This is a genomic window from Janthinobacterium rivuli, assembly GCF_009208735.1.
In the GTDB taxonomy this organism is placed as follows: Bacteria; Pseudomonadota; Gammaproteobacteria; order Burkholderiales; family Burkholderiaceae_D; genus Janthinobacterium.
In genome coordinates this window covers 1-115,343 of the sequence record NZ_WFLJ01000021.1, presented here as the reverse complement: position 1 = coordinate 115,343, position 115,343 = coordinate 1, and the positions used below count along the sequence as shown (strand labels likewise).

The window sequence follows — 115,343 nt, the reverse complement described above, 5'->3', positions numbered from 1 at the left end:
CGCTTGCTGCACCACGGGATTGGTCAGCATGAAGTTCGACGGCGCCAGCATGTCGAGCCACTGGCGCACGGTGAACGTGACGACGTCCTCGTGGTGCGGCGAGACGCCGCGCACGCCCGTGGTGGCGCGGTGCCACCATTGCTGCTGCAGCAGGAAGCCCTGGTAGACGAGGTTGTACGGCCAGCGCTGCCAGGCAGGATCCTCGAAGCGCCGGTCCTGCGGCAGCGGCGCGATGCAGGGCGCCGCGGAGGGTGCGCCCGGCACCACCGATTGCACGGCGTACTGCTGCCAGCGGCCGATCTTCTTCCACGCTTCCTGCAGCAGGGCTTGCTGCTTCGAGGGTGCCAGCGCCAGATGGCTGAGCCAGTCGGCATAGGCGTTGCCCAGCGCGGCCGGCGAAATGCCGCCCGTGAACTTGCCCAGCCAGGCGTTCAGCAGCAGGTCCAGGGTGGCGCCTTCCGGCGCGCTTTCCGGATAGTCATGCGCCGGCGCGCCTTGCCAGGCGCTGCCCAGGCGCTCATGTTCCACTTGTTGCGTCGCATTGCTCGGCTGCGTCTTGCTCATTCCAGGGCTCCTGTCATTTTTTCACAGGATAGCAAGAGCTTGTTCAAAAAATTATGATCTATATCAAGTTTGCCCGGATGCGTGCAGTACGTCGCACGTCGCCTCGATGGATGCGCGTGTTTCCCGCACAAACAGCCGCAACTGTTCCTCCAGCGCATCGAGCCGCGCCAGCAACGCCGCCTGCGCGGCATGGTCCCCTTCGCGCTCGATGGCGGCGGCGATGGCGACGGCGGGGGCCGCGTGGAAATTGGCCAGCAAGCCCGCCAGCGTATGCGCCTGCCGGCTGGCGCTGGGACGGTCGCCCGCCTGCAGGGCCGCGCGCATGGCGGCCAGCTGCGCCGGCAAGCCGGCCAGGAAGGACGCGCCGATGATGGCGATCACGTCGGCATCGGCGTCGGCCAGCGCGGCGGCGTAATCGTAGCGCGGCGCGCCGTGCGTCGCCGGCCCTGCCGCGTCAGGCGCATGGGTCGGCTGCTGCTTGCTAATTTGCAATACATGCTGCTCGATCAGGCGCTGGAAGGCGGCGGTGCGGAACGGCTTGGACAAGTAGTCGTCCATGCCGCCGGCGATGCAGCGTTCGCGGTCGCCTTCGAAGGCGCTGGCCGTCATGGCGATGATGACGCTCTTCGGCATGCCCTGCGCTTCGCGCGCGCGTATCTGTGCGGTGGCTTCGAAGCCGCCCATTTCCGGCATTTGCAAGTCCATCAGGATCATGTCGAAATGGCCGGCGGCATGACGCTCGAGCGCCTCGTGGCCGTTCGCCGCATGCGTGACCCGATGCCCCGCATTCGACAGCAGCACGGTGGCCAGTTCGCGGTTCATGGCGTTGTCCTCGACCAGCAGGACGTCCAGGCCAGGCATGCTTTCGCGCACGGCATGGCGCGTGATCACGGGGGCGGCGCCGGGCATGCCGCGGCACTTGCCCATCACGCTCATGGTGATGGCCAGCAATTCCTCGGGGCTGGCCGGCTTGAGCAGGTAGCCATCGATGCCCAGTTCGCGGCAGCGCGCCGCGTCGCCCAGGCTGCCGCTCGACGACAGCATGACGATGGGCACCTGGCTCCAGTGAGGCAGGTCGGCCAGGGCCGAGGCCGTATCGAAACCATTCATGCCGGGCATGGCGAAGTCCATGATGATGCAGTCCGCGGGCAAGCTGGTGCGGCAGTGCTCCAGCGCCGCCTCGCCAGACTCGCAGACGGTGACGCTGGCGCCGCTGTGCGCGAAGATCTTGCGCAGGATGGTCAGGCTGCTGGGGTTGTCGTCCACCAGCAGGATGGCGCGTCCCGCCAGCGAGGCGCCGGGCGGCGGCAGGACGGACTGCTGTTCGCCGATGGGCAGGGCCAGGTCCACGGTGAAGCAGCTTCCCTTGCCCAGTTCGCTCGACAGGCCGATGCTGCCGTCCATCATCGTCACCAGGCGGCGCGTGATCGACAGGCCCAGTCCCGTGCCGCCGAAGCGCCGCGTGGTCGAGCCGTCTTCCTGCTGGAAGGCGTCGAAGACGGCCTCCTGCATATCGGCGGCGATGCCGATACCGGTGTCGCGCACGCACAGGCGCACCCGGGCCATGCCGCCGTCGCTGGCGCGCAGCTGGGCGCTGACGGCGACTTCGCCGCGCGGCGTGAACTTGATGGCGTTGCCCGTCAGGTTGGTCAGCACCTGGCGCAGCCGGCCCGGGTCGCCCAGCAAGGTCTGCGGCAGCGCGGGATCGAGGTCGAGCACCAGTTCCAGGCCGCTGGCCTGCGCCCGCATGACGTGCGCGCGCATGGTCTCCTGCATCAACTGGTGCAGGTTGAAGGGGATGCTTTCCAGGGTCAGCATGCCCGCCTCGATCTTCGAGAAGTCGAGGATGTCGTTGATGATGCACAGCAGGGCGTCGGCCGAGGCCTTGACGATTTCCAGGTATTTGCGCTGGTGAACATCGAGTTCGGAATCGAGCACCAGGTCCGTCATGCCCAGGATGCCGTTCATCGGCGTGCGGATTTCGTGGCTCATGTTGGCCAGGAATTCGCTCTTCGAACGGCTGGCCGATTCGGCTACTTCCTTGGCCGCCAGCAGCGCGCGCTCGGCCGCCTTTTGGCTGGAAATGTCGACCAGGGTGCCCACCAGCCCGTTCAGGCTGCCGTCTGACGCCAGCAGGGCCGCCTTGCTGAACAACACGTCGACCTGGCGCGCGCCGATGGTCAGCCGCTCTTCATAGGTCTGATTGCCGCGGTCCTGCAGCAGGTGCATATCGTGCTGCGTCACCAGCTGCACTTCCCGCGACGGAAGCAGTTCGGCGGCCGTCATGCCCAGGATGCGCGCCTGGTCGACATTGAAGAAGGCGCAGAAGGCGCGGTTCGCGCGCAGGTAGCGGCCCTGCACGTCCTTCAGGTACAACGGGATAGGGATGGTCTCGATCAGCGCGTCGACGAAGTTGAGGTTGTGCTGCAGCTCGCGCGCCGCCTGGCGCCGCTCGGTGATGTCGGTCAGGCTGCCGGTGATGCCGGCCAGCCGATCGTGTCCGTCACGTTCGGCGCGCGCGCACACGTCGACCCAGCGCACGCCGCCGTCGCAGGTGACATAGCGCGCCTCATGGCGCATGCTGTCCACCTGGCCGCCCAGCAGCTGGGACAGGCCGGCGGCCACGCGCTCGCGGTCGCGCGCGTCGATGAATTGCAGCACGCTCCTGCCCAGGCTGTCGGCGGCGTCAAAGCCGGTGATGGTGTGCCAGGCGGGGTTCAGGAAGGTCCAGGCCCCGCGCACATCGGTGCGGAACACCACCTCGTTGAGACTGTTGACGACGTTGCGGTATTCGCGCTCGCTTTTCGCGATGGTTGCGGCCATGCGCTTGCTCTCGCTGATTTCCGTGCGGATGGCGATGTACTGATACGGCTTGCCGGCCGCATCGAGGAAGGGCACGATGGTGGCGTCGACCCAGTACTGCTGGCCATCCTTGGCGTGGTTGCAGATTTCCCCGTGCCACACCTGGCCGGCCGTGATGGTTTGCCACATCTGCGCAAAGAAGGCGTCCGGATGCGTATGCGAGTTGATCAGGTGATGCGTCTGGCCGACCAGCTCTTCGCGCGCGTAGCCGCTGATGGCGCAGAACTTGTCGTTGACGTAGACGATGACGCCGGCTGTATCGGTGATGCTGATAATGGCGTGCTGGTCCATCGCAAAGCGCTGGTTCTGCAGTTCGATGCGGCGCAGCTCCTGCTGCGCCACCAGCTCGGCCAGCAGCACCGACAGGCCCTCGATATCGCCTTCCTCGGGCAGGTGCAGGCCGGAATCGTCGTTGTCGAGCAGGCGCACGGCCGCCACGCGCAGCGACTGGATCACGCGGTTGCGGCTGGCCAGTTGCGTGCGCAGCAGGTCATTCGTCACGCTCAGCTCATTCGAACTCAGTTCCAGGCTGCGCGAGCGCAAGTCCAGGTCGCGTTCGGACTGCTCGTAGGCGCCGTCGATGCGCTGCAGCAGGGCCGGCAGGCTGGCCAGGAAGCCGGCCAGTTCCGGCGGCGTGTCCGCGTGCGCGCCCAGTGCCTGCGCCTGTTGCAGCAAGGCGGCGCAGGCGCTGTCCGAGTCGATGTTGCAGACGCGGTGCAATTGGCGTGCCAGGGTGCGGTTCATGCTTCGCTCAACACAGTCACGGTCATCGTCTGGTTATGCAGCTGGCACGCGCCATGCGGCTGGGTGATGCCGATTTCGCCGTTGGAATAGAAGCCGGCGATGCAGGTGGCGCCGCTGCCCAGCAGGTCGGCCACGGCTTCGACCTCTTCCTCGACCCGGTCGCCCATGACCAGCTTGCGGCCCACGCAGCTGACCAGCAGGGCCAGCTGGTCGCCCGCCGCATCGGCGTGGTGCCGCACCCCGCGCGCGGCCGTTTCGGCCCCGTCGATCAGCCGGTTGGTACTCGAATGCATCAATTTCAGGTAGCCGTCGGCGAGGATGTCGCCGGCCAGGGTCAGCGAGCCTTGCTCTTCGTCGACGGCGAGGATGGTGCGGAAGACATTGCTTTTTTCGTGCGCGGCCGAGAGCATTTCGAACGGGAACAGCAGTCCCGAGCCGGGCAGGTCGCGCGCATGGTCGCCCAGGTACAGCTTGTAGATGTCCAGCGCGCGCGCGCCGTCCAGGCCATACAGCACGTTGCCGACGCAGCGCGTCACCTTGCGCGCCGGGCCGAACGCCTCCCAGCCCGCATGGCTGCCGTAGCCGAGGCGGATATGTTCGCCGTACAGGCCGACGGCGACGACGGTATTGTCGGCCGCGCCGCGCGGACCGAGGGTCCAGGTCTGGCGAAAGGCGCCGCCGTCGGCCGCCAGCCCGCCGGAAATCGTCACGCCCGGCGGCAGGTTCGCCTGCAGGCCAGCGATGAGGGCGCTGCCGTTGATGGCCACGCCCGTGCCCAGCATGAACACGGCCGTCAGGCCCTCCTGCGGCAGCGCCTGCGCCAGGCGTGCGCCCGTGTCGTGCGAGTCCGCCATGTCGCAGATGATGGCGTCGGCGATCGCCACCGTCGTGCGGGCAAAGCGGATGGCCGTGATGACGCAGCTGTCGTCATACACGCGCTTGCCGGCGATTTCGCCGGCCGTAGAGCAGCCGGCAATGACGGCGCCCGGCATCTGGCGGCGCAAGGCCGCCGTCAGTTCGGCGGTGGCGAAGTAGGCGCAGGCGCCAAACACCAGCACCAGGTCGGGCGCCATGGCGGCCAGGGGTTCCAGGGCGGCATCGATGCCGGCACGGTTTTTCAGGATCAGTTGTTGCACGCGCATGGCGGGTTCCTCGCTGGCAGTGGGTGGACGTGGTGATCGACGGGATCGGGCAGGCTGTCGTGGATGGCGATCACCTCGTCCCAGGCGCCCAGGAAGGCGTCGATGCACAGTGGACAGAAATGGCTGCCCCTGTTTTGCTGCAGGTACAGGCGCGCCTGCGCCAAGGGCCAGGCCGGCTTGTACGGGCGCGCCGAACTCAAGGCGTCGAAGACGTCGGCCACGGCGACGATGCGCGCCGATAGCGGTATCTGTTCGCCCGCCAGTCCATGCGGATAGCCGCTGCCGTCGTATTTCTCGTGGTGGCCGCAGGCGATTTCCTCGGCCAGGCGGATCAGCGGCGAATCGCTGCCGGCGAGGATCTGGCCGCCGATTTCGGCATGCTGGCGCATGATGGCCATTTCCTCGGGATCCAGCCGGCCCGGCTTGAGCAGGATATGGTCGGGCGTGGCCAGCTTGCCCACGTCGTGCATGGGGGCCGCCTTGAGCAGCAGCTCCTGCCATGGCGCATCCATGCCCAGATTCCTGGCGATCAGCGCCGAGTAGCGCGCCATGCGCAAGATGTGGGCGCCCGTTTCCGGGTCGCGGAATTCGGCCGCCCGCGCCAGGCGCGTGACCAGTTCCATTTCCCTGGCCGTGACGTTGGCGATGGCCTGGCGCACTTCGTGTTCGAGCAGCTTGGCGCGGTCGGCCAGCAGGTTTTGCGCCGTGCGCAGGGCCAGCAGGTTGCGCACGCGCAGGCAAAATTCGATGGTGTCGACGGGCTTGGTGAGGAACTCCGTCACGCCCAGCGAAAAAGCCTGCTTGCGCACGGCGCGGTCGTTTTCGGTGGTCACCATGATGATGGGGATGTCGGCCATGCCCGGCATCTTGCGGAAAATGCCGAGGAATTCATTGCCCGACAGGTTGGGCATCCGGTAGTCGAGCAAGACCAGGTCCGGCACGTGCGACTCGCACCAGCTCAACGCATCGATGGGGTCGTTCATGCAGACGGGCTCGATGCTGCTGGCCTTGCGCGCCAGGGTCGCCAGCAGGCTCAGGTTGGTGTCGTTGTCATCGACGATCAGGATGCTCATGGTGTCTCCGGCGGATGGCGGTCAATGGCGGCGAGGGCGGCTTCAGGCCGCCAGCTTGCCCGTAGCATGCATGCCCAGGCCCGCCAGCAGGCTGCCCATGTCGAGCACGATCAGCATGCGCTCGTCGAGTGTGCCGATGGCCGTCACGTGGCCAGCCATGGCCGAGCCGTGCAGCTGCGGCGGCGGCTTGAGTTGCGCCGGCGTCAGCGGCACCACGTCGGCCACGCGGTCGATCACGATGCCGGTGGCGCCGTGCGCGAAGATGAGGATGATGACTACCGTCGAGGCGTCATAGGCGGGTTCGGCCTGGCCCAGCGCGATGCGCAGGTCGAGCAGCGGCACGATGCTGCCGCGCAGGTGGATGAAGCCTTTGAGGAAGGCGGGCGCATTGGCGACGCGGGTCACGGCGCCGTAGCCGCGGATTTCCTGCACCAGGCCGATGTCGATCGCGTATTCCTCCTTGCCCAGTCCAAAGACCAGCAATTCGCGGGCGCCCGCCTGCGCCGGTTGGTCCGTTACTGCGGCATGCGCTGCGGCATGCGTCGTGATGGTTTTCATGTGCTTGCTCCTGTCAGGTGATGCGTGGTGCATGAAACTGCGAGAGTCCCCGGGTGCTGCTCAAGCCTGCTCGATGCGGTTGCGGCCCTTGTGCTTGGCCTGGTACAGCGCGGCGTCGGCTTGCATGAACCCGGCTTTCCAGTTGCCGTTGTGGGGCAGCAGCGCCAGGCCGATGCTGATCGTTACCGTGATCGGCGACTGCTCGAATTCGACGCACGTTGCGGCCACGGCAAGGCGGATGCGCTCGGCCACCTGGCGCGCCATGGACAGGTCGGTTTGCGGGAACAGCAGGCCGAATTCCTCACCGCCCACGCGGGCGACGACGTCCGATGCCCGCGCCTGCGACTGGAGCACGCCAGCGATGGCGCGCAGCACGGCGTCGCCGGCCGCGTGGCCATGCTGGTCATTGACCCTCTTGAAGAAATCGATGTCGGCGATGCCGATGGCCATTGGATTGCCCGTGCGCCTGGCCCGCGCCGCCAGACGCACGGCGTCGATCTCGAGGGCGCGGCGGTTGGGCAGGTGGGTCAAGGGATCGCTCAGGGCGATGCGCTGCAAGCGCTGCCAGCGGGCCGCATTCTGTTGTTCGATGGCGCGTTCCTCGCGCTGGTCGATGAAAAAGGCGCCCATGTAGTTTTCATTATCGAGCTTGCCCAGGTCCATGGCCTTGAGCACGATGGGCAGCATCGAGCCATCGCGATGGCGAATGGCGAAATGGCGCTTGTGGCCCAGCACCTTGGCGTTCTTGCCGTCGCCCGCCAGATAGGCGCCGATCTGTGCGCCATGCTGCTCGCGCACGGCGTTGGGCAGCAGCGTCTCGATGCGCTTGCCGGGCAAGCTGCCCGCGTCATAGCCGCTCAGCGCATACATGGCGTCGTTCGCATAGCGGATGCGTGAGGCGGCATCGATGATGACGGCGGCGTCGTCGGCGGCGTCGAGCAGACGCAAGGCCAGGATTTGGTTCATGTGCTTGTCTCCTGCAAATTAGGTGGAGGTGTCAGGATGGCCAGTGCAGCGTTGGCTGTTGCACCACTTTGATTTCTCCATGGAAATCATCATACATCAAATAAAATTGATTTCAACAAATTTCTTGATTTTAATGATTTAATTTGGATTTTTCCCACAGTCGGCGTCAGGATGCGATGGCGCCGCCAGCGTACCTTGCCGTTATTTTCACTCTGTCGGTGTGCATTTTTCCACGGCGCCGCACGCCGGCGCCTAGAGAAAAATTGTTGTTGCATGGATTTATTTATTGTATTTGGTAAATTTATGCGGCAAAATGCAATTGCAGCCTGATCAGCACGTGTGCGGGCTGCGCATGCCGGCGTGCCAGGCCGGTAACCGCGGAGAAGGAGAGGGACATGCATACGAACAGCCCGGCAGGTGGAAGACAAGAGAGACACCGGGACAAGTCGGCATTGCGCCGCGTGCGCGATACTGCGCGCGCCGCGCGTCCGGCCCTGCGGCGCATGCGGGCGATCGGCTATCTGGCGCTGCTGTTGGCCGTGCCACTCGTCGCGATCGGCATCGCCATGGGACGCGCCGGCATGCCGGCGCCGTTCAGCACCGCCTGCGGCGTGGTGTCGTGCGCGGCCGGCGGCAATGTGTTCTAGCGCGTGGCCTGCGCTTCCTCGCAGATCCATGCCATGAATGCCTGCACGGCGGGGCGCGTGGCCGCGTCGGGCCGCGCCACCAGGTAATAGGCAAAGCGCGCCGGCCAGGGCAAGTCCAGCACTTGCACCAGGCGCCCGGCGGCGATTTCCTCGTGCGCATACAGCTGCGGCACCAGGGCCAGGCCCTGGCCCGCCTCGGCCGCGCGTATCAACAGAAAATCATCTTCGAAGGCCGAGCCGCGCAGCGCCCGCGCATCCTCCGGCGCGCCATGCGCGGCCAGCCACAGGGGCCAGTCGGCGCGGTCCGTATCGTGCAGCAGCGGGTAGCGCAGGCAGTCGGCCGGCGTGGCGATGCGCGGCTGGCCCGCCATCAGGGATGGACTGGCGACGGGCACCAGCACGGGCGCCATCAATCGCGTCACCTGCAGACCCGGATAGTCGCCCAGTCCGTGGCGCAAGGCCACGTCGACCCGGTCGCGGCGCAGGTCGACCAGCGCGGAGGTCGCTTCCACGCGCACCTCGATATGCGGGTGGCGCTGGTTGAAGCGGCCCAGGCGCGGCACCAGCCACGCGGCGGCAAAGGTGGCGACCGTGCTGACGGTCAGCGTCTGGCGCGCGCCCATGTCTTCCAGCGCCTGGCTGGCGCCGGCGATTTGCGCGAAGGCGCCCAGCAGGGCGGGGTGGACCATGGCGCCCGCCTCGGTCAGGCGCAAGCCCTGGCGCTCGCGCGTAAACAGCGGCATGCCGACCCGTTCTTCCAGCAGGCGGATTTGCTGGCTGACGGCGCCCGACGTCACGTGCAGCGCTGCGGCGGCCGCCTTGATGCTGCCGCGCTGGCCCACTTCGACAAAGGCGCGCAGCGCCTGGAGCGGTAAAGGATGCTTCATCGATATAGTTTTTCTAAAGTTAGGCGCGAAAAAGCATCGTTTCCGTTTCGCTTAGGGAAAACGCATTATAGGGGGATGCGGCGTTGTTTTGACGTCGAGTAAAACTATATCGATAGGAGCTCCATGTTACTTTCACATCGGCAACTTTGCCTGGTGTTGCTATGCACCACGCAATTCGTTGCCTTGCTCGATTTTTCCATCACCATGATCCCCTTGCCGCAAATCCAGCAGAGTCTGGGCTTTACGCCCGGCGGCCTGCAGTGGGTGATCAATGCGTATGGCGTGGCCATCGCCGGCTTCCTGCTGCTGGGCGGGCGCGCGGCCGACCTGTTTGGCCGCCGCCGCGTCTTCATCGCGGGGGTGCTGCTGTTCACGGCGGCATCCCTGCTGGGCGGTTTTTCGCACGGTCCGGCCATGCTGGTGGCCACGCGCGCGCTGCAGGGTTTCGGCGCCGCCATGTTTTCGCCGGCCGCGTTCTCCCTGCTGCTGGCCGTGTTTCCCGAACCGGCGCAGCGCAACCGGGCGCTCGGCGCCTGGACGGCCGTGGCGGCCAGCGGCTTTGTCGCGGGCCTGATCCTTGGCGGCTTCATCACGGACTTGCTGGGCTGGCGCTGGGTGCTGTGGATCAACGTGCCCGTCGGCTTGCTGGTGCTGGCCCTGTCGCCTGCCTTGCCTCCGGGCCGGCCCGAGGCGGATGCCGCCGCGGCGGCCGGCACGCTCGATGTGTGGGGCGCGCTGCTGGTGGCGTCGGGTGCGGCGACGCTGGTGTTTGCCTTTGCCAATAGCGAGCATGTGGGACTGGCGCATCCGCTCACCTTTGCCCTGGTCGCGCTGGCACTTGCCTTGCTGGCGCTGTTCGTGTGGGTGGAGGGACGCGTGGCCATGCCGTTGATGCCGCTGGCCGTGTTCCGGCGCCGCTCGACGGGCGGCGCGAATATCGTCTCGCTGCTGGCCAACACGGCCCTGGGCCCGACCTTTGTCGTCGTGGCGCTGGCCATGCAGGACGTGCTGGCGTTTTCCGCCACGCGCACGGGACTGGGCTTGCTGCCGATGGCCGTCGCCTTCACCCTGGCCAGCGCGTGGGCCGGGCCGGCGTTGATCGCCCGCTGCGGCACCAAGCCCGTCATCGTCGGCGGCATGCTGCTGTTCATCGGCGGCCTGGCCATGCTGGGCGCGTCGCTGGCCACGCTGTCTGCCTGGGCCGCCTCCATCCTGCCAGGCACCGTGCTGGCCGGCATCGGCTATGGCCTGGCGTTTCCCGCCTGGACCGTGGCCGGCATCGATGGTGTGCCGGAAGCGGACCACGGCCTGGCGGGCGGCATGCTGACGACCACGCAAGAAGTCGGCTCGGCCGTCGGCCTGGCCGTGGGCGTGGCGGTCAGCATCGCCGTGCTGGCCGGTGGCGGCACGGCCGCGCAAGGCTACAGCGGCGCCATCCTCGTTTCCGCCTGCCTGGTGGCGGCGGGCCTGGCGTGCGCCATCGCCATCCTGCCCGGCAAGACTGCGCGCCAGGAGGCGGCGTCATGATGGACTTGTACACCGACAGCTCGCCCAACGGTTTCAAGGCCACCATCGCGCTGGCCGAACTGGGCTTGCCCTATCGATTGCGCCACGTGCGCATCGAACTGGGCGAACACCTGCTGCCCGCCTTCCTGGCCCGCAATCCGCACGGGCGCATTCCCGTGCTGGTCGATCACGAGACGGGCGTCACCGTGTTCGAGTCGGCCGCCATCCTGTTGTACCTGGCCGAGAAAACGGGGCGGCTGCTGCCAAAGGCGCCCGCGCAGCGCTGGGCCGCCATCACCTGGCTGCAATTTCACGCGGCCAGCATGGGGCCGATGCTGGGCCAGCGCGTGCATTTTGAACTGGCCGACGGCGGCGCGAATGTGGCCGCCACCGCGCATTTTCGCCAGTTGTGCGACGCCGCGCTGGCCGCCATGGACGGCCGCCTGGCCGACCACGCCTACCTGGCCGGCGACGACTATTCCATCGCCGACATCGCCAGCTTTGGCTGGCTGCATATCGCCCGCATCGTCGGCTTCGATTTTTCCGCCTGGCCGCACGTGGGCGCCTGGCATGCCCGCGTGGCGTGCCGCCCGGCCGTCCGGCTGGGCATCACGCTTCCCGCGCCCGCCACGGGCGCCTGATCCACAACAAGGAACGACATGACGATCGATACCAGCGGCGCTTCGTCGCAGGCCTTCACGCAGCACCGCGGCTACCGCCGCATGTTCGCGCCCGGCGCGCTCACCCTCGGCATTTATCTGCCGTTGCGTTTTTACCAGGGCGACATGCGGGCGCTGGCCGGCCAGGCCGACCTGGTCGCCGCCATGGACCGGCAAGGCTTCGCCGCCGCCTGGGTGCGCGACATTCCCCTGTTCGACCCGCGTTTCGGCGATGCGGGCCAGCTGTTCGACCCGTGGACCTATCTGGCGTATCTGGCGGCGCGCACGGATGCGCTGGCCCTGGCCACGGGCAGCGCCATTTTCACGCTGCGCCATCCGATCGACCTGGCCAAGGCGGCCGCCAGCATCGACCAGTTGTCGGGCGGGCGCCTGGTGCTGGGCACGGCGTCGGGCGACCGCGCCAGCGAATTTCCTGCGTATGGCGTGCCATACGCCACGCGCGGTGAGCGCTATGCGCAAGCCGTGCACCTGTTCCGCCAGCTGCTGCGGGCCGGCCCCGCGCATATCGCCGGCCCGCTGGGCAGCCTGGCCGGCCTCGAACTGCTGCCCAAGCCCGTGGCCGGCGCCATTCCCCTGGTCGTCACCAGTTCCTCGGGCCAGTCGCTGGAGTGGGTAGGGCGCCACGCCGATGGCTGGCTGACGTATCCGGAAGCGACGGATACGCCGGACGGGCCGCGCCGGCTGGCGGAAAAGATCCGCGCCTGGCGCGCCTGCATCCCCGATGGCGGCTTTCGCCCGCACATGTGCAACGAATGGCTGGACCTGGTGGACGACCCCGATTATCCACGCACGCCCGTGCGCAGCGGCTATGTGCTGCGCACGGGACGCAAGGGCTTGATCGACTTGCTTGGTGAATGGCGGGACGCGGGCGTCAACCACGCGGCGCTGGGCATCCAGCATGGCCGGCGCCCGGCCGCGGAGGTGCTGCAGGAACTGGCGCAGGAAGTGCTGCCGCATTTCCCCTCGCATGCTGCGCCGGCCAAGTCCGTGCCGCCTTGGTGAGGTGGCTTAAAACGCCTGGCTGGCGGCGTAGATCAGCAAGCCGGCCAGGCCGCCGACGATGGTGCCGTTGATGCGGATGAATTGCAGGTCGCGTCCGATGGCCAGTTCGATGCGCTCGCTCATTTCGTCCTTGCTCCACAGGTCCAGGCGGGCGGCGATGAAGGCGCCCACTTCGCCCCTGTAGCGGCGCACCAGCGAGCCGCTGGCGGCGACGATGGCGCCGTTCAGCCATTCCCGCGCAGCGTTGTCCTCGCCCAGCACCTTGCCCGTGTTGCGTGCCAAGCCGGCGATCGCCTGCGCCAGCACGGGCCGGTCGGCGTGCAGGTCGGCCAGCAGGCGCGTGCTGATGTTGGTCCAGAGGTCGCCCAGCATGGTTTGCACCGTGTCGCTGGCGACCAGCTGCAACTGGTAGCGGCGCACGGTGGCTTGCCACTGCGGGTCGGCCTTCAGGTGCAAGGCGCTGTCGGCGATCCAGCCGGCGATGCGCTGGCGCAGCGGGTGCTGCGGGTCGACGCGCACGGCGAGGGCGAATTTCTGCAGCGAGGCGATCATGCGCGGCTCATACGCCTTCACGGCCTTTTTCACGAGCGCGTTCTCGATCTGGAAGGCACCCAGCACGAAGTCGCCGATGGCCGCGTGGTGCGTCTCGTCGTCCAGATAGGCGGCGCCGCGGTCGAGCAGGAAGTCCAGCAGCTCCTGCGGCTTGCCGTCGGCGATCAGCGCGTCGATGCAGTCGGCCGCCACGTCCGATAAATTTAATTGACCCAGGTAGCCGCTGGCCTGCTCGCGCAACAGGCGGCCCAGCGTGTCGTGGTCGGCCATCGCCAGCAGCTGTTTCGCCACGCCGGCGCTGGCCATGCCCAGCTGCCGCGCGTGGGCCTCGTCAGCGAGCCAGGCACCCAGGCGCGCGGCGGGATCGGCCTGCACGATGCGCTCGGCGATGCCTTGTTCGGTAATGAAATGGTTTTCCACGAAGGCGCCCAGGCTGCGGCCGATGTCCGCCTTGCTGTTCGGGATGATGGCCGTATGCCACAGGGGGATGCCCAGCGGGTGGCGGAACAGGGCCACGACGGCGAACCAGTCGGCGATGGCCCCCACCATGGACGCTTCGGCGAACGCTTCCACATAGCCCCAGGCGGGGTGGCCACCCCGCTGCGAGCGGGCCACGGCGAAGACCAGCGCGGCCAGCAGCAGCAAGCCGGCGGCCAGCCACTGCATGTTGCGCAGGCGCACGCGCTTGAGCTGGTCCGTGCTCTGGTCCAGGTGCGCGATGAGGTCGGGGGAAGGTTGCATGGATGGCGGCCTGCAGGGTTGCGAGACCGCCATCTTACTGCGATGGCGCAGTGGAAGGATTACTGTGGCGTGTGCAGCAGCGAACGGCGGCGCGCGTAGCCGAAATAGATGACCAGGCCGATCACCAGCCAGATGGTGAAGGCGACCCAGGTGACCCAGCTGAGGAAGGTCATCAGGCCCACGCACAGGATCACGGCCAGCGCCGGCACGTACGGCACGCCGGGGCAGCGGAAGGCGCGCGGCAGGTCGGGGCGGCGCTTGCGCAGCACCACCACGGCGACGGAGACCATGGTGAAGGCGGCCAGGGTGCCAATGTTGATCAGCTCGGCGAGGATGTTGAGCGGGATCACGGCGGCGATCAGGCCGAACACGATGCCGACCAGCCAGGTGGCGAAGAACGGTGTGTGGAAGCGCGGGTGCACGGTCGACAGGCGCTTGGGCAGCAAGCCGTCGCGCGACATGGCGAAGATGATGCGCGTCTGGCCGAAGGCCATCACGAGGATCACGGTGGTCATGCCGAGGATGGCGCCCAGGTCGACGAAGCCGGCGATCCAGTTTTCGCCCGCATATTGCAGGGCCAGCGAGACGGGATGGTCGACGCCGAGGAATTTTTGATACGGCACGATGCCCGTCATGATGGCCGAGACGACCACGTACAGCACGGCGCACACGGCCAGCGAACCGATGATCCCGATCGGCAGGTCGCGCGACGGCTTCTTGACTTCCTCGGCGGCCGAGGTGACGGCGTCAAAGCCGATGAAGGCGAAGAAGACGAGGGCGGCGGCGCTCAGCATGCCATGGTAGCCGAACGGCATGTAGGGCTGCCAGTTGGCCGGCTGCACGTGGCGCGCGCCGAAGATGATGAACAGCAGCACCACGCCCACCTTGATGGCCACCATGATGTTGTTCAGGCGCGCCGATTCGCGCACGCCCCAGCCCAGCATGGCCGTCAAGGCCAGCATGATGACGAGGGCCGGCAGGTTGATGAAGGTGGTCACGCCTGGCAGGGCGCCCGGCGCGGCCGTCAGGGCCACGGGCAGCACGATGCCAAAGCCCGACAGCAGCGACTGGAAGTAGCCGGACCAGCCGACGGAGACGGCGGCCGCGGCCAGGCCGTACTCGAGCAGCAAATCCCAGCCTATCATCCAGGCGGCCAGCTCGCCCAAAGTCGCATAGCTGTAGGTGTAGATGGAGCCGGCCACCGGCACGGTGGAGGCGAATTCCGCGTAGCACAGGGCGGCGAAGCAGCAGGCGACGGCCGCCACGACAAACGACAGCGACAGGGCGGGGCCGGCCGTCAGCGCACCCGTGCCGGTGAGCACGAAAATACCCGTGCCGACGATGGCGCCGATACCCATGAGGACAAGGTCGAAGGGGCCCAGCACCTTGGCCAGTCCTCCCGGCTTCTTGCTGTGGGCGATCATGTCATCCAAATTCTTGGTTCTAAATAAGCTCACTGTGTCTCCTGGTGGTTTTTGTCATGGCGCCATTGCCGCCTCGTGAGTAGCACGACGCAGCCAGATTCTAGCCCAGGCGCCCGTGATTCCTGAAGGAAAACCGTACTGTGGCGTGCGCGCCAGCCCTGTAAACTTGACCGGCAGGCAAAAAAACAGCCCCGGAAGTGGCCGGGGCTGAAAAGGAGACTGCTACAAATGGTTACTGCGGCTTACTTTGAAAAGTGTGCCTCGATCTCTTCCAGCGTCTTGCCCTTGGTTTCCGGGAGCAAGAACGCGGCCGCCAGGAAGTACAGCACGGTGCAGCCGGCGCCGAAGAAGAACAGGGTCGAATAACCGTGCAAGCCCACGGTCGGCAGGAAGATGGCGGCGATCACCGTCGAGACGAACTGGTTGACCAGCAGCGCGATGCTCATGCCGTTCGAGCGGATGCGGGTCGGCATCAGTTCGGACAGGGCCAGCCACACGCACACGCCCGGTCCCACGGCGAAGCTGGAAACGAACACGCAGATGGCGATCGCCACCAGCCAGCCATGCGTGGACGAGGGCACGGGGCCCAGGCTGGCCTTCTCGATGCGCAGCGGCGCCTCGCGCCCGGCGGCCGGGTCGGCGAACGGGTTCAGGTGCAGCTTGCGGAAGAAGACGCCGATCACGCTGTCGGCCTGCACGGCATCGGCACGGGCGATCGACACCTGGCGCAGCACGGGGTCGTCGCTGCGCAGACTTTTCACGTTGGTGAACGGGCCGTAGGCGTAGGCGATGGTCAGCTGCTGCGGCGTGCCGTCGGCGGCCGCGCCCAGTGCCGTCAAGGTGGCCGCATCGAGGCGCACGGCCAGGCCATCGTCCTGCACTTGCGCCGCGATGGCGGGGCGCACGTCGGCCAGGTGCGCCTCGGCGCCGCGGAACAGCAGGCCGGCCGCCAGCAGCGAGACGACGATGCCGCCCGTGCCCAGCATCAGCAGGAACTTGCGGCCCTTGCGGTCCACCAGCAGCACGGCCACCACCGTCATCACGGCGTTCAGCACCTTCAATAACACGTCCGCCATGTTGGCCGAGGCGCCCGACAGACCCGCCTGGTTCAAGATATTGACGACATAGGCGAGGATGGAATTGATGCCCGTCGCCTGCGTGCAGGCGAGGATCAGGCAGGCCAGCAGGAAGGGCAGCACGTAGCGGCGGCTCAGCAGCGGATCCCTGGCCCTGGCATTGCCGCTGGCCTTGGCCACATTTTCCGGCGTATCGAGCATGTCGCGCAGCTCCAGCTCGGCGGCGGCGGGCAGGCGCGTGCGCAGCAGCGACTGGCGCGCCTGCTCGATGCGGCCCCGTTGCGCCAGCCAGCGCGGCGATTCGGCCAGCAGCAGGGCGCCGATGGTAAACACCAGGCCGGGTGTCAGACAGACCCAGAAGATGCTGCGCCAGGCGTGGTCCTTGGCGGTAAAAATGGCGGCGATGCGGCCCGCTTCCGGCAAGGCTTGCGCCGCCTGCGTGGCCGTTTCCACCGTCTGCGCCTGCAGCAGGCCGATCAGGGCGGCCGCCACCAGGCCGATGGTCAGCAGCAGCTGGAACAGGGCGGCGCCCCGTCCGCGCTGTTGCGCGGGCAGGCATTCGGCCAGGTACAGGGGCACGACGACGCCGATCAAGCCGCCGCTGATGCCTTGCAGCAGACGGCCCAGCAGCAGCGGCATGTAGCCGTCGGCCAGGGCGATCAGCGGGATGCTGGCGCTGAACAGGGCGCCGGCCAGGAACATCACCCAGCGCCGGCCCAGCAGATCGGCCAGGGCGCCGGCGAACAGCGACGAGAGGACTGAACCCAAGAGCACGGCGGCGACGATAAAGCTCAGCTGCTGGGCCGTCAGTTTCCAGGCCACGGAGGCCGTCGATTCCAGGTAGGGCAGGGCGCCGGCGATGATGCCGATGTCTATGCCGTACAGCAATCCCCCCATGCCGGCAATAAATAGCAGGTAGCGCATGGCCCACACGGGGGCCTTGTGTGACGTGTCGTGCATGAAAACTCCGGGACGGGGTTGAGGTTGGGGGCTGGGTCTAGAGACGGAATCTAGCGGGTGGAAAGATCGATGGCCGCGCCTTCGACGAAGACGGACACTGGCTGCAATGTGGGATCGAGGACGACGATGTCGGCCCAGGCGCCGGGCGCCAGGCGGCCCCGTTCGGATTCGCCCAGGTAGTCGGCCGGGTACAGCGACAAGCGGTTCGAGGCGTCGGCCAGGTCCAGGCCCAGGTCGACGAAATTGCGCAGGGCCTGGTCCATGGTCAGCACGCTGCCGGCCAGGGAACCCGTGGCCAGGCGCACGCAGCCCAGGCATTTGTAGACGCGCTGCGTGCCCAGGCCGTATTCGCCATCGGGCATGCCGGTGGCCGAGGTGGCGTCCGTCACGCCGTACAGGCGCGGGATGGCGCGCAGGGCCGCGCGCAGGGCGCCCTTGGCCACGTGCTGCAGGTCGGGGATGATTTCCGCGTATTCGGCGTGCGCCAGCGCGGCGCCCACCATGCCCGGGTCGTAATGCGTCATGCCCGTCATGCCGTTGTACAGGTGGGTAAAGCCGGAGACGCCGGCCTGCAGCGCCGCCACGCCTTCGTCATACGTGCCGGCGCTGTGGCCGATCTGCACGCGGATGCCCATGGCCGCCAGTTGCGGGATCAGTTCCAGGTGGCCGGGGATTTCCGGCGCCATGGTCAGCACCTTGATGGTGGCGATGGCGTGGAAGCGCTGCACCAGCGCCAGGCTGGCCTGCACGACGTCGGGCGGCTGCGCGCCCAGGCGGTGCAGATTCAGGAACGGGCCTTCCAGGTGCACGCCCAGCATGCGCGCGCCGTTGGTCGGGCGCTCGGCGATGACGCCGGCCAGGCCTTGCAGGGCGCGCAGGATCGACGGTTCCTTGGCCGTCAGGGTGGTGCCCAGCAGGGCCGTGGTGCCGTGGCGCGCATGCACTTGCGCCACGGTGGCGCCCGCGTCTCCGCCTTCCATGATGTCGACGCCGGCCGCGCCGTGCACGTGCAGGTCGATGAAGCCGGGCAGGATGGTCAGCGCGCTGTCGGCGGCAGGGTCTTCTTGTATCTGGACGATGCGCTGGTCAAAGGTGATGGTGCCCGTGATCCAGCCAGATGGGGTAAGGATTCTGCCGCTCAGCATGTGTTATTCCGCTATAAAAAGTTCGATGCCCAGCTTTTGCAGCCCTTCGCGGTACTCCTGGCTGATGCTGGCATCGGTGATGACGGTATCGACGCGGTCCAGCTGCACGATGCGGTGCAGGCTGACGCGGCCGAACTTCGAGGCGTCCGTGAGGACGATGATTTTCTTGGCCCGTTCCACCATCTTGTGGTTCAGGCTTGCTTCCGCTTCGTGGTGGGTGGTGACGCCGAACTGCAGGTCGAAGCCGTCCACGCCCAGGAACAGCTTGTCGAAGCTGTACGCCTGCAAACAGGTCTCGGCCTGGCTGCCCTGGATGGACAGCGATTGCTTGCGCAGCAGGCCGCCCGTCAGGATCAGGTCCACGCCGGGCGCGTCGGCCAGTTCCCACGCGATGTTCAAGCCATTCGTCGCCACCGTCACGCCGGTGGCGTCGCGCAGATGGCGCGCCAGCGAGATGGTGGTGGTGCCCGAGTCGATGATGATGTTGTCGCCCGGTTCCACCAGCCGCGCCGCATAGGCGCCGATGCGTTCCTTCTGCTCGTGGTTGATGGCGTCCTTCTGGCGTATCGTGTGCTCGGGCGGCGGCGTGCGCGTCAGGGTCGCGCCGCCGTGGCTGCGCGTGGCCATGCCTTGCGCTTCCAGCGCATTCAAGTCGCTGCGGATGGTGACCGCGGACACGCCGAGCTTTTCCACCAGATCGGTCACTTGCACCGAGCCCTGCTGGGCAAGCATTTGGAGGATGGATTCACGGCGTTGGCTGGTATTTCGCATGGTGGCGGGCTCAGTAAAAAATGAAAATACCGAGCTTAACAGATTGCCGCTTCGGCAATGACGGCCACCGCCGCATTGCGGTTGCAGGCGCGCGCATATTGCGCCAGCAAGCTGCCGATCTTGTGCTCGATCAAGGCCGGCGCCTGCGCTGGCAGGCTGCCCTGCACCACGGCCAGGTACTGTTCCGGCAAATGCTGGCTCAACAGCGGCAGCGGAATGGCCACGCCGTCCAGGTTGGCCAGCAGCTTGGCGACGGCGGCCGCCACTTCCGGCTCGCCCCAGTAATAGCGGCAACGGTCGCTCAAGCCGTAGCGGCGCATCAGGCGCTGCTCGTCCGGCGTGCCCAGGTAATGCTTGATCCAGTTCTTCGGCTTGGCCACCATCACGTCGTCGAGCACCTGCATCAGCTGCGAGGTGGCGTGCGCCGGCAGCAGCTCTTCCTCGATCTGGCACAGGGCGAACAGCGCCTCGCGCAGGGCGAAGGTGGCGGCCGGGCCCACTTTCAGGATGGCGAAATGGTCGCGCACCATGGCGTGCAGGGCCGATTCGCGCTGGTAGTCGGTCGAATGGGCTTCGAACACGAGGCCGGGCTGCTCGGCAACAAAGGCCGACAGCTCGGCGGCGGCATCGGCGTCGTAATGCTGGATGCTGCTCTGGTCGAAATCGACGCCCGGCTGCACCACCATGGCGATCACGCGGCGCCAGGCGTCGTGCAGGCCGTTGTCGAGGAAGGCGCGGCAATGCACGTCGAGGGTGCGGCGCGCCGCTTGCGGGCTGGTGACGGCGCCGGCCTGCGCCAAGGACGCTTCGCCGCCGGGAATCGGCACTTCCGTGCCGATCACGTAGACGGGCGGCGCGAAGCCGGCGGCGGCCGCCGCTTCCTCGGCGACGATGCACAGGCGCGCCGAACGGGCGGCCACGGTTTCATCGTCGAGCTGCAAGGGATCGTCCACGCAGCGCATGCTGCAATCGAGGTGGATCTTATGGAAACCGGCCGACGCATAGGCGGCGATCAGGGTCTCGGCGTGGTTCATGGCGGTGGCCGCATCGAGGTGCTGCCAGGCGTTCGGACCCAGATGGTCGCCGCCCAGCACCAGGCGGCTGGCGGGGAAACCCTGTTCGCGGGCCAGGGCCAGCATGGTGTCGCGGAAAACGTTTGGTGTCATGCCCGTGTAGCCGCCGAACTGGTCGACCTGGTTCGACGTCGCCTCGACCAGCAGCACGGTGTCGTACTCGCTGGCCACGCGCATGGCGGCGCGCAGCACGCTTGGGTGGCTGCAGCAGACGGCGTACAGTCCCACGCGCTCGCCGCGGCGGTGCGCCTTGATCACTTGCTGGATCGGGGACAGAGTAAAAGTCGGGTTTTCCGCTTGCTTCATCATGTTGACGCCTTTGTATGTTGTCGTATCAAAAGGGCCGCGCCGCGCGCGCCGCCGGCATCGCCAAAGCGGGGCGGCAGGATGGGCGGCACGTGCACGCCGGGGAACAGATGGCGTTTCACCGCGGCCGGCAGCTTGTCGTACAGGTGCGGCAGCTTGGACAGGCCGCCGCCGAGCACGATGACGTGCGGGTCGTAGGCCAGCACCAGGCCGGCCAGCGCGTGGCCCAGCAAGTCGAGGTGCACGGCCACCGTGCGTTCGGCCACGGCGTCGCCCATGTTGGCGCGCGCCACGATGGCAAGCGGCTCGGCGCCGTCGCCGCCGAAATGCGCGTGCAGCTTGCTCATGGCGGGGCCGGAGACATAGCGTTCCAGGCAGCCCGCCTTGCCGCACGGGCAGGCGTAGTCCATCAAGCCGTGCTGCGCCAGCAGGGTGGCGGGCAGGCTCCAGTGGCCCCATTCGCCGGCCACGCCGTTGAAGCCGCGCAGCAGCTGGCCGCCCACGCAATAGCCGCCGCCGGCGCCCGTGCCGAGGATGGCGCCGAACATGCTGGCGGCATTGTCGGCCGCGCCGCCCTGCGCTTCCGACAGGGCGAAACACTGGCAATCGTTGCCGATGGCGACAGGGCGCTGCAAGGCTTGCTGCAGCGTTTGCGCCACCAGGCGGCCGTTCAGGGCCGGCACGTTGGAGCTCAGTTGCCGGCCGCTGGCGCTGTCGATCACGCCGGGCAAGCCGATGCCGACGGGCGCCGTCGTGCCGAGGGCGGCGTCGCCGCGCGCCACCAGGTCGACGACGGCTTGCACGAAGGCGGCAAAATCGTCGCCCGGCGTGACCACACGCTCGCGGAACACCTCGGCCAGCGCGCCGTCGCGGTCGGCAAAGGCGACCAGCTCCATCTTGCTGCCGCCGATGTCGATGCCGTGGTAGCCGGCGATGTGATTAGAATTGGTCATGGCCATAGATGGTGACGCCCTGCACGACACGGTTGACGATGCCGCCGGCGAATGGATTGTCGGGGCGCAGTTGCAGCAGCGCGGACTGGTGCAGCGCATATTGCTGCGCCATCAGCAGCCACAGGGGCGCGAGCCAGGCGTCCGGCCAGGCCGGTACGTCGGCCGCCAAGTTGGCAGATAAGTTGGCAGATAAGTCGCCGCCGATGCCCACCGTCAGGCAGCGCTGCGCCACGCTGTCGCGCTGCAGCTCTTTCAGCAAATCGTCCTCGTACTGGCGTGCCAATGGCTTGCTGCTGCGCAGCAGGATCACCAGCGACTCCGTGGTGACGGCCGATTTCGGGCCGTGGCGGAAGCCCAGTGGCGTATTCGCCATCGCCATCACGCGGCCGCCCGTCAATTCCAGGATCTTTAATGCCGCTTCCTTGGCCAGCGCTTCCAGCGGGCCGCTGCCCAGGTAGACGACGCGCTGCACGGGTGTCGATCCCAGGTCCGCCACGGGGGCCGACCAGTCGCGCAGGGCTTGCTCGCCCAGCTGCGCCAGCGTGTCGAGGCGCGTGAAATCCGTGTCCTTGCCCAGCACCGACAGGGCCGCCAGCAGCATGCTGCTAAAGCTGCTGGTCATGGCGAAGCCGCGGTCGCAGCTGCCTTCCGGCATCAGCAGGTTGTACGTGTTGCTGTCATTGGCGCCCTGGCGCGCCAGCTTGCCGTCCGCGTTGCAGGTGATGTTCAGGAAGCGCGCGCCGGGCACGACCTGGCGCAGCAGCTCCACGGCCGCCAGGCTTTCCGGGCTGTCGCCGCTGCGGGCAAACGAGACGAGCAGGGTGGGCGCATCCGCTTCCAGGTACAGCTCATGGTGCGTCAGCAGGGTGGTGGTGGCGATGGCGCGGATTTGCGCGGGCCAGGCGGCATTCAGGGTGTCGACGACGATCTCGCCCACATAGGCCGAGCTGCCGGCGCCCGTCAGGATGACGCGTTGACGGGGATCGGACAGCGCGTCGCCCAGAAAAGCGGCCAGGCTGGCTTGCTCGTTGCGCAAGATGCCGGCCAGCGCGCGCCAGATGGCTGGCTGGTGGGCGATTTCCTCGGCCGTGTGCAGGCCGCCGATGTCGCGCCAGGTTTGAATGTCACGCTGAAGAAGGGTAGTCATGGAGTGTCAGTAAAGTGTTTGTTGGAGAAAGCATAAATACTAAATTTCGAAAAGTCAAATACGAAAGTAAAACGAAAGTAAATAGTTGTGCGGCTTGCGAAATAATGGCACTTCATCGGTGTCCGAATGTGTTGCGGTGCCGCATCGGTGTTACATGAGGGCCGCTGTCGCTGCCGCTTGTCGCTGAAATGCGACGATAACGAAAGTATGTTTTGTGACATTTCGGTGAAACGTAAGAAAAGTGCGCCATTTCTGGGCGTTTTATTAATAAATTGGCGCTAAAACTTTCTTTTGATTGACGATATTTATTTTTCTTCTTAAAGTATTTCCATCACTTCGATTTTCTGAAAGCCGCCTGATGATACCTCTCCCGCTTCCCCGCCGCGTCCTCGCCGCCTGTGTCCTCGCCGCCCTTGCCACCCTGGCGGCACCCGGCTTGCAGGCCGCGCCTATCGGCAATCTGCAGTCGCTCTCCGCCGTGCGCGCGGCCGACGTGGCCAAGGGTGAGGCCCTCGGCTGGGAGGTGCGCAGCGACACGGGCATGCAGCTGCGTATCAGCCTGCCGCAGGCGGACGTGCTGCGCATCCAGGCGGGCGGCAAGGCCGGCTTGACGGGGCCGGGCGACAAGGCCGCGCCCATCGTCGTGGGCCAGCCCGCCGCGCAGGTGGCCTATACCCTGAGCGAACAGGCCGACCATATCCTGATCGGCACCGCAGCCCTGAGCCTGCGCATCGACCGCAAACCCTTGCGCTTTACCTTGTACCGCAAGGGCGACACGGTGCCGCTGTGGCGCGAAGTCCAGCCGCTGTCGCTCGACGACAAGCAGGGCGTGCAAGTGCTATCGAGCCTGCCGGGCGAACGATATTTTGGCGGCGGCCAGCAAAATGGCCGCTTCGAATTCAAGGGCAGGCAGGTGCCCGTGTCGTATTCGGGTGGCTGGGAAGAGGGCGACCGGCCGAATCCCGCGCCATTCCTCATGAGTTCACGCGGATGGGGCATGCTGCGCAATACCTGGTCCGATGGGAACTACGACTTGCGCGACCAGGAGCAGATCTCGCTGCAGCACGCGGAAGGGCGCTTCGACGCGTATTTCTTCGTCGGCAAGGACTTGCGCGACGTCGTCGCCCGCTACACGGACTTGACGGGCCGCGCGCGCATGCTGCCCCGCTGGGCGCTGGAATATGGCGACGCTGATTGCTACAACGATGGCGACAACGTGAAAAAACCGGGCTCCGTGCCGAAGGGCTGGAGCGACGGCCCGACGGGCAAGACGCCGGACGTGGTCGAAACGGTGGCGCGCCAGTACCGCGAACACGACATGCCGGGTGGCTGGATCCTGCCCAACGACGGCTATGGCTGCGGCTACACGAATTTGCCGGAAACGGTGAAGGGCCTGGCCGGCTATGGCTTCCGCACGGGCTTGTGGACGGAAAACGGTGTCGACAAGATCGCCTGGGAAGTGGGCCAGGCGGGCAGCCGCGTGCAAAAACTGGACGTGGCGTGGACGGGCAAGGGCTACCAGTTCGCCATGGACGCGAACAAGTCCGCCTACGACGGCATCCTGAACAACTCCGACAGCCGCCCCTTCCTGTGGACGGTGATGGGCTGGGCCGGCATCCAGCGCTACGCCGTGGCGTGGACGGGCGACCAGAGCGCCAGCTGGGACTACATCCGCTGGCACATCCCGACCCTGATCGGCTCGGGCCTGTCCGGCCAGGCGTATGCGTCGGGCGACGTGGACGCCATCTTCGGCGGCAGTCCGGAAACCTATCTGCGCGATTTGCAGTGGAAGAGTTTTACGCCCGTCCTGATGGGCATGTCCGGCTGGGCCGCCGCAGAGCGCAAGCATCCATGGTGGTTCGACGCGCCGTACCGCGACATCAACCGCCGTTATCTGAAGCTGAAAATGCGCCTCACGCCGTATATGTATACGCTCGTGCGCGAAGCGGAGCAATCGGGCGCGCCGCTGGTGCGCGGCCTGATGTGGGATTATCCGCAAGATCCGGCAGCCTACACGGAAGCCTACAAATACCAGTTCCTGCTTGGGCGCGACGTGCTGGTGGCGCCCGTCTACCGCAGCCAGGCCGTCAGCGGCGGCTGGCGCAAGGGCATCCACCTGCCGCAGGGCACGTGGTACGACTACTGGGACGGCCGCCAGGCCACGGCGGATGCGAAAGGGCGCGACCTCGATATGCAGGTCACGCTGGACAAGCTTCCGGTGTTTGTCCGCGCCGGCGCCATCCTGCCCATGTATCCGGAAATGCTGTACGACGGCCAGAAACCGAAGGATCAGCTCACGCTCGATATCTACCCGCACGGCGACTCCGACTACACGCTGTATGAAGACGACGGCAACACGCGCCAGTACCAGGGCGGCGCCTTCAGCCAGCAAGTCATCCGCATGCGCCAGACGGGCGGCGACGTGCGGGTCGACATCGGCGCCGTCGAAGGCAAGTATCAGGGCCAGGAAGCGCGCCGCGGCTATGCGCTGCGCATGCTGGCGGGCCAGGCCCCGGCCGCCGTGCGCGCCGGTGACCGCCTGCTCGCCGCGTCCGCCGACCGCGCCGCCTATGACAAGGCGTTGGACGGCTGGTTCTTCGATCCTGCCGATCGCCAGGGCACCCTGCACGTGAAGGTGGCGGCGCAGGATATCCGCCAACCCTTGCTTTTGCAGGTCGCCGGCGCGCTGGCCGTGGCGAGAATCGATGCCGATTTCCCGGCCGCCCCCGTGCCGGGCCGCGCCTTGCCGGCCGACGCCATGCAGGTGGTGGCGCGTCCGTTTGAAGAAAGCGGCTACCCGCTGGAAAACGCCTTCGATGGCAAGCCGGAGACGTGGTTCCGCACCGTGCGCAGCCCGTCCGTGAAGAGCGGGCCGCACGAATGGGTGATCGGTTTCACGGAACGGCGCCTGGTCGACGGCATCGAACTGGCGCCGCGCAACGACCAGCACTGGAAGCATGGCCAGGTGCGCGATTACGAAATCTACATCGGCGACAACAATGGCGACTGGGGCGCGCCGCTGCAGCGCGGCACCCTGAAACTGGAACAGGGTACGCAGACGATCAACTTCCCCGCCACGGCCGGGCGCCTGCTGCGCTTCCGCGTGATGAGCACGCAAAATCCGGAAGGCGACGGCGCCGCGTCCACCGACCCGATGGTCACGGCGGCGCAAGGCGCGCCGGTGGCGCGCGCGTTCGATGCGGCGCTGGCGACCGACGTGGCGCCCGTCACCTTGTCGGAGTTCCGCGTGCTCGAGCACCGCGTTGCCGAAGGCGCCGAAGTGCAGCGCTATCTGTCGGACCTGGCGCTGCCAAAGCATATCGCGAGAGACCGGCCGGCCGGCAAGGCCGCCGAGATGCGCATGAACGGGCTGTGGTTCCGCAAGGGCCTCGGCGTGGGACCGGCCAGCCGCATCGACTTGCAGCTGGCGGGCAACTGGAATCTGCTGCGCGCCGACCTGGGCGTGGACGATAGCTGCCGCAGCGCGGGCGGCTTGCAATTTCAGGTCTGGAGCGGTGAGCGGCTGCTGTATGACAGCGGCCTGGTCACGGCTCCCGGGGTGGTCAAACCCGAAATCGACGTGCGCGGCCTGAGCCAGCTCAGTTTGCGCACCCTGGGCGCGCGCGGCGCCCACCCGGCCCAGGTCTGCGGCAACTGGGCCAACGCCGTGCTGACCGGCACGGAAGGCGCGACCGTCAAGCCGCGCTAACCGCAATCACTTCATTTCACCAAAACGAGCCCCTCTTCGGACCGGGGAGGGGCTCCTGCAAGCTGACGAAAACAAATCACTGATCATCACTGATAATAAGGGAGACGGGAATGCACTTGAAAAAACTGATGGCCGCCATGGTGGCGGTGGGGCTGGCATCGACGGCGCTGGCAGCCGACGAGGAAAAACTGGCGCGTGTCGAAGTGACGGGGTCCAGCCTGAAACGCATCAACGCGGAAACGGCGTCGCCGGTGCAGGTGATCAACGCCAAGCAGATCGAGAACATGGGCGCGCTCACCTTGCTGCAAGTGCTAGACAACCTGCCCGCCGCCCGTCCGGCGCAGCAGGACTTCCGTTCGATGTTCACGGGGTCCGATGGCGGTTCGCAGGCGAACTTGCGCGGCCTGGGCGCGCAGGGCACCCTGGTGCTGCTCAATGGCCGCCGCCTGTCGTTCTACGGCGCGCCGGCCGGCTTCCAGACCATGTTCGTCAATATCGACGCCATTCCCGCCGCCGCCATCGAGCGCATGGAAATCCTGACGGACGGCGCTTCCGCCGTGTATGGCTCCGATGCCGTGGCCGGCGTCATCAACGTCATCACCAAGAAGTCGTATCAGGGCCTGGAAGCGCGCGCCAACGGCGAGTTTTCGCCCAGCGTGAAAGCCTATGGCGAACGCCAGGCCAGCGTGCTGTATGGCCTGGGCGACCTGGCCAGCGACGGCTACAACATCTACGGTTCCGTCAACGTCTACCAGCGCGACCGCATCGCGCTGGAAGACACCTGGCGCAAGCGTCCCTCGTATTTTTATGTGAACAATCCCAACTTCATTCCGAACATGCGCGTGGGCGTCGGCAGCGAGCCGGGCACGATGAATCCGGGGACCTTCTTTGTCTTCGACAAGGCCAACAACAATGCCCGCACCCAGCGCGCAGCGCCAGGCTGCAACACCAGCATCACGGAAGCGTCGGGCACGCGCTGCGTGTGGAATGCGTTGCCCAACCAACTCGACACGGGGCCTACCTCGGAGCGCGCCACGGCCTACCTGAGCGGCCGCCTGAAACTGGGCGGCGACATGGAAGCGTTCGCGGAAGGCGCCTTCACCCACATCAAGATGCGCGGCGAAAATGGTCCGTCGAGCTTCAACAGCGGCAGCACGAACAACTGGTTCGCGCGCAACACGGGCAATACCCTGAACACCTTTGCCACGCCTTTCCTGAGCCCGAACAACGTCTACCTGAAAGGCAAGCTCGATGCCGACATGGTGGCCAAGATGGGCGGCGCGGCTGGCTTGAACTATCTGCTGCAGGATGCGACGGGCCACTTCGGCCAGAAGAATGTCGATGAAAACTACCGCGCGCGGGTCGGCCTGCGCGGCGGCATCGGCGGCGGCTGGGATTTTGAAACGGCGCTCAGCGTGGCGGGCAGCCATTCCACCCTGTTCCAGACGGCCAACCTGAATATCAATGGCTTCAAGCAGGCATTCGGCCCGTTCACGAAGGACCCCGTCAGCGGCCGCACCTACATCTCCGACAATCCCGCCTACAAGTTCGGCGAAATCAGCGACGCCAATGCGGCGCTGCTGCGCGCCGCCTATCCGACCTTCGCCATCGAATCCTGGACCAAGCTGATGACCTGGGACGCGAAGGTCGAAGGCACCCTGTTCAAGCTGGGCGAGCGCGAGGTGCGCGCCGCCGTCGGCACCAACGTCATGCGCGAAAGCTTCCTCACGCCCGGCAACGCGGATGCGGCCAATGGCTTGATCACGCAGCAGGGCGGTTCCTGGTTCGATGGCAAGCGCACCATCGCCGCCGTGTTTGGCGAAGTGGTGGTGCCGCTTTCCGACACGCTGGAAGTCAATGCGGCCGCGCGCCTGGACAAATACCCGCACTTCGCCGCCAACCTGGCGCCCAAGCTGGGCGTGATCTGGCGCGCGCGGCCCGACCTGATGCTGCGCGGGACGTACTCGGAAGGCTTCCGCGCGCCCAACCTGGCCGAATCGGGCACGGGCGGCGTCTTTGCGCAGGTGGGCGGCATCCGCGACACGGTGCGCTGCGATGAAACGAATGCCATGGCGCGCGCCCTGATGAAATCGAAGGTGGCGACGGATGCGGACCTGGGCAAGAGCCTGCTCAATTCGAATTGCTCGACGACGGTGGGCGGCCTGACGCCGCCGAACCAGAACCTGCGTCCGGAAAAGGCCAAGATTTCCACCGTGGGCCTGGTGCTGCAGCCGGCCAAGGACGTGAGCATCTCCATCGATTACTGGTTCATCAACCGCCGCGATGAAATCGTGCGCCAGGACTTCAACGAGCTGTTTACGGAACTGGTGGACAAGTACGGCCCGACCCTGGCCGGTGCCTCGAACGCCATCCGCAACGACCTGACCGACGCGGACCGGGGCAATATGGCGGCGGTGGCGGCGATGTGCGCCAATCCCGCCAACGCGGGCGTGTGCGCGGGCGGCGTGCCGGGCTACTCGGTGGGCAACCTGGGCGGCTTGATCAACTCGTACTCGAACCGGGGCCGCACCCTGATGGACGGCGTGGACATCGATGCGCGCACGCGCTTTTCGCTCGGTGACTGGGGCAAGCTGAGCACGGGCATCGCGGCCACCATCCGCAAGCGCGACACCCATGACAGCGAAGACGGCAGCGACATCAAGGGCAATACCGTCGGCTACTACGATTCGCCGCGCTACCGCGCCACCGTCAATGCCGACTGGAGCTACCGCAACTTCGTCAGCAGCGTGTTCGTCAACTACTCGGGCAAGACGCGCTGGGCATACGGCCCCTGGGACAAGGACAACACGCCGGAAAACTGCACCGCCGCCTCGGTGGCGCTGCCGGCCGGCCAGTGCAAGGGCGCGCCGTCGTACACGACGGTGAACCTGGCCTTCAGCTGGAAGCCGATCAAGAACCTGGACGTGGGCCTGAACGTGAAGAACGCGTTCAACAAGCAGCCGTACTACGACCCGAACGGCTGGGAAGGCTACAACCATAGCCAGGACCTGTTCGGCCGCCAGTTTGCCCTGTCGGCCAGCTACAAGTTCTTTTAAGGCGTGATGATGCCCCGGCCCGCCGCCAGCGCTGCCTGCGTTGTAGCGGGCCGGGGTCTTGCCTTGAAAAGAAAATAACAACATTCCGAAGTGTGCAATGCGAAAGATAAACGTAAGCGAAAGGCGATCATCCCGTCTTCTTTCGCGTTTTTCTGCCCCGATCAGCGGGCCGATTGTGCCTCGCTGACCATCACCTTGCGTTCGTGTGTATCCGTCACACCACGATAACGAAAGTCATCTATCGCACCATCAAATCAAACGAAAGATAAATTGCATTTATTTGCGCAATTCAGCGATAAATTTGCGTTATAACTTTCTTTTTGTTGACGATACTTATTTTTCTTTTTAAAGTAATCCCAAGAAAACGAAAATCAGCCGATACGGACTGATTTCCCGGAAGGTGCGGCTGCCTGGCTCTGCCTTCCGACGATCACCATAAAAATTGCATCCCCCCGACTTCGCCCTGGAGCGGGGAGGGCGCGCATAACCCTCGATATAGACGGAGAGACACCATGCATACCACCCGACTCAAATTGCGCGACATCAGCCGCGCCGCCGCGATCGTGATCGCCCTGGCGGCCGGCGTGCCAGGCCAGGCCTGGGCACAGTCGAACGCGACGAGTACCATTTTCGGCGAAGTGAGCGCGCCGGCCGGCGCCACCGTGGTGCTGGAGAACCTGGCGACGGGCGTGCGGCGCAGCCTGACGCCGGATACGTCGGGCCGCTACGTGGCCAACTCCATGCCGCCAGGCCGCTATGCGGTGCGCGTGCTGCGCGCCGGTTCGGTCGAAGCGTCGCAGGAAGTCGAAGCCCTGATCGGCGCCGGCGCGGAAGCGAACTTCGGCCCGGCCGGCGCGGCCGGCCCCGTGGGGCAAGAGCAGACCGTCGTGGTGAAGGCATCGCGCAATCCGATCGACGTGTCGAACACCAACAATGGCGTGATCTTCACGGCCAAGGAACTCAAGGCGCTGCCGGTCGGCAACGACGTCGCTTCCATCGTGCAGCTGACGCCGGGCGTGTCGCGCGGCACCAACAGCGTGTATGGCAATGCGCCATCGATCGGCGGCTCGGGCCAGTCGGAAAATGCCTTTTATGTCAACGGCTTCCCCATCACGAATATCCTGACCCAGGTGGGCGCGTCGGAACTGCCGTTCGGCGCGATCTCGAACCTGCAGGTGCTGTCGGGCGGCTACGGTTCGGAGTTTGGCCGCTCCACGGGCGGCGTGATCAACATCACCACCAAGAGCGGCGGCAACAAGGTCGAATTCGGCGGCAAGGTGTCCATCATCCCCCGTTCGCTCAAGGGCGAGCCGGAAAACACCTATTACCCGAACACGGGCGCCAATCCGGGCACGGATGGCACCTTGAAGTACTGGAATCGCGATAACGGCAGCACCAGCAAGGTGGTGGGCCTGTATGGCAGCGGTCCGCTGATCAAGAACAAACTGTTCGCCTTCGTGGCGCTGGAACAGACGCGCACGGACAGCCAGGCCGTTGCCGCCACCGCCGACTCGGGCACGGCCCTGGCGCGCGGCTGGAGCACCAGCCAGAGCAAGGTGGACCGCATGATGGCCAAGCTCGACTACAACCTGACGGACGACCATCACTTCGAATACACCAAGCTGTATGACCGCACGAAGACGGATAGCCAGGCGTATGGCTACAGCTACGCCACGCATGCGAGCAATGGCGTACAGGCGGGCAAGGGCGAGACGACGGTCAACTGCTGCGGATCATCGGCCGCGCCGGGCGCCAACATCGACATCTTCAAGTACACGGGCTACCTGACGGACAACCTGACCGTGACGGCCATGATGGGCGAATCGCGCACGTCGCACACCCGCACGCCGAATGGCTACAATCCGCTGCTGGCGCAAACGTCGTCGAATACCTCGACCCAGGTGCCTGGCCTGACGTACGCCAATCCGCAAACGGTGACGGGCACTCTGGTCGACCCATCGTCGGAAGACCGCCAGAAGGCCAAGCGCCTGGATCTCGAATACAAGCTGGGCAAACACTCGCTGCGTGGCGGCATCGACCGCATCGACGTGGAATCGAAGGTGGGCCTGAGCCTGGCGGGCGGCTACCGCTGGAGCTACCTGAAAGCGGACGATCCGAACCGGGCCATCAACGGCGCGTTCGAGACGCCGGCACAGGGTGGCGGCTACGGCGCGCAAGGCTATTACGTCAGCAAGGACCTGAATGCCAACCTGGCGCGTCCGACCAGCGTGCAATCGGCGCAATACATCCAGGATCACTACCAGGTCACGGAACGGGTGCTGCTGGACCTGGGCCTGCGCCGCGAGCAGTTCACCAACTACAGCACCGATGGCGTGGCCTTCATTTCGCAGCGCAATATGATCGCCCCGCGCGTGGGCGCCACCTGGGATTACCTGGGCGACGGCACCCTGAAATTCTTCGCCAACGGCGGCCGTTATCACTTGCCCGTGCCATCGAATTTGTCGAGCAACATGGCCAGCCCCTTCCTGGCTACCAGCGAGATGTATACCTACACGGGCGTCGATCCCGTCACGGGCGCGCCGACGGGCCTGCATGCGATCAGCAAGCCGTATTCGGCCAACAACGCGTATGGCCAGAGCCGCGATGCGCGCGAAGTGACGGCCATCGGCCTGAAACCGCTGTCGCAGGACGAATTCTCGCTCGGCTTCGAACGGGCCCTGAGCAAGAAGCTGGTGGTGGGCGCCAGCGTCCTGTACCGCAAGCTGAACGACACCAACGACGACGTCTGCGACGAGCGTCCGCTGCAAGCCTGGGCCACGCGCAACGGCGTCGATACGGCTAACTGGAGCGGCTTCCAGTGCGCCATCATCAACCCGGGCCGCGACAACAGCCTGATGGTGGACTTTGACGATGGCAAGGGCTTGCGCCGCGTGGATATCTCGGCGGCGGAGTGGGGCAACCCGCTGCCATCGCGCACCTACCGCGCCCTGAACATGTTCGTCGAGCACCCTTACACGAACGGCTGGTACGGCAAGCTGACCTACACCCTGTCTGCGCTGAAGGGCAATATGGAAGGCCAGACGGACAGCATCGGCGGCGGTGACGTGGGCCTGACGGTCAGCGACGACCACAAGGAATTGATGTACAACGCGTATGGCTACCTGCCGGGCGATCACCGCCATGCCTTCAAGGCCTACGGCTTCATGCAGGTCATCCCGGACGTGATGGTGGGCGCCAACCTGTCGCTGACCTCGGGCGCGCCGCGCAACTGCATCGGCGCGCTGCCCGATAACCTGCGGTTCGAGAAAGATTACGACGATTCCTACTTCTATTGCAATGGCAAGCCGGCGCCGCGCGGCAGCCAGGGCCGCCTGCCATGGCAAGCCCAGCTGGACATGAATGTGGCCTATACTCCCAGCGCCGTCAAGGGACTGAGCCTGAAAATGGACGTCTTCAATGTGTTCAACAGCCAGACCGTGACCCGCTATACCGAAACGCGCGAAGACCATGGCGCCATCTCCCGCAATTACCTGCAGGTCGATGGACGCACGGCGCCGCGTTCCGTGCGCTTCACGGCTGAATACACCTATTAACCTGCAACCGGCCCGCTATGCGGCGGGCCGGCGACGATGATTACCAACGGAAGCGAGAAGAGACCAATGACAACACAAATCAACCGACGCAATTTCCTCTCCGCCAGCGCCGCGCTGGCTGGTGGCGCCATGGCCGGCAGTGCCTTGCTGCCCGGCGGCGCCGTTGCCGCACCGGCGGCGGGCCGCGACAAGGTCCGCCTGGGCGTGATCGGCACGGGCATGCGCGGCCAGGTGCTGCTGGCTGAACTGGTGCGCCGCGACGACGTGGAAGTGGTCGCCCTGTGCGATATCGAGCCGATCATGCTGAAACACGCGCTGGGCCAGGTGGCCAAAGCCGGCAAGCCGCGTCCGCGCACGTATGGCGAAGACCGCGACGAGAAAGCCTACAAACGCATGCTGGACGCGGGCGGCCTCGATGGCGTGATCATCGCCACGCCGTGGGAATTCCATGCGCCGATGGCGATCGCCGCCATGCAGGCGAAGATCGCCGTCGGCTGCGAAGTGGTGGCCGGCATCACCCTGCAAGACCATTGGGACGTCCTGAATACCCAGTTGAAGACCGGTACGCCCTACATGTTGCTGGAAAACGTGTGCTATCGCCGCGACGTGATGGCCGCGCTGCAGATGGTGCGCGCGGGCCTGTTCGGCGAATTGCTGCACCTGCAGGGCGGCTACCAGCATGACCTGCGCGCCGTCAAGTTCAACAGCGGTAATCCGGCCAAGCCGTACGGCGGTGGCGTGGAATTCGGCGAAAAGGGCTGGTCGGAAGCCCATTGGCGCACGCAGCACTCGGTCGAGCGCAATGGCGAACTGTATCCAAGCCACGGCATCGGCCCGTGCGCCATGTACACCAACATCAACCGCGGCAACCGTTTTACGCGCATCAACGCGTTCGCCACCAAGGCGCGCGGCTTGCACGACTACATCGTCAAGCAGCCGGGCGGCGCACAGCATGCGAACGCCAAGGTGAAGTTCAAGCTGGGCGACGTGGTCACCACCACCTTGGCGTGCGAAAACGGTGAAACCATCATCCTGCAGCACGATACGAGCCTGCCGCGCCCGTATTCGCTGGGCTTCCGCGTGCAAGGCACGGATGGCCTGTGGATGGACCTGAATAACTCGATTCACATCGAAGGCGTCAGCAAGCCGCACCAGTGGGACGACTTCAAGGCTTACCAGGACAAGTATGAGCACCCGGTATGGCGCAAGTACGCGGCGCAGGCGGAAGGCGCGGGCCACGGCGGCATGGATTTCTTCGTCATCCACGCCTTCGTCGAAGCCTTGAAGGCCAACGCGCCGATGCCGATCGATATCTACGATGCCGTGACGTGGAGCGCCATCACGCCGCTGTCCGAGCAGTCGATCGCCGCCAACTTCCAGACCCTGGACTTCCCCGACTTCACGGGCGGCCAGTGGAAATCGCGCAAGCCGATCTTCGCCCTCGACGGCAAGTACTAAGTTTCAACCGCCCGCTACCGCGCTTGCCGCCGTAGCGGGTTTTTTCTATCCCGATCCGTTTTTCAACCGCGGCGCAGGCGTGCAGGCCTGTGTTCGCCCGCCGCAAAGCTTCACCACCAGGAGACGTTGATGAAACACAGAAGTTCATTACTCCATGCCATCCTTCCCGCCATGCCCTTGCTGCTGGCAGCTTGCGGCGGCGCCACCGCCACGGGCAACGGCAATACGGCCTTGCTGGCCTCCAGCGTGGCTGGACCCGCCACGACGGCGACCGTGGAGCTGGCCGGCAACGCCTTCATCACCAGCGGGAACGAGGGTGCCGTCATCAACGAACGTGGCCTGGCCGGCTGGAGCAATTCAGACGCCGTCGCCAGCACGTATTTCCGCGTGGCCGCGCCGGGGCCCGTCCAGGTGGCGCTGGACGCCAGCCTGGCCGATGGCGGCAACAGCACCATTCGGGTCAAGATCAACGGCGCGCCGTTCGACGTCAAGCTGGCCGGCAAGGACCGCAAGACCTATGCCGTCGGCACGGTCAATGTGCCGGCGGCCGGTTATGTGAAGGTGGACATGCAGGGACTGTCGCGCGTGAAGGCCACGTTCGGCGACGTCGCGGCGTTGAAGGTGACGTCGAACGCCGCGCTCACGTACGCGAATGACCGCGCCAACTACTACTGGTCGCAGCGTGGCCCGTCCGTGCACATGGGCTATACGGTGCCGGCCAATACCGAGTATTTTTATAACGAGATGACGATACCCAAGGGCCAGGATGCCATCGGCTCCTACTTCATGGCCAATGGCTTCGGCCAGGGTTACATGGGTATCCAGGTGAAATCGACGAGCGAGCGCTGGATCCTGTTCTCCGTGTGGGACGCGGACAATGGCGCCAAGACCACCCTGGTCAGCAAGGGCGAGGGCGTCATCGACAATGCATTTGGCGGCGAGGGCACGGGCGGGCAGACCTATCTGTCGTACAACTGGGCGGCCGGCACGACGTACCGCTTCATCACGCGCGCGCGGCCCGATGGCAAGGGCGGCAGCGATTATTCCGCCTGGTTCTTCGCGCCCGAGACGGGCAAGTGGCGCTACATCGCCACCTGGAAGCGGCCTGCGATTTCCACGTATCTGACGGGCGTGCATTCCTTCCTCGAGAACTTCATCGATACCCTGGGCTACACGGAGCGCCGCGTCCAGTTCGGCAACCAGTGGGCGAGGAGCGTTTCCGGCGCCTGGTCGGAAGTGACGGCAGGAAGGTTCACCGGCGACGCCACGGCCACCAACGCGCAGCGCATGGATTACGCGGGCGGACTGGAAAACGGCAAGTTCTATCTGCGTAACGGCGGCTTCTTCGCCGAGGTCGTGAAAACCGGCCAGAATTTTACCCGGCCCGCGACTGGCCAGGCGCCCGCCGTCGATGTGGGCGCCTTGCCGATGCAATAGGCGTGGGGTCTCAGAACGGCCGCTTGCCCACCATCGCTTCGATGCCGCGATAGTAGGTGAGCGGCTGGCGTATCGTCACGCCCATCAATGCCGCCGCCTGGATGATGTCGTTTGTATCGCGGCGGTACACCACCAGCGCATCCATTTCGTCGCTGCCGTTGCCGTCGATCTGGATCAGCTCATAGCCGCCTTCATCCACGGCGCGCTGCGCCAGTTCCGTGTCCAGCCACTCGAAGTAGGGCAGCGCGCTACCGCCGCTGTCCTCGAGCATTTCGTACGGGAAGTCCGGGAAGTCGTCGAACATGTCCTGTATCTGTTCGTGCAGTTCATCGAGCTTGTCGCTCGACGCCATATAGCTGGCCAGGTGCAGGAGGATCGCCACCGTGTAGGCCTGCGCATCGCTGTCGATCCACTCGTCGCGCGGCGCGCAGGGCGCTTCGGTGATGGCGGCGACGGCCTCGTCGAGTTCCTCGCCTTCCAGGTCACCGCAGGTCAGCTTGGTCAGCAGTTCAGATAGCAGCATGTTTGCCTTTCAATGGGGCGGCATGGCCCGGATGGCCAGCGCGTGCATGATGTTGTTAATACTATCATCGCCGTGCGGCTTGCCGCGTTCTGCAGAAATCGTACTGCGCCCTTCGCCTACTTATCAACTAGACATTTTCTTGCCAAGCGGATAGACTAAAAATATTCCCATGTGGAAATATTTTTCGATGCCCATGCAGGCACAGGTGCGCTTGCCGCCCTTTGCCCATTACTTGTTACCCATTTTCTTCATTTCATCCAGGATCATTCATGTTTGTCCGAACCACCATGCTGCGCGCGCTGGCGTGCGCCGTCTTGCTGCCTGCGCTGTTGTCCGGCTGCGTCACCGGCCACAATAGCGCGCCTGCGTTTACCTACACGACCCCCGACCCTGCCAAGGGCGTTGTCGTCGGCACCGTGTTCGAGCGCGCCGTCTTCGAGGCGCATGGCGCCAGATTCGGCATTGTCAGCAGCGACCTTGCCACCAACAAGGACAAAGATCTGTGGTTATCCAGCCATGCTCCCGCCGGCCAGGTTTCCTTGCAGAATGTCGCGCCAAAAGTGCCTACGGGCAAGGGCAGTACTTTTGCGCTGCAGCTGACGCCGGGACGCTACCGCATCCTCATCTGGCTGCTTGACTATGGAAGCAGGTCCAAGTACTCCGAATCGTCGCCGAAGGCGATCGAGTTTGACGTCGTGGCTGGCAAGGTCATCTACCTGGGACGTCTGGATGCCAACCGTTTCCTGGAAGTGGCTTCGATACACGATAATTTCGAGGAAGATATCGTCTATCTGAAGAAAAATCCCTTGCTGGCCAATGCCAGCATCGAGAACAAGGCGCTCGAGGTGCGTGAATGGTGGCTAAAGGATGCCACTGGCAAGAAACTTCTGGAAAGAAACCGCGTCAACTAAGCAGGTGCAGGGCGCGCCGCGCGCGTCACGGGCCTTCCTGACGACCGTGGCCAAGGGCGTGCTCGGCACTCTGTACTGCCGGCGCGACCCTGCGCTACATGTTTTGACGCATCAGAGCGGCCAGGCCTGCTTGGTCACGGCCACGGCGACGATGTAGGCGAATACCAGCACGGCGAGCGCGAAGGCGGTGCCGCGCACGGCCGGCGTCTTGCCGCGTTTGAGCGCGATGGTGCCCAGCACGATGTAGGCCAGCAGCGCACACAGCTTGGCGGCCAGCCACGGCTGGCTGCCCGGCGACTGGCCGCTCCACACGGCCAGGGTGATGGCGCTGACCAGCAGGGCCGTGTCGACCAGGTGCGGCAGGATTTTCACCCAGCGCTGCTGCAAGGCGGGCGAGGCGCGCAGCATCCAGGCGCCGCGCAAGAGGAAAAGAAAACCGCTGGCGGCGGCGCAGCCCATGTGGAAATGCTTGAGACTCAGATAATCCATGCGTGATGTGGTGGGCGTTGATTGACGATGGCGCCAGCATAGCCGCGTTTGGCGTGGCGCGCCATACGCCGTCAGGATAAGGCGGCCCTAGCGCAGGAATTTGACGTACACGAGTTCCGGATCGCCTTCGTCGAGATGGTCGATCTGGCCGCTGCGCACGAAGCCGGCGCTGGCGAACAGCCGTTGCGCGGCCAGGTTGCTCTCGTTCGTCGAAGTGAATATTTTGCCTGTCCGGCACGCGGCTACCGCCGCCGCCAGCAGGCCCCGTCCCACGCCGCGCCGCTGCTGCCCGGGAGAGACCACCACCAGCGAGACAAACGCGTGGCCGAAGAAATCGCCGTGCGTGAGGACATAGCCTGCCACCTGGCCCGCGCGGATGGCCACCTGGCAGTGGCCCTGGCCGACGGCGGCGCGCACGGCCTCGCCCCGGCTGGCGTGCGCCTGCGCGTACGCATCGCAGGCGAGCATGGCGTCCACGTCGCCAGCCTGGGCCGCGCGGGTGATGACCGGGTCTGTTTCGTGTCTGTTCTGCATGCCGCTCCTTTTTCTTCAGGCGACGAGTGTGCCAAAAATCCCGCCGCTTGTAAAACACCCGCCATCCAGGCTAGGTTTGCGCCGCGCCATCTAGTCACTTTTGCCGATGCGGCTATCCAGATTGCCTTTCCAGAATCACCCTGTGGCCGATAGTGCCTTTCCCCTTCGCCACGTAAGCTGGTCGGGACGGCTGGCCAGACGGCCAGTGCATTCATGGAGAAACATCGTGGCTACCCTAGATGGCACTAAGAACAACAGTAGTAACAAGGCAGTCGAACCCGGCATGCGGCGCAAGCAGTTTTCCGTATTGGTCAGCAGTACCTTCGCGTTTACCATCTGCTTCGCGGTATGGATGATGTTTGCCGTACTGGGCATCCCCATCAAGACCAGCCTGGGTTTGACTGAAACACAATTTGGCCTGCTGGCCGCCATGCCTGTGCTGACGGGCTCCCTCGTGCGCGTGCCGCTGGGCATCTGGACGGACAAATACGGCGGACGCCGCGTCTTCTTTTGGCTGATGCTGGCCAGCGTGCTGCCGATCTACCTGATCTCCTACGCCACCGCCTATTGGCATTTCCTCGTGCTGGGCATGTTCGTCGGCCTGGCGGGCGGCTCGTTTTCCGTCGGCACGCCGTACGTGGCGCGCTGGTATGAAAAGGAGCGCCGCGGCCTGGCGATGGGCATCTTCGGCGCCGGCAACTCCGGTTCCGCGCTGACCAAGTTCGTCGCGCCGGGCATCGTCGCCGCCTTCGGCTGGCAGATGCTGCCCAAGGTGTATGCGGTGGCCATGCTGGCCACGGCCATCATCTTCTGGCTGTTTTCGTACACGGACAAATCGCACCTGGCGCCATCGGGCGAAAGCTTCAGCGCGCAAATGAAGGTGCTGAAGGACCCGCGCGTGTGGCGCTACTGCCAGTACTACTCGGTGGTGTTCGGCGGCTACGTGGCGCTGGCCCTGTGGATGACCAAGTACTACGTGGCCGAATATGGTTTTGATTTGAAGCACGCGGCGCTGCTGGCGGCCTGTTTCTCGCTGCCGGGCGGCGTGCTGCGCGCGATGGGCGGCTGGATCTCGGACAAATACGGCGCGGCGAAAGTCACCTGGGCCGTGATGTGGGTGTGCTGGGTGTGCTTCTTCCTGCTGTCGTATCCGCAAACGCAGATGGTGGTGGAAACCGTCACGGGACCGCTCGCTTTCCATATCGGCCTGTCGCCGCTGTGGTTTACCGTGCTGCTGTTCATCGTCGGCATCGCCATGGCCGTGGGCAAGGCGTCCGTCTTCAAGTTCATCGGCGATGATTTTTCCGACAACATCGGCGCCGTCTCGGGCGTGGTCGGCCTGGCCGGCGGTCTCGGTGGCTTCATCCTGCCCGTGATGTTCGGTGCCCTGGTGGACCTCACCGGCGTGCGTTCGAGCTCCTTCATGCTCTTGTACGGCACCGTCTGCGTTTCACTCGTCTGGATGTATTTCTCGTTCAAGCCGCTGCGTGCGGCGCCTACCAACCAACTCGCAGGAGCACAAGCATGAGCCGCTACATGATCAATACGTGGGAGCCGGAAACCCCCAGCTTCTGGCAAAAGACGGGCAAGGCCACGGCCGCGCGCAATCTGTGGATCTCGATTCCCGCGCTGCTGCTGGCGTTCGCCGTGTGGATGGTGTGGAGCGTGGTGGTGGTCAACCTGCCCAACATCGGCTTCACCTACAGTAACAACCAGCTGTTCTGGCTGACGGCCTTGCCGGGCCTGTCCGGCGCCACCTTGCGCATCTTTTATTCGTTCATGGTGCCGATTTTCGGCGGCCGTCGCTGGACGGCCATTTCCACCGGCTCGCTGCTGATTCCCGCCATCGGCATCGGCCTGGCCGTGCAGGACGTGAACACGGGCTATCCGACCATGCTGATCCTGGCGTTGCTGTGCGGCTTCGGCGGCGGCAATTTCGCCTCGTCGATGGCCAACATCAGCTTTTTCTACCCGAAGGCGAGCAAGGGCTTCGCGCTGGGCATGAACGCTGGCCTGGGCAACCTGGGCGTGTCGGTGGTGCAGTTCGTCGTGCCGCTGGTGATCACCTTCGCCGTCTTCGGCGCCTGGGGCGGCGATTCGCTCACCTGGGTCAAGAATGGCGTGAGCAAGGAGATGTGGCTGCAAAACGCGGGCTTCATCTGGGTGCCGTTCATCGCCTTGAGTACCTTGCTGGCCTGGTTCGGCATGAATGACCTGGCGTCGGCGAAGGCCTCGTTTTCCGAACAGGCCGTGATCTTCAAGCGCAAGCACAACTGGCTCATGTGCTGGCTGTACACGGGCACCTTCGGCTCCTTCATCGGTTATTCGGCCGCGTTTCCGCTGCTGATCAAGATCCAGTTCCCCGACGTCAATCCGCTCGATTACGCCTTCCTCGGCCCCCTGGTCGGCGCGCTGGCGCGCGTGGCCGGCGGCGTGATTTCCGACAAACTGGGCGGCGCCCGCGTCACCCTGTGGTCTTTCCTCTTGATGATAGGCGCCGTGCTGGGCGTGTTGTACTTCATGCCGCAAGCGGGCGTGGGCGGGAGCTTCAGCGGTTTCTTCTGGATGTTCATGCTGCTGTTCGCCGGCACCGGCATCGGCAATGCGTCGACCTTCCGCATGATCCCCGTGATCTTCCTGACGGAACACCAGCGCGCGGCGGCCGGCAAGGGCAAGGCGGCGCAGGAGCAAGCCATCGTCGACGCCAACAAGGAAGGCGCGGCCGTCCTGGGCTTCACCTCGGCCGTGGCGGCCTACGGCGCCTTCTTCATCCCGAAAAGCTATGGCACCTCGATCTCGCTGACGGGCAGCCCCGACGCGGCCCTGTGGTGCTTCATCGGCTTTTACGTCAGCTGCATCGCCATCACCTGGTGGTGCTATGCGCGCAAGAACGCACCGATGCCTTGCTAGTTAGCGTCAGAATGCCTGGCAAGTCCTGCTTGCCGGGCGTTGTATTCAGTAAGAGGTAGTCATGGAAGAACTGGAAAAATTCGTCAACGGCTTCAGCCTGTTTCAGCAGCAGTATTTCAGCGAGCCGCAGACCTTGTACGACAGCCTGCGCGACGGGCAGCGGCCCTCGACCTTGCTGATCGGCTGCTGCGATTCGCGGGTCGACCCCATGCTGCTGACGGGCAGCGACCCGGGCGACATGTTCGTCGTGCGCAATATCGCCAACCTGGTGCCGCCGTGCACACCCGACGCGCCGCCCGGCGTCAGTTCGGCCATCGAGTTCGCCGTCTGCAAACTCGAAGTGGCCAGGGTCATCGTGCTGGGCCACGCGCGCTGCGGCGGCATCCGCGCGCTGCTCGAACCGCAGCCGCGCGCGGAAGGGCAGGAAACGGACTTCGTGGGACAGTGGATGCGCATCGCCGAACCGGTGGCGCAGCGCGTGCGGCGCGAGCTGGCGCACCGTTCGTCGGCGGAACAGCATCATGCGTGCGAACTGGCCAGCATCCTGCAGTCGCTGGACAACCTGCTCACCTACCCATGGCTCAAGCGCAGGGTGGAGCAGGGGGTGTTGAAATTGCATGGATGGTATTTCGACATCGACAGCGGCGCGCTGATGGCGTATTCGGCGCGCCAGCAGCAGTTTTTGCCGCTCGTCTGTCCCATCGAACGGGCGCGCCACCTGCACGAGCGCCCTGGTAAAACCTGACAAAACCTGCTGCGCGTCGCGATCTGCGGCCTGCGATGCTCACTGTGCTAAAGCACAGCTGCGCTTCTTAGCCACAGCTCCCATCCGCTCGCGACGGTTTTCTCAGGTTTTGAAACCATAGACTCAGCTAAAACGTAACAAATCCCCGCTGCGGTCGAACGCCAGCAGGCTGTCGATGCGACCTTGCTCGATGGCCGTCACCATGGCGCGCAGGGGTGCCTCGCATTCCTGCGCGGCCGGCGGCTGGCCTTCGCGCCCCGCCAGTCCCGCCACGAAGACCACGTCCCAGTGCGTCTGCATCTGTTTCGACTCCTCCTTCAATGTCTCGAAGCTGTCCAGTTCCTCGGGCAGCTTGTCGGCGCACATCACGGGCGTGAGGGACTTGCCCTGGCCGCCAGGCTGGGCCTGCGCCTGGGTAAAGGTGAACAGCAGGCGTTGCGGCTGCTCCTGGTTGCGGGCGCTGCGCAGCAGGCTGGCGTAATCGGTAATCGACATGGTGCTCTTTCTCTGTGTTGAACGATGACGACAGGTATACCGCAGCGCCGCCTTGCCGCCCATAGGCAATAGTGACTATCCGGGTGACTACGCGTCTATGCATTCCTGGCGCCGGAAACCGACTTCTTGCCAATACCGCCGGGCAGGGCGCATCGATAGACTGTTTGTATCGACGCTTGAGCCATCCTGCTTGCAGCGTTTTTATGACCTGGCGCCGCTCTTGCGGCGCAATGTGGAGGTAGCATGAGTCACTTTCTGGACCGTCTTAAATTTTTTAGCAAGCCCGCCGAGCCGTTCTCGAACGGCCATGGCACCGTGGTCGATGAAGACCGCACCTGGGAAAACGCCTACCGTCAGCGCTGGCAGCACGACAAGATCGTGCGCTCCACGCATGGCGTGAACTGTACCGGCTCGTGCAGCTGGAAGGTGTATGTCAAGAATGGCCTGATCACCTGGGAAACCCAGCAAACCGATTACCCGCGCACGCGGCCCGACCTGCCCAACCACGAGCCGCGCGGCTGCCCGCGCGGCGCCAGCTATTCCTGGTACGTGTATTCGGCGCAGCGCGTGAAATACCCGATGGTGCGCGGCCGCCTGATGGAAATGTGGCGCGAAGCGCGCAAGACCATGGACCCCGTCACGGCCTGGGACTGGATCAGCCAGGACCCGGTGCGCTCGCAGCAGTACAAATCCATCCGCGGCCTGGGCGGCTTCGTGCGCGCCACGTGGGACGAATCGAATGAAATCATCGCCGCCGCGAATGCGCTGACGATCAAGAAATACGGCCCAGACCGCGTCGTCGGCTTTTCGCCGATTCCCGCCATGTCGATGGTCAGCTATGCCTCCGGCACGCGCTACCTGTCGCTGATCGGCGGCGTGGCCCTGAGTTTCTATGACTGGTACTGCGACTTGCCGCCGGCCAGCCCGCAAGTGTGGGGCGAGCAGACGGACGTGCCGGAATCGGCCGACTGGTACAACTCGACCTATCTGATGGTGTGGGGCTCGAACGTGCCGATGACGCGCACGCCGGACGCCCACTTCTACACGGAAGTGCGCTACAAGGGCACGAAAACCGTGGCCATCTCGCCCGACTACGGCGAAATGGTGAAGTTCGGCGACATCTGGCTGGCGCCGAAACAGGGCACGGATGCCGCGCTGGCGCTGGCCATGGGCCACGTCATCCTCAAGGAATTCCACTCGGAAGGGCAGAGCGCCTACTTCCGCGACTATGCGCGCCAGTACACGGACTTCCCCATGCTGGTGCTGCTCAAGGAGCATAACGGCACCCTGGTGCCCGACTACTTCCTGCGCGCTTCGCACCTGGACAACAACCTCGACGAAACCAACAACCCGGAATGGAAAACCCTCGTCATCGACGAAACCACGGGTGCGATTACCGCGCCGGCCGGCTCCATCGGCTTCCGCTGGGGCGAGTCGGGCAAGTGGAACCTGGAACAGAAGGCCGGCGGAAGCGGCGCGCCCATCGTGCCGATGCTCTCCATGATCAACGACAGCGACGCCGTCACGGAGGTGGGCTTCGCCTACTTCGGCGGCAAGGATGCGTCCGACATGTTGCTGCGCAAGGTGCCGGTGAAAACCATCCGCCTGGCCGACGGCACGACGGGCCTCGTCACCACCGTGTTCGACCTGACCCTGGCCAACTACGGCATCGACCGTGGCCTCGGCGGTGCCAATGTCGCGGAAAGCTATGACGACGACGTGCCGTACACCCCGGCATGGCAGGAAAAGCACACGGGCGTGAAACGCGCCGACGTCATCACCGTGGCGCGCCAGTTCGCGCAAAACGCCGACCAGACGCGCGGGAAGAGCATGGTCATCGTGGGCGCAGGCCTGAATCACTGGTACCACATGGACATGACCTACCGCGGCATCATCAACATGCTGATGATGTGCGGCTGTATCGGCCAGTCCGGCGGCGGCTGGGCCCATTACGTGGGCCAGGAAAAGCTGCGTCCGCAAACGGGCTGGACGCCTTTGGCTTTCGCCCAGGACTGGGTGCGTCCGATGCGCCAGATGAACGGCACCTCGTTCTTCTACGCCCACACGAGCCAATGGCGCCACGAAAAGCTGGAAACGGGCGACATCGCCTCGCCATCGGCGGCCGGCGGCACGGGCGACCTGACCCTGCTCGATTACAACGCCAAGGCCGAGCGCATGGGCTGGCTGCCATCGGCGCCGCAGCTGCAAACCAATCCGCTGGAAGTGGCCAAGGCCGCCAAGGCGGCGGGGCAGGCGCCGGCCGCGTATGCGCTGGACCAGATCAAGGCGGGCCAGCTGCAATTCTCGTGCGACGACCCGGACAACCCGGCCAACTTCCCGCGCAATATGTTCGTTTGGCGCTCGAACATCCTCGGCAGCTCGGGCAAGGGCCATGAGTACTTCCTGAAATACCTGCTCGGCACGCAGAATGGCTTGCTCAGCGACGAAGACGATTGCATCACGCCGAAACAGGTGAAGGTGCGCCCGGCCGCCGAAGGCAAGCTCGATCTGCTGGTGGTGCTGGACTTCCGCATGTCGACCACCTGCCTGTATGGCGACGTGGTGCTGCCGACGGCCACCTGGTATGAAAAAGACGATCTGAATACGTCGGACATGCACCCGTTCATCCACCCGCTGTCGGAAGCCGTGCAGCCCTTGTGGCAATCGAAGTCGGACTGGGAGATCTACAAAGGGCTGGCCGAGAAATTCTCGGAAATCGGCGGCGAGCTGCTGGGCACCCAGCAAGACATCATTTTGACGCCGCTGATGCACGACACGCCCGGTGAACTGGGCCAGCCTTTCGATCCCAAGGACTGGCGCGCCGGCGAATGCGACGCCATTCCCGGCAAGACGATGCCGAACATGACGGTGGTCGAACGCAATTACCGCGACGTGTACAAGAAGTTCACCTCGATCGGCCCGCTGCTGGAAACCATCGGCAATGGCGGCAAGGGCATTTCCTGGAAAACGGGCCATGAAGTCGACGTGCTGCGCGGCATCAACCGCACGGTGCTCGAAGAGGGCGTGTCGAAGGGCCAGCCGCGCCTCGATACGGCCATCGACGCGGCCGAAATGATTCTGTCGCTGGCGCCGGAAACGAATGGCCACGTGGCCGTGAAAGCCTGGGCCGCGCTGTCCGCCATCACGGGACGCGAGCATACGCACCTGGCGCTGCCGCGCGAGCATGACAGCATCCGCTTCCGCGACGTGCAGGCGCAGCCGCGCAAGATCATTTCCTCGCCCACCTGGTCGGGCCTGGAAAGCGAGGAAGTCAGCTACACGGCCGGCTATACCAACGTGCATGAACTGATCCCATGGCGCACCCTGACGGGCCGCCAGCAGTTCTACCAGGATCACCTGTGGATGCGCGATTTCGGCGAAGGGCTGTGCGTGTACAAGCCGGCCATCAACACGAAGACGACGGAAGCGCTGCTGGGCACCAAGCCGAACGGCAACAAGGAACTGGCGCTGAACTTTTTGACGCCGCACCAGAAGTGGGGCATCCACTCCACGTATTCGGACAACCTGCGCATGCTGACCCTGTCGCGCGGCGGACCGCACGTGTGGCTGTCGGAAACGGATGCGAAGACGGCCGGCATCGTCGACAACGACTGGATCGAAGTGTTCAACGTGAACGGCAGCCTGACGGCGCGCGCCATCGTCAGCCAGCGCATCCCGGCCGGCATGACGATGATGTATCACGCCCAGGAAAAGATCATCAACGTGCCTGGCGCGGAGATGACGGGCAAGCGGGGCGGCATCCATAACTCGGTGACGCGCGCCGTGCCCAAGCCGACGCACATGATCGGCGGCTACGCCCAGCTGGCGTACGGCTTCAATTACTACGGCACGGTGGGCTCCAACCGCGATGAATTCGTATTGGTGCGCAAGATGAACAAGGTTGACTGGCTCGAAGGCCCGTTGCAGGAAGAAGGAGCATAGTATGAAAATCAGAGCGCAAATCGGCATGGTGCTGAACCTGGACAAGTGCATCGGCTGCCACACCTGTTCCGTCACCTGCAAGAACGTGTGGACCAGCCGCGACGGCGTCGAGTACGCATGGTTCAACAACGTGGAAACCAAGCCCGGCATCGGCTATCCGAAGCAGTGGGAAAACCAGGACAAGTGGAACGGCGGCTGGCGCCGCACGGACGCGGGCAAGATCGAGCCGCGCCAGGGCAGCCGTCTGAAGATTCTGGCGAACATCTTCGCCAATCCGAACCTGCCCGCCATCGACGAGTACTACGAGCCGTTCACCTACGACTACGAGCACCTGCAAAGCGCGCCGCTGTCGCAGACGCCGCCGACGGCCCGTCCCATCTCCGTGCTGACGGGGAAAAAGATGGAGAAGATCGAGTGGGGTCCGAACTGGGAAGATGACCTGGGCGGCGAGTTCGCCCAGCGCAGCAAGGATAAACTGTTCGACAACATGCAGAAGGAGATGTACGGCACCTTCGAAAACACCTTCATGATGTATTTGCCGCGCCTGTGCGAGCATTGCCTCAATCCGACGTGCGTGGCATCGTGCCCGTCCGGCTCCGTGTACAAGCGCGAAGACGACGGCATCGTGCTGATCGACCAGGACAAGTGCCGCGGCTGGCGCATGTGCATCTCCGGTTGCCCGTACAAGAAGATTTACTATAACTGGTCGTCCGGCAAGGCGGAGAAGTGCACCTTCTGCTTCCCCCGCATCGAAGCCGGCCAGCCTACCGTGTGCTCGGAAACGTGCGTGGGCCGCATCCGCTACCTGGGCGTGCTGCTGTACGACGCCGACAAGATCGAGGCTGCCGCCTCGGTGCCGCAGGAGCAGGACCTGTACCAGGCGCAGCTCGACCTGTTCCTCGACCCGCACGACCCGGCCATCATCGCCGAGGCGCGCCGCCAGGGCATCCCCGACCTGTGGCTGGAAGCGGCCGTCAAGTCGCCCGTCTACAAGATGGCCGTCGAGTGGAAGGTGGCATTCCCGCTGCATCCGGAATACCGCACCTTGCCGATGGTGTGGTACGTGCCGCCGCTGTCGCCGATCCAGGCGGCCGCCGAATCGGGCAAGCTGGGCGTGAACGGCATGCTGCCGGATACCCAAAGCCTGCGCATTCCCGTGCAGTACCTGGCCAATCTGCTGACGGCCGGCGACCAGCCGCCCATCGTCTCGGCGCTGGACCGCATGCTGGCCATGCGTGCCTACATGCGCAGCAAGACGGTCGAGAAGGTGGAAAACCTCACGGTCCTCAAGCAAGTGGGATTGACCAAGGCGCAGGTGGAGGACATGTACCACATCATGGCGATCGCCAACTACGAAGACCGGTTCGTCATCCCCAGCAGCCACAAGGAAATGGCCGAGGACAGCTTCAACGAGAAGGGTTCGTGCGGCTTCAGCTTCGGCAACGGCTGCTCGGACGGCAGCAGCGAACCGACCTTGTTCGGCAAGAAAAAACACGGTTCGGCCATCTTCATGCAGATGCCGAAGTCGCGCAAAACGGCGCCCGGCGCTTAAGGAGCTCATATGGAACACGCTATGCATCACTACCAAGTCCTTTCCCGTCTGCTGCTGTATCCCGAGCCCGAGCTGATCGAACACCTGCCGCAGCTCGACGCCGCGCTGGCGGCAGTGCCGGAGCAGCACGCGCTGCTGCGGCCTTTGCTGGCGCACCTGGAAAGCAGCAGCCTGATCGACCTGCAGCAGCAGTACGTGGCCACCTTCGACCGCAATCCCTCGCACTCGCTGCACCTGTTCGAGCATATCCACGGCGAATCGCGCGACCGGGGCCAGGCCATGGTCGACCTGATGGAGGAATACAAGCGCCACGGCCTGCAGATGGTGGGCGACGACCTGCCCGACTTCGTGCCCCTGTTCCTGGAATTCCTGGCGCAGCTCGACGAGGCGGTTTCGGCGCCGCTGCTGGGCGACGCCGTCCACGTGCTGGCGCACATCGGCCGCAAGCTGACGGCCAACGGCAGCCCGTATGCGCCCGTCTTCACGATGCTCGAACGCCTGAGCCCCGTGGCGGCAGAAATGCTGGCCGAACCGCCGGTGCGCGACATGGATGAAGCGCTGGAAACCTTCGGTCCCGGCGCGGACGGCGTCGAGCCGTTGCTGCGCCAAGCCCCCGGTGGCGTCCATCCCGTGCATTTTCACCCGCAGCCGCGGCGCGCCGCTTAATTGGCCGCCTGCGCCCGCATGAGGAGAGTACATCATGAGTAATTATTTGCATCAATTTGTGTATGGCATTTATCCATACATCGCGCTGGCCATCTTTTTCCTGGGCAGCCTGATCCGTTTCGACCGCGAGCAATACACGTGGAAGTCCGATTCCAGCCAGCTGCTGCATCGCGGCAGCCTGCGCCTGGGCAATATCCTGTTCCACCTCGGCATCATTGGCCTGCTGTTCGGCCATGCGGCCGGCTTGCTCACCCCCGTCTGGGTGTGGGATACCTTGGGCGTGTCGCATAGCCTGAAACAGGGCGTGGCCATGGCGGCCGGCGGCGTGATGGGCGGCCTGTGCCTGGTCGGCATCCTGATCCTGCTGGCGCGCCGCTTCGGCAATGCACGGCTGCGCGCCGTCACCACGGCCGGCGACAAGCTGGTGATGGTGTGGATCCTGCTGACATTGCTGCTGGGCCTGTCGTCGATCTTCGTCTCGGCTTCGCACATGGATGGCCACATGATGGTCTTGCTGATGAACTGGGCGCAGCACATCGTGACCCTGCGCGGCGACGCCGCCAGCTTCATCGTCGATGCTCCGCTGGTGTTCAAGCTGCATCTGTTCATGGGCATGTCGCTGTTCGTCATCTTCCCGTTCACCCGCCTGGTGCACGTGTGGAGCGGCTTCGGCGCCATCGGATATCTGGGCCGCGCCTATCAGTTGGTGCGCCGCCGTTAATCAAGGAGCTAGATCATGGGAATCTCCGTCAATGGCATCGATATCGACGATGCCGACATCGCGCAGGAACTGCCGCATCACGACCGCGCCGGCAATCCGCTGAAACAGGCCGTGCATGAACTGGTGCTGCGCCGTCTGCTGCAAGACGAGGCCGAGCGCCTCGGCGTGCAGGGCGACAGCATGGACGACCGCATCGAGGCGCTGTTCGCGCAGGAAGTGCGCGTGCCGCCCGCCGACGATGCGGCTTGCCGCACCTTTTACGCGCAGCGCCCGCAGCTGTTCCGCAGCGGGGCGCTGGTCGAGGCGCGCCACATCCTGTTCCAGGTGACGCCCGAGGCGCCCCTGGAGCTGCTGCGCACGACGGCGCAAGCCGTGCTCGACGCCTTGAAACTGGCGCCCGAGCGCTTCGGCGAACTGGCGGCGCAGTATTCGAACTGCCCGTCCGGGGCCCTGGGCGGCAATCTGGGCCAGCTGTCGCCGGGCCAGAGCGTGCCGGAGTTCGATGCGCTGCTGTTCCGCCTGGAAGCGGGCGCGCTGGCCGGCCATTTGCTGGAAACGCGCTTCGGCTACCACATCGTGCAGGTGCTGCGCCGCGTCGAAGGCCAGGCCATCGCCTACGAGGCGGTGCAGGCGCAGATCGCCGACCGCCTGACGCGCGCCGCGTGGCAGCGCGCCGTGCACCAGTATCTGCACTTGCTGGTGGGGCGCGCGGAGATTGCCGGTATCGAGCTCGAAGGCACAGCCAGTCCATTGCTGCAATAGTCCGGAAGGCGTAGGCCGCTAGGCCTTCTGGGGCACAGCCAGATCGTGCCCCAGCCTTTACAATCAAGGAAGAATCAGGAGTAGCGTCATGGGTAGCGTGAAGTTGCAGGACCGTTTTGGCCGTTCGATCGATTATGTGCGGCTGTCCGTCACCGACCGCTGCGATTTGCGCTGCAGTTATTGCATGCCCAAGGGCTTTCGCGGATTCGAGGAGCCGAAGGACTGGCTGACGTTCGACGAGATCGAGCGCCTGCTGGGTATTTTTGTCCGCCTCGGCACGCGCCGCGTGCGCCTGACGGGCGGCGAGCCGCTGTTGCGGCGCAACCTGCCCGAGCTGGCGCAAAAGCTGTCCGCGCTGCCCGGTTTGCAGGATTTGTCGCTGTCGACGAACGCCACCCAATTGGGCAAGCACGCCGTGGCCTTGCGCGCGGCGGGCGTGGACCGCATCAACGTCAGCCTGGACTCGCTGGACCGCGCCTGCATGCAGCAGATCACGGGGCGCGACAGCCTGCAGCCTATTCTGGACGGCCTGATGGCGGGCAAGGCGGCCGGCTTCGATCCGATCAAGATCAACATGGTGGCCATGCGCGGCGTCAATGACGGCCAGATCGAGGCCATGGCCGCGTTTTGCATCGAGCAGCAGTTCATCCTGCGCCTGATCGAAGCCATGCCGATGGGCAGCACGGGCCGCAATGCCAGCTACATGCCGCTCGGTCCCGTGCGCGAGCGCCTGGCGTCCCGTTTCGGCCTGGTGCCGCAGGCGATGGAGCTCGGTGGCGGGCCGGCGCGCTACATGGCGACAGCCGATGGACGCTCGAGCATCGGCTTCATCACGCCCATGTCGCAGCATTTTTGCGCCACCTGCAACCGCGTGCGCCTGTCCGTCGATGGTACCCTGTACCTGTGCCTGGGCCAGGAAGAAAAATTCGCGCTTGGCCCCATGCTGCGCGGCGGGGCCACGGATGCGGAGATCGAGGCGGCGATCCGCGCCGCCATCGAACTCAAGCCGCAGCAGCATGATTTCAATACGCAGCCGGACAAGATTATCCGTTTTATGGCCCAAACCGGAGGCTGAACGGGGCGGTGCCAAGTAAAGGGTGTATGAAATTTAAAGCGATGTTTTCCTCCTGGCAGAAGCTGTCGACCAAGATCGTCGGCGCGCTGCTGCTCATGCTGGTGCTGGCCTTGAGCGCCATCGGCTGCACCCTGTTCCTGTCGTGGCAGCTCGAAGGCAGTTCGGCCGCCATCAACGAGACGGGCCGGCTGCGCATGCAGACCTACCGCCTGACCCTCTTGATTGCCAGCGACGCGGGCGAGCAGGCGCGCCAGCAAGTGCTGCTGATGGACGAGACCCTGGCCAAGATCGGCCACGGCGACCCGCAGCGCCCCCTGTTCCTGCCTCCCAGCACGGCCATCAAGTCCGAATTCGAGCGCATCGGCACCGCCTGGCGCGGCGGCCTGCGCCCGGCAGCCCTGGCCGCCGACTCCTCCGCGCGCGCGCGCCAGTTCGAGCATGACGCCGACACCTTCGTCGGCCAGGTCGATCAATTGGTGCGCCTGATCGAGCACGATAGCGAACAGCGCACCTTCTGGCTGCGCGCCTCCCAGCTGATCCTCGTCGGCATGGCCGTCATCGGCACGGTCAGCATGATTTACCTGATGTTCATGCTCATCATCGAGCCCGTCACGCGGCTGCGCCTGGGCATGCAGCGCATGAAGGAACGCGACTTCAGCGTGCGCCTGGCCGTCGAAAGCAATGACGAATTCGGCCAGCTGGCCAGTGGCTTCAACCAGATGGCCGATCGCCTGCAGGCGCTGTACGGCAATCTGGAAGAGGGCGTGCGCAGCAAGACGGCGACCCTGGAATACCGCAACCGCGAACTGGCGCTGCTGTACGAAAGCGCCGCCTTCCTGCAGCGCCCGCAGCCTTTGGAAGACATCTGCGGCGGCTTCATGCAGCGCATCGTCGACTATTTCGAGGCGGACGGTTCCACCGTGCGCGTGCTCGACGCCGAGCGGGGCAACCTGCACATGGTGGTGCATACTGGCCTGTCCGAGGAACTGGTGGCCTCCGAGCATTGCCTGAAGGTGGGCGACTGCCTGTGCGGCACGGCCGTCGAGATGAAGGTGGCGAAGGTGCACGACATGCGCCGCATCGACAAGGCGCACGAGCTGCGCTGCCACCGCGAGGGTTTTGCCACCGTCTCCGTCTTCCATATCCACGCGCACGAACAGCACCTGGGCTTCTTCAACCTGCATTTCCGCCATGCGCGCGTGTTTTCCGCGCGCGAGCTGGCCTTGCTGGAAACGCTGGGCCAGTTGCTGGGCATCGCGCTGGAAAACCTGCGCCTGGCCGCGCGCGAACGCGAGATGGCCATTTCCGAAGAGCGCAACCTGGTGGCGCAGGGCCTGCACGACAGCATCGCGCAAAGCCTCAATTTCCTCAACCTGCAAGTGCAGATGCTCGACGACTCCGTGCGCAACGCCCGTTTCGACGAGGTGGCGGGCATCGTGCCGGCCCTGCATGCGGGCGTGAAGGAAAGCTATGAAGACGTGCGCGAACTGCTGGCCAACTTCCGCAGCCGCCTGATGGAGGACGATTTGATCGGCTCCCTGCGCGCGGCGGTGGACAAATTCCGCCGCCAGACGGGCATCGACGCCGAGCTGCTGGCCGACGTCGACGGCGCGCCATTCCCCCGCGAGCAGCAATTGCAGTTACTATTCATCGTGCAGGAAGCGCTGTCGAACATCCGCAAGCACGCCCAGGCCAGCCACGTCGAGGTGCGCCTCGCCGATCACCAGGACTTTACCCTGACGATCAGCGACAATGGCGTCGGCTTCGACGCTGTCGACGTGCTGGAAAAGGGCGACAGCCATGTCGGCATCCATATCATGCGCGAGCGCGCGCAGCGCATCGAGGCCACGTTCGACGTGCACGCCTGCCCTGGCGGCGGCACCACCGTCGAACTGCATTTGTCGCGCGAACAGCGCCGCGCCGCCTGAGTCATCACCTGAAAGTACAAAAAACATGGAGACACCCGATAAACCGATCACCGTCATGCTGGTGGACGACCACGCGCTGTTCCGCAGCGGCATACGCTCGCTGCTGCAGCGCCACACGGATTTCTCCGTCGTGGGCGAGGCGGCCGATGGCGTGGAAGGCATCAAGCGCGCCATCCAGCTGCAGCCCGACGTGGTGCTGCTGGACCTGAACATGGCCGGCATGTCCGGCGTGGAAGCGCTGCAGCTGATGCAGCACGACTGTCCCGACACGGCCATCGTCATGCTGACCGTGTCCGAAGACGCGGAAGACCTGGCGACGGCCCTGCGCGCGGGCGCCTGCGGCTACCTGATCAAGAATATCGACGCCGATTACCTGGTGCGCGCCATCCGCCGCGCGGCCGCCGGCGAAGTCGTCATCGCCGAAGCGATGACGGGCAAGCTGGTGGCGCAGCTGCAGGCGGGCACGCGGCGCGAGGAACCCGTGTCGGAACTCGACAAGCTCACGCCGCGCGAAAAGGAAATCATCGATTGCCTGTCCCGTGGCGAGAGCAACAAGGGCATCGCCCGCACCCTCGACCTGGCCGAAAGCACGGTCAAGATCCACGTGCAGAACGTGCTGAAAAAACTCAACCTCACCAGCCGCGTGCAGGCGGCCGTGTATGCGGTCGAGCACCGCCAGGGCAAGTAGCCTGCGCCGGCGGCTAGTCACTGCGGGCTAGCCGTCTACTCCTTTTGCCGATGGCGGTTGTTGCGCTTTTAAAGTAGTATATTGAATATATCTTTAGAGCGAGCCCATCATGGCCATCACCCCGATCAGCGAACCATCTCCTTCCCCCGCCGCCACCGGTGCGGCGCCCTGGCATGCGCGCCACGCCGTCTGGCAACTGGGTTTTCGCCCGTTTTACCTGCTGGCGGCCGTGTTCGCGGCCATCAGCATTCCCCTGTGGCTGGCCAGCTACTTCGGCGTGTTTGCGGGCGGCCTGCGCGTGGGGCTGGGCTGGCATATGCATGAAATGGTGTTCGGCTTCGCGCTGGCCGTCGTCGTGGGCTTCCTGTACACGGCGGGGCGCAACTGGACGGGCTTGCCCACGCCGCACGGCGCGCAGCTGATGGCACTGGTGGCACTGTGGCTGGCGGGACGCGTGGCCATGCTGTGCGGCCCCGGCCTGCTGGCGGCCCTGGTCGACTGGCTGTTCCTGCCGCTGGCCGCCTGGCCCCTGTATCGGGTGCTGCGCCGCTCGGGCAATACGCGCAACCTGTTCCTGGTCGGCTTGCTGGCCCTGCTGGCGCTGGCCAATGGCCTGTTCCACGCGGCCGTGCTGGGCTGGTTGCCGCTGTCGCTGTTCCTGCCCGTGCAGGCGGCCATCTTCATCATCGTGCTGATCGAATCGGTGATCGGCGCGCGCGTGATCCCCATGTTCACCCGCAATGGCGCGCCTGGCAGCACGCCCGTAGCCAGCCCGCAGCGGGCCTTGATCGCCGTGGCCTGCATGGCGGCGGCCGCCATCGCGTGGCTGGCCGGCGCGCCAGTGTGGCTGACGGCGCCGCTGGCCCTCGTGGCAAGCGGGGTCTCGCTGTCGAACCTGCTGGCCTGGCAGCCGCAACGCACGCTGCGCGTGCCGCTGCTGTGGATCTTGCACCTGTCGTATGCGTGGATCGGCATCGGCTTCGCGCTGCTGGGACTGGCCAGTCTGGGCCTGCTGCCCGTCAGCGCCGCGCTGCACGCGCTGACGGTGGGGTCGATGGCGGGCCTGATCATCGGCATGATGACGCGCACCACCCTGGGCCACACGGGGCGTGCGCTGAAGGGCGGCAGGGCGGAAGCGGCGATGTACTGGCTGATCCAGCTGGGCGCGCTGGCGCGCCTGCTGGCCGCCGTCGGCCCCGTCTCGCTGGCCATGCCGCTGCTGCTGGCGGCGGGTGCCTGCTGGTCGCTGGCCTTTGGCCTGTATGCGTGCGTGTATGCGCCGTACCTGTGGCGTGCCAGGGTGGACGGCCGCGAAGGCTAGACTTCTGTCAGAAAGGGCGCCAGGCCAGCAGTTTCCTGATTTCCGGCGTCCAGTACGACAGCGATTCGCCCACGACGAATAGCAGCAGGCCCAGCATCAAGGCTCTCAGCAGCAAATCCCTGCACCAGATCATGTCGTCTCCCTCATTTTCATATTGCCAATTTTATCATTGGCTTGCGCCGCCATGTTGCGTTTCTGCTACGACCGCCTCGCCGGACGGCGGCGTCTGTGCCGTGAAGGCGGCGACGGCGTCGATGGCGCGTGCCAGCGCCTGTTCCAGCGTGTCGAGCGCGGCGGCCGCATCGTCGCCGGCGTGCAGCAGCTGTTCGGCGTGCTGGGCCGCATGCAAGGTGGCGGGCAGGGCCAGGCTGCCGGCCACGCCGGCCAGCTTGTGCGCCAGCGCGGCGGCGTCGCCGCGCGCATTGGCCGCCAGCAGCGCGCGCATGGCGCCGACCGTATTGCTGTAGGTGACGCCAAAGCGCGACAGGTGCTGGCGGTAGGGTGCTTCCTCGAGCCACTGCGCCATGCCCTGCGCCAGGTCGATCGCGGGTGCCGCGCCGTGCGGCGGCACGGCCATCGTCGCTTCGGCCATGACGGGCGGCAGGGCCGGCAATCCCTGCGCACGACGCCGGTGTGCGCGCGCGATCAGGGCGATGGTCTGCGGCACGTCGAACGGTTTGCTGATGAAATGGTTCACGCCCGCCTCCAGCGCCGCCGTGCGCTGCGTCTGGAAGGCGCCGGCCGTCAGCGCCACCACGGGCAGGTCCTGGAACTGCCGCAACTGGCGCAGCGCGCGTGTCGCCTGCAAGCCATCCATGACGGGCATCTGCACATCCATCAGCACGATGTCGACGTCGGCGGGATGGGCCAGCAGCCAGTCCAGCGCCTGCTGGCCATCGCAGGCGAACGAGGGCACGGCGCCCTGATCGCACAGGATATGCCTGACCACGTCGCGGTTGATCTCGCTGTCGTCGACCACCAGCACGCGCACGCCAGCCAGCTGGCGTTCTTCCAGCGGGACGAGATTGGCGTCCAGGCCTGCGGCCCTGGCGCGCTGCTGGCGCGCCTCCATCGTCGCGTTGTACAGGCTGGAAGCGGTCACCGGTTCGTTGAGGATGGCGTCGGCGGCATGGGCCGGATCGGTGCGCCGCCGCGACGGTGCCGTCGCCGGCGCGCCGCTGGCCGCCAGGATGACGACGGGGCAGTCCTGCGGCGGCAGGTATTCGCGCAGGGCGCGCGCCGTGGCTTCGCCGTCCAGGTCCGGCATGCGCGCGGCCAGCACCACCACGCCGGGGCGCTCGCCCTCGGCGCAGGCCAGCGCATGCTCGAGTGCCGCCTGGCCGCCGGACACGGCATGCACGTTCCAGCCCAGGCCGCGCGCCACGGCGGCCACCGCCTCGCGCGTGTCGGCGTTGGCGTCGGCCAGCAAGACGTGCAGGCCCTGCATGTCGGGCGAGGACAGGGCTGTGGCGGGCATCAGTTGCAGCGGCAGCGTGAAACTGAAGGCGCTGCCTTGGCCCAGGCCGCTTTCCAGGTGCAGGGTGCCGCCCATCAGGCGCACCAGCTGGCGGCAGATGGTCAGGCCCAGGCCCGTGCCGCCGAAGCGGCGCGTGGTGGAGGTGTCGGCCTGGGCGAACGCGGAAAAGATCGCCTCCTGCACCTCGGGGGCGATGCCGATGCCCGTGTCGCGCACGCAAAAGCGCAGCACCGCGGCGTCGCCGTCGCGGCTTTCCAGCGTGGTCAGCAGTTCGACCGTGCCCTGTGGCGTGAACTTGATGGCATTGCTGCCCAGGTTGACCAGCACCTGTTCCAGCCGCAGCGCGTCGCCAAGCACGTGGTCGATGCCATCGGGCAGCGGCCCGATCCGCACAGTGACGGGCTTGTCTTGCGCGGCCACGCCCATGCTGGCGGCGACCTTCTCGATCACCTCGGCCAGGCGGAACGGCGCCTGCTCGATCGTCATGTGGCCCGCCTCGATTTTCGAGACGTCCAGCACGTCGTTGATGATGCCCAGCAGCGACTGCCCGGCCGCGCGGATCTTGCGCGTCATCAGCAGTCCTTCCGCATCCAGGCTGCCCCGTTCCAGCAGCCAGGCCATGCCGAGGATGGCGTTGAGCGGCGAGCGGATCTCATGGCTCATGTTGGCGAGGAATTCGGCCTTGCTGCGGTTGGCCGCTTCGGCGCCGTCGCGCGCCAGCAGCATGGCCGCCTCGGCCTGCTTTTGCGCGGAAATATCCTGGGCGAAGATCAAGGTGGCCGGTCCATCCTTGAGCATCACGCGCGTGCTGGTCTTGAGAGTGGGCACGGGCCGGCCCTGCTTGTCCAGGCCGACGGCTTCAAACATCTGTTCGCTGGCCGAATCGGTCTCGATCAGCGCTTCGATGCTTGCCAGCGCGACTTGCGAGGAGGGCGTGAGCATGGCGCGCCAGGGCAGGCCGCTCAGCTCATCCTCGGGGGCATAGCCATGCAGGTGGCGGTAGCGGGGATTGGAATACACGAAGCGTCCATGGCGCAGGATGGCGATCGCTACGGGCGCATCTTCGATCAGGGTGCGAAAGCGCGTTTCGCTGTCGGACACGGCTTGCATGGCCTGGCGCTCCCTTTCCTGCTCCACCTGCCAGGCGGCTTGCTGCCGGCGCCGCCGCTGGCTCCAGAACAGCAGGCTGGCGCCGGCCAGCGCCAGCATGGCGAAGCCGACCAGGTAGCCCAGCGCCTGCCGACGCAGCGGGGCGGCGATGGCCGCTTCTTCGCGGCTCAGGCCGATGATCAGGGCGCGGTCCATGTGCAGCGCGGCGGGGGCGATCGTCGCCATGGCCATGACGCGGGGGGAGGCGCCGGCGATCTCGACGCCGCTCAGCACACCCGCCTGATAGCCGCTGTCGCGGAAGCGCCGCAGGAAGCTGCCGGGCACGTCCAGATTGCCGCCATTGACGCTCTTGACCGGATAGTTCAGGAATTGCCGGCCGTCGCCATGCACGACGACGGCCCACACATCGGCGGCATACATGGCGGTGCGGAACTTGGCCGTGAAGTATTCGGGGTCGAAGGTGGCCACCACGACGCCGGCAAAGCGGCCTTGCCGGTCCTGCACCATGCGCGACGCCGTGATGACCAGGTCCCGCTTGAAGGACAGGAAAGGCGCCGAGATGTACAGCATGCGCGGATCCGGGGCGTCGCGCGCCGTCCGGAAGTAGTCGCGGCGCGAAAAATCCTGGTCGGACAGCTCCGGGATGTTGGTGGCGACCGGCTTGCCGCCGGCATCGACGACCAGCATGGTGCGCACCCCCGGCATGGCGTCGACCAATGCGGCCAGGCGCCGGGGCAGGGCTAGTCCGGCGTCGGGCGCGGCGCCGGCGGCCAGATAGTCGCGGATTACGCCGTCGAGCACCAGGTTGGTCGCCGCCAGGTCGACTTCGATATTTTTTGCCAGCAGCGCCGTCAGCACGCTGAGCCGTTCACGCTCGGCCGCTTCGTGCCGCGACGCCTCGGCCAGGTGCGCGTAGGCGAGGGCGGCAGCGACGATCAGCAGCCCGAGGAGAAAAAACAGCCATTCGATCAATCGTCTGCGCACTGCCGCCGCATCTGTGTGGTAGGTCATGTGGCGATGCTATACCCGATACGCGCGGAGAACAACTTTTGTGCACGACTATGCATGTGATAGTGTGGTCAATTTGCTCCCAAGGGGCAGGTGCAGGCGGAAGACGGCGCCATGGCCCGGTGCGGAGGTCACGCCGATGCTGCCGCCCATCAGGGTGACGAGCTGGCGCGCGATGGCCAGCCCCATGCCGGCGCCGTCATGGGCGCGGCTCGGCGAGTCGTCCGCCTGCGTGAATTTGTCGAAGATGTCGCCCTGGCGCGCCTGCGCGATGCCGATGCCCGTATCGCGCACCTCGATCCGCAGGTCCGCGCCGCTGTGCGTGACGTGCACGTCGACGCGCCCTGCGGCCGTGTAGCGGATGGCGTTGTCGAGCAGGATGTCGAGCACGCGCACCAGGCGGACGCGGTCGCAATCGATGCTGGGCGGCGTGGCGGGTGCGACTTGCGCGGCCAGTTGCAAGCCCTTGTGCGCCGCGCGCGGCCGGTGCGGCGCCAGCGCCAGTTCCAGCAACTGGTCGAGTGGCGCGGCGGCGGACTCCAGCCGCACCTGGTCGTGCTCGAGCGCGCTCAACTCCATCGCCGCCTCGACCATGGTCAGCAATTGGCGGCCGCTGCCCTGTATCGTTTGCGCGTAGGCGGCCAGTTCCGGTTCGCGCAGCCGTTCCAGCAGCAGCTCGGAGAAACCGAGGATGCCATTGAGGGGCGTGCGCAATTCATGCGACATGTTCGACAGGAAGCGCGACTTGGCCTCGCTGGCGGCGATGGCCCTGGCGCGGCTGTCGACCAGTCTGCCGATCAGCAGCACCAGCGCGGCCCACGACAGCACGATCAGCGCGCTCGTGATGGCCGCCATCAGCAAGGCCTGGTCGCGGCGCGAGAAATAGTCGGCCAGCACGGTGTCGCGATCCAGGCCGACCAGCATGTAGAGCGGATAGTCGGCCAGCTTTTCGAACGCATAAAAACGCAGCGTGCCATCGACGGGACTGCGCGCGCTGAAACTGCCCCGCGTGCCGCCACGCATCAGCGAAAACACCTTGCTGCCGCCGATGTCCTGGCCGATGGTGTTGACGGCGCCGACCCGGCGCGCGCGCACCACGCCATCGCTGCCGACGAGCGCGATGGAGCTGTTGTCGCCCAGGTCGACTTCGTCGTACAGGCGCGTGAAGTAATACGGGTCCATCGAGACCACCACCACGCCCTTGAAGCGGCCATCGGCATGGTTGATGCGGCGCGTCAGCTGGATCGACCATTTTTTCGACACGCGGCCCAGCACCGGCTTGCTGATATACAGTTCGCCGCTGTCGCGCTGCATGTGTACCCGGATGTGCTCGCGGTCGGCCAGGTTGGTCGGTTTGAAGGGGCGGCTCGACAGCACCGTGTCGCCCCGTTCGTCGATGATGCTGAACAGGTTGTACAGGGGGCCGGGATTGAGGCCTTGCCGCAGGTCCGCCACGATGTCGAGGCGCTCGCCCAGCGCCTGGTAGCGGCCGCGCAGGTAGGTGGCCGCCTGGTCCGCCGCCTCGATCGTGCGGATCGCGTGCTCGTCGAAGACGCGCGCCATGCTGCGCGCATCGCGCCCGGCGCCAGCGATGGCCGCCTCATGGGCGTGCCGCAGTTGCAGCACGGTGATGCTCCACAGTCCCGCCAGCAGGATGGCCATGAAGAGCGACAGCAGGGTGCGCGTATCCCATCGCTCCCAGGCCCGGGCCTTCCCGTATGTGTGCTGCCGCATGCTGCCTCCGCAAGTCTTCCAGGTCTGCCGTGATGCACGGATGCCCGGCCTCACCGGCGCGGTGATTTATCAATTATAGCGAATATAATTGATTTTATCGAATAAATTGATTTTGTGTGGAAAAGTGTTGTATTGAACCCCGGCCCGGGCGGCTAGCGCATGGCCGCCTGGTGCGCCAGCCAGCGCTCCACCGTCGCGCGCAGCTGGGCGGCCGTGAACGGCTTGGACAGATAATCGTCCATGCCGGCCGCCACGCAGCGCTGCCGGTCGTCCTCGGTGACGCCGGCCGTCAGGGCGATGACGGGCAGGCGCGGCGCGCCGCTGGCCGCTTCGCGGGCGCGCAGGGCCTGGCATGCCTGGTAACCGTCCATGACGGGCATCATGCAATCCATCAGGACCAGGTCGTACTGCTGCGCGGCCATCGCTTGCAGGCCCAGCGCGCCGTTCTCTGCCGTGTCGATGCTGTAGCCGCGGCCGCCCAGCTGCAGGCACACCAGCTGGCGGTTCAGTGCCGTATCCTCGACCAGCAGGATGCGCGCGCCCGGCGCCGGCGCTGGGGAGGGGGCGGGCGCCGGCACTGTGACGGCGGCGGCGGGCGGCGGCATTTCCGGCTGCGCTTGCGGCGCGCTGGCCGCCAGGCAGGGAATGCGCACGGTGAAGCGGGAGCCGGCGCCGGGCGCGCTGCTGCAGGCGATCTCGCCGCCCAGCAGCGTCACCAGGTGCTGGCAAATGGCCAGGCCCAGTCCCGTGCCGCCATAGGCGCCGCTGATGCTGTCGTCGGCCTGGCAAAACGGCTCGAAGATGCGGCCCAGCTGTTGTTCGTTCATGCCGATGCCCTGGTCGCTGACCATGGCGACCAGGCAGGCGCTGGCGCCGTCCGGCGTGGCCGGCGCCAGGTGCAGGCGCACGGTGACGCTGCCGGAGGGCGTAAACTTGATCGCATTGCTGAGCAGGTTGCCGAGGATCTGCGCGAGGCGCGTGCGGTCCGAGCAGATTTGCCGCGGCATGCCGGGGTCGACCTCGGCCGTCAGCTGCAAGCCTTTGCGGTCCGCTGGCGCGCGGTGCAACGCCAGCACGTCGTCGAGCAGCAGGCGCGGGTCGAAGTCGCGCAGCTCGATGCGCATCTGACCGGCCTCGATCCTGGACAGGTCGAGGATGTCGTTCAGGATGCGCATCAGGTGCTGCACGCCGTCGCCGATGCGCTCGGCGTGCTGCCGCTGCGCCGCGTCGAGCCGGGTGTCCTGCAGCAGTTCGGCCATGCCGGCGATGCCGGCCATCGGCGTGCGGATCTCGTGGCTCATGACGGCCAGGAAGCGCGACTTGGCCGCATTCGCTGTTTCCGCGCGCGCCTGCAGCGCCAGCGCCCGGGCCGCGTCGCGCTCATGGCGCCGCAGCAGGGCCATGATCAGCGCGATGGCCCCGGCCAGCACGAGCAGGCTGACGACGGCAGCGCCGCCCATGGTGCGCAACATGCGGCGCCAGCCCGCCAGGTAGACCTCGTCCGTCACGGTCACGTTGATGGCCAGCGGGTAGTCGCGCACCAGCCGTATGCCGGCCAGGCGGTCGACCGCGCGGCCCTGCTCGGCCGCGCGCGGCGTGTCCACCTGCAGTACGCCATCGGTCTTGCCCTGTTCCAGCAGGCGGTAGGTGCTGCCCGTCAGGTTGCGCTTGCCCATCATGGCGGGTACGGCCGGCCAGCGGGCCAGCAGCGTGTAGTCGCTGCGGTACAGGGAAAAGGCCGTGTGTTCGCCGATGCTGGTGCTTTGGAAGAATTTGCTGAAGAAGTCGCACGACAGGCCGACCAGCACCACGCCCAGGAAGCGGCCGTCCGGCGCGCTGATGCGCCGGCTGATGTAGAAGGTCCAGGCGCCATTGCCCTTGTTTTGCACGGGCGCGCTGACATGCATGCCGCCGTCCGGATGGCGCCGGTGATACGCGAAGTAATCGCGCTCGTCGAGGCGGATGGGCGGCGCGGGAAAGGCGCGGCTGAAGGCCAGCACGCTCGCGTCGCTGCCGACGATGGACACCACGTCCACTTGCGGCACGCCGCCGATCTTGTGCCGCAGCAACTGATGCATGGCCGGGGTGCCGACGGCGGCGGCCAGCGCTTGCGCGTCCGCGGGGGCGGCGGCCTGGATGTCGTTGCTGACGCTGTCGAGCACCAGGCTGGCCGCCGTCATGCTCTGCGCCGTGTTTTCCGCCAGCAGCAGCGACAGGTTGGACAGATCCTGCTTCCAGTCATCGACGGCTTCGCGGTGCAGCAGCACGCCGGAGACGACGATGCGCAGCGCCAGCAGGCCCACCAGCACCAGGCCCACGACGGCCGCCGTGGTGCGCGGCCGATAGCGGTGCACCAGGCGCAGGGCGGCCTGGCGCGCGTTCATGCCTGCGCGCCCGTGTAGTCAAGCATGCTGCGGCGTACCTCGCGTTCCACTTCGCCGACCAGCGCCGCCGTCTCGTCGAGCCAGTCCGACGCCGCCACGCCCTGATGGCGCACCAGTTGCTCGAGTGCCGCCAGGCGCGCCACCAGGGTGCCGGCGCCCAGCAGGGCTGCGGTGCCGCGCAAGGTATGGCAGCTCTGCACGATGGCTGGCGCCGCGCCGCCGCGCACGGCCTGTTCGACGCGCGCAAACATGGCCGGCGCCGTGTCCAGGTAGGTCTGCGACAGGGCGCGGAACATCTCGAGGTCGTGGCCGGTGGCCTGGAACAGCACGGCAGGATCGATGTGGCGATAGGCTGGCATGGCGGCTCCGTGGCGGGGGAAAAGCGGTGGCGGGTCAGGCGGCCAGGCTGTTGCGCCGCGCATGGCCGGCGCAGCAGGCGCGCAGGTAGCCGCGCAGCTCGTCGTAATTGACGGGCTTGGCAAAGAACACCACGCCGGGCGGTACGCCGCCCCGTTCTTCCAGTTCCTCCGGCGTCAGGTTCGACAGCATGGCGATGTGCATGTCCGCCAGCAGCGGGTCGGCCAGGATGGTGCGGATCACCTCGTAGCCGTCGATGCCTTCCATGACGATGTCGGACAGCAGGATATCGGGCTGGTCGCGCGCGATTTCGATCAGCGCCTGGTAGCCGTTCTCGCAAAAGCGCAGGTCCGCCTGCAAGCTCCACGAGCCGATCTGCTTTTCATACAGCGCCCGTTCGATCGGATTGTCTTCGATCACCAGGATCGAGGGCGGGCGGCCCGATGGGGCGGCGCGGCTGGCCCGCGCCGCGCGCTGGTCCTGGCCCGGCTGGCCGGGATTGCCCTTGTAGGCCTCGACGGCCGCGAGGGGAATGCGCCGGTGGCCGCCCTTGGTCTTCCAGGCTTCGATCACGCCTGCCTCGACCAGTTGCTGCACCGATGTGACCGAGATGCCGAGGATTTCGGCGGCCTTTTGGGTAGTGCAAACGTCTGCAGTGTGCATGATGGGCTTTATGGTCGCGGATGAAGTTGTAGGGAATGATACGCAATCGCGCTTAAAAAATCAAATTCAACGAATTAGATGAATTCACTAAAAACCTGACTGGCGGCGCGCCGGGTCCTGCCGCGCGTGCGGCAGGGGACGACATGCGCCTGCGGTTCCAGCATCTCGCCCCATTCGCTCCACTCGGCGTTGCTGTGGCGTAGCAGGGTTTCCATCTGCTCTCCATCCATGCCCAGTACCCGCGCGGCGGCCAGGGCCGGCCCGCGCGCTCCCGCGCCGTTGCGCAGTATCAGGTCGGCGAAGCTGTCAGCCAGCTTCAGCAGCCAGGCCAGTTCCGTCATGCGCCCGGCCCGCCCGAAACCGGGCGGTGCGGCATGGCAGAGTACGGCGTCGCACAGGATGTCCGGCATGCCCCAGCCCCGCATCAGCGTGGCCGACAGCGCCAACTGGTGGTGGCCGAAGCGCTGCGATTCCGCGCACAGCAGGCGGGTCCTGGCGGCATCGCCGTGTTGGCCCAGCAATTGACCGTATTCCTGCGGATGCAAGGTGGCCAGTGCCAGTTGGCCGCAGTTGGCCAGCAAGCCGCAACTGTACAGCTCGTCGGCCGGCGCCAGCTGCAGCGCATCGCCTGCCACGCGGGCGGCGCACGCCATGGCCAGCGAGTGCGACCAGAAGCGCTGCGCGTTGAAGTGCTCGCATGCGGCCGTCGGCGCGGCGGGGACGGCGAATGCCTGGCGCAGGGCGGGCAAGCCGATGGCCGCCAGCATCGCGGCGTTGACCGACGCATGCTTGCGCTCGCCCGGCGGCACGCCGGCATTCGCCAGGCCGATGATCTTGCCGCTCAGTGCCGGATCGCCGCCCAGTTGTTCTGCCAGCTCATCGAACGGCAATTGTTGCAGGCACAAGGTCGCCAGCCAGTGGCACCGCCAGGCGGGCGAAGGCAGGATGGTGCCGCCGAGCTGGCGCGCCAGGTCGATGTGGTGGTCGCTCATGGCCGGCTCCCGACGCCGCCGCAGTCATCCGCTTGCGCCGCGCCCGCCGTTTGCAGGGCCGTGATCGCTTGCGACAGCGTATCGAGCGCCATCAGCAGTTCCGCGTGCAGGCGGCGCAAGGCGCCGATATCGTTGGAAAAGCCCGCATGCACGGCCTGGCGCGCCAGCACCTGCAAGGGGAGCAGTCCCATGGACTGGCTGCCGTCGAGAATTTCCTGCGCCAGCACGCGTGCCGCGGCGGGCCGCTCGCAGCGCAGCGCATGGGCGATGCCGGCGAGGCGGTCGCGCGTCTCGGCCACGAACAGGGCCAGAATCTCGCCCTGCAGGCGCCGGTCGTAGCCGAACATGGCGTCCAGGCGGGCAGGCTCGAACGGCGGCATCTCCGGCGCCCCGGACGCTGGCTGTGGCGCCGCCTCCGCCGTTTCCGCCGCCTTGGCCGGCTGGCCGGCCCTGCGCAGTTGCAGCAGCTCATGCAGGTCGGCCGGCGCCGTGCAGTCGGCTGGCGCGCGGCGGATACGGCGCCACAGCAGGGCGGCCAGCAGCAGCAGCATGCCAGCCATGGCCAGCGCCGGGCGCATCAGCGCGAGGTCTTCGCAGCGCAGGAAGGGGTGAAAGTCGAGGAAGGCGTTCATGACAGTGCTCCAGTACGGTCTATACGAGTGATACTGCGTGATGGCGTTCTTAAAATACTTCCCAGTCGCCGGCATCGGCGCTGGCCGGCGCCGTCTTTCTGGCCTGGCCTGCGGGGCGCGAGGCGACCAGCTTGAGCGTGGCCTTGTGCTGCGCGGGCCGCTGTGCGGCAGGTGCGTGCGGTGCCGCGCCGGCTTGCCCGTGCGCCAGCTTGAAGGTGCCCACCACGCCGGCCAGGTTGGCCGCCTGCTCCTGCAGCGATTGCGATGCCGCCGCCGCTTCTTCGACCAGGGCCGCATTCTGCTGCGTCACTTCATCCATCTGCGTGATGGCGCGGTTGATTTCCTCGATGCCCGTGCTTTGCTCCACGCTGGCGGCCGAGATTTCGCTGACGATGTCGGTGACGCTGCGTACCGTGTCGACCACTTCCGTCATGCTCGCGCCGGCCTGCCGGACCAGCTTGCCGCCTTGTTGCACCTGTTGCACGGAGTCGCTGATGAGCACCTTGATTTCCCTGGCGGCCGCCGCCGAACGGTGCGCCAGGTTGCGCACTTCGGTTGCCACGACGGCAAAGCCGCGTCCCTGTTCCCCGGCGCGCGCCGCTTCCACGGCCGCATTCAGGGCCAGGATATTGGTCTGGAAGGCGATGCCGTCGATGACGCCGATGATGTCGGCGATCTTGTTGGACGAGCTGTCGATCGCTTCCATGGTGCGGATGACGTCGCCCATCACCTGGCCGCCACGCTGCGCCTTGTCCGAGGCGCTGACGGCCATTTGCCGGGCCTGGCGGGCGTTGTCCGCGTTCTGCCGCACGGTGGCCGTCAGTTCTTCCATGGCCGAGGCGGTTTCTTCCAGCGAGCCGGCCTGCTGTTCCGTGCGCGCCGACAGGTCCAGGTTGCCGGCCGCGATCTCGCTCGAGGCCGTGCTGATGGTCTCCGTGCCGGAGCGTACTTCGGCGACGATGCGCACCAGGCTTGCGCTCATGTCCGCCAGGGCAGACATCAACTGGCCCACCTCGTCGTTCGACGTGGCGTTCACTTGCACGCTGAGGTCGCCGCCCGCGATGGTGCGGGCCACGCCGATGGCGCTGGCCAGCGAGGCGGCGATGCCCCGCGCCAGCAGCAGGCCCATGCCGGCAACCAGGGCCGTCACGGCCAGGGCCAGGCCGATGGAAATCCAGCGCGAGTTGGCGGCGGTGGCGGCGCCGTCGGCCGCACCCCTGGTGGCGAGGCTTTCGTTGTAGCGGTGGTGGGCGGCGAGGGCGTCGAGCAATTCCTTGATGATGGGCTGGCTTTGCATCAGCAAGTCGCGTGCCGCGTCCGGTTCGCCCGCCTTCGACAGCGCCAGCACCTTGTCGCGCACGGCGTCGTAGCGCAGCAGCACGGCTCGGTCCGCGGCCAGCAGTGCGCGGTCTTGCTCATCGGAGAGATTTTCCTTTTCATACTGGTCGAGCGCCTGGCCCACCGCCGCGCGCGCTTCCCCGATACCCGCTTCCAGCCTGGCGCGCACGGCGGCATCCTTGCTGGCCATGTGCTGCCAGACGGCCGTGCGCATCTGCGTGAACGGCACGAAAGCCTGGTTCAAGGTCAGCAGGCTGGGAACGGTGTTGACGGTGGCATAGCTGGCCGCCGTGTACACGCGGTTCATTTCATAGATACCAAAGCCGGCCAGGGCGGCCAGTCCCAGGACGACGGAAAGGATCAAGGCGTACAGCCGTTTGGCGATGGTCATGATGGGCGCTCCACTTCGAGGTTGAACATTTGGAAAACCGATTCAGCTCCTGTTTTTCCATTTTACGACATAAATCTGTTTTATTCGAGAAATTTGTTGTTGATTTATTTTATTCAATGATTTTCATCAAAATCGTATGCTTGTGACTGACTGGACGGTCAAGCCGTGTATAAAAAGCCACACGGCATGCGGCGGGCGTTCTGGCGTGTGGCACGCTTTGTCAATTAGTGAAAAAATGCAATTTCCTTGATCGCCCTCAAATACGGCGCGCAGGCGCGTGCCGCCGACTGACTCTTGTAAAGGAGCATCATGACTGCCTCTGCCCGACCTGGACCCTTGCTTGTCATCACCGCAGTCATCTTCATCGTGCTGGGCCTGGCGCTTGCCGGCGGCGGCGCCTGGCTCGTCAGCCTCGGCGGCTCCTGGTATTACGTCGTGGCCGGCGTCGGCATGCTCATCGCCGGCGCGCTCGTGTGGAAGGGGCGGCGCAGCGCGCAGCTGTTTCTCGCGCTGCTGCTGTTCGCCACCCTGATCTGGTCCGTGATCGAAGTGAAATTCGACTGGTGGCAATTGCTGCCGCGCCTCGATATCTGGTTCGCCGCCGCCGTCTGGCTGCTGCTGCCCTTCGTCGACCGGCGTCTCGCTCCGCCGTTGACGGCCGGGGCGAAACCGCGCGACGCTGGCAAGAGCGCCCTGGCCACCGCCGTGGTGGCCACCGCCGCAGTGGGCGTGTTTGCGCTTTTCCAAGACTATTACACCCTGCACGGCGAAGTGCCGGCCGAGAACATGGCGGCCACGCCGCAAGGCGATGTCGCGCCCGGCGTGGCGCCCAACGACTGGGCCGCGTATGGCCGCTCCGGCTATGGCGACCGCTACGCGCCGGCCGCGCAGATCACGCCAGCCAACGCCGCGCAGCTGAAACAGGCGTGGGTCTATCACACGGGCGACTTCAAGGGGCCGAACGACCCGGGCGAGATCGCCAATGAAGTCACGCCGCTGAAAGTGAACGGCATGCTGTACCTGTGCACGCCGCATAACATCGTCATCGCGCTGGACCCGGACACGGGCAAGGAGCTCTGGCGCCACGATCCGAAGATCAACCGCGACGCATCCAGCTACCAGCACATGATCTGTCGCGGCGTGGCCTACTGGGACGTGAACGCGGGCCGCGCCAAGGGCGATCCGGCGCCCGAGGCGGCCGGCATGGAGTGCCCGCGCCGCATCTTCGCGCCCACCATGGACGCGACCCTGATCGCCGTGAATGCCGATACGGGCGAAGCCTGTAAAAGCTTTGGCGAGAACGGCGTGATCGGCCTGTACCACGGCATGGGCATGAAGAAGCGGGGCTTTTTGATGCCCACGTCGCCGCCGGCCGTGGCGCAGAACGTGGTGGTGATGGCCGCCAGCGTTACCGATAACTTTTCCACGGAAGAACCGTCGGGCGTGATCCGCGGCTATGATCCCGTCACTGGCAAACTGATGTGGAACTGGGATGCCGCGAACCCGGACGACACGGCGCCGATTGCCGATGGCAAGACCTACACCAACAACTCGCCCAATTCCTGGGGCGTATCCAGCGTGGATGAAAAGCTGGGCTTGGTGTACATCCCGATGGGCAACGAAACGCCCGATACGTGGGGCGGCAACCGCAATCCGAACGGCGAGAAGTTCAACAGCGCCATCGTCGCGCTGGACCTGGCGACCGGCAAAGTACGCTGGGTCTACCAGACCGTGCACCACGATATCTGGGACATGGATATCGGCGGCCAGCCGACCCTGGTCGATATCGACACGCCAAAAGGCAAGGTGCCGTCCGTGGTAGCCACGACGAAACGCGGCGACATCTATGTGATCGACCGCCGCGACGGCAGCCTGGTGGTGCCGGCGCCGGAAAAACCCGTGCCGACGGCCAACGCCGCCCCTGGCGACCGCCTCTCGCCCACGCAGCCGTTCTCGGCCTTGACCTTCCTGCCCGAGAAACACATCAGCGAAACGGATATGTGGGGCACGACGCCGTTCGACCAGCTGGCGTGCCGCATCATCTTCCGCCAGCACCGCTACGAAGGGCCGTTCACGCCGCAGACGGTGGCCGAAGGCAAGATCAAGGGCGCCATCATCTCGCCGGGCCCGCTCGGCATCTTCGAGTGGGGCGGGGCGGCCGTCGATCCCGTGCGTCAGTTGCTGCTGGTGAACCCGGACTACATGGGCTTCCTGGAACGCCTGGTGCCGCGCGCGCAAGCGAACGCGAAGGGCGGCACGGGGTCGGAAATGGGCTTGCAGCCGCAGACGGGCGTGCCGTTTGCCGTGGAAATCAAGCCTTTCCTGTCGCCGCTGGGTTTCCCATGCCAGGCGCCGCCGTGGGGCTATATCGCCGCCGTCGACTTGCGCACCATGAAAAAAGTGTGGATGCACAAGAACGGCACCACGCGCGACAGCGCCCCAGTCCCCATCGCCTTGCCGCTGGGCGTGCCCAGCCTGGGCGGCATCAGCACCACGGGCGGCGGCGTGGCATTTTTGAGCAGCACGCTCGACTACTACATCCGCGGCTACGACGTGCGCAACGGCAAGACCGTGTGGAAAGCCCGCCTGCCGGCCGGCGGCCAGGCTACGCCGATGAGCTATGTCTCCGACAAGACGGGCAAGCAATATGTGGTGGTGATGGCCGGCGGCCATGGATCACTGGGCACGAAGATGGGCGACAGCCTGGTGGCGTTTGCCTTGCCGGATGAGGTGGTGAAGGAGGCGGGGAAAGGGAAATAGGGAGTGGACGGAGCCGCGCCATCCAGTCGATGGCGCGGCGGAAATTGCTGGTCAGAATGCTGTTTGCCCGGCGCGAAAGCGGAGTGGTATATTTGGCAACCGGCGCAGCGTTACCTGTCGCCGGCCGCGGCATGCCTGGCGATGCGGGCACGGGCTGCACGCGGTTACCGGCATTTGTTTGAGTTGAAAGGCAGGCATGAGTACAGGCAGGACGGGATTGATCGGGACGCTCAGTGCCATCCTGAGTTTTCTTGCGGTATTTCTCATCTACACGAGTCTTGAACATTTCCCGGGCACGGTGACCGTATTGGCCATCGTCGTGTGCGGCGTCGTCATCGGCCTGGGCCAAGGCTGGTGTATCCAGCCGCCGCAACATCGAACCATCGGCATGGCCACCTTCGTCGGCCTGTTGATCCTATGGCTCCCGGTCGTGTTTGTGACTTACGGCTTTGCCTTGCTGGCAGTGCCGCTGCTGGCTGTGTTTGCGCTGCTGGTCTTCTTCGGTGCCAGACTGGGGAGTCATTTGCGCGCTTCAGCTTGCCGGCCAGCATAGCAAGCCGCCGCCATGAGCGGGCCGGGTGCTTCAGTTGGCCACTGGAAAGATAGTGCGGCATCACTGCCGCCGCTTGCATGGCGTTGCCGCAAAGTTGTTGCGGCAACGCCGTTTTTATTGCGCCGCCAATCCCAGCTTCAGTCCCACCAGCTTGCCCGGCGCGGCCTCCGTTTTTTCCGGCGCGCCCGCGCTGACCCTGGCCGCCGGCGTGCCGTCCTGCTGCAGGGCCGCCAGAATCGCCGCGCTGCGCTGGGCGCCCAGCTTGCTCAAGGCGTCGGCAGGCAGGGCTTGCCTGGCTTCCAGCTGCTCGCGCAAACCGGTATAGAAGGCGCCCGTGTCGGCCACTTGCGGCTCTCCTTCGATCAGCTTGCCCAGGCGTTGGAAGACGGGGATCTTGGCCGCCGCCGGAGCGGAGCCGGCCGGCGCCGCTGCGGGACTGGCCGACTCCGCCGCCTTCTTCTGCTTGTCCAGCTCGGCCTTGCCGAAGCGTTCCGCGTACAGGTCGCGCAGCGCTCCCCGTATCTTGCGTTCGCCCAGGTTCAACGGTCCCGGTTCCTCTCCCGCTTCCAGCTTGATGCCGGCCTTGGCGGCGACGGCGCGGCGCACGGCCTGGGCGCGCAGGGCGGCCGCATCCGTGTCGCTGTACTGGCCCGGCACGGCCAGCTTCAGTTGCTCGCGCTTGGCGAGGATTTGCGCCACCTGCTTGAGCTTTTCCCGCTCGGGCGGCAGCAGCACGGCGCTGCCCGGGTCAAAATCGATGGCTTCGAGCTTGTCGGCGCTGATGCCCAGCAAGTTGCCCAGCGCGCGGAACGGCGCCGTGACGATCTTCGTCAGCACATTGCCCACGGCTTTCCAGATCAGGGCGCCGTAGCTGAATTGCGGGTCGTTCATGTCGCCCGACACGGGCAAGCCCAGGTCAATGCGCCCGTCGCTATCCTTGAGGATGGCCAGCGCCAGTTCCAGCGGCAGTTTCAAGGCGTCCGGACTGTCGATGCGCTCGCCCAGGGTCAGCTTGTCGAGCACGATCTGGTTGGTGCCGTCGAGCTGGCGGTTGCGCACCTTGTATTGCAAGTCCAGCGAAATCTTGCCTTCGGCCACCTTATAGCCGGCGAACTTCATCGTGTACGGCGAGGCGGACACCATGTCGACGTTCTTGAAGACGACGTTCAAGTCCGTGTTGTCGGTCGGGGCGAAGGGATTTAATTGTCCGCGCACGCGGGCCAGGCCGAATTCGTCGATGCGGCCGTCCAGTTCGATCTGGCTGCGCGCATCACGCCTCGTCGACAGGCCCGTGACGACGCCGTTGAGTTCATAGATCTTGGCGGCGAACTGGGGCCGCAAGCTCAGGTCGGCAAAGTCCAGCTTGGCATTCTGCAGGCGCACGCGGCGCACGCGCACGGGGAAGGCGGCGTCGGCTGCTGTTGGCGTCGCCGTGGTCGCTGGTGCGGCGGCTGGCTCCGGCGCCTTGACCAGAAGGCGCTGGGCGTTCAGGCTGCGGTCGTTTTCGATGATCAGCTGGGCGTTCGGTTCCACCACGCGCAGCTCGGGGATGTCGACGAAGTCGGGGCCCACGCTGGCCGTCAGCTTGTCGGCGCGAACGCTTTTCCACGAGGCGAAGCGCTTGCCATCCGTTTCATTGAGCACGAGGCCGGCGATATCCACGCCCCCCTCATAGCGTACCTTGGGCGCTTTCGGCGCGCCGCCCCCCGTCGTCAGGCGGCCACTGCCGGAGAGCGTGCCGCCCGCCAGCTTCAGCTTCAGATGCTGCGCCAGCAAGGGTTGCACGGGCGCCAGGGTCAGCTGTTTCAAATTCAATTGCGCATCGACGGCCCCCGTGCCCGGCACGAACTTGCCATTCGCCGTGAGCAAGCCGCCTTCGCGCAGACCCACGCCCAGCTCGAACGGCAGCGCCTGTTTCATATCGTTGCTGACGTCGTGCAGGGACAATCTGGCATCCTGCAAGTTGCCCTTGATGCCCGTGCCCGCATCATCGAAACGGGCGCCGAACTGGCTAAGCTCCACCTTGTCCACCTTGGTGGACCAGGGCGCGGACGGTGTTTCCCTGGTCGTGTCGGCCTTGTTGGCGGCAAACACGGGCAGCTTTTGCGCGATCGCAAATTCACCCTGGCGGTTGCGCGCCAGGTCGATCTGCGCGCCGCTGGCCGTCACGGCGCCCAGGTGCACGGTATGCGCCGCCAGGTCGATCTTGCCGTCTGTAAAGCCCAATTGGGCCAGCTTGAATGGCGTTTGCGCGCCCCGTTGCATGGCCAGATCGGCCAGGCTGAAGCTCGCGCCGTCGATGACGGTGGCCATGCCCGCTGGACCTTGTTGCAAGCCCAGTTGCAGCTGCAGTTGCAACTGTTTCGCGCTCAATTGCAGGGCCGGCGAGACGGTTTCATCAATGGCGGACACGTCCAGATTGGCCAGCGCCACTTGCTTCAAGTCCACCTTCCATTTGCCAGGCTTGGCTGGCGCGGTGGCCGCGGGTGCGGGATTGCCTGGCAGCATCAGGTTCGCCACGTCGATCTCGCCGCGGCTGTCGCGGCGCACGGCCACCTTGCCGCCGTACAGATTGACTTTATCCACGGTGACGCTCTGGCGCGCCAGGTCCACGTTCACGCCGGAAATACCCAGGGTATTGAGCGACGTAAAGGCGTCGCTCTTGCCACTTTGCACCAGCGCCAGGTCGCGCAAGGCCAGGCCGGCGCCCTTGACGGTCGCTTCCAGCTTGCCGTCCGCATAGGAAAAGGCGTAGGGCAGGCGCGCCGACAGCTTGCCGCTGGCGACTGTCGCGCGCGTATAGGCTTTCAGATACGCGGCCAGGCCGGGCAGGGAAGCGTCGTTCAGTATCAGTTCGCCTTCGCCACGAATCGGACTGAGCGAGGCCGTGCCGCGCCAGTGCAGCTTGCCGCCGCGCGCCGCGTCCGCGCTGAGGCTATAGCTGCCGTTGGCGTCGGGCAGGGTGGAGATATTGTCGAGCGTAAAGTTGATCGGCGTGAAGTTGTCCGCATAGCCCGCCTTCTGGTCTTGCCAATCCACTTTGCCTTGTTCCAGCGCAAAGTGGGCGATGACCAGGCGCGGCATGCCGCCGTCGCTCTTTTCCGGGTGATGGCGTTGCCAGGTGGCCAGCACTTCAGCCAGGTTGAACTTGCCGTCCGGCGTGATCGTCAGCTGCGCCTGCGGCGCCGTGATGCGGATTTCCGCCAGGCTCCAGGCGCGGCGCACGATGGATTTCCATTCCAGCTGCACGGCCAGGGCGCCGATCGACAGCAGCGGCGCGCCGCTCTTGCCATCCGCGCCGGGGGCTTCCTTGAAAGCGATCTGGTCCGCTTCCAGGCGCAAGGTAAACGGATTGAAGCGCACGTCGGCGATGCTGGCCTGGCGCGCGAGTTCTTTCTCGGCGAATTTGGGTAGCTGCTGCTTGATGACGTAGGGCACCAGCCAGAAGCCGGCCGCGCTGTAGGCGGCCAGGGCGCAGCCTGTGCCAACGGCCCAGCGCTGCCAGCGTTTCCAGCGAAATGTTTTCGTCTGCACGCTTTTGTTGTCGATTGTGTTCACGAACTTACCTTTTGATCTTGTTGGAGGGCGCGCCCGGCGCGCCGTGACTGTCAGTATGCCTCTTTGCGGCCTCGTCTGCAAAATCCAAACGTGTTCAAGTGACAACAGGCGCCATGGTGACCTTGTTTCTTCTGTAAAACTCACACAAACTCACTCTTACTTGATAATGATTCTCATTATCGGTATCATGGTGGTTAACCGTAAGTTTCCATCTGTACATATTGAAAGCCTGAACTCATGCCTGTCATTTCTCCCCGCACCCGCTTGCTTCCAGTCGCCGCCGCCTTGTCGCTGGCCTTCGCTTCCCCTGCGGCCTTTGCCACTGGGCAAGACGATTTGACGGCTGGCGATGCGAAAGTCATGCAGGCCGTGCAAGTGACGGGCGCCCGCGCGCAAGGCCTGGTGCCGGTCACCACGGAGGCGGGCAGCTTTCGCGGCGCCAGCATCATGGACGTACCATCGACCGTCAACGTGATCACGCGCGAATTGCTGGAACAGCAAGCCGTGTCCGGCCTGTACGACGCCGTGCGCAACACGGCCGGCGTGACGCGCCAGCAAAACGGCGGCGAAACGTGGGACCAGTTGGTGATACGCGGCATCGCGGTGGAAAACCGCACGAATTATCGCCTCAACGGTTCCATGCCTATCATGAACTTCTCGCAAGTGCCCATGGAAAACAAGGAAAGGGTGGAAGTGCTGAAGGGTGCCTCGGCCCTGTACTACGGTTTTACCTCGCCGGCCGGCGTCGTCAATTTCGTCACCAAGCGGGCCGGCGGCAAGCCCGTCACGAGCATGGGTTTGACGCTCGATGACCGTGGCAGTGCCGTGGCGAATATCGACGTGGGCCGCCGCTTCGGCGCGCAGCAGGAGTTCGGCGTGCGCATCAATGCCGCCGGCGGCACCCTGGGTTCTTATCTGGACAATGTTGGCAATGGCAACCGCCGCTTCCTCGCCACGGCGCTGGACTGGCGCGTGACGAATAAACTGCTGCTGAAAGCCGACCTCGAGTACGAGCGCCGCAAGGTGACGGAGCAGGCGGGCGTGGCCTTGCCGGCCGCCGTGAAAGGCGTGATCAGCTTGCCGCGCGCCGTCGATCCGCGCCAGCTGATCGGTCCCGACTGGTCGGCGTTCGAGGCGCAGACGAAAAACGCGCAATTGCGCGCCGACTATGCCATCGCGGACGGCTGGGCCTTGACGGTGGAGGCGGGCCACTCGGAAACGGCGCGCGACCGCCGCCTGGCGATCTTCCGTCTGAACAACGCGGCGGCGCTGGCCACGGGCGCGGGCCGCATCACCGGCAATATCCAGCACAGCGTGACGGCGTCGGACTTGCTGCGCGCGGAACTGGCCGGCAGTTTCAGTACTGGCTTCATCGCCCACGAACTGACCCTGGGCGCCTCGCGCACGGACAAGTCGCAAGATCCTATCTATCAGAGCAACTATACGATTGCTTCGCAAAACCTGTATAAGCCCGTGCCCGTGACGACTGTCGTGTTCGGCCCGAAGCCGACTTCGCCCACGACGGCCGCGCTCGACACGCGCGACACGGGTTTGTATGCGCTCGACCGCATGGTTTTCGGCCCGCAATGGCAAAGCGTCATCGGCGTGCGCCGCAGCAGCTACCGAAGCGACCAGGGCGCCAGCCACTACGACGTCAGCAAGACCACGCCGATGGCGTCGCTGATCTACAAGGCCACGCCCGAGCTGTCGTTGTACGCGTCCACGGCGCGCGGGCTGGAAGAGGGCGAGACGGGCCCGACGGGCACGCTCAACCAGGGCGTCAAGATGGCGCCCGGCGTCAGCAAACAACAGGAACTGGGCGCGCGCTGGCTGACCCCAAGCGGCACCTTGCTCTCCGCCGCGCTGTTCGACATCACGCGCCCCGGCTACTACACCAACGCCAGCAATGTGTTCACCTCGGATGGCGAGCAGCGCTACCGTGGCCTGGAACTGTCGACCCAGGGCAAGCTGACGCGCCAGCTGTCGTGGCAGACGTCGGCCCAGTTGCTCGACCCGAGGTTTGCGCACATCAACGCCGACTACAACGGCAAGGCGCCGGAAAACGCGTCGAAACGCACGGCCAGCGCCTTCCTCTCCTATGCGTTCGACGCCGTGCCGGGCTTGTCCGTCAATGGCGGCGCGTATTACTACAGCGCCCGTCCCGTCAACGATTTGAATCAGGCCTTCCTCGGCGGCGTGAGCCTGTTCAGCGCGGGCGCCCGCTATGCGAGCCGGGTGCTGGACAAGGCCGTCGTGTGGCAGCTGAACGTGGAAAATGCGACCGACAAGCGCTACTGGGCCGGCGCCGGCACGCGTCTGGCGTCCGGCGCGCCGCGCGCCATTAAGCTGTCGATGAAGGTGGATTTGTAGGCAAGGCTTGACCTGCGCCCTGTGCGCAGGGTGCTTGCCCTGATACAATGTTGCCATGTTCATCAGCAAAGGCAAGGCCGTCATCGTCCTGTGGATCGCGTGTATCGCCATCTTGCTGGCCGCGCTCGCCCCCACGGTGTCGCGCGCGCTGACGGTCGCCAGCGGCCTGTCCGTGCCCAGCCTGGAAATCTGCTCGGTGGCGGGCGGCATGACCATGCTGCCGGCAACACTCTCCACGGACGCGCCCGATACCTCCAAGGGCGGCATGCGCATGGGAGATTGCCCGTGCTGCAGCATGCACGCGGCCACCCTCGATATTCCCCCAACGACCCTCGTGCTCGCTTCCGGAGAAATCCTCACGGGCTTGCTGCCCCTGCTGTTCTACCAATCCGCCACGCCGCTGTTCGCCTGGACACCCGTCCAGCCACGCGGGCCGCCCGCCGCTTTCTGATCTGTCCCTTTCCCTGAACGGCCTTGCGCCGCGCGGCACCGTGCTGCGCTGGCGTGCGTTCGTCTTACCCATACAGAATCTGAAAGCAGCACCATGAAACATTTACCGTTATTGATTTCCCTCGCCATCGCCATGCCCGCCGTGGCGCAAACGCGCACCGAAGAGGTTTTGCCCGAGATGAAAGTCATCGTCACGGGCCTCAAGCAAGGCTACCGTCCCGCCGCCGACACGGCGCTGATGCTCAGCAGCACGCCCGGTTACAGCGTGGCGGCCGGTGGCGGCGTGTCCGGCTTGCCAGTCGTCAATGGATTCGCCGATGACCGCATCAAGATTCGCATCGATGGCATGGAATTGACCTCCGCTTGCGCCAACCACATGAATGCGCCGCTGTCGTACATCGATCCGCAACAGGTGCAGCGCATCCGCCTGATCGCGGGCGTGACACCCGTCAGCGCGGGCGGCGACAGCATCGCCGGCACCATCGACGTGCAATCGAACGCGCCCGTGTTCGCCCAGCCCGGCGCTTCGCTATTGACGCAAGGCAGCTTTGCCGTCTCGGGACGCAGCGTCAACAACAGCGTGGCGACCAGCGTGCATGCGTCGGCCGCCAGCGACACCTTGAGCGTCGGCTACAGCGGCGCTTATACGCGCGGCCACAGCTATGAAGATGGGCGTGGCAACACGGTGCTGGCCAGTATGTATGAAAGCATCAACCAGTCCATCGTGCTGGCGGCGAAAGGCCAGGGCCAGCAACTGACCCTGCGCGCCGGCGTGCAGCACATCCCGTACCAGGGTTTCCCCAACCAGTACATGGACATGACGGACAACCATGGCCAGTTCGCCAACCTGGCCTACCAGGGCAACTTTGCCTGGGGCGTGCTCGACGCGCGCGCCTACTGGCAGCAGACGGACCACGAGATGGGCTTTTTCTCGCCCGAACGCAAGGGCTCGATGCCGATGATTACGAATGGACGCAATACGGGCTATGCGCTGATGGCCAGCCTGCCCACCGCCGCAGGCGAGTTGCGCCTGGGCCAGGAGTGGCATGGTTTCCGTCTCGACGATGTCTGGCCGGCCGTGCCCGGTTCCATGATGATGGGGCCGCGCACCTATCTGAACATCAATGACGGCAAGCGCGACCGCATGGTGCTGTTTGGCGAGCTGGAAACGCGCCATGATGCGCGCTGGACGAGCGTGCTGGGCGTGCGCGGCGAATCCGTGCGCATGGAGACGGGCGACGTGCAATCGTACGGCACCAACATGATGAACATGCCGGACCTGATGGCCGCCAAGGCTTTCAATGCGCGCAGCCGCAGCCAGCGCGACACGAACATCGATGTCTCGGCGCAAGCGACCTTCACGCCGGATGCGGCCAGCAGCTACGCATTCGCGCTGGCGCGCAAAGTGCGTTCGCCGAACCTGTACGAGCGTTATTCCTGGGGCCGCGGTTCGATGGCCATGACCATGACCAACTGGTTTGGCGACGGCAACGGCTATGTGGGCGATATCGACTTGAAACCCGAGACGGCTTACACGGCGGCCTTCACGGCCGACTGGCATGGCGGCGGCGAGGACGGCTGGTTCCTGCGCGTCAATCCCTATTACAGCAAGGTCGACAATTACATCGACGTCGACGTGCTGGCATCGTTCCATCCGTACATGAAAATGGGCGCGAATGGCAACTTGCTGCGCTTTGCCAACCACGACGCCAAGCTGTACGGCGCCAACCTGGCGTGGCAGCTGCCGCTGACAAGCAGCGCGCGCTGGGGCCGCTTCATGGCGACGGGCAATGCCGCTTACACGCGGGGCAAGCGCAGCGATGGCGGCGACCTGTACCGGATGATGCCGTTCAACGCCTTGTTCGCCGTCGAACACAGGCTGGGCGCCTGGAGCAGCCGCATCGAAACCAAGATCGTCGCCCGCAAGGACAGGGTCGACGCCCGCCGCTTCGAACCGGAAACGGGCGGCTATGCGCTCGTCAACCTGCGCAGCAGCGTGGCATTGAGCAAGACGGCCAGCCTGAGCGCCGGCGTGAGCAACCTGTTCAACCGCGCGTATGCGGACCCGCTGGGCGGCGTGTATCTGTCCGGCTTGAAGGCAAACGGCGGGGCGCTGCAAGCCTTGCCGGCCGAGGGCAGGTCGATTGATCTGGGCTTGAAGCTGACATTCTAAGGCTGGCAATCAAGGGCGCCTTCCTGTCGCCGCTGCGGGAGGAAGGCGCCCCTTGACGGTTCATATCGGCGAGTCGCGGCGCCAGATCGTCGTGACATTGTGCGCATGTTTCTTTACTGAAATTTGTTATGCTTCATCGCTGCTACTTATAAGGGTATTCATGATCGCATTTAAAGATTTCCGTTCGACCACTTCCGGCAGTCCTCTCTCCGATGGCATGGATAGATCGCTGGTATTGGCAAATGAATGGCTGGAAAAAACGGGAGTTCGCCCTGTCAGCATCGAAACCATTGCTGAAACCCGGGGCTGGATGGCGATCATGCAAGTGGAACGAGGTCTGCGGGTTTGGTATGAAGTGGGCACCGTGCCGTTGAAGCGGTAAGGAGATTGGAATTTCTCCTGGTGAACTTCTCATCGTCTTGATTCATCCGTTCGTGCCATGGGAAACCTGTGAAATATTCCAAATTATTGGGCGAGGATGCCTCCGCCATCGTTTTGTCCATGACCGTCGTTGCCTATGTGGCGTCATTATTATTGACAGGTATCGTTACCTCTAACGAAATCATGCCGGGCTGGGGCGTGTTATTGCTCGGTTGGCTAGGGCCTTTGGCCGGCAGCTTTGCCTGGTTTGCCAATCCGCCGCTTATTTTTGCCATGTACTTTTCGAAAGAGAAGCCACGCGCTGCAAAGCTGGCTGCCTTTGTTGGTTTCGCGCTTGCGCTGACAGCATTTGGCCTCAAAACAATGCCTAACGATAATGGTTACGCCACGGTGCTGGGATTTGGTGCTGGATATTATCTTTGGCTGGCCTGTTTTCCAGCAGTCCTGACTGCATCGTTTTTAAACAGCAGAAAGCCCAGGACGCTATCTGCTGGCGAACAGGATTGACAGGTGATGCCGCGTCATCCACTGCCGCCTGTGCTCTTTTTGCGCCGCGATCCCGTCAGGACGCGCAGCGCGGTGGCGATCGGCACCTTGTTCTTGGCCAGATAGGCGGCGGCCGTGGCGGTATCGAGCATTTCCTGGAAAATAATGCCGACCTCGACCTTTTGGGCCGTCAAATCGTCCTGCCTTGCGCAGTCCGCGATGTCGATATTCTTGGCAGTGAGTTTGTCATTCTTGGAGCGCATTTTTGCCTCGGTAGAAAAGAGAAAAAATGTCTCCTTTGTTTGTCTTAAAGATAACTTATTTCTGTGCCCTTGTGGAAATTTTTCTTTAATCGATAATGCATTTGAGAATTAATTTCAGCTATCGGCAGGGAACAGGGCTGCGGGCTTAGGAGATTGCTTAACTGAACATTTGCTTGCATAGTAGCGACTGCACACAAGCTGCCCGATACCTGAGTGATCGCTATGCACAGGTCTTGCGCCACAGCCAGAATCTCCACTTCTTTGAAGCCCGAAAATTATGACAAGTAATGCCAAGCTGGCAGTCTTGATCGATGCGGATAATGCCCAGGCGTCGATTATCAAGGAGTTGCTGACGGAAGTATCGACCTTCGGCACCGCATCGGTGAAGCGCGCCTATGGCGACTGGACCACACCCAATTTGAAAGGCTGGAAAGAGATTCTGCATTTGATGGCCATTCAGCCCATCCAGCAATTCAGCTATACGACAGGCAAAAATTCGACCGATTCATCGTTGATCATCGACGCCATGGATTTGTTGCACTCTGAAAAGCTGGACGGCTTTTGCCTGGTATCGTCGGACAGTGATTTCACGCGCCTGGCAACCCGGATTCGTGAATCAGGACTCGCCGTGTATGGCTTTGGTGAAAGAAAGACGCCGCCAGCCTTTGTCGCCGCCTGCGACAAGTTTGTGTATACGGAGATTTTGCGGCCGGTGACACCGCCTCCCTTGACCGGAAAGCAGCAAAAACCGTTGCATGCGCTGGCGCCTGTCTCGCTCGACGTAGACACGCAGGAAGTGCTGCGCAAGGCCATCATCGCCGCAGCGCGCGATGACGGGTTTGCGTCCTTGAGCGGCGTCGGTAGTCTGATCGTGAAGAACAACCCGGCCTTCGATCCGCGCCACTATGGATGCCAGAAATTGAGCGAGCTGGTGCGTCGTCTTCCCTTTGTCGAAATAAAAGAAGTTCAAAGCGAAAAGAATCCCGCCATGCATCTGTACATTAAACTGAAATAGGGAGCATGCCCTTGGATCATGACACATGATCCTCCGTCATCCATTGCCTGATCAACCATCCTTTGCCAGCGGCGCCCGGATGCGGTCTAATCATGGCTTGTTCCTTGACGAGGTTGCCATGCTGCCCACTTCCGCCATCGCCGCGCTGCGCGAAAAATTTCCCCTGATTACAGAACTGATGGCCTTGCAGCCCTTGAGCTGGTTCAACCCCGGCGTCGCACCGGCTGCCGAGGCCTTGAGCGACGTGGGCTTGACGGCGGCTGACGTGGCGGACGCCAGCGCGCGCCTGGCGCGCTTTGCGCCCTATCTCGCCAAGGCGTTTCCGGAAACGCAGGCCAGCGGCGGCGTCATCGAGTCGCCCGTCGTGCCGCTGCCCGCCATGCAGGCGACGCTGGGTTTGGCGTCAGGCATGACGAGCGGTCAGCTATGGCTCAAACAGGATAGCCATTTGCCCATTTCCGGTTCCATCAAGGCGCGCGGCGGCATCTATGAAGTGCTGAAACACGCGGAAACGCTGGCGCTGGACGCCGGTTTGCTGAAGGAGGGCGATGATTACAGCCTGCTGGCCAGCGACGCCGTGCGCGCCTTCTTTGGCCAGTATGCGATCGCCGTCGGTTCCACGGGCAATCTGGGCTTGTCGATCGGCATCATGAGCGCGCGCCTGGGCTTTCGCGCCACCGTGCACATGTCGGCCGACGCGCGCCAATGGAAGAAGGACAGGTTGCGCAGCCACGGCGTCACCGTCGTCGAATACGCGACCGATTACAGCGTGGCCGTGGAAGCGGGGCGCAGGCAGGCGCGGAACGACCCCACCTGCCACTTCGTCGATGATGAAAACTCGCACGATCTGTTTCTCGGCTACGCGGTGGCGGGACAGCGGCTGAAAGCCCAGTTCGAGCAGCTCGGCGTCGCGGTCGATGCGACTCACCCCCTGTTCGCGTACTTGCCGTGCGGCGTGGGCGGCGGCCCCGGCGGCGTGGCCTTCGGCTTGAAGCTGGCCTTTGGCGATGCCGTTCACTGCGTGTTCGTCGAGCCGACCCACTCGCCGTGCATGCTGCTGGGCGTGCACACGGGCTTGCATGACGGCATCAGCGTGCAGGAGATCGGCATCGACAACCTGACGGCCGCCGATGGCCTGGCCGTGGGACGCCCGTCCGGTTTCGTCGGACGCGCCATGCAGCGGCTGATCGACGGCTACGCCACCGTCACGGATGAAGAACTGTACCGCCTGCTGGCGACGCTGGAGCAAACGCAAGGCTTGCGCCTGGAACCGTCCGCCGTGGCCGGCTTCGCGGGCATTCCTCCCGTGCTGGCGGCGCCGCAGTACCAGACCAACCTGGCGCAGGCCACGCACCTCGTGTGGGGCACGGGAGGCAGCATGGTGCCGGAGGACGAAATGGCCGCCTACGTGGCGCGGGGCCGCGCCTTGCTGGCGGCCGGAGCCGCCTGATGCCTGCCGGCGCGCCCCTGACGGCCAGCCAGTTCGCCAACCTGCACACCTTCCTGGTGGCGGCGCGCCACGCCAGCTTCGCGCTGGCCGCGCAGGAACTGGCGCTCACGCCCAGCGCCGTCAGCCACCGCATCGCCCGCCTGGAAGCGGGCCTGGGCCTGCGCCTGTTCGAACGCCTGACGCGCCAAGTCAGGCTGACGCCAGACGGCGAACGCATCTTCGCCGCCCTGCAAATCGGCTGGGACGGCTTGCATGCGGCCATCGCCGGCGGCGATGCGCTGGCGGGCGGCATCACCGTGCATGCGCGCCCCTCCATCGCCCAGGGCTGGCTGGTGCCGCGCCTGGCGGGGTTCGCCGCGCGGTATCCGGACGTGTCGATCGATTTGCGTGTCGGCAATGACAGCGTGGACTTTCGCGCCGGCCAGGTCGACCTGGCCTTGCACTATGGCGATGGCCACTTTCCCGGTCTCGTATCGCGCAAGCTGATGGACGAATGGCTGGCGCCCGTGTGCAGCCCGCAATATGCGCGCGACCACGGCTTGCTGGATATGCCGCACAAGCTGCGTGACGCCACCGTGCTGCACGACACGCTGGCCTGGCCCGCCTGCGCGCCCGACGCCGAGTGGCGCCTGTGGCTGGACGCGCAGGCGCCAGCGGTGAACCTGCCCGCGCGCAGTCTGCGTTTCGACCGCGCCGACCTGTGCGCGCAAGCGGCCATCCACCACGCGGGCGTGGCCATGGGACGGCGCCAGCTGGTGCAGCCGTGGCTGGACAGCGGCGAACTGGTGCTGCCGTTCGGCGGGTTCAACCTGGCCAGTCCGCAGGCCTATTATCTCGTGCATAGCGGACGCGCCCCGCTGCCGGCAAGAGTGCAGGTCCTGTTCGACTGGCTAGTGGGGCAGGCACTTGATACACTGCGCCCCTCATTGTCCACGCGCACGAAAGAATTCCCATGCAGCCATCTTCCTTGACCCCAACGCCGCCACAGGAATTGCGCACGACTGCGCTCGCCTGCCTGCTGGAACCGGACCCGGCGACCAAGGTGGCGATGGTGGCGGCCATGGCCGAAGCCGAACTGGCGCTGGACGTCAGGGCGCCATTGGCCCCGACCGGCGCCGTGCCGGGCCGTCCCGAGCGCCCGGAACTGGTGCCGCCGCGCCTGGTGGGGCGGCGCTCGATGATCACGCCGGAAGGGCGCGCCATGCTGGTGCACGCGCTCGCGCACATCGAGTTCAACGCGATGAACCTGGCGCTCGACGCCCTGTGGCGCTTCCCGGACTTGCCCGCTGAATACTACACGGACTGGCTGCGCGTGGCGAAAGAAGAGGCCACGCACTTCGCCATGCTGCAGGCGCACCTGCAGGTGCTGGGCCACACGTATGGCGACTTCCCCGGCCACGACAGCCTGTGGGAAATGGTCGACAAGACGCGCGGCGACGTGCTGGCGCGCATGGCGCTGGTGCCGCGCACCTTGGAAGCGCGGGGCCTGGACGCGATTCCGCCGCTGCGCGCCAAGCTGGCACAGGCGGGCGACCTGGCCGCCGCCGCCATCCTCGACATCATCCTGCGCGACGAAGTGGGGCACGTGGAAATCGGCAACCGCTGGTACGGCTATCTGTGCGATCAACGGGGGCTGGACTTGCGCGCCACCTATGCCGAGCTGGCGCTGCGCTACGAAGCGCCCACCTTGCGCGGCCCGTTCAACCTGGAAGCGCGGCGCCGGGCCGGGTTTTCAGAGCTGGAACTGTCCGACTTGCCTTCCTGACGCCAGCGCTAAGGGTGCGCCGTGATGCTGATGTGCCAGTGACTCAGGTGTCCCTGCTCGATGTGCACTTTCACCGGCTTGATCCAGGCGGCCACGCCCGGGATCTTGTCGGCCGGACTGGCGGAAAAACGCCCGTCGACGAGGGCCAGCTTGACGAAGCTGGGGCCGATGTAGATGACGCGCGTGCTGGCCGGCGCCGCTTCCTTGGCCAGCATGGCCCGGTTCGCCGCGATCCACGCCCGCAGCAGCGCCAGTTTCGGCTTTTGCGGCGGGTTGGCCGCCACTTCCGCCTTCGCTGCATTGATCAGCTGCTTGATGGCGGCGCCATTGCCCTGGCCGCCCAGCGCATCCGTGTAGCCGCCCGTGCCGTCCGCATAGCGCAAGTCGAGCTGCTGACCGTCGCTGTGGCCGCTGTGCCCGAGGATGGAGCGGCCCGCCGCCGTCTGCGTCACATGCTGGCCGCTGATGTCGTCGAAGCGGTAAGCCTTGCCCGCCAGCCAGGCGATGGCCAGGCGCGTGGCCCACGAATCGCCGCCCGCGTCGCGCGTGCCGTAGCGCCGCGCCGCCAGCGCCGCCTCGTTGTTGGCCAGGTACAGGGGAATGTAGGCCGTGTCGCCCTTCAATTCCACCTGCCCCCCTTCGGCCGGGTCGGAGCTGGCGTCGGTATTGTCGACGCGGCCCTTCAGGCGCAAGGTGACGACGGCCTTCTTGTTGATGGCGCCGGCAAAGGCGGGCAGCACCAGGCTGGGAAATGTGACTTTGCCGGCGCTCTTGGTATTGGTCTGTGACAACAAATTCTCCGTGCTGAAGGCGGGGTTGTTGCCGTCCGATGAAATGCCGATGTTGACTTCCGTGATCGTCGCCGCCGCCGGCGTGTAGTGCAATTCCAGCGGCACGGTGTGGGTGGCCGTCGCCGTTCCTTGCGAGACGGAAACGTATGGCCCCGGCAGATTGCCCGTCAGCTTGATCGGCTGCAGCACCGGGTGGCCGGCCTTGTTCGGCGAGAGGAATTTCGCCTGCGTCACCTTCAATCCCTTGCACGCGAGACCCAGCTCGACCGTCGTCACGGTGGCCAGGAGGTTGTCGCCGATATTCGTGGCGCTGACGTTGCCGCCCAGGCTCAACGCCCCATCCTTGGTCTGCTTGCTGACGTCGACGCATTCCGTCCTGACGATGGTGCCCTGCGTGTAGTGCGTCTGGTTGACGGCGCCCGCGGCGGCCAGGCTGGCGCCGGGCAAGCCGGTCACCGCATAGGACCATGTGTCGTTGTAGCGGCTTTGCTGCGTCGTAAACACGGGGTATTCGGCCGTGCTGACGGTGATCTTCACGCCCACGTTGTTCGTGCCCTTGGGCACGGTGAAAACGATGGGCGTGGTGACGGTCTGGCCTTGCGCGGCCGCCGTGGCGACAAAGGTCTTGCTGTTTTCGTCATCCTGCGGCGTGACGTCGGCCGTGCCACGGGGGCGGGCCGGCACCTCGCGCGCGGGCGGCCCGGCGCCATCCTGCCTGACCGTGCCCGCGACATAGCTTGTCGCTCCGGCGCGCTGGCCCAGGCCAGGCCCGTACGGATAGACGATGTCGACGCTGACGGTGCTGCTGTTGTCGAAGACGGCGGCGCTGACGCTGACCACGTTCGGGTGGACCAGGTCATTCAAGGTCAGCTGGCAGGTGTCGGGCAGCACGCCATCGAAGTGGAAGGCGCCCGTGGCGTCGACCACGGCCACCTGGCGCTGGTGGCTGTTGTAGCCGGCCAATAACATCTTCTTGCCGGCCAGCCCCGTGGCGTTGCCGCCTGCCGGCGTGCGCAGCTGTCCCTGCAGCGCGATGCCGGACTTGACGACGAGCAAGGCATAGCTGGCCGTGAATTCGCCGTCCTGCGAGACGAAATTGAGGTGCAGGTCGTAGCTGCCGTTGGGCAAGGATGCCAGCAATTGCCGCATGGCCGTGGCGCCGATGCGGAAGGCGCCGCTGGCCGCGTCGAAGACCCAGTACTGCTTGAGGCTGACGGCCGTGCCGCCCGGCATGGACAGCAGGCCGTCGCTGTCATCCTGCAGGGACATGGTAGCGGCACCCGGCAGGCGGAACGCCATGCCGTCCGGCTGCAGGCGGTTGTTCGGCCCCAACCCCGTGATGGCCAGCACGGGCGCCGTGGCGGGCAGGTTGCCGTCGTCGTCCGGCTCCACATGGGTTTCCACGGCCGTAGGCAGTTCCGTCTGGATCAGCACGTTCATCGTGGTGACGCTGTTGCCCTTGCTGAGGGAAAACTGCGCGTGCTGGTCGACGCCCGTGTCGCCGGGTGTGGAAAAGCGCAGGCTGCCATCCTGCAGCAGCACGTCGGTGATGGCGCCGCTGACCTTGACGCTGTCGGCGCCGTCCGTAAAGCCCAGCCCGGCCAGCGACAGCACCACCACTTGCGCGGGCCGCACGGGATCGAGTTCGATGCTGGCGTTGGCGCTGAAGGTCCACGTCAGGCCCGCGCTCTGGAAGGCGATGCTGCGCTCGATGCGCACGATGATGGTGTCGTCGGGCGTGACGGTGGCGCCCGCGTCGATGCTGCCGGCCAGCACGTCGCCATCGATGATGGTGCTGCCTTCGGGCGCGCTGGTGAGCACGGCTCGCACATTGCTGGCCGCCGCGCTGCCATTGTTGCGGATGTGCACGCGGTAGGTGTAGTCCCAGGCCGTGCGGCTGACGCGCTGCTCGGCCACTTTTTCCAGCCGTGTCACTTCGAAGTCGCCGGCGGCCTGCGCGGTGGTACTGGTCATCGCTGCGGTGGCCAGCATGACTTTGGGCGTGGGCGGCTGCGTGGGGTCGTTCGGCCCGCCGCAGGCGCACAGGCCCAGCGCCAGGCCCGTGGCCAGCGCGGCGATGGACAGCCCGCGGCGCCGCAGGCTGGCCAAGGCCAGGACGCCCGCCAGCAGCAGCCAGGGCGTGGAGGGCAGGGCGACGGCGGCTGGCCGCGTGAGGCCCGTTTCGAGCGCGATGAAGGAGACGGGGTCGAGGATGGAAAAGGCCTGGGCGCCGGGGCTGCCCGCGCCCAGGTAATCGAAGGTGACGGAAAAGCCCGTGGCCGTGGCACCGGGATGGATGCCGTCGGCCAGCGCCAGCGCGTCGAGGTAGCCGCTGGCGGGAATGGCGGGATCGGGCTGCACCAGCACAACGTCCCAAGCGGGCGCCGTGGCGACATTGTGCAGCGTGGCGTACGGGCCCACGCTGAAGAACAAGGTGAATTCGGCGATGGACACGGCCAGGGTGGTATTGCTGACGGTATAGTCGTAGCGCCACTGCGTGCCACCCAGCGACGTCGCCGTGTAGCCGATGCTGGTGGCGTGCGCGGCACCCATCGCGCACAGCAGCAGCGCCAGCAGCACCTGTTTGATAAAGCTCATGATCGTTCCCCCGTCGACTGGCGCCAAGCGTGCCCAGGCAAGAGGTCAAGCAGGAAGCATTCCCGTAAAAATTATGCTGTAAAAACAGGGACTTGACTGATGCGGGCCGGCGCCGGTGTCAAATCCGTCGACACCTGTCTCGATGGATGAACGCTGTCAGCGCTGTCCTACTCATCTTGTCGAAACTGTCCGATTGTATGCCTTGGGGAAACACGCGATGATCATGCCCATGCTGCAACAGCCAACCAGTCCGACGGAGTATGCGATGCAAAAGCCAGACCAGTCCATTCACGTGAACAAGCCGTTCCTGCTGATTTGCCTGTTTACCTTGGCGATCCTGTCGGCCACGCTGTTCACCACGGACGATGCGCCGGCGAACGCCGCCGCCCCGGCCGCCGTGGCGCGCGATGTGGGCCACGGCGCCTTGCCCGTCTGCGGCAGCGACGCCCTCACGCTGTCGGCCCGGTGCCAGCCCCAGCCGGCACGCCAGGCTTGACCGCACCCTGCAGCCGCTGCTGCAGCAAGGCCAGCACGGCCGCTTCCTCCGGCTTCAGCGCCGGCAGCTCTTCCCGCAACTGTTCCTGCGCCCGCGCGCGCATGCCTGCCAATAAACTGCCGTCCAGATACGATTCCAGCACGGCCGGGTGCACATAGCACTTGCGGCAGATCGTCGGCGTGTTGCCCAGCTTTTTTGCCACCGACTCGATCGCCTTCACGATATTCTTCTTCGCTTGCGCCTCGGAATCGACCTGTTCGAACGCCTGCAGAGCCAGCGCGGCCAGCACGGTGCCGGACCAGGTGCGGAAATCCTTGGCCGTGTAGTCTTCGCCCGTCACGGCGCGCAGGTAATCGTTGACGTCGCCCGAATCGACGCCGTGGCGCGCGCCCTCCGCATCGACATATTGAAACAGTTCCTGTCCCGGCAGTTCGCGCATGCGCCGCAGCACCCTGGCGAGGCGCCGGTCGCTCAGGGCGATATCGTGGCGCACGCCGCTCTTGCCCTTGAAGTGGAAGGCCACGGCGCTGCCGTCGACTTGCACATGGCGCGTGCGCAGGGTGGTCAGGCCGAACGATTGGTTTGTGCGCGCGTATTCCTCGTTGCCGATGCGCATCATCGTCAATTCCAGCAAGTGCACGATGGTGGCCAGCACTTTTTCACGCGGCAAGCCCGGCAGCTGCATGCCGTGCGCGACGGCGGCGCGGATGGCGGGCAGGGCGCGGCCAAAGCTGAGCATGCGCTCATACTTGACCTCGTCGCGCACCTGGCGCCAGCGCGCATGGTAGCGATACTGCTTGCGGCCGCGCGTGTCGCGCCCCGTCGCCTGCAAATGACCGTTGGCGCGCGTGCAGATCCATACGTCGGTCCAGGCCGGCGGAATGGCCAGCGCCTTGATGCGCATCAAGCTGGCGGCATCGCGCAAGAGCTGGCCGTCCGCGTCGCGGTAACGGAACTTGCCGGGCTTGCCCAGACGGGCAATGCCGCTCTGGTGGTCGCCCGTGTAGCGCAGGCCGGCGGCCCGGGCCGTGGTGGTGGCAGATATTTCCATGAAGATAGCTTACCTTGCACGCCGCGCGCCCTGCGCGCCGTTATGCTAAGGTGCGCATTCGTAACGCCGTGCGCGGCAGACAGGAGCAGCAGATGTTTGGCAGAAAAAAGAATCTGGAAGAAGACCACGCCCCCCAGGTCGACAAGCAGTATGAAAAGAAATATACGGATGACAGCTTCTGGGACAAGGTCGTCAAGTTCGCCAAGACGGCGGGACGCGAAGTCATCGAGAAAGCGCTGTGGCTGTACTACGCGGCGCAGCAGCCGAATACCCCGCTGTGGGCCAAGACGGCCATCTATGGCGCGCTCGGCTATTTCATTTCGCCCATCGATGCGATTCCCGACATCACGCCCGTGGTCGGCTATGCGGATGACCTGGCCGTGCTGGCGGCGGCCGTCGCCACGGTCGCCACCTACATCACGGCCGACGTCAAGCAGCGCGCGGCCGAGAAGCTGCGCGGCTGGTTCGGCGCTTCTTAATTGCCGGGCGGCGCAGCGGGAGCGGGCTGGCCCCGCACGGCGTTGCGGTACTTGGCCTTCGCCTCGGCCATCTTCACCGCCTCGCTGGCGATGTTTTGCGCCTTGATGCGGGCTTTTTCACTCTTGCTGCGCTGTTGCGCCACGTCCTTGTTGCCGATGCGATTGGTCATGCTGGTCTCCCGTGTTGAAAAAGGTCCGACCAGCACAGCATACGTGCTTGCCCGGACGCCACCGTGCGTCCGTTCACACAAGGCTATGCTTATTTCGCCGGCGCGCCGCTGCGCCCGTGGGCCAGCAGGCGCAGCACGACTTCTTTCTGGAAGGAACGAAATTCCTTGTCGGCGCTGACGTTGGCGAAGGCCAGCACGGCCGTCCTGCTGGCGCGGTCGACGCAGACGACGGACGCGGCGCCCGGATCGCCGCCGCTGTGCGTGGCCAGCGTCTTGCCGTCCACGTCGCGCAGCAGCCAGACCAGGGCCTGGCGCACGGACGAGTCGGCGGGCACGACGGGGGCCGCTTGCGGGGCGAAAAACAATTGTAGGGTGGCATCTTGCAGGTAGCGGTGGCCATCGACCCGGCCGCCATTGCTGAAAATGGCCAGGAAACGGGCAAAGTCATGCGCCGAGCTGCGCAGCAGGCCGGCCGGCCAGTCCGGATAGCCGACGGGCGGCAGCACTTGCAGGCCCGTTTCCTTGTGCGCATACGGCTGGGCGACGACGGCGCGCCGGGGCAAGCCGGCCAGGCTCCACGCAGTGTTGTCCATGCCCAGCGGTTCGAACAGGTGCTCGTGCGCAAAGGCATCGAGGCCATCGGGGTTCAAACGGCCCACCAGATAGCCGAGCAGGGCGATGCCCACATTGCTGTAGCGCCATTCCGTGCCGGGCCGGGCGGCAAACGAAACATCCGCGTCGTACCAGGCGCCGCCGCGCGACAGGTAGCCCTTGACGAAGTCGCGCAGCGGTAAGCGCGGGTCGCCCTGCACGGCGAACGCCGTCGTCTTGTCGTACACGGCGTCGGAAATGCCCGAGGTGTGGCTGAGCAAATGGCGAAAGGTGATGGGCACGTCGGGAAACTTCGGGTGCATGAGCGGGAAGTCCAGGTAAGCCGCCACCTTGTCGTCGAGCTGGAAGGCGCCCTGTTCCAGCAGCATCATGACGGCCGTGGCCGTGACGAGCTTGCTGACGGAGGCGACATGGAACACCGTGTTGGCATCGACCTTCTTGCCGGCCTGGATGTCGGCCCAGCCATAGCCGCGCGTGAAAACGGTTTGCTCGCCGCGCACCACGGCCACGCTCATGCCCGGCGTTTCCGTGCGGGCCAGGCCATCGCGCATGAAGCCGTCAAATTCCGTTTCCCACGCCAGCCTGGCCGGATCGGTGGCGCAGCCCGTTTGCAGCAGGGCCAGTGAGACGCCCAGTCCCAGCACGCTTCGTCGTTTCATTGATTCTCTCTTTTGCCATTTTGAATGATCTTAACAATATTTCTGCCCGGCATAGGGGCGATTGACAAAACATTGCTGTGTAGCAATGACAAAGTGGGCTGACCGGTGCTTATTTGCACCAGTCATTTGCGCCAGTAGCGTTCCAGCAGCGGCTTGACCGTCAGGCCGTGCGCGACGATGGAGAGGATGACGACGACGAGGGTGATATCGGCCAGCTCGCGCGCCAGGCCGGGCGGCAAGCCGTGCGCGATGGCATAGCTGAGGTAGTACAGCGAGCCGATGCCGCGCACGCCGAACCAGGCGGCCAGTCCCCGCAGGCGCATGCCGGTGCCCGACGCCAGCAAGCCCAGCATCACGCTGGCCGGGCGCGCCACGAGCAGCAGGAACAGCGCCACGCTCCACGCCTGCCAGCTCCAGGCGGCGGCCGTGACGGTGCCGCCCAGCAATAGCACCAGGGTCAGTTCGGACAGGCGTTCCAGGTGTTCCTTGAAGACGAGCGATTCGCCGCTGACGGTCAGCGGCACCTCGCTGTCGTGCGGCTGGGCGGCGGACACGGCATGGGTTTCTTCCGCCTGCAGCAAGCCTTGCCGGTCTTCGGGCGCGCCGGCCAGCCGCAGCTCCGTCTGGCGCAAGGCCACGCCGGCAAAGAACACGGCCAAAAAGCCCCACGCGTGCAGCCAGGTGGCCACGCCATACACGAGGGCGATCAAGCCCAGGGCCGCCAGGTCGTCCAGCATCGCGTGTTTCGGTTCCTTGGCGCGCACCTGCCAGCCCAGCCAGGCCAGCAGCGCGCCGCCGGCCGCGCCCAAGGCGATGGCGGCGCCGCTGGCCCAGCATAAATCGCGCCACAGCCAGGTGGCGCCAAGCGGGCCCAGCTCATGCAGGCCGAGCAAGCCCAGGCCCAGCATGACGAAGGGAAAACCGCTGCCATCGTTCATGCCCGCCTCGCTGGTCAGGATGAAGCGCAATTGCTCGCTGTCGCCCGCATGGCGCAGCTGCACGTCGGTGGCAAGCACGGGGTCGGTGGGGGCGAGGATGGCGCCCAGCAGCACGCCCGCGCCCAGGGGCAGGCCCAGCACCAGACATGCAAAAGCTGCCACCAGGGCCACGGAAATGGCCATCGACAGCCACGCCAGGCGGAGCGAGGGCAGCCAGCGCGCCAGGCTGAAGGGCACGGGCATCTTGACGCCGGCGGAAAACAGAGAGATGAGGACGGCGATTTCCGTCAGGGTTTCCAGCAGCGAGGCCTGCCGCACCAGATCGAACGCGAACAGGCCGAGGAACATGGGCCCCAGCAGCAGGCCCACGCCCAGGTAAGCCATGGCCGAGGTCAAAGGCAGGCGCGTGATGCGGTCGGCGCCCAGGCCGCGCGCCAGCATCAGGCAGCCGATCAGGATGAACCAGGCGGTGGTGCTCATGCGAACCATTGTAGCGGCGCGCGGGCCAGGGCAGCGCGCCGCAGGTTTTACGCCATGGTCTTCGCCTTGTGCAGCGCCACGCTGTCGTTCTGCGCCTGCATGGCGCGCACTTCGATGGGGTCGTGCGTGGAGCGCAGGCGGGGCAGGCTGTGCGGATAATTGGTGGTGATGAAGGCCAGCATCTGCTCGCGCACGATGCAGCGCAGCTCGAAGGCCGTGCCCGAATCTTTCGCGCTGATGAGGAAACGCACGCGCACGGCCCGCTCGTTCGAATCCGTCGCCTGCACCGTGCAGACCCGGCCATCCCATTGCGCGGCGCCTTCGCAGATGCGCGTCAGTTCCGCGCGCAGCGGCGCGATCGGGATGCTGAAATCGAGCCACAGAAAGACCGTGCCCAGGATGTCCGAGGAGGTATGCGTCCAGTTCTCGAACGGATTTTCGATGAACCACTGCAGCGGCACGATCAGGCGCCGTTCATCCCACACGCGCACGACCACATACGTGCCCTTGATTTCCTCGACCGTGCCCCATTCGCCATTGACGATCAGCACGTCGTCGATGCGGATGGGTTGAGAGAACGCAATTTGCAGCCCGGCGATGAAATTGCCCAGCACGGGGCGGGCGGCGATACCGGCCACCAGGCCCGCCACACCGGCCGAGGCGAGCAGGCTGGCGCCGATCTGCCGCGCGCCGGGCAAGGTCAGCAGCACGAAGGACAAGCCCAGCAGGACGACGATGGCGTGCGCGCTGCGCGTCAGCACGCGGGCCTGCGTGATGCGGCGCCGCGCGCGCAGGTTGTCGGCCGCGTCGACGGGATTGATCTGGGAAATCGTGATGCTGAGCGACTCGATGCATTGCATGGCCAGCCAGGTCAGCGCGATGATCAGCGCCACGCTGGTGATATGCGACATGGCGACCAGTGCCGGCGTGTCGTCGGGCGCGCTGGCCAGCACCATGCGCAGGCCGAAGACGATCATGGACAACTGGCTGGCGCGGAAGGCCACGCGCGCGAGGTTGCGGGTGAACGGGTGGCCATTGGCCAGTTTTTTCAGCAAGCCGATGCCGGCCCGGTGCACTCCGATGGCGACCAGGGTGACGAGCAAGGCGGAAACGAGCACGGTCAGCGCCGAGCGCAGCGGGCCTCCCATCAGCGAGTGGAACGTGCTGAGATCCATAGGCGAAAACTCCTTGAAATGAGTGAAATGGATGTCGGAAGCGGCTATTTTACGGGCAGATGACGTAACGGGGGCGTGCGTTGCCGTACGGATAAGACTTCGATCAACGTGGATACTGGATGAAATTGCTGCGCTGCGCCATGTCACGTTGACATTTCAATACGGAAAGCAAACGGGCGTCGCCGCAGTGGAAATATAGTCATACTTGCCATGCTTTTTGTTTTTGCAAAGGAAAACGATGATAGTACGATCACTCCGAATGTCCTTGCGCTTCATCCTGCCACTGGCCCTGGTGCTGGGATTGTTTGCTTATATCGTGGTACCCCTGCTCGACAATATCACCCTGCGCTGGTATGTGCGCGACCTCGACAGCCGGGCGGAATTGCTCGCTGGAACCCTCCGGCCTTCGCTCGCCGACTACCTGCCCGCGCAGGACGCCACGCGCGTCAAAGAACTGTTCCAGGGCGCCACGCGCGACGAGCGCCTGATCGCCATCGGCTTTTGCGACAATGCGGGCCATTTGCTCTACCAATCCGCGCAATACCCGGCCTCCATCGGTTGCTGGAGCACGCCTCCCACGGGCGGCCTGTACAAATCCCTCGCGCAATTGCCGCAAGGCCAAGTCCACCTCAGCGAAACGCCCGTCATGCAGGACGCGTCCCAGCTGGGCCGCCTGGTGCTGGTGCAGGACATGAGCTTTGTCGAGCGCCGCAATACCGATACCAAGCGTTTCATCTTTGCCTTCCTGGCCGTGCTGGCCGTGCTCATTTCCCTGATGACCGTCTTCGTGGCCCACCTGAGCTGGCGCGGCTGGCTGTCGGCCGTGAAGGATATCTTGCGGGGCGAGTTGCTGCCGAAAAGCAATGGCGCCGTGGCCGCCGCCACGGCGCCCGCCGCCGCGCCCGCGCCGCCGCCGGAAATGCAGCCGCTGATCGGCGACTTGCGCGAATTGCTGCAGGAATACCATCTGGAACGCCAGGGTGACAATGGCTGGTCGTCCGACTGGACGCCGGACAAGCTGCGCGCCTTGCTGGAAGCGGATTTGCAGGGAGATCAGGTGCTGGTGGTGTCGAACCGCGAACCGTATATCCACACGAAAACAGATGCTGGCATTACCGTCCAGCGCCCCGCCAGCGGCCTGGTGACGGCCGTGGAAGCGGTGATGCGCGCCTGTTCCGGCACATGGATCGCGCATGGCGCCGGTTCCGCCGACCGCGAGACGGTCGACAAGCTCGACCACGTGCCCGTGCCGCCCGACAACCCCAGCTATACCTTGCGCCGCGTGTGGCTGACGGAAGAGGAAGAGCAGGGCTACTATTATGGCTTCGCCAATGAAGGCATGTGGCCGCTGTGCCATATCGCCCACGTGCGCCCCGTGTTCCGCTCGTCCGACTGGGACCAGTACGTGAAAGTCAACCGCCGCTTCGCCGACGCGGTGATCGCCGAGGCGAAGACGGACAATCCCGTCGTGCTGGTGCAGGATTACCACTTCGCCTTGTTGCCGCGCATGGTGCGCGAAGCCTTGCCGAAGGCGACGATTATCACTTTCTGGCATATCCCCTGGCCCAACTCGGAATCGTTCGGTATTTGCCCTTGGCGCGAGGAAATCCTCGACGGCTTGCTGGGCAGCACGATCCTCGGTTTCCACACGCCATTTCACCGCAAGAATTTCCTCGAAACGGTGGACCGCTACCTGGAAACCCGTATCGAACCGGAAGCGTCGACCATTTCCTACGGCGGCGAGATGACGCAGGTCGAGGATTACCCGATTTCCATCGCCTGGCCCGAAGACGATCCGGCGCAGCCCGACGTGGCCACGTGCCGCGCGCAAATCCGTGCCGAGCTGGGCGTGGCGCCCGACCATTTGCTGGGCATCGGCGTGGACCGCCTCGATTACACGAAAGGCATCGTCGAGCGCTTCCAGGCCGTCGAGCGCATGCTGGAGCAGCAGCCTGGCATGGTCGGTAACTTTACCTTCGTGCAAATCGCCGCTCCCAGCCGCGCGTCGCTCGATGAATATCAAAGTTTCGATGCGCGCGTGCGCAAGATGGTCGAGCGCATCAACCGCCGCTTCGGCAGCGGCGACTATGTGCCCATCCTGCTGAAGGCCGAGCACCATGGCCAGGACGATTTGCAGCGTTATTTCCGCGCCTCCGAGGTGTGCATGGTGACGAGCTTGCATGACGGCATGAACCTGGTGGCCAAGGAATTCATCGCCGCCCGCGACGACGAGCTGGGTGTGCTGGTGCTGTCGCAATTTACGGGCGCCGCGCGCGAGCTGCATGAAGCGCTGATCATCAACCCGTATCATATCGAGCAGGGCGCAGACGCCCTGTACCGCGCCCTCGTGATGCCGCCCGTGGAGCAGCGCGAGCGCATGAAGAGCATGCGGGCCCGTGTGAAACATTTCAATGTGTACCGCTGGGCCGGGCGCATGCTGCTGGACGCCGCCCGCTTGCGCCAGCGCGACAAGGTCATGACCAAGATCGACGCGCACAGCCGTATCAAGCGGCGCAAGGGGATCTGATGGCCAGTCTCCCTGACGATAGCGCGGCCCTGTTGCGGCTGCTGAGTACTGCCTGCAGCGCCGTTTTCCTCGACTTTGACGGCACCCTGGTCGACCTGGCGCCCACGCCCGACGGCGTGCGCCTGGAGCCGGGCGTGGTCGAGGCGCTGGCGCTGCTGGCCGAGCGCCACGGCGGCGCGCTGGCCCTCATTTCCGGGCGCCCCGTGGCGCAGATCGACGCCATGCTGGCGCCTTTGAGGCTGCCGGTGGCCGGCGTGCATGGCGTGGAGCGGCGCGGCGCCGATGGCACGTTCAGCGTGGCGGCCACGCCCGACGTGTCGCCCGTGTTGACGCGCGCGCAGGCCTTGGCCGCCGTCCACCCCGGCTTGCTGGTGGAACAGAAGCGGGGCGCCGTCGCCCTGCATTACCGGCTGGCGCCGCAACTGGAGCAATTGTGCCTGCAGGAAATGACGGCCGCCGTGCAAGCGTGCCCGGGGGTGTTGCTGTTGCATGGCAAAATGGTCCTGGAAGCCAAGCCGGCCGCCACCGACAAGGGCGGCGCCATCGCCGCCTTCATGCAGGAAGCCCCGTTCGCCGGCCGCCGGCCCGTGTTCGCGGGTGACGATACCACCGACGAGGCAGGCTTTGCCTTTGTACAACAAGCAGGCGGACAGGGCGTGAAAGTGGGCAACGGCCCCAGCGCCGCTGCCTTGCGCCTGGCCAGCCCCGGCGCCTTGCGCGCCGCCTTGCTGGCCGCCTCCGTATCCACGACCTCGAAGGAGTAGCCCATGACGACATCGTATGACACCCCCAGCGGCGCGCACGCGTCCGCCGCCAGTACGCCGCCCGCGCAGGCGTCCCTGAACTGCGGCGTGGTGGGCAATTGCGCCTTCAGCGCCCTGATCGACCAGGCAGGGCAGGTCGTCTGGTCCTGCCTGCCCCGTTTCGACGGCGACCCCGTCTTCAACACATTATTGGACGATACGCAGAACGGCAGCGTGTGGGCCATCGACATTGAAAACTTCGCGCGCAGCGAGCAAGTCTATGAACCGAACACGGCCGTACTGCGCACGCGCCTGTACGACACCGAAGGGCGCGGCGTGGAAATCACGGATTTCGCGCCCCGTTTCCTCAGCCGCGACCGCATGTTCCGCCCGCTGATGCTGATCCGCCGCGTGCGCCCGCTCGACCACGCCGTGCGCATCCGCGTGCGCCTGCGTCCCCGCTACGACTGGGGCAGGCTGGCGCCGCAGATCACGCAGGGCAGCCACCACATCCGTTACGTGGGGCCGGAACAGACCTTGCGCCTGAACACCGATGTGTCGCTCAACTATGTGCTGAGCGAAACGTATTTCGTGCTGGGCGGCACCGCCAACTTCCTGCTGGGCCCCGATGAAACCCTGGCCGGCGGCATCGACGAGACGGCGCGCATCTTTGAAAAGGAAACCATCAACTACTGGCGCACCTACACGCGCCGCCTGGCCGTGCCGCTGGAATGGCAGGACGTGGTGATCCGCGCCGCCATCACCCTGAAGCTGTCTTTATATGAAGACACGGGCGCCATCATCGCCGCCATGACCACCAGCATCCCGGAAGCGCCGGGCAGCAGCCGCAACTGGGATTACCGCTACTGCTGGCTGCGCGACGCCTTCTTCGTCGTGCGTGCGCTCAACAGCCTGTCGGAAGTGGGCACGATGGAGGAATACCTGCGCTGGCTGACGAATATCGTCGCCCGCTCGAAAGGCGGCCACATCCAGCCCCTGTACGGCATCGGCCTGGAAGAGCAGTTGCCGGAATCGACGCTCGACCATCTGCCCGGCTACCGGGGCAATGGCCCCGTGCGCGTGGGCAACCAGGCGCAGGAACACTTCCAGCACGACGTCTACGGCAATATTGTATTGGGCGCCGCGCAGGCTTTCCTCGACCACCGATTGTTCCACCGGGCCGGCAAGGCCGAGTTTGCCGCGCTGGAAGCCGTGGGCGACCAGGCGTTCCGCCTGCATGCTGAACCCGACGCGGGCATGTGGGAATTGCGCACGCGCGCCAGGGTCCACACCTCGTCCATGCTGATGAGCTGGGCGGCCTGCGACCGCCTGGCGAAGGTCGCGCACAAGCTGGGGCTGGACGACCGGGCCGACCACTGGAACAGCCGTGCCGTGCTGATCCGCGAACGCCTGCTGCGCGAAGCGTGGAGCGAAGAGCGCCAGGCCTTCGCCGAAAGCCTGGGCGGGCGCGACTTGGACGCCTCCGTCCTCTTGATGGCGGAAGTCAACTTCATCGACCCCATGGACCCCCGTTTCATCGCCACCGTCGACGCGCTGGAAGCGTCGCTGTGCGACGGCCCCTACATGCGCCGCTACGAAGCGCCCGACGATTTCGGCAAGCCGGAGACCGCCTTCAACATCTGCACCTTCTGGCGCATCGACGCCCTGGCCCGCATCGGCAGGAAGGATGAGGCGCGCAAAATCTTCGAAACGATGTTGATGGCGCGCAATCACCTGGGTTTGCTGTCGGAAGACACGCATCCGGTGACGGGGGAGATGTGGGGGAATTTCCCGCAGACTTACTCCATGGTGGGCCTCATCAATTGTGCGGTGAGGTTGTCGGCGCCTTGGGATAGTGCGATTTAAGTTCACCCCCCAAGGCAAGTTCCGGGGGCGGACCCTCAGGGTCCGACCCCAGCTTTTTCACTGCTCGGGGTAATCACGCGCCAGCAGGCTCCCGGCGCCCATACAACCTGCACTCCGCCGCCAGCGCCAGCAGATTCGGGTCGCGCTCGCGGCTGCTCAGCATCAGCAGGGTGATCTGCTGGTGCGAACCGTAGCGGGCGTCCAGGGGCAGCAGTTCGATGCGCGAGCTGAAGGCGCGCACGCGGCCGGGCAGCAGGCTGTAGCCGATGCCGCCGCTCACCAGGTTGATCAGGGAGAAGATGTCGCCCACGCGCATGGCCGTGTCGGGCACGAAGCCCGCCAGCTCGAATGCGTGGTTGAAGCTTTGCGAGGTGACGAATCCCTCGTTGAGCGTGACGAATTTGTCGTCGCGCAGTTGCTGCAAGTCCACCGAGGCCGCCCCCGCATACGGCGAACCGAGCGGCGCGGCCAGGAAGATGTCGTCCTGGAACAGGGGCACGGCCACCAAGCCCGCATGCTGTTCATCTTCCTGCACGCCGACGATGATGGCGTCCAGCCGGCCGTCGGCCAGGCTTTGCAGCAGTTCGCGGTTCGACCCCAGGGTCAGGTCGATGTCGAGGCCCGGCCGGCGCAGTTTCAGGGCGATCACCAGTTGCGGGATGCAGTGCAGGGTCAGGGAATACAGTGAGCCGATCTTCAGGCGCACGGGGTTGATGCCCGACATTTCGCGCACCTTGCGCACGCCTTCCTCGCACTCGGCCAGCGCGCGCCGCGCCGATTCGGCAAAGGTGTAAGCCGCATGCAGGGGGATCAGGCTGCGGCCTTCGCGCTTGAACAGGGGACAGCGCAAGCCGTCTTCCAGCGAGTGCAGGGCGCGGTGCACGCTGACCGTGCTCTGGCCCAGCGCGTCGGCCACCCGCGCCAGGTTGTTCAATTCCATGAAGCTGAGAAAAACTTCCAGCTTTTTCAGGGTGATTTCTTCATTGATGGCCATGGCTAAACCTTTTTAAGGGAGTTCATTAACTTCAAAGTAATGAATATGCTAGCAGGTTGATTGTCGCGGTGACGCTTTCGTTCTATCGTCAGGCTTCGATAGCTCACTTCGGAGGCATGATGTCAACCGCCACAGCAGCGCCAGCGCAGCGGCAAAAACAATGGGACACGCGGCGCACCGAGAAGCGCCGCCGCCTGGAAGCCGTGCGCCAGTACGCGAACGGCCCCGTGCTGCAACAAGGCGACATGGTCGCCGTGCTCGAAGCCTTGCTTGCGCCGGGCGACCGCGTCGTCCTCGAAGGCAATAACCAGAAGCAGGCCGATTTCCTCGCCCGGATGTTGACTAAGGTCAATCCCGACAAGATCAACCATCTGCACCTGATCATGCCCAGCGTCAGCCTGCCCGAACACCTGGACCTGTTCGAGCGGGGCATCGCCCGCAAGCTCGATTTTTCGTTTGCCGGCACGCAAAGCCTGCGCATCGCGCAGTTCCTGCAGGATGGCTTGCTGGAAGTGGGCGCCATCCACACCTACATCGAACTGTATGCGCGCCTGTTCGTCGACCTCACGCCCAACGTCGTCATGGTGGCCGGCTACATGGCCGACCGCCAGGGCAATCTGTACACGGGCCCCAGCACCGAGGACACGCCCACGCTGGTGGAATCGGCCGCCTTCCGCGACGGTATCGTCATCGCCCAGGTCAATCAGATCGTCGACGACGTCAGCGACTTGCCGCGCGTCGACGTGCCCGGCTCGTGGATCGATTTCGTCGTGCAGTCCGACAAGCCGTTCTTCATCGAACCATTGTTCACCCGCGACCCGCGCGTGATCAAGCCCGTGCACGTGTTGATGGCCATGATGGCGATCCGCGGCGTGTATGAAAAACACCAGGTGCAGTCGCTCAACCACGGCATCGGCTTCAATACGGCCGCCATCGAGCTGATTTTGCCCACCTACGGCGAGCAGCTGGGCTTGAAGGGCAAGATTTGCCGCAACTGGGTGCTCAACCCCCATCCGACCCTGATACCCGCCATCGAGACGGGCTGGGTCGAGAGCGTGCACTGCTTCGGCGCGGAGCTGGGCATGGAAGGCTATGCGGCCGCCCGGCCCGACGTGTTCTTCACGGGCCGCGACGGTTCCATGCGCTCGAACCGCGCCCTGTGCCAGCTGGCGGGCCAGTACGCGGTCGACCTGTTCATCGGCGCCACCCTGCAGATGGATGGCCTGGGCAATTCGTCCACCGTCACCAACGGCCGGCTGGCCGGTTTCGGCGGCGCGCCCAATATGGGCCACGATCCGCACGGCCGGCGCCACCCGACGCCCGCCTGGCTGGACCTGATCGAGACGGACGACCCGCTCGCGCGCGGCAAGAAGCTGGTGGTGCAGATGGTCGAAACGTTCCAGGACGGCGGCCAGCCGACCATCGTCGAATCGCTCGACGCGGTGGCCGTGGGCCAGGCCAGCGGCATGCCGCTCGCGCCCGTGATGATCTATGGCGACGACGTCACCCACGTGCTGACGGAGGAGGGCATCGCCTACCTGTACAAGGCCCGTTCGCTCGACGAGCGCAAGTCCATGCTGGCGGCGGTGGCCGGCGTGACGCCCATCGGCCTGCGCCACGACCCGAAGACGACGGCGAAACTGCGCGCCGACGGCTTGATCGCGCTGCCCGAGGATATCGGCGTGCAGCGGGGCGCAGCGAACCGTTCGCTGCTGGCCGCGAAAAGCATCGCCGACCTGGTCGAATGGTCCGACGGCCTGTATCAACCCCCCGCCAAATTCAGGAGCTGGTAATGAGCACAATGATGACGACAATGATGATGACGGCAGTGCCGCTGCGCCAGCGCTGCGCCGCGCTGGCGCGGCAGGTGCTGCAGGCGCTGCTCGATGAAGTGACCCTGACGCCGAAACCGGGCCTGGTCGATTTGCGCGGCCGTGGCGCCCACGCGGACTTGAACTGGGCCTTGATGTGCCATTCGGCCTGCGTGCTGCAACCGGTGTTTGCCGCCATGGCCGACGCCGGCGCGCAGAGTGAAGACGACGACCTGCTGCGCCAGCGCATCGGCGCCATCGGCCGCGATGGCGAGGCGCGGATGCTGGCAGCCACGGGCGGCGTGAACACGCACCGTGGCGCCATCTGGGCGCTGGGCCTGCTGGTGACGGCGGCGGCGCAGCAGGGCGCGCGCGGCGCGTCGCTGGCACCGCAAGCCGTGGCGGCGCGGGCCGGTGCGCTGGCCCGCTTGCACGACCGTGGCGCGCCTGTCGTCACGGGCAACAAGGGCGAGCTGGCGTGCCGCCAGTACCACGTCGATGGCGCGAGGGGCCAGGCCCGCGCCGGATTTCCCCTGGTGACGGGCGCCGGCTTGCCCGCCTTGCACGCGTCGCGCTTGCGCGGCGACAGCGAGACGACGGCGCGCCTGAACGCCTTGCTGGCCATTCTCAGCCGGCTGGACGACACCTGCGTGCTATCGCGCGGGGGAGAAACGGCTTTGCTGGCGCTGCAATCGGGAGCGGCGCGGGTGCTGGCGGCCGGCGGCGCGGCCACTGCCGCCGGCATGCAGGCATTGCTGGCGCTGGAAGCGGTGGCGCTGGCGCGTGGCGTGTCGCCGGGCGGTGCGGCCGACCTGCTGGCGGCCACCCTGTTCCTCGATCGATTGACAGAAGGAGAAGCGCATGGAAACGCGTGACTATACATTTCCGGCCGGGCAGCCGGCATCGGGGCGCGCGCTGGCCGGCGTGGTCGGTTCGGGCGACCTGGAAGTGCTGCTGCAGCCGGGCGACGACGGCGTGATCCGCATCGTGGTCAACACCTCCGTCGACGGCAAGGGCGCCGTGTGGGATGCGCTGTTGCAGCGCGTGTTTGGCGGCGAGCCGCTGCCGGCGGCGACCATCGTCATCAACGATTGCGGCGCCACGCCGGGCGTGGTGCGCATGCGCATCGAGCAAGCCTACGAAGAATTGCAAGCGGGGAGGACGGCATGAGCAGCTTGAAGGAATTGCTGGAGCGCGACAGCTTCATCGAACGGGGGGCGCGCAGCAGGGCCAAGGCCTTGCTGGACGCGGGCAGCATGCGCGAACTGCTCGACCCGTTCTGCGGCATCGCTTCCCCGTGGCTGCCGCGGCAGGGCGTCACGGCCCAGGCGGACGACGGCGTGGTGGTGGCCAAGGGTTTGTTCGACGGCCAGCCGGCCGTGGTGCTGGCCATCGAAGGCGCCTACCAGGGCGGCAGCATGGGCGAGGTGGGCGGCGCGAAGATCGCTGGCGCGCTGGAACTGGCGGCGCGCGACAACCGCCAGGGCGTGCCGACGCGGGCCATGATCCTGTTCGAGACGGGCGGCGTGCGCCTGCAGGAAGCGAACCTGGGTCTGGCCGCGATTGCCGACATCCATGCCGCCATCGTCGACCTGCGCCGCCACCAGCCCGTGATCGGCATCACGGCCGGCACCGTGGGCTGCTACGGCGGCATGTCGATCGCGGCGGGCCTGTGCAGTTACCTGGTCGTCACGCGCGAGGCGCGCCTGGGCCTCAACGGGCCGGCCGTGATCGAGCAGGAGGCGGGCGTGGACGAATTCGACTCGCGCAACAAACCGTTCATCTGGAGCCTGACGGGCGGCGAGCAGCGTTTTAACAGCGGCCTGGCCGACGCCTACGTGGACGACGACACGGCGCAGATGCGCGCCAGCGTGGCCGCATTGTTCGCACGCGGCGTGCCGGACCGGCACCGCAGCGATCAGGCGGAAGGCTACCTGGCCCGCCTGGCCGAAGTCGACGCGTCCGTGCAAGCCACACCAGGCGCCGTGCGCGCCATCTACAGCAAAGGAGTCGCAGCATGAACGCCATCACCGAGACGAGCCGCGGCGCCGTCTGGCTCGCGGCCCTCACGCGCAATACCGCGCACCTGGACGGCTATCCCGCTTCCGTGCGCGTGGTCGACGCACCGCTGGCCGGCGAAGCGGCGCGCTACCTCGCCGTGCTGCCCGACCCTGACAACCGCTTTACGCGTGCGCGCACCGGTGAAATCGGCCTGATCGAGGCGTGGCAGCTGGCCCGCGCCGTGCGGCAGGTTGTTGCCTGGGACCGCGACCTGGCGGTGAAACGGCCCATCGTCGCCGTCATCGACGTGGCCAGCCAGGCGTATGGCCGGCGCGAAGAAGCGTATGGCATCCACCAGGCGCTGGCCGGCGCGGCGGGCGCGTATGCCGAGGCGCGCCTGGCGGGCCACCCCGTCATCGGCCTGATCGTCGGCAAGGCCATGTCGGGCGCCTTTCTCGCGCACGGCTACCAGGCCAACCGGCTGATCGCGCTCGACGATCCGCAAGTGATGGTGCACGCCATGGGCAAGGCGTCGGCGGCGCGCATCACCCTGCGCACCGTGGAGGCGCTCGAAGCGCTGGCCGAGACGATCGCGCCCATGGCCTACGACATCCGCAACTACGCCACCCTGGGGCTGCTGTGGCAAACCTTGCAGGTGGCGCAGCCGGACGCGCCGTCGGCGCAGGACACGGCCGCCGTCGACGCCTGCCTGCAGGCGGCGCTGGGTGATATTCGCGCCGATCCGGAACGGGGACTGGCCAGCCGCCTGGGCGCGCCGCACCGACAGGCGTCGGCAAGAGTCAGGGAGGTGCTGGGGCAGCAGTGGTAGGTGCAACAACAGAGAAGACATCAAGTCATTCCTATTCCTATAACGGAGACACATCATGATCATTTACGGAACCGCATTGCTGGCCCTGTGCCATTTGCTCGGCATCTTCCTGGGCGACCTGCTCGGGCAGCTGATGGGCGTCAAGACCAACGTGGGCGGCGTGGGCATCGCCATGCTGCTGCTGATCTGCGCCCGGCTCTACATGCAGCGCCGCGCCTGGCTGCCGCAGATGACGGAGCGGGGCGTCGAATACTGGGGCGCCATGTATATTCCCGTGGTGGTGGCGATGGCGGCGCAGCAGGACGTGGTCGCGGCGCTGCGCGGCGGGCCGGTGGCCGTGCTGGCCGCCATCGGTTCCGTGCTCGTTTGCGGCGCAGTCATTTCGCTGATTAACCGGATGGAAAGCCCGGCCGCCATCGCCGCCGCCGAAGCCGACTCGATGTTGATGAAGGAGCACCGTCATGCTTGACATCTTTGAAAAAGCCGCCATCCACAACGGCCTGGTGACGGCCTTCGCCTTCGTCGGCCTGATCATGCTGGTCTCGGTGGCGTTGTCGAAGTATCTGACCCTGGGCCGTGTGCACGGCTCGGCCATTGCCATCGTGATCGGTCTGGGCCTCGCTTACTGGGGCGGCGTGCATAGTGGCGGCCACAAGGGCCTGGCCGATTTGTCGCTGTTCGGCGGTATCGGCCTGATGGGCGGCGCCATGCTGCGCGACTTCGCCATCGTCGCCACGGCCTTCGAGGTGCAGGCGACCGAGGCGCGCAAGGCTGGCCTGATCGGCGTCGTGGCGCTGATGCTGGGCGTGGTGCTGCCCTTCCTCGTCGGCGCCGGCGTGGCTTACGCGTTTGGCTATTCGGATGCCGTCAGCATGACCACCATCGGCGCCGGCGCCGTCACGTACATCGTCGGCCCCGTCACGGGCGCGGCCATCGGCGCCAGCTCGGATGTCATGGCCCTGAGCATCGCGGCAGGCCTGATCAAGGCCATCCTGGTGATGGTGGGCACGCCCGCCGCGGCGCGCTTCTTGCGCCTCAAGACACCGCGTTCGGCCATGGTCTTCGGCGGTCTGGCCGGCACCGTCAGTGGCGTGTCGGCCGGACTGGCCGCCACCGACCGCAAGCTGGTGCCGTATGGCGCGCTGGTGGCCACGTTCCACACGGGCCTGGGCTGTCTGCTGGGGCCATCCTTGCTGTTCTTTGCCGTCAAGGCGGTGGTGGCTTGATGCCAGGTCCCCGTGCGCATGATTTGCTGTGGGTGTCCGGCCTGCCGGACGACGCATCGTTGCCCGCCTGGGCCGACGCGGCCTGGCTGCAGGCGGCGCCGCTGGTGGTGCGGCGCGCCCGCACGGCGCCCGGACGCATCCCCGTGGGCCTGCGCGGCATGCTGCGCAGCGAGCGGCATGCGTGCGAGGTCGACGCTGCCGCCGTCGTGCGCCGCGTGACGCCGGAAATGCTGGCGCGGCTGGCGCACCCCCCGCCGTCCGGTTTTGACTGTACTGCGCTCGATGCGTTGCGGCGGGTGGCACCGCTGCTTGACGCCACGGGCTGGGCCTGGGGCCCGACGGGCGGCGTGGGCTTCGCCCTGGCCAGCGGCTTGCCCGTGCTGCGCGCCGACAGCGACCTCGATCTCGTGCTGCGTATAGCCGCGCCGCCGGACGCCGCGCAGGCCGAGGCCCTGCGCGCCATCGCGGCGACGGTCACGTCGAGTATCACGGCGTGCCGGCTGGACCTGCAGATCGACACGGGCCATGGCGGCTTTGCGTATGCGGAATGGGCGGCGGGGCGGGGCAGGGTTCTGCTGAAAACGGAGCGCGGCCCCGTGCTGACGGCCGCACCCTGGGAGTTGCCATGAGCGTGCTATTCACCTTTCCCGGCCAGGGCGCCCAGTATCCGGGCATGCTGCACGCGCTGCCGGACGACGCGGCGGTGAGGGCGGCCCTGGCCGCAGCGGCGGATGTGCTGGGTCAAGATCCTTTGGCGCTGGACACGGCTGGCGCGCTGGCCTCGACGCGGGCCGTGCAACTGTGTCTGCTGATCGCTGGCGTGGCGATGGCGCGTTCCTTGGCGGCGCGCGGCGCGCTGCCCGATATGGTGGCCGGTTTTTCCATCGGCGAGTATGCGGCGGCCGTCGTCGCCGGCGCGCTCGATTATGCGGATGCCGTGCGCCTGGTGGCGCGGCGCGGCGAGCTGATGGAACAGGCGTATCCGGCCGGCTACGGCATGGCGGCCATCATCGGCCTGGAACTGGCGCAGCTCGAACCGCTGCTGGCCCAGGTGCACGGCGCCGCCACGCCCGTGTATGTCGCCAACCTGAACGCGCCGCGCCAGATCGCCATCGCCGGCAGCGAGACGGGCTTGCACGCCGTGATGGCGCTGGCTCTGGCGCAGGGCGCCAGCAAGGCGCAGCGCCTGGCCGTCAGCGTGCCGTCGCATTGTCCGCTGCTGGAAGGCGCGGCCATCGACATGGCCACCGCTTTTGAGGGCGTGGTGGTGCGCCGCCCCTCGCTCGTTTACCTCGGCAGCAGCGCGGCGCGCGCGCTGTTCGACCCGGCCCGCATCCGCGACAGCCTGGCCGCCAACATGGCGCGGCGCGTGCAGTGGGCCGCCACCGCGCGCCTGGCGTGGGAGCGGGGCGCCCGGCTGGCACTGGAAATGCCGCCCGGCAGCGTGCTGACGCGGCTGACGGCGCCCGACTTCACGGACGGCGTGGCCGTCTGTTGCGACGGCAACCGGGGCGACAGCGTGCTGGCGCTGGTGCGGCGCGAGCGAAACGGTCGCGTGCCTTAAAGCCTGGCGCTCAAGCCAACTTGAAAGCCACGGCCCGGCAAGGGTGCGATGTATTTCAGCGGGGAATTGTGCGGCCTGGCATCCGCATCGAGCAGGTTGCTGCCGCTGATAAACACGTCGATGCCTGCAAACGGCGAATTGGCTACCTGCAGGGCGCGGCTCACCTGGAAGTTCACCATGGTGTAGGCGTCGAGCGGCACTTCCTCGCTGACACTCTTGCCCAGGTACTGTTGCTTGTCGTAGCGGGTGCCGGACAGTCTGGCCTTCCAGCCCTTGTTTTCCCACTGCACATTCGCGCCATAGCGGTTGGTGGGCATATTGGGCAGATACGCGCCATCGTTGTGCGCGCGCAGCTTGTCGGGATTGTCCGCCTTGTTCTTGACCAGGTCGGCGAATGCGGAGATATCCAGCTTGCCGTAGCCGCCGAGCTGCACGACCTGGGAGGCGTCGACCTCGAAGCCCCTGAAGGTCGTATCCGTCTGCTTCCAGTATTTCAATGGCAGGCGATTGGCCATCTGGGCGCCCGAGTGGCCGAGGTAGAGATAGTTCTCGTACTTCATGACGTAGCCCGTTGCCGACAGCTGGAAGCCGCGGTTGGCGAACAGGCCGGTGAGTTCCGTATTCTTCGCGCGCTCGGCCTTCAGCTTCTGGTTTCCCTCTTCCTGGGTCATGATCGAATAGTGGCGGTTGCTCGCATACAATTCATTGACGTCGGGCGCTCTTTGCGACGATGCATAGCGCAGCTTCGCGCCGAACAGCTGGCCCAGCTTGGCCGAGGCGCCCAGGCTATAGCTGTTCAGGCTGAACGACTTGTCCTCGAGTGTGGCATTGCTGGCATTTCGCGACGTCTTGAAGCCGCTCTTGCGGATCTCGTGGTCCACTGTTTCATGGCGAAAGCCCGCATCGAAGGTGGCCCAGTCGACGTCGAGGCTTTCCTTGACGAACAGTGCGCGGCTGACCGTGTTCGCATCGGGAAGGTAGAGCTGCGGCCCGCTGCCGGCGATATCCCGGGATTTATGGCTCAGGCCAAGCATGCCGCTCAAGGGGCCAGCGCGCCGGTGCGCCAGCAGGAGCTCGGCCTGATTGGTGTCGAACTGGTAGTCGTTCGCCTTGGCGGAACCCAGGCGTTCTCCCGACGCATTGTTCAGGCGGGACACGCGCAGTTGCACGCTTTCAAGATAGGGAACGGGGTCAAGCAGATGGGCTTCCAGCGCATATTTATCCTGCTTGATCACGACGCCGACGGGCAATCCCTCGTCATAGTTCGCCCCGAACGACTTGTTTTCCATGGAAAAGCCCGGGACGCCATACTCGCTTTCCTTGGAATCGAGACTGACGGCCACATAGCCCTGGTCGAAAAAGTAGGTCGTACCGACGGCAAAGTGGGCATTGCTGGCATGGCTGTTGCCCAGGGTGCCGTGGTAGTCGGGGGTGACGTCCTTGTTGATCTTGTTCTGCGTCATCGCTGGCGTACCCGGCACGTAGGCGGGATTGGCGGGATTGACGTAGGTCTTGCGCTGCCAGACGGAGGTCGGATGATTGGTGTAGAAGGAAAAATCGCCGTCCGCCCAGTCCGGATTTTCCTTCATGAACTGGTCGATAAACGGTTGCGACGCCTTGTTGTAGACTTGCTGGATCCTCGCTTCTTTCTGGCAACTGTCGGCCAAAAAGGTATTCACGCCGCCCTTCACGGGGAACAGCTGGCTGTTGCACACGCCGGCCTTGCTGTTGCCAGGAATGTCGTAATGGCCGATTTTCTGGAATGACAGTTGCAGATTCGTCGAGAAGCGCTTGCCATCGTTGAAGTTCATGCGCAAGCCTTGCGCGTCGGCATCGTTGAAACCCTTGCGCAGGACCAGTTCCACGTCCTTCCGCTTGTCCTCCATCTTCCTGGAAACGATGCCGGAATCGACATCGACGCTGCCGCCGATGGCATTGCCGCCGAAACGCACGCTATCGGACGATTTGTTCACGCTCACGCTGCGCACGAAAAGCGGATCGAAGGGGATGTTGATGTCGCCGCTGAGCGCATTCATGCCGAGGATGGACTGGCCATCTTCGAGGATCTGCACGCGGCTGCCGCTCAGGCTGCGTATCACCGGCGCGCCCGCATTCGGCCCGAAGGCGCTGCTTTGCACGCCCGAGACATGTTCGAGCATGCCGCCCAGGGTCCGGTTCTGGGCTTGCGTATTGTCGACGAGAACGACGCTGTCGATGCTGGAAGGGCGCTCAGCCCGGACCTTGATGGTTTGCAGGGTGACGTCGTCCGCCGCGTAAGCGAGCGGGGCGGTGGACAGCATGGCAGCTGCGAATACGTGATGGCGCATAGGACTTTCTTAAAAGGTGGAAGGGGGTGCTGGCGCTGGACGCAGGAACAGCGCGAAGGTGCAAACGCAAGTGAGTTGCGATAATAGCTCGCACCCGATACTAATGCAAGTAAACTGCATTTTGTGGTATTGACGGACTGGCGCACGGAAAGCGCGCAGCGCAGACAGCCGGCATGTGCCGGCTACTGGGTTGGAAGGTGGGAGGTGTGCTGGCCTTGCGCGTTGCGCGCGATCAGGCCGCTGGCAAGGTGTGCGGCGCAGGCTGAATCGTCCGCCTGCGCCGTTGTGGCGTCGCTACGTCAGCTGAATTGCAACGGCTTTTTCGCCCGCAATCGGCGCGCACGCCGCTTCCGCTCCCAGATGACGATGCCCGTCACCGACAGCATGGCGACCATGATGCCCATGCAGGACATCAGTATGCGTCCCGGCAAGCCGAGGATGCGCCCCGAGTGCAGGGGGAATTGCAGTTGCACGAAGACGTCGGCGGCCGTGCCTTCCCACGGCTTGTGCTGGCCGATGATGCTGCCGTCCATGCCGTCGACGTACAGGTTCGACAGGCCCATGCCGGCCGCGCCGAATTCGTCGGCAGGGTCGAAGAACGAGATGTTGTAGAACGAATAATTCCCGCCATAATAAATGCCGCCCATGGGCGCCGTGATGCCCCGCTGCGCGGCGGCCTGCCTGGCGATGCCGGCCGCCTGCTCGAAACCGATGGCGGGCGCGATGTAGCTGCCGTAGGGCGCCGGCGTCTGCGTCTCGTATGGCCCCGGCGTGGTGGTGGAGACGAGCGACATGAGGGGATAGAACACTTCGCGGTACAGATTCAGCGAGAACGAGGTGAAGGCGACGACGAGGATGATGGCCCACACCCACAGGCCGCCCGCGCGGTGCAGGTCGAAATTGAGCTTGTAGCCGCCGGCCGCCCAGCGCACCGTCCACGCTGGCTTCCACCGCTGCCACCAGCCGGCGGCGTCGCGGTGGCGCGGTGCCTCGTGTTGCGCGCGGGGGCGCAAACGGCGCGGCGTGGTCAGGCAGAACGCCACCATGCTGTCGAGCAGCCAGACGAGGGCGACGCTCCCCATCAGCCAGTAGCCCCAGCGGTCCGTGCCCCAGAAAGCGGGCACGTGCAGGCTGTAGTGCAGGTGGCGCAGGAAGGGCATCAGGCTGCGGCGCGACAGGGAAATGGCCGCCGAGTCGCGCGTGCCCGTGATCCGCGCCGTGACGGGGTCGATGTACACGGTGTCATAGCCGAGCGCGAAGGGCTTGCCGGTGGCCGGGTCGGCCAGCGGGCGCACCATGAAGGCGGCCGCATGGCCTGCTTCCAGGCCCAGGGTCATGTAATTGACTTGCGCGCGCGGATCGGCCTGCGCCACGGTGTGCGCCAGCGCAAAGGGCGACAGCACGGGGCCGCGGCCCGGCGTGTCCATGATGTCGGCGTTGAGCCATTCGTCCAGTTCATGGTCCCACGAGGTGACGGCGCCCGTCAGCCCCGCGACGATGAGGAAGAGGGCGATGGTGAGGCCGGCCCAGCGGTGTATGACAGTCCAGAAAGCGCGCATGCGTAAGACAACCCTGCAAAACTTGTTGAGAAATCCGCATGGCCACAAATGCGAAGCATTCTCATTATCGAACGTGACGGGTGTTTACGCAAGCGCTTGTCCAGGCGCCAACAGCGCGGCGGGCCAGGTCTGGAAGCGCAGCCACACGAGCCTGGCGCCCCGTCCTGCCACGCACAGGCTGGCCGCGTAGCCGTCGGCCGGATACAGCGGGTAGACCCAGGCGTCGCAGCGGGGATCGCGCGCATCGCTGACGGGCGCCGGGCCGGGTGACGCGCCGAACGTCAGCCGCGCGGGGTCCGTGTGCAAGCCCGTGCCCAGTAGCTTGCAATACGCTTCCTTGTGCGTCCACAGCTGCAGGAAGCGGGACTGCGCCTGCGCCGGCGGCAGGGCCGCCAGGGCCGCGCGCTCGGCCGGATGGCAGACCAGCGGCGCCAGCGCCGCCCCGTCGAAGCCGTCGCGCCGCTGTTCCAGGTCGATGCCGACGGCCACCTCGGAGACGGCCACCAGCGCCAGGGTGCCGCTATGGCTGAGGTTGAAATGCAGCCCGCCATGCGTCAGCACGGGCTTGCCCAGCGGCCCTTCGGCCAGCGTCAGCGCCGCCGGTGGCTGTCCCGTCTGCCGCGCCAGGATGTGGCGCAGGGCGGCGCGCCCGCGCCGGTAGCCGCGCTGCAGGGCCTCGCCCCGGTAGCGGGCCGCGCGCGCCTGTTCCTGCGCGCTCAGGCAGGACGCCAGGGCATCGAGCGCGGGGTCATCCAGGTCGAGCAGCCACAGGAAGACGGCCGGTTCACGCATGCGGGCCTCGCGCTTGGGCGACGAAGCGCCCGCCGCGCCATAAGAAGGCGTGGCGCGCCAGGGCCAGCATGGGCAGGTCGGCGCGGCTGTCGCCATACGCGTAGGCGATGGCGTGCGGCGCGCGGGCCAGCCAGCGGGCGATGCGGCGCACCTTTTCCTGGCCGTGGCAGTTGGCGCCCGTCAGCGGCGAGGCGATGCAGGCGCGGAAGCCGTGGCGCCGCGCCCATGGCTGCAGGTACAGCGCGGGCGAGGCGCTGACGAGCACGCAGGCGTGGCCCTGCGCCTGGTGCCAGCGCAGGCGCGCCATGCCTTGCGGGCGCAGCAGGGCGTCCAGCGGCGCGCCCGCGTAGGCCTCGGCCAGCCGCGCCAGCGCGCCCGCATCGATGCGGCCCAGGCAGTGCGCCAGCAGGCGGCGCTTGGCCACGTCGTTGCGCAGCAGGCCGCAGGCATACGCCAGCAGCACGGGCGACAGGTGCAGCAGCTGCGCCGCCAGGCGCGGCGTGCCGCAGGCATGGCGCAGGAAGGGCAGCAGCGAGTCGCGCCGGCTCAGGGTGCCGTCGAAATCGAACAGGGCGGCCGGCGGCAGGCCGACTGCCGCGGCGGTGCGGGCGGCGCTCACAGGCGCGTGCGGTGGAAAACCGCGTCGGGCGTCAGGCGGATGGCCAGCATGATGTAGCGCCAGAAGCCGGGCAGGTAAGCCTGCGCCTGGCCGCGCCGCATGGCCGACACGATGCCGGCCGCCACCGTGTCGGCGCTGGCCCACAGGGGGCCGCCCTTGTCCAGGCCCGCCGTCATGGGCGTGTCGACGAAGCCGGGCTTGATGGTCAGCACGGCCACGCCATGCGGCGCGAGGCGGTGGCGCAGTCCCTGCAGGTAGATGGCCAGCGCGCCCTTGGCCGTGCCGTACATGTAGTTGCTTTGCCGGCCGCGGTCGCCCGCCACCGAACCGATGGCCGCCAGCACGCCCTGGCCCCGTGGCTGCAGCAGGTTGGCCGCCAGCGCCAGGATGGCCATGGCGCTGCCGCCATTCGTCGTCCACTGGGCCAGCATCAGCGGCACGGAGGCGGCGCAGGCTTGCTGATCGGGCAGGCAGCCGTGGGCCACCAGCACGGCGTCGATGCCGCCCAGCGCCGCGTCGGCGCGCGCCAGCAGGCCCGCGTGCAGGTCGTAGTCGTCGAGGTCGGCGCATTCGCCGCCGATGTAGGGACCCTCGGCGCCGGCGCGCACGCGCAAGTCTTGCAGCAGGGTGTCGAGCCTGGCGCCGTTGCGGGCGATGCAGTGGACGCTGGCGCCGGCGGCGACGAGGCGGCGCGCCGTGGCGTGGGCGATGGCGGAGGTGGCGCCGAAGATGACGGTGCGTTGCAATGATCTCATGGGTTGACTCTTCTCCAGAAGCTTGATGAAAATCGGGGATCGATGAAGGCGCTGAACGCTTCCCAGGCGGGAAAGCCGGCGCGGAACAGGCTGGCAGGCATGCGCGCATCCTTGGCCGGGTACAGGGCGCCGCCCGCCTGGGCGACGATGGCGTCGAGGTCGGCGAACAGGCGCAGGCTGGCGGCGCCCCGGTTGGGAAAGTCCAGCGCCAGGGTGGCGCCGGGCCGCGCGAACGACAGCATGCCTGCCGGCGGCCGCGCGCCGAAGGTCTTCAGCACGGCCAGGAAGGACCCCTGGCCGCTGGCGGCGATGCGCGCGAGGATGGCGGCGATGCCGTCGCGGCAGGTGGACGGCGGCAGCACGCACTGGTACTGGAAAAAGCCGCGCCGGCCGTAGATGCGGTTCCAGTCGCGCACGCCGTCGAGCGGATAAAAAAAGCCCCCATGGTGGCGCAGCGCCGGCGCCGGCGCCAGGGGGCGGTGGTAGTACAGGGCGTTGAAGGCGCGCAGGCTCAGGCAGTTCACCAGCGAGACGGGCGGCATGAAGGGCATGTGGCGGCGCGCGGCGCGGTGCGCGGGCAGGTCCGGCTGCGGCGGCGCATGGCAGGCGCTGCTGAAAATGCCGCGCGGCTGGCGCGCCAGGCAGTCGATCCACGCCACCGTGTAGGGCGCGGCGCGCTCGGCCGCCGCATTCAGCGCCCAGAAGCTGTCCAGCCCCGCAAAGCGCCGTTCGGACACCAGCATGAAGGGGTTGGGCACGGGCATGAGCTGCAGCTCGGCCCAGACGATGCAGCCCGTCAGGCCCAGTCCGCCCACGGTGGCGGCAAACCACTGCGGCAGTTGCTGCGGTCCGCACAGCAGGCGGCTGCCGTCCGAGCGCAGCAGTTCGAAGGCGCGCACGTGGTGGCCGAAGCTGCCCGCCACATGGTGGTTCTTGCCATGCACGTCGTTGGCGATGGCGCCGCCCACCGTCACGTGGCGCGTGCCCGGCGTGACGGGCAGGAACCAGCCTTGCGGCAGGGCCAGCGCCACGATGTCGCCCAGCAGCACGCCCGCTTCGCAGCGCAGCACGCCGCGGGCACGGTCGAAGGCGATGAAGCGGTCCAGGCCCCGCGTCAGCAGCACGGTGCCGCCGTCGTTCAGGCAGCTGTCGCCATAGCTGCGGCCATTGCCGTGCGCCAGCAGGCTGCCGTCCGGCGTGGGCAGGGCCGCGTCGCGCGCCTGCAGGGCCAGCTGGCGCGCATGCGCCGCCTGCGGCAGGCCGTTCCACGAACGCACGGGCGCGCTCATGACGGCTGTACCCGGGCCGCGCGGCTGGTGGACAGGGCGGCCACGCCCAGGGCCACGGCAAACCACAGGGTCGTCAGGCGGATCAGGATGGTGGCGGCGACGGCCGGCGCCGGCGCCATGCCCTGCCACAGCAGCAGGCTGACCATGGCCGCTTCCATGCCGCCCAGGCCGCCCGGCAGGAAGCTCAGGGCGCCGGCCAGCATGGCGCTGGCAAAGGCCAGGCAGGCGAAGGACAGGCTGGCGCCGGCGTCCAGCCACTGCAGCAGGCAATAGAAGGCCAGCGCTTCCGCCGCCCAGGCCGCCAGCGCGAGGACGAAGGCGGTGGCCAGCAGCCGCGGCGCATGGCAAGCCTGGGTCTGGCGCAGCAGCTTGGCCAGCTGGGCCGCCAGCGCGCGCCCGCGCCCGCCCGGGCGTGCCCCGCTCCAGG

At 65.9% G+C, this 115,343-nt stretch carries 91 protein-coding genes (1 of these 91 running past the window's edge); 47 read left to right on the top strand and 44 right to left on the bottom strand.

The genetic code is table 11. The features are described from left to right. The 6 genes from GCN78_RS24620 to GCN78_RS24595 all read right to left on the bottom strand — a co-directional run. Positions 1–564 carry the beginning of a PHA/PHB synthase family protein gene (locus GCN78_RS24620; RefSeq protein WP_152254064.1) on the bottom strand. 1,242 nt of this gene lie to the left of the window's left edge, so the window shows 564 of its 1,806 coding nt (coding positions 1–564); it begins with the start codon at positions 562–564; its stop codon lies off the left edge, out of view. A 63-nt stretch (positions 565–627) separates the two neighbouring features. Then, entirely contained in the window at positions 628–4,170 is a 3,543-nt protein-coding gene (locus tag GCN78_RS24615) for a response regulator (RefSeq protein WP_152254063.1), read from the bottom strand. Then, complete coding sequence (locus tag GCN78_RS24610) at positions 4,167–5,312, bottom strand: FIST signal transduction protein (RefSeq protein ID WP_152254062.1); 1,146 nt, start codon at positions 5,310–5,312, stop codon at positions 4,167–4,169. Before GCN78_RS24610 ends, GCN78_RS24615 begins: the two co-directional genes overlap by 4 nt. Further along, a complete protein-coding gene (locus GCN78_RS24605; RefSeq protein ID WP_152254061.1) occupies positions 5,294–6,385 on the bottom strand; it encodes an HD domain-containing phosphohydrolase in 1,092 nt (363 codons plus the stop codon). Before GCN78_RS24605 ends, GCN78_RS24610 begins: the two co-directional genes overlap by 19 nt. 42 nt (positions 6,386–6,427) lie before the next feature. Further along, positions 6,428–6,943, bottom strand: coding sequence for a chemotaxis protein CheW (locus tag GCN78_RS24600; protein WP_152254060.1), 516 nt, complete (start codon positions 6,941–6,943; stop codon positions 6,428–6,430). Between the two features lie 60 nt (positions 6,944–7,003). Beyond that, complete coding sequence (locus tag GCN78_RS24595; RefSeq protein WP_152254059.1) at positions 7,004–7,909, bottom strand: sensor domain-containing diguanylate cyclase; 906 nt, start codon at positions 7,907–7,909, stop codon at positions 7,004–7,006. A gap of 395 nt (positions 7,910–8,304) precedes the next feature. Between GCN78_RS24595 and GCN78_RS24585 the strand changes: the two genes are divergently transcribed. Further along, complete coding sequence (locus GCN78_RS24585; RefSeq protein WP_152254057.1) at positions 8,305–8,556, top strand: hypothetical protein; 252 nt, start codon at positions 8,305–8,307, stop codon at positions 8,554–8,556. Here the strand turns inward: GCN78_RS24585 and gcvA are convergent. Then, positions 8,553–9,443 carry a transcriptional regulator GcvA gene (gene gcvA / locus GCN78_RS24580; protein ID WP_152254056.1) on the bottom strand — a complete coding sequence of 297 codons (891 nt, stop codon included), beginning with the start codon at positions 9,441–9,443 and terminating at the stop codon, positions 8,553–8,555. The two genes, GCN78_RS24585 and gcvA, sit on opposite strands and share 4 nt — an antisense overlap. Before the next feature lie 123 nt (positions 9,444–9,566). On the opposite strand from gcvA, the gene GCN78_RS24575 reads away from it, so the two are divergent. The 3 genes from GCN78_RS24575 to GCN78_RS24565 are packed head-to-tail and all read left to right on the top strand — an operon-like array spanning position 9,567 to position 12,631. Beyond that, positions 9,567–10,970, top strand: coding sequence for an MFS transporter (locus GCN78_RS24575; protein WP_152254055.1), 1,404 nt, complete (start codon positions 9,567–9,569; stop codon positions 10,968–10,970). Continuing rightward, positions 10,967–11,590, top strand: coding sequence for a glutathione S-transferase family protein (locus tag GCN78_RS24570; protein ID WP_152254054.1), 624 nt, complete (start codon positions 10,967–10,969; stop codon positions 11,588–11,590). Before GCN78_RS24575 ends, GCN78_RS24570 begins: the two co-directional genes overlap by 4 nt. 18 nt (positions 11,591–11,608) lie before the next feature. Continuing rightward, positions 11,609–12,631, top strand: a complete 1,023-nt coding sequence (locus GCN78_RS24565) for an LLM class oxidoreductase (protein ID WP_152254053.1) — start codon at positions 11,609–11,611, stop codon at positions 12,629–12,631. A 6-nt stretch (positions 12,632–12,637) separates the two neighbouring features. On the opposite strand, the gene GCN78_RS24560 is transcribed toward GCN78_RS24565, so the two are convergent. The 8 genes from GCN78_RS24560 to GCN78_RS24525 form a co-directional block, all read right to left on the bottom strand. After that, the gene (locus GCN78_RS24560; RefSeq protein ID WP_152254052.1) at positions 12,638–13,924 is read right to left on the bottom strand and encodes a DUF445 domain-containing protein; all 1,287 of its coding nucleotides are present in this window, start codon (positions 13,922–13,924) and stop codon (positions 12,638–12,640) included. Between the two features lie 59 nt (positions 13,925–13,983). Beyond that, positions 13,984–15,381, bottom strand: a complete 1,398-nt coding sequence (locus tag GCN78_RS24555; RefSeq protein WP_152254051.1) for an amino acid permease — start codon at positions 15,379–15,381, stop codon at positions 13,984–13,986. Positions 15,382–15,590: 209 nt separating this feature from the next. After that, the gene (locus tag GCN78_RS24550; protein WP_152254050.1) at positions 15,591–17,384 is read right to left on the bottom strand and encodes an MFS transporter; all 1,794 of its coding nucleotides are present in this window, start codon (positions 17,382–17,384) and stop codon (positions 15,591–15,593) included. A gap of 50 nt (positions 17,385–17,434) precedes the next feature. Beyond that, on the bottom strand, positions 17,435–18,529 hold the full coding sequence (locus GCN78_RS24545; protein ID WP_152254049.1) for an N-acetylglucosamine-6-phosphate deacetylase: 1,095 nt from the start codon (positions 18,527–18,529) through the stop codon (positions 17,435–17,437). Positions 18,530–18,532: 3 nt separating this feature from the next. Beyond that, entirely contained in the window at positions 18,533–19,300 is a 768-nt protein-coding gene (locus GCN78_RS24540) for a DeoR family transcriptional regulator (RefSeq protein WP_034781637.1), read from the bottom strand. Positions 19,301–19,335: 35 nt separating this feature from the next. Then, positions 19,336–20,679: a D-tagatose-bisphosphate aldolase, class II, non-catalytic subunit gene (locus GCN78_RS24535; RefSeq protein WP_226939813.1), complete on the bottom strand. Its 1,344-nt coding sequence runs from the start codon at positions 20,677–20,679 to the stop codon at positions 19,336–19,338. Next, the gene (locus GCN78_RS24530; protein WP_152254048.1) at positions 20,679–21,632 is read right to left on the bottom strand and encodes an ROK family protein; all 954 of its coding nucleotides are present in this window, start codon (positions 21,630–21,632) and stop codon (positions 20,679–20,681) included. Before GCN78_RS24530 ends, GCN78_RS24535 begins: the two co-directional genes overlap by 1 nt. Then, positions 21,619–22,779 (bottom strand): AgaS family sugar isomerase, encoded by a 1,161-nt coding sequence (locus tag GCN78_RS24525; RefSeq protein WP_152254047.1) that lies wholly within the window; start codon positions 22,777–22,779, stop codon positions 21,619–21,621. Before GCN78_RS24525 ends, GCN78_RS24530 begins: the two co-directional genes overlap by 14 nt. Positions 22,780–23,137: 358 nt before the next feature. Here GCN78_RS24525 and GCN78_RS24520 point away from each other — a divergent pair, with 358 nt between their 5' ends. The 5 genes from GCN78_RS24520 (at position 23,138) to GCN78_RS24500 (ending at position 35,993) form a co-directional block, all read left to right on the top strand. After that, the gene (locus GCN78_RS24520; protein ID WP_152254046.1) at positions 23,138–26,488 is read left to right on the top strand and encodes a TIM-barrel domain-containing protein; all 3,351 of its coding nucleotides are present in this window, start codon (positions 23,138–23,140) and stop codon (positions 26,486–26,488) included. Positions 26,489–26,598: 110 nt separating this feature from the next. Further along, positions 26,599–29,544 (top strand): TonB-dependent receptor plug domain-containing protein, encoded by a 2,946-nt coding sequence (locus tag GCN78_RS24515; protein WP_152254045.1) that lies wholly within the window; start codon positions 26,599–26,601, stop codon positions 29,542–29,544. 512 nt (positions 29,545–30,056) lie between these two features. Further along, entirely contained in the window at positions 30,057–33,098 is a 3,042-nt protein-coding gene (locus GCN78_RS24510; RefSeq protein WP_152254044.1) for a TonB-dependent receptor, read from the top strand. 66 nt (positions 33,099–33,164) lie between these two features. Beyond that, positions 33,165–34,556 carry a Gfo/Idh/MocA family protein gene (locus GCN78_RS24505; RefSeq protein ID WP_226939811.1) on the top strand — a complete coding sequence of 464 codons (1,392 nt, stop codon included), beginning with the start codon at positions 33,165–33,167 and terminating at the stop codon, positions 34,554–34,556. A 129-nt stretch (positions 34,557–34,685) separates the two neighbouring features. Next, on the top strand, positions 34,686–35,993 hold the full coding sequence (locus GCN78_RS24500; RefSeq protein ID WP_226939810.1) for a DUF3472 domain-containing protein: 1,308 nt from the start codon (positions 34,686–34,688) through the stop codon (positions 35,991–35,993). Between the two features lie 10 nt (positions 35,994–36,003). On the opposite strand, the gene GCN78_RS24495 is transcribed toward GCN78_RS24500, so the two are convergent. Continuing rightward, a complete protein-coding gene (locus tag GCN78_RS24495; protein WP_152254043.1) occupies positions 36,004–36,516 on the bottom strand; it encodes a hypothetical protein in 513 nt (170 codons plus the stop codon). Positions 36,517–36,785: 269 nt separating this feature from the next. Here GCN78_RS24495 and GCN78_RS24490 point away from each other — a divergent pair, with 269 nt between their 5' ends. After that, positions 36,786–37,427: a hypothetical protein gene (locus tag GCN78_RS24490; RefSeq protein ID WP_152254042.1), complete on the top strand. Its 642-nt coding sequence runs from the start codon at positions 36,786–36,788 to the stop codon at positions 37,425–37,427. 111 nt (positions 37,428–37,538) lie between these two features. On the opposite strand, the gene GCN78_RS24485 is transcribed toward GCN78_RS24490, so the two are convergent. Both GCN78_RS24485 and GCN78_RS24480 read right to left on the bottom strand, forming a co-directional pair. Continuing rightward, positions 37,539–37,916, bottom strand: a complete 378-nt coding sequence (locus GCN78_RS24485) for a SirB2 family protein (RefSeq protein WP_152254041.1) — start codon at positions 37,914–37,916, stop codon at positions 37,539–37,541. A gap of 87 nt (positions 37,917–38,003) precedes the next feature. Continuing rightward, a complete protein-coding gene (locus tag GCN78_RS24480) occupies positions 38,004–38,450 on the bottom strand; it encodes a GNAT family N-acetyltransferase (RefSeq protein ID WP_152254040.1) in 447 nt (148 codons plus the stop codon). A 283-nt stretch (positions 38,451–38,733) separates the two neighbouring features. Here GCN78_RS24480 and GCN78_RS24475 point away from each other — a divergent pair, with 283 nt between their 5' ends. From GCN78_RS24475 to GCN78_RS24465, 3 genes are all read left to right on the top strand, one after another. After that, positions 38,734–39,978, top strand: coding sequence for an MFS transporter (locus tag GCN78_RS24475; protein ID WP_152254072.1), 1,245 nt, complete (start codon positions 38,734–38,736; stop codon positions 39,976–39,978). Continuing rightward, positions 39,975–41,360 (top strand): NarK family nitrate/nitrite MFS transporter, encoded by a 1,386-nt coding sequence (locus GCN78_RS24470; RefSeq protein ID WP_152254039.1) that lies wholly within the window; start codon positions 39,975–39,977, stop codon positions 41,358–41,360. Before GCN78_RS24475 ends, GCN78_RS24470 begins: the two co-directional genes overlap by 4 nt. A gap of 61 nt (positions 41,361–41,421) precedes the next feature. Next, positions 41,422–42,105 carry a carbonic anhydrase gene (locus GCN78_RS24465; protein WP_152254038.1) on the top strand — a complete coding sequence of 228 codons (684 nt, stop codon included), beginning with the start codon at positions 41,422–41,424 and terminating at the stop codon, positions 42,103–42,105. Between the two features lie 123 nt (positions 42,106–42,228). Here GCN78_RS24465 and GCN78_RS24460 read toward each other — a convergent pair whose 3' ends face one another. Continuing rightward, positions 42,229–42,600: a ribonucleotide reductase subunit alpha gene (locus GCN78_RS24460; protein WP_092716324.1), complete on the bottom strand. Its 372-nt coding sequence runs from the start codon at positions 42,598–42,600 to the stop codon at positions 42,229–42,231. A 243-nt stretch (positions 42,601–42,843) separates the two neighbouring features. Here GCN78_RS24460 and GCN78_RS24455 point away from each other — a divergent pair, with 243 nt between their 5' ends. The 9 genes from GCN78_RS24455 (at position 42,844) to GCN78_RS24415 (ending at position 55,255) form a co-directional block, all read left to right on the top strand. Then, the gene (locus tag GCN78_RS24455) at positions 42,844–46,542 is read left to right on the top strand and encodes a nitrate reductase subunit alpha (protein WP_152254037.1); all 3,699 of its coding nucleotides are present in this window, start codon (positions 42,844–42,846) and stop codon (positions 46,540–46,542) included. 1 nt (position 46,543) lies between these two features. Then, positions 46,544–48,094, top strand: coding sequence for a nitrate reductase subunit beta (narH, locus tag GCN78_RS24450; RefSeq protein ID WP_152254036.1), 1,551 nt, complete (start codon positions 46,544–46,546; stop codon positions 48,092–48,094). A 9-nt stretch (positions 48,095–48,103) separates the two neighbouring features. Beyond that, positions 48,104–48,760, top strand: coding sequence for a nitrate reductase molybdenum cofactor assembly chaperone (gene narJ / locus GCN78_RS24445; protein ID WP_226939809.1), 657 nt, complete (start codon positions 48,104–48,106; stop codon positions 48,758–48,760). 34 nt (positions 48,761–48,794) lie between these two features. Beyond that, positions 48,795–49,481 carry a respiratory nitrate reductase subunit gamma gene (gene narI, locus GCN78_RS24440; protein ID WP_152254035.1) on the top strand — a complete coding sequence of 229 codons (687 nt, stop codon included), beginning with the start codon at positions 48,795–48,797 and terminating at the stop codon, positions 49,479–49,481. A 15-nt stretch (positions 49,482–49,496) separates the two neighbouring features. Then, positions 49,497–50,243, top strand: a complete 747-nt coding sequence (locus tag GCN78_RS24435) for a peptidylprolyl isomerase (protein ID WP_152254034.1) — start codon at positions 49,497–49,499, stop codon at positions 50,241–50,243. Positions 50,244–50,331: 88 nt separating this feature from the next. Continuing rightward, positions 50,332–51,318, top strand: a complete 987-nt coding sequence (moaA, locus tag GCN78_RS24430) for a GTP 3',8-cyclase MoaA (RefSeq protein ID WP_152254033.1) — start codon at positions 50,332–50,334, stop codon at positions 51,316–51,318. A 26-nt stretch (positions 51,319–51,344) separates the two neighbouring features. Further along, a complete protein-coding gene (locus GCN78_RS24425) occupies positions 51,345–53,246 on the top strand; it encodes a type IV pili methyl-accepting chemotaxis transducer N-terminal domain-containing protein (protein ID WP_152254032.1) in 1,902 nt (633 codons plus the stop codon). Positions 53,247–53,271: 25 nt separating this feature from the next. Next, positions 53,272–53,934, top strand: coding sequence for a response regulator (locus GCN78_RS24420; protein WP_034781594.1), 663 nt, complete (start codon positions 53,272–53,274; stop codon positions 53,932–53,934). Between the two features lie 109 nt (positions 53,935–54,043). Next, the gene (locus GCN78_RS24415; RefSeq protein ID WP_152254031.1) at positions 54,044–55,255 is read left to right on the top strand and encodes an NnrS family protein; all 1,212 of its coding nucleotides are present in this window, start codon (positions 54,044–54,046) and stop codon (positions 55,253–55,255) included. A gap of 7 nt (positions 55,256–55,262) precedes the next feature. Here the strand turns inward: GCN78_RS24415 and GCN78_RS29930 are convergent, their stop codons facing one another. From GCN78_RS29930 to GCN78_RS30000, 9 genes are all read right to left on the bottom strand, one after another. Continuing rightward, complete coding sequence (locus GCN78_RS29930; RefSeq protein WP_257218626.1) at positions 55,263–55,388, bottom strand: hypothetical protein; 126 nt, start codon at positions 55,386–55,388, stop codon at positions 55,263–55,265. Positions 55,389–55,421: 33 nt separating this feature from the next. Then, positions 55,422–58,853, bottom strand: a complete 3,432-nt coding sequence (locus GCN78_RS24410; RefSeq protein ID WP_152254030.1) for a response regulator — start codon at positions 58,851–58,853, stop codon at positions 55,422–55,424. A 48-nt stretch (positions 58,854–58,901) separates the two neighbouring features. Next, complete coding sequence (locus tag GCN78_RS24405; protein ID WP_152254029.1) at positions 58,902–60,584, bottom strand: sensor histidine kinase; 1,683 nt, start codon at positions 60,582–60,584, stop codon at positions 58,902–58,904. A 152-nt stretch (positions 60,585–60,736) separates the two neighbouring features. Beyond that, positions 60,737–62,968, bottom strand: coding sequence for a hybrid sensor histidine kinase/response regulator (locus GCN78_RS24400; protein ID WP_152254028.1), 2,232 nt, complete (start codon positions 62,966–62,968; stop codon positions 60,737–60,739). Further along, positions 62,965–63,327: an Hpt domain-containing protein gene (locus GCN78_RS24395; protein WP_193316860.1), complete on the bottom strand. Its 363-nt coding sequence runs from the start codon at positions 63,325–63,327 to the stop codon at positions 62,965–62,967. Before GCN78_RS24395 ends, GCN78_RS24400 begins: the two co-directional genes overlap by 4 nt. 34 nt (positions 63,328–63,361) lie before the next feature. Further along, entirely contained in the window at positions 63,362–63,988 is a 627-nt protein-coding gene (locus GCN78_RS24390; RefSeq protein WP_152254026.1) for a response regulator, read from the bottom strand. A gap of 74 nt (positions 63,989–64,062) precedes the next feature. Next, the gene (locus GCN78_RS24385) at positions 64,063–64,980 is read right to left on the bottom strand and encodes an HDOD domain-containing protein (RefSeq protein WP_152254025.1); all 918 of its coding nucleotides are present in this window, start codon (positions 64,978–64,980) and stop codon (positions 64,063–64,065) included. After that, positions 64,977–65,612, bottom strand: a complete 636-nt coding sequence (locus GCN78_RS24380) for a hypothetical protein (protein ID WP_152254024.1) — start codon at positions 65,610–65,612, stop codon at positions 64,977–64,979. The genes GCN78_RS24385 and GCN78_RS24380 overlap by 4 nt, the downstream gene beginning before the upstream one ends. Before the next feature lie 49 nt (positions 65,613–65,661). Beyond that, positions 65,662–67,341: a methyl-accepting chemotaxis protein gene (locus GCN78_RS30000; protein ID WP_152254023.1), complete on the bottom strand. Its 1,680-nt coding sequence runs from the start codon at positions 67,339–67,341 to the stop codon at positions 65,662–65,664. Positions 67,342–67,650: 309 nt separating this feature from the next. Between GCN78_RS30000 and GCN78_RS24370 the strand changes: the two genes are divergently transcribed. Together GCN78_RS24370 and GCN78_RS24365 are read left to right on the top strand one after the other, a co-directional pair. Beyond that, complete coding sequence (locus GCN78_RS24370) at positions 67,651–70,101, top strand: membrane-bound PQQ-dependent dehydrogenase, glucose/quinate/shikimate family (protein WP_152254022.1); 2,451 nt, start codon at positions 67,651–67,653, stop codon at positions 70,099–70,101. A 196-nt stretch (positions 70,102–70,297) separates the two neighbouring features. Then, positions 70,298–70,654, top strand: a complete 357-nt coding sequence (locus tag GCN78_RS24365; RefSeq protein ID WP_152254021.1) for a hypothetical protein — start codon at positions 70,298–70,300, stop codon at positions 70,652–70,654. Positions 70,655–70,768: 114 nt separating this feature from the next. On the opposite strand, the gene GCN78_RS24360 is transcribed toward GCN78_RS24365, so the two are convergent. Next, the gene (locus tag GCN78_RS24360; RefSeq protein WP_226939808.1) at positions 70,769–74,212 is read right to left on the bottom strand and encodes a DUF748 domain-containing protein; all 3,444 of its coding nucleotides are present in this window, start codon (positions 74,210–74,212) and stop codon (positions 70,769–70,771) included. A gap of 237 nt (positions 74,213–74,449) precedes the next feature. Here GCN78_RS24360 and GCN78_RS24355 point away from each other — a divergent pair, with 237 nt between their 5' ends. From GCN78_RS24355 to GCN78_RS24335, 5 genes are all read left to right on the top strand, one after another. Beyond that, positions 74,450–76,582 (top strand): TonB-dependent siderophore receptor, encoded by a 2,133-nt coding sequence (locus tag GCN78_RS24355; protein ID WP_152254020.1) that lies wholly within the window; start codon positions 74,450–74,452, stop codon positions 76,580–76,582. A gap of 55 nt (positions 76,583–76,637) precedes the next feature. Further along, complete coding sequence (locus GCN78_RS24350; protein ID WP_152254019.1) at positions 76,638–77,033, top strand: DUF2946 domain-containing protein; 396 nt, start codon at positions 76,638–76,640, stop codon at positions 77,031–77,033. A 93-nt stretch (positions 77,034–77,126) separates the two neighbouring features. Then, positions 77,127–79,205 (top strand): TonB-dependent receptor, encoded by a 2,079-nt coding sequence (locus GCN78_RS24345; protein WP_152254018.1) that lies wholly within the window; start codon positions 77,127–77,129, stop codon positions 79,203–79,205. Positions 79,206–79,257: 52 nt separating this feature from the next. Beyond that, complete coding sequence (locus GCN78_RS24340; RefSeq protein ID WP_152254017.1) at positions 79,258–79,587, top strand: hypothetical protein; 330 nt, start codon at positions 79,258–79,260, stop codon at positions 79,585–79,587. A gap of 68 nt (positions 79,588–79,655) precedes the next feature. Then, on the top strand, positions 79,656–80,093 hold the full coding sequence (locus tag GCN78_RS24335; protein ID WP_152254016.1) for a hypothetical protein: 438 nt from the start codon (positions 79,656–79,658) through the stop codon (positions 80,091–80,093). Positions 80,094–80,107: 14 nt separating this feature from the next. On the opposite strand, the gene GCN78_RS24330 is transcribed toward GCN78_RS24335, so the two are convergent. After that, a complete protein-coding gene (locus GCN78_RS24330; protein ID WP_152254015.1) occupies positions 80,108–80,335 on the bottom strand; it encodes a hypothetical protein in 228 nt (75 codons plus the stop codon). 277 nt (positions 80,336–80,612) lie between these two features. Between GCN78_RS24330 and GCN78_RS24325 the strand changes: the two genes are divergently transcribed. The 4 genes from GCN78_RS24325 to GCN78_RS24310 all read left to right on the top strand — a co-directional run bounded on the left by GCN78_RS24325 (position 80,613) and on the right by GCN78_RS24310 (position 84,565). After that, positions 80,613–81,350, top strand: a complete 738-nt coding sequence (locus tag GCN78_RS24325) for an NYN domain-containing protein (protein WP_152254014.1) — start codon at positions 80,613–80,615, stop codon at positions 81,348–81,350. 118 nt (positions 81,351–81,468) lie between these two features. Continuing rightward, positions 81,469–82,800 (top strand): D-serine ammonia-lyase, encoded by a 1,332-nt coding sequence (locus GCN78_RS24320; RefSeq protein ID WP_152254013.1) that lies wholly within the window; start codon positions 81,469–81,471, stop codon positions 82,798–82,800. Continuing rightward, the gene (gene dsdC, locus GCN78_RS24315) at positions 82,800–83,771 is read left to right on the top strand and encodes a DNA-binding transcriptional regulator DsdC (protein ID WP_152254012.1); all 972 of its coding nucleotides are present in this window, start codon (positions 82,800–82,802) and stop codon (positions 83,769–83,771) included. The genes GCN78_RS24320 and dsdC overlap by 1 nt, the downstream gene beginning before the upstream one ends. Continuing rightward, the gene (locus GCN78_RS24310) at positions 83,753–84,565 is read left to right on the top strand and encodes a ferritin-like domain-containing protein (protein ID WP_152254011.1); all 813 of its coding nucleotides are present in this window, start codon (positions 83,753–83,755) and stop codon (positions 84,563–84,565) included. Before dsdC ends, GCN78_RS24310 begins: the two co-directional genes overlap by 19 nt. Positions 84,566–84,573: 8 nt before the next feature. Here the strand turns inward: GCN78_RS24310 and GCN78_RS24305 are convergent, their stop codons facing one another. After that, on the bottom strand, positions 84,574–87,954 hold the full coding sequence (locus tag GCN78_RS24305; protein WP_152254010.1) for a hypothetical protein: 3,381 nt from the start codon (positions 87,952–87,954) through the stop codon (positions 84,574–84,576). 265 nt (positions 87,955–88,219) lie between these two features. Between GCN78_RS24305 and GCN78_RS24300 the strand changes: the two genes are divergently transcribed. Continuing rightward, positions 88,220–88,450, top strand: coding sequence for a hypothetical protein (locus GCN78_RS24300; RefSeq protein ID WP_152254009.1), 231 nt, complete (start codon positions 88,220–88,222; stop codon positions 88,448–88,450). Here the strand turns inward: GCN78_RS24300 and GCN78_RS24295 are convergent. Then, on the bottom strand, positions 88,404–89,501 hold the full coding sequence (locus tag GCN78_RS24295) for a DNA topoisomerase IB (protein ID WP_152254008.1): 1,098 nt from the start codon (positions 89,499–89,501) through the stop codon (positions 88,404–88,406). The genes GCN78_RS24300 and GCN78_RS24295 overlap by 47 nt on opposite strands. A gap of 92 nt (positions 89,502–89,593) precedes the next feature. Here GCN78_RS24295 and GCN78_RS24290 point away from each other — a divergent pair, with 92 nt between their 5' ends. Continuing rightward, on the top strand, positions 89,594–89,980 hold the full coding sequence (locus GCN78_RS24290; protein ID WP_152254007.1) for a YkvA family protein: 387 nt from the start codon (positions 89,594–89,596) through the stop codon (positions 89,978–89,980). Here the strand turns inward: GCN78_RS24290 and GCN78_RS29450 are convergent. The 4 genes from GCN78_RS29450 to GCN78_RS24275 all read right to left on the bottom strand — a co-directional run bounded on the left by GCN78_RS29450 (position 89,977) and on the right by GCN78_RS24275 (position 94,014). Then, complete coding sequence (locus tag GCN78_RS29450; protein WP_193316859.1) at positions 89,977–90,150, bottom strand: hypothetical protein; 174 nt, start codon at positions 90,148–90,150, stop codon at positions 89,977–89,979. The two genes, GCN78_RS24290 and GCN78_RS29450, sit on opposite strands and share 4 nt — an antisense overlap. 89 nt (positions 90,151–90,239) lie before the next feature. Next, positions 90,240–91,421, bottom strand: coding sequence for a serine hydrolase domain-containing protein (locus GCN78_RS24285; RefSeq protein WP_152254006.1), 1,182 nt, complete (start codon positions 91,419–91,421; stop codon positions 90,240–90,242). Between the two features lie 122 nt (positions 91,422–91,543). Further along, a complete protein-coding gene (locus GCN78_RS24280; RefSeq protein WP_152254005.1) occupies positions 91,544–92,839 on the bottom strand; it encodes a cation:proton antiporter in 1,296 nt (431 codons plus the stop codon). A 47-nt stretch (positions 92,840–92,886) separates the two neighbouring features. Next, entirely contained in the window at positions 92,887–94,014 is a 1,128-nt protein-coding gene (locus tag GCN78_RS24275; RefSeq protein WP_152254004.1) for a mechanosensitive ion channel family protein, read from the bottom strand. A gap of 259 nt (positions 94,015–94,273) precedes the next feature. On the opposite strand from GCN78_RS24275, the gene GCN78_RS24270 reads away from it, so the two are divergent. The 3 genes from GCN78_RS24270 to GCN78_RS24260 are packed head-to-tail and all read left to right on the top strand — an operon-like array spanning position 94,274 to position 99,150. Further along, positions 94,274–96,541 (top strand): alpha,alpha-trehalose-phosphate synthase (UDP-forming), encoded by a 2,268-nt coding sequence (locus GCN78_RS24270; RefSeq protein WP_152254003.1) that lies wholly within the window; start codon positions 94,274–94,276, stop codon positions 96,539–96,541. Continuing rightward, entirely contained in the window at positions 96,541–97,305 is a 765-nt protein-coding gene (otsB, locus tag GCN78_RS24265) for a trehalose-phosphatase (protein WP_152254002.1), read from the top strand. Before GCN78_RS24270 ends, otsB begins: the two co-directional genes overlap by 1 nt. A 3-nt stretch (positions 97,306–97,308) precedes the next feature. Further along, positions 97,309–99,150: a glycoside hydrolase family 15 protein gene (locus tag GCN78_RS24260; protein ID WP_152254001.1), complete on the top strand. Its 1,842-nt coding sequence runs from the start codon at positions 97,309–97,311 to the stop codon at positions 99,148–99,150. Positions 99,151–99,223: 73 nt separating this feature from the next. On the opposite strand, the gene GCN78_RS24255 is transcribed toward GCN78_RS24260, so the two are convergent. Next, on the bottom strand, positions 99,224–100,144 hold the full coding sequence (locus GCN78_RS24255; protein ID WP_152254000.1) for a LysR family transcriptional regulator: 921 nt from the start codon (positions 100,142–100,144) through the stop codon (positions 99,224–99,226). Between the two features lie 119 nt (positions 100,145–100,263). Between GCN78_RS24255 and mdcA the strand changes: the two genes are divergently transcribed. Genes mdcA through mdcH form a run of 9 tightly spaced genes read left to right on the top strand, consistent with a single transcriptional unit; the run spans position 100,264 to position 107,575 of the window. After that, a complete protein-coding gene (gene mdcA / locus GCN78_RS24250) occupies positions 100,264–101,937 on the top strand; it encodes a malonate decarboxylase subunit alpha (protein ID WP_152253999.1) in 1,674 nt (557 codons plus the stop codon). Positions 101,938–101,945: 8 nt separating this feature from the next. After that, entirely contained in the window at positions 101,946–102,830 is an 885-nt protein-coding gene (locus tag GCN78_RS24245; protein WP_193316861.1) for a triphosphoribosyl-dephospho-CoA synthase, read from the top strand. Further along, positions 102,817–103,125, top strand: a complete 309-nt coding sequence (locus GCN78_RS24240; protein WP_152253997.1) for a malonate decarboxylase subunit delta — start codon at positions 102,817–102,819, stop codon at positions 103,123–103,125. Before GCN78_RS24245 ends, GCN78_RS24240 begins: the two co-directional genes overlap by 14 nt. Then, positions 103,122–103,976, top strand: coding sequence for a biotin-independent malonate decarboxylase subunit beta (locus GCN78_RS24235; protein ID WP_152253996.1), 855 nt, complete (start codon positions 103,122–103,124; stop codon positions 103,974–103,976). The genes GCN78_RS24240 and GCN78_RS24235 overlap by 4 nt, the downstream gene beginning before the upstream one ends. Then, complete coding sequence (gene mdcE, locus GCN78_RS24230) at positions 103,973–104,785, top strand: biotin-independent malonate decarboxylase subunit gamma (protein WP_152253995.1); 813 nt, start codon at positions 103,973–103,975, stop codon at positions 104,783–104,785. Before GCN78_RS24235 ends, mdcE begins: the two co-directional genes overlap by 4 nt. Before the next feature lie 55 nt (positions 104,786–104,840). Then, positions 104,841–105,254: a malonate transporter subunit MadL gene (gene madL / locus GCN78_RS24225; protein ID WP_152253994.1), complete on the top strand. Its 414-nt coding sequence runs from the start codon at positions 104,841–104,843 to the stop codon at positions 105,252–105,254. Next, positions 105,247–106,011: a malonate transporter subunit MadM gene (madM, locus tag GCN78_RS24220; protein ID WP_152253993.1), complete on the top strand. Its 765-nt coding sequence runs from the start codon at positions 105,247–105,249 to the stop codon at positions 106,009–106,011. The genes madL and madM overlap by 8 nt, the downstream gene beginning before the upstream one ends. Next, positions 106,011–106,640, top strand: coding sequence for a malonate decarboxylase holo-ACP synthase (locus GCN78_RS24215; RefSeq protein ID WP_152253992.1), 630 nt, complete (start codon positions 106,011–106,013; stop codon positions 106,638–106,640). Before madM ends, GCN78_RS24215 begins: the two co-directional genes overlap by 1 nt. Then, positions 106,637–107,575, top strand: coding sequence for a malonate decarboxylase subunit epsilon (gene mdcH, locus GCN78_RS24210; protein ID WP_152253991.1), 939 nt, complete (start codon positions 106,637–106,639; stop codon positions 107,573–107,575). The genes GCN78_RS24215 and mdcH overlap by 4 nt, the downstream gene beginning before the upstream one ends. On the opposite strand, the gene GCN78_RS24205 is transcribed toward mdcH, so the two are convergent. The 7 genes from GCN78_RS24205 to GCN78_RS24175 form a co-directional block, all read right to left on the bottom strand. Continuing rightward, a complete protein-coding gene (locus tag GCN78_RS24205; protein WP_226939806.1) occupies positions 107,572–109,875 on the bottom strand; it encodes a TonB-dependent receptor in 2,304 nt (767 codons plus the stop codon). The genes mdcH and GCN78_RS24205 overlap by 4 nt on opposite strands. Before the next feature lie 326 nt (positions 109,876–110,201). Continuing rightward, the gene (locus GCN78_RS24200) at positions 110,202–111,461 is read right to left on the bottom strand and encodes a PepSY-associated TM helix domain-containing protein (RefSeq protein WP_152253989.1); all 1,260 of its coding nucleotides are present in this window, start codon (positions 111,459–111,461) and stop codon (positions 110,202–110,204) included. 84 nt (positions 111,462–111,545) lie between these two features. Then, positions 111,546–112,253 carry a 4'-phosphopantetheinyl transferase family protein gene (locus GCN78_RS24195; protein WP_193316857.1) on the bottom strand — a complete coding sequence of 236 codons (708 nt, stop codon included), beginning with the start codon at positions 112,251–112,253 and terminating at the stop codon, positions 111,546–111,548. Then, positions 112,246–112,872 carry an HAD-IB family hydrolase gene (locus tag GCN78_RS24190; protein WP_226939805.1) on the bottom strand — a complete coding sequence of 209 codons (627 nt, stop codon included), beginning with the start codon at positions 112,870–112,872 and terminating at the stop codon, positions 112,246–112,248. Before GCN78_RS24190 ends, GCN78_RS24195 begins: the two co-directional genes overlap by 8 nt. After that, entirely contained in the window at positions 112,869–113,627 is a 759-nt protein-coding gene (locus GCN78_RS24185) for an SDR family NAD(P)-dependent oxidoreductase (protein ID WP_152253987.1), read from the bottom strand. The genes GCN78_RS24190 and GCN78_RS24185 overlap by 4 nt, the downstream gene beginning before the upstream one ends. After that, positions 113,624–114,916, bottom strand: coding sequence for an FAD-binding oxidoreductase (locus GCN78_RS24180; RefSeq protein WP_152253986.1), 1,293 nt, complete (start codon positions 114,914–114,916; stop codon positions 113,624–113,626). Before GCN78_RS24180 ends, GCN78_RS24185 begins: the two co-directional genes overlap by 4 nt. After that, positions 114,913–115,343, bottom strand: a 431-nt coding sequence (locus GCN78_RS24175) for a flippase-like domain-containing protein (protein WP_152253985.1), incomplete at its 5' end; no start/stop codon positions are given. The genes GCN78_RS24175 and GCN78_RS24180, both read right to left, overlap by 4 nt.

Excerpts from the sequence above, each read along its gene's own strand:
- GCN78_RS24255 (WP_152254000.1), bottom strand. The coding sequence starts at position 100,144 with ATGGCCATCAATGAAGAAATCACCCTGAAAAAGCTGGAAGTTTTTCTC.
- GCN78_RS24615 (WP_152254063.1), bottom strand. The coding sequence starts at position 4,170 with ATGAACCGCACCCTGGCACGCCAATTGCACCGCGTCTGCAACATCGAC.
- GCN78_RS24465 (WP_152254038.1), top strand. The coding sequence starts at position 41,422 with ATGGAAGAACTGGAAAAATTCGTCAACGGCTTCAGCCTGTTTCAGCAG.
- GCN78_RS24260 (WP_152254001.1), top strand. The coding sequence starts at position 97,309 with ATGACGACATCGTATGACACCCCCAGCGGCGCGCACGCGTCCGCCGCC.
- narI (WP_152254035.1), top strand. The coding sequence starts at position 48,795 with ATGAGTAATTATTTGCATCAATTTGTGTATGGCATTTATCCATACATC.
- GCN78_RS24510 (WP_152254044.1), top strand. The coding sequence starts at position 30,057 with ATGCATACCACCCGACTCAAATTGCGCGACATCAGCCGCGCCGCCGCG.
- GCN78_RS24185 (WP_152253987.1), bottom strand. The coding sequence starts at position 113,627 with ATGAGATCATTGCAACGCACCGTCATCTTCGGCGCCACCTCCGCCATC.
- GCN78_RS24395 (WP_193316860.1), bottom strand. The coding sequence starts at position 63,327 with ATGCCAGCCTATCGCCACATCGATCCTGCCGTGCTGTTCCAGGCCACC.
- madM (WP_152253993.1), top strand. The coding sequence starts at position 105,247 with ATGCTTGACATCTTTGAAAAAGCCGCCATCCACAACGGCCTGGTGACG.
- GCN78_RS24400 (WP_152254028.1), bottom strand. The coding sequence starts at position 62,968 with ATGAACGCGCGCCAGGCCGCCCTGCGCCTGGTGCACCGCTATCGGCCG.
- narH (WP_152254036.1), top strand. The coding sequence starts at position 46,544 with ATGAAAATCAGAGCGCAAATCGGCATGGTGCTGAACCTGGACAAGTGC.
- narJ (WP_226939809.1), top strand. The coding sequence starts at position 48,104 with ATGGAACACGCTATGCATCACTACCAAGTCCTTTCCCGTCTGCTGCTG.
- GCN78_RS24270 (WP_152254003.1), top strand. The coding sequence starts at position 94,274 with ATGTCCTTGCGCTTCATCCTGCCACTGGCCCTGGTGCTGGGATTGTTT.
- GCN78_RS24485 (WP_152254041.1), bottom strand. The coding sequence starts at position 37,916 with ATGGATTATCTGAGTCTCAAGCATTTCCACATGGGCTGCGCCGCCGCC.
- GCN78_RS24530 (WP_152254048.1), bottom strand. The coding sequence starts at position 21,632 with ATGACCAATTCTAATCACATCGCCGGCTACCACGGCATCGACATCGGC.
- GCN78_RS24280 (WP_152254005.1), bottom strand. The coding sequence starts at position 92,839 with ATGAGCACCACCGCCTGGTTCATCCTGATCGGCTGCCTGATGCTGGCG.
- GCN78_RS24345 (WP_152254018.1), top strand. The coding sequence starts at position 77,127 with ATGAAACATTTACCGTTATTGATTTCCCTCGCCATCGCCATGCCCGCC.
- GCN78_RS24370 (WP_152254022.1), top strand. The coding sequence starts at position 67,651 with ATGACTGCCTCTGCCCGACCTGGACCCTTGCTTGTCATCACCGCAGTC.
- GCN78_RS24540 (WP_034781637.1), bottom strand. The coding sequence starts at position 19,300 with ATGCGAAATACCAGCCAACGCCGTGAATCCATCCTCCAAATGCTTGCC.
- GCN78_RS24195 (WP_193316857.1), bottom strand. The coding sequence starts at position 112,253 with ATGCGTGAACCGGCCGTCTTCCTGTGGCTGCTCGACCTGGATGACCCC.
- GCN78_RS24285 (WP_152254006.1), bottom strand. The coding sequence starts at position 91,421 with ATGAAACGACGAAGCGTGCTGGGACTGGGCGTCTCACTGGCCCTGCTG.
- GCN78_RS24495 (WP_152254043.1), bottom strand. The coding sequence starts at position 36,516 with ATGCTGCTATCTGAACTGCTGACCAAGCTGACCTGCGGTGACCTGGAA.
- GCN78_RS24415 (WP_152254031.1), top strand. The coding sequence starts at position 54,044 with ATGGCCATCACCCCGATCAGCGAACCATCTCCTTCCCCCGCCGCCACC.
- GCN78_RS24520 (WP_152254046.1), top strand. The coding sequence starts at position 23,138 with ATGATACCTCTCCCGCTTCCCCGCCGCGTCCTCGCCGCCTGTGTCCTC.
- GCN78_RS24320 (WP_152254013.1), top strand. The coding sequence starts at position 81,469 with ATGCTGCCCACTTCCGCCATCGCCGCGCTGCGCGAAAAATTTCCCCTG.
- GCN78_RS24480 (WP_152254040.1), bottom strand. The coding sequence starts at position 38,450 with ATGCAGAACAGACACGAAACAGACCCGGTCATCACCCGCGCGGCCCAG.
- GCN78_RS29450 (WP_193316859.1), bottom strand. The coding sequence starts at position 90,150 with ATGACCAATCGCATCGGCAACAAGGACGTGGCGCAACAGCGCAGCAAG.
- mdcE (WP_152253995.1), top strand. The coding sequence starts at position 103,973 with ATGAACGCCATCACCGAGACGAGCCGCGGCGCCGTCTGGCTCGCGGCC.
- moaA (WP_152254033.1), top strand. The coding sequence starts at position 50,332 with ATGGGTAGCGTGAAGTTGCAGGACCGTTTTGGCCGTTCGATCGATTAT.
- GCN78_RS24435 (WP_152254034.1), top strand. The coding sequence starts at position 49,497 with ATGGGAATCTCCGTCAATGGCATCGATATCGACGATGCCGACATCGCG.
- GCN78_RS24390 (WP_152254026.1), bottom strand. The coding sequence starts at position 63,988 with ATGCACACTGCAGACGTTTGCACTACCCAAAAGGCCGCCGAAATCCTC.
- GCN78_RS24350 (WP_152254019.1), top strand. The coding sequence starts at position 76,638 with ATGTTCATCAGCAAAGGCAAGGCCGTCATCGTCCTGTGGATCGCGTGT.
- GCN78_RS24245 (WP_193316861.1), top strand. The coding sequence starts at position 101,946 with ATGATGACGACAATGATGATGACGGCAGTGCCGCTGCGCCAGCGCTGC.
- GCN78_RS24215 (WP_152253992.1), top strand. The coding sequence starts at position 106,011 with ATGCCAGGTCCCCGTGCGCATGATTTGCTGTGGGTGTCCGGCCTGCCG.
- GCN78_RS24330 (WP_152254015.1), bottom strand. The coding sequence starts at position 80,335 with ATGCGCTCCAAGAATGACAAACTCACTGCCAAGAATATCGACATCGCG.
- GCN78_RS24525 (WP_152254047.1), bottom strand. The coding sequence starts at position 22,779 with ATGACTACCCTTCTTCAGCGTGACATTCAAACCTGGCGCGACATCGGC.
- GCN78_RS24205 (WP_226939806.1), bottom strand. The coding sequence starts at position 109,875 with ATGCTGTCCACCGCCCCGCTCGCTTACGCGGCGGACGACGTCACCCTG.
- GCN78_RS24545 (WP_152254049.1), bottom strand. The coding sequence starts at position 18,529 with ATGCTGAGCGGCAGAATCCTTACCCCATCTGGCTGGATCACGGGCACC.
- GCN78_RS24570 (WP_152254054.1), top strand. The coding sequence starts at position 10,967 with ATGATGGACTTGTACACCGACAGCTCGCCCAACGGTTTCAAGGCCACC.
- GCN78_RS24420 (WP_034781594.1), top strand. The coding sequence starts at position 53,272 with ATGGAGACACCCGATAAACCGATCACCGTCATGCTGGTGGACGACCAC.
- GCN78_RS24290 (WP_152254007.1), top strand. The coding sequence starts at position 89,594 with ATGTTTGGCAGAAAAAAGAATCTGGAAGAAGACCACGCCCCCCAGGTC.
- GCN78_RS29930 (WP_257218626.1), bottom strand. The coding sequence starts at position 55,388 with ATGATCTGGTGCAGGGATTTGCTGCTGAGAGCCTTGATGCTGGGCCTG.
- GCN78_RS24605 (WP_152254061.1), bottom strand. The coding sequence starts at position 6,385 with ATGAGCATCCTGATCGTCGATGACAACGACACCAACCTGAGCCTGCTG.
- otsB (WP_152254002.1), top strand. The coding sequence starts at position 96,541 with ATGGCCAGTCTCCCTGACGATAGCGCGGCCCTGTTGCGGCTGCTGAGT.
- GCN78_RS24505 (WP_226939811.1), top strand. The coding sequence starts at position 33,165 with ATGACAACACAAATCAACCGACGCAATTTCCTCTCCGCCAGCGCCGCG.
- GCN78_RS24460 (WP_092716324.1), bottom strand. The coding sequence starts at position 42,600 with ATGTCGATTACCGATTACGCCAGCCTGCTGCGCAGCGCCCGCAACCAG.
- GCN78_RS24515 (WP_152254045.1), top strand. The coding sequence starts at position 26,599 with ATGCACTTGAAAAAACTGATGGCCGCCATGGTGGCGGTGGGGCTGGCA.
- GCN78_RS24295 (WP_152254008.1), bottom strand. The coding sequence starts at position 89,501 with ATGGAAATATCTGCCACCACCACGGCCCGGGCCGCCGGCCTGCGCTAC.
- GCN78_RS24365 (WP_152254021.1), top strand. The coding sequence starts at position 70,298 with ATGAGTACAGGCAGGACGGGATTGATCGGGACGCTCAGTGCCATCCTG.
- GCN78_RS24470 (WP_152254039.1), top strand. The coding sequence starts at position 39,975 with ATGAGCCGCTACATGATCAATACGTGGGAGCCGGAAACCCCCAGCTTC.
- GCN78_RS24600 (WP_152254060.1), bottom strand. The coding sequence starts at position 6,943 with ATGAAAACCATCACGACGCATGCCGCAGCGCATGCCGCAGTAACGGAC.
- GCN78_RS24300 (WP_152254009.1), top strand. The coding sequence starts at position 88,220 with ATGCAAAAGCCAGACCAGTCCATTCACGTGAACAAGCCGTTCCTGCTG.
- madL (WP_152253994.1), top strand. The coding sequence starts at position 104,841 with ATGATCATTTACGGAACCGCATTGCTGGCCCTGTGCCATTTGCTCGGC.
- GCN78_RS24595 (WP_152254059.1), bottom strand. The coding sequence starts at position 7,909 with ATGAACCAAATCCTGGCCTTGCGTCTGCTCGACGCCGCCGACGACGCC.
- GCN78_RS24565 (WP_152254053.1), top strand. The coding sequence starts at position 11,609 with ATGACGATCGATACCAGCGGCGCTTCGTCGCAGGCCTTCACGCAGCAC.
- GCN78_RS24490 (WP_152254042.1), top strand. The coding sequence starts at position 36,786 with ATGTTTGTCCGAACCACCATGCTGCGCGCGCTGGCGTGCGCCGTCTTG.
- GCN78_RS24405 (WP_152254029.1), bottom strand. The coding sequence starts at position 60,584 with ATGCGGCAGCACACATACGGGAAGGCCCGGGCCTGGGAGCGATGGGAT.
- gcvA (WP_152254056.1), bottom strand. The coding sequence starts at position 9,443 with ATGAAGCATCCTTTACCGCTCCAGGCGCTGCGCGCCTTTGTCGAAGTG.
- GCN78_RS24275 (WP_152254004.1), bottom strand. The coding sequence starts at position 94,014 with ATGGATCTCAGCACGTTCCACTCGCTGATGGGAGGCCCGCTGCGCTCG.
- GCN78_RS24475 (WP_152254072.1), top strand. The coding sequence starts at position 38,734 with ATGCGGCGCAAGCAGTTTTCCGTATTGGTCAGCAGTACCTTCGCGTTT.
- GCN78_RS24325 (WP_152254014.1), top strand. The coding sequence starts at position 80,613 with ATGACAAGTAATGCCAAGCTGGCAGTCTTGATCGATGCGGATAATGCC.
- GCN78_RS24455 (WP_152254037.1), top strand. The coding sequence starts at position 42,844 with ATGAGTCACTTTCTGGACCGTCTTAAATTTTTTAGCAAGCCCGCCGAG.
- GCN78_RS24560 (WP_152254052.1), bottom strand. The coding sequence starts at position 13,924 with ATGCAACCTTCCCCCGACCTCATCGCGCACCTGGACCAGAGCACGGAC.
- GCN78_RS30000 (WP_152254023.1), bottom strand. The coding sequence starts at position 67,341 with ATGACCATCGCCAAACGGCTGTACGCCTTGATCCTTTCCGTCGTCCTG.
- GCN78_RS24310 (WP_152254011.1), top strand. The coding sequence starts at position 83,753 with ATGCAGCCATCTTCCTTGACCCCAACGCCGCCACAGGAATTGCGCACG.
- GCN78_RS24355 (WP_152254020.1), top strand. The coding sequence starts at position 74,450 with ATGCCTGTCATTTCTCCCCGCACCCGCTTGCTTCCAGTCGCCGCCGCC.
- GCN78_RS24535 (WP_226939813.1), bottom strand. The coding sequence starts at position 20,679 with ATGAAGCAAGCGGAAAACCCGACTTTTACTCTGTCCCCGATCCAGCAA.
- GCN78_RS24585 (WP_152254057.1), top strand. The coding sequence starts at position 8,305 with ATGCATACGAACAGCCCGGCAGGTGGAAGACAAGAGAGACACCGGGAC.
- mdcH (WP_152253991.1), top strand. The coding sequence starts at position 106,637 with ATGAGCGTGCTATTCACCTTTCCCGGCCAGGGCGCCCAGTATCCGGGC.
- GCN78_RS24385 (WP_152254025.1), bottom strand. The coding sequence starts at position 64,980 with ATGAGCGACCACCACATCGACCTGGCGCGCCAGCTCGGCGGCACCATC.
- GCN78_RS24610 (WP_152254062.1), bottom strand. The coding sequence starts at position 5,312 with ATGCGCGTGCAACAACTGATCCTGAAAAACCGTGCCGGCATCGATGCC.
- GCN78_RS24235 (WP_152253996.1), top strand. The coding sequence starts at position 103,122 with ATGAGCAGCTTGAAGGAATTGCTGGAGCGCGACAGCTTCATCGAACGG.
- GCN78_RS24410 (WP_152254030.1), bottom strand. The coding sequence starts at position 58,853 with ATGACCTACCACACAGATGCGGCGGCAGTGCGCAGACGATTGATCGAA.
- GCN78_RS24550 (WP_152254050.1), bottom strand. The coding sequence starts at position 17,384 with ATGCACGACACGTCACACAAGGCCCCCGTGTGGGCCATGCGCTACCTG.
- GCN78_RS24500 (WP_226939810.1), top strand. The coding sequence starts at position 34,686 with ATGAAACACAGAAGTTCATTACTCCATGCCATCCTTCCCGCCATGCCC.
- GCN78_RS24380 (WP_152254024.1), bottom strand. The coding sequence starts at position 65,612 with ATGAACGCCTTCCTCGACTTTCACCCCTTCCTGCGCTGCGAAGACCTC.
- GCN78_RS24180 (WP_152253986.1), bottom strand. The coding sequence starts at position 114,916 with ATGAGCGCGCCCGTGCGTTCGTGGAACGGCCTGCCGCAGGCGGCGCAT.
- mdcA (WP_152253999.1), top strand. The coding sequence starts at position 100,264 with ATGTCAACCGCCACAGCAGCGCCAGCGCAGCGGCAAAAACAATGGGAC.
- dsdC (WP_152254012.1), top strand. The coding sequence starts at position 82,800 with ATGCCTGCCGGCGCGCCCCTGACGGCCAGCCAGTTCGCCAACCTGCAC.
- GCN78_RS24575 (WP_152254055.1), top strand. The coding sequence starts at position 9,567 with ATGTTACTTTCACATCGGCAACTTTGCCTGGTGTTGCTATGCACCACG.
- GCN78_RS24200 (WP_152253989.1), bottom strand. The coding sequence starts at position 111,461 with ATGCGCGCTTTCTGGACTGTCATACACCGCTGGGCCGGCCTCACCATC.
- GCN78_RS24240 (WP_152253997.1), top strand. The coding sequence starts at position 102,817 with ATGGAAACGCGTGACTATACATTTCCGGCCGGGCAGCCGGCATCGGGG.
- GCN78_RS24425 (WP_152254032.1), top strand. The coding sequence starts at position 51,345 with ATGAAATTTAAAGCGATGTTTTCCTCCTGGCAGAAGCTGTCGACCAAG.
- GCN78_RS24305 (WP_152254010.1), bottom strand. The coding sequence starts at position 87,954 with ATGAGCTTTATCAAACAGGTGCTGCTGGCGCTGCTGCTGTGCGCGATG.